103 protein-coding genes, 1 pseudogene and 1 other annotated feature (2 of these 105 running past the window's edge) are annotated in these 114,205 nt (G+C 65.9%); of the genes and pseudogenes, 54 read left to right on the top strand and 50 right to left on the bottom strand.

The window, feature by feature from the left end:
- From LB518_RS08485 to LB518_RS08455, 7 genes are all read left to right on the top strand, one after another.
- Positions 1–664, top strand: the final stretch of a protein-coding gene (locus tag LB518_RS08485; RefSeq protein WP_224575795.1) for an aldo/keto reductase. The gene continues 815 nt to the left of window position 1, outside the view; 664 of the gene's 1,479 nt are visible here — the last part of the coding sequence; the start codon falls outside the window, past its left edge; its stop codon occupies positions 662–664.
- Positions 665–690: 26 nt separating this feature from the next.
- Entirely contained in the window at positions 691–3,969 is a 3,279-nt protein-coding gene (locus LB518_RS08480; RefSeq protein ID WP_224575661.1) for a GH36-type glycosyl hydrolase domain-containing protein, read from the top strand.
- A 126-nt stretch (positions 3,970–4,095) separates the two neighbouring features.
- A complete protein-coding gene (locus LB518_RS08475) occupies positions 4,096–4,266 on the top strand; it encodes a hypothetical protein (protein WP_224575659.1) in 171 nt (56 codons plus the stop codon).
- A gap of 33 nt (positions 4,267–4,299) precedes the next feature.
- Positions 4,300–4,614, top strand: coding sequence for an MliC family protein (locus tag LB518_RS08470; protein ID WP_224575657.1), 315 nt, complete (start codon positions 4,300–4,302; stop codon positions 4,612–4,614).
- Between the two features lie 102 nt (positions 4,615–4,716).
- The gene (locus tag LB518_RS08465; protein ID WP_224575654.1) at positions 4,717–5,118 is read left to right on the top strand and encodes a thioredoxin family protein; all 402 of its coding nucleotides are present in this window, start codon (positions 4,717–4,719) and stop codon (positions 5,116–5,118) included.
- Positions 5,118–5,834: a cytochrome c biogenesis CcdA family protein gene (locus LB518_RS08460; protein ID WP_224575652.1), complete on the top strand. Its 717-nt coding sequence runs from the start codon at positions 5,118–5,120 to the stop codon at positions 5,832–5,834. Before LB518_RS08465 ends, LB518_RS08460 begins: the two co-directional genes overlap by 1 nt.
- Positions 5,835–5,905: 71 nt before the next feature.
- A complete protein-coding gene (locus LB518_RS08455; protein ID WP_224575650.1) occupies positions 5,906–6,280 on the top strand; it encodes a lysozyme inhibitor LprI family protein in 375 nt (124 codons plus the stop codon).
- A 33-nt stretch (positions 6,281–6,313) separates the two neighbouring features.
- On the opposite strand, the gene LB518_RS08450 is transcribed toward LB518_RS08455, so the two are convergent.
- Positions 6,314–7,639: a L,D-transpeptidase family protein gene (locus LB518_RS08450; protein ID WP_224575648.1), complete on the bottom strand. Its 1,326-nt coding sequence runs from the start codon at positions 7,637–7,639 to the stop codon at positions 6,314–6,316.
- A gap of 190 nt (positions 7,640–7,829) precedes the next feature.
- Between LB518_RS08450 and LB518_RS24660 the strand changes: the two are divergent.
- Both LB518_RS24660 and LB518_RS24650 read left to right on the top strand, forming a co-directional pair.
- Positions 7,830–8,803 (top strand): annotated as a pseudogene (locus LB518_RS24660) (amidohydrolase family protein); the annotation flags it as partial.
- Between the two features lie 68 nt (positions 8,804–8,871).
- Entirely contained in the window at positions 8,872–9,216 is a 345-nt protein-coding gene (locus LB518_RS24650) for an amidohydrolase family protein (protein WP_286198612.1), read from the top strand.
- On the opposite strand, the gene LB518_RS08440 is transcribed toward LB518_RS24650, so the two are convergent.
- Positions 9,217–10,512, bottom strand: a complete 1,296-nt coding sequence (locus tag LB518_RS08440; protein ID WP_224575646.1) for an ATP-binding protein — start codon at positions 10,510–10,512, stop codon at positions 9,217–9,219.
- Positions 10,509–11,231: a response regulator gene (locus LB518_RS08435; RefSeq protein WP_224575644.1), complete on the bottom strand. Its 723-nt coding sequence runs from the start codon at positions 11,229–11,231 to the stop codon at positions 10,509–10,511. Before LB518_RS08435 ends, LB518_RS08440 begins: the two co-directional genes overlap by 4 nt.
- A gap of 220 nt (positions 11,232–11,451) precedes the next feature.
- Between LB518_RS08435 and LB518_RS08430 the strand changes: the two genes are divergently transcribed.
- Positions 11,452–12,222, top strand: a complete 771-nt coding sequence (locus tag LB518_RS08430) for a hypothetical protein (RefSeq protein WP_224575642.1) — start codon at positions 11,452–11,454, stop codon at positions 12,220–12,222.
- A 131-nt stretch (positions 12,223–12,353) separates the two neighbouring features.
- On the opposite strand, the gene LB518_RS08425 is transcribed toward LB518_RS08430, so the two are convergent.
- Positions 12,354–12,857, bottom strand: a complete 504-nt coding sequence (locus LB518_RS08425; protein ID WP_224575639.1) for a DUF1993 domain-containing protein — start codon at positions 12,855–12,857, stop codon at positions 12,354–12,356.
- A 171-nt stretch (positions 12,858–13,028) separates the two neighbouring features.
- Between LB518_RS08425 and LB518_RS08420 the strand changes: the two genes are divergently transcribed.
- Genes LB518_RS08420 through gltS form a run of 3 tightly spaced genes read left to right on the top strand, consistent with a single transcriptional unit; the run spans position 13,029 to position 16,184 of the window.
- On the top strand, positions 13,029–13,943 hold the full coding sequence (locus tag LB518_RS08420; protein WP_224575637.1) for a transglutaminase family protein: 915 nt from the start codon (positions 13,029–13,031) through the stop codon (positions 13,941–13,943).
- A complete protein-coding gene (gene glsA, locus LB518_RS08415) occupies positions 13,940–14,935 on the top strand; it encodes a glutaminase A (protein WP_224575626.1) in 996 nt (331 codons plus the stop codon). Before LB518_RS08420 ends, glsA begins: the two co-directional genes overlap by 4 nt.
- Before the next feature lie 43 nt (positions 14,936–14,978).
- Positions 14,979–16,184 (top strand): sodium/glutamate symporter, encoded by a 1,206-nt coding sequence (gene gltS / locus LB518_RS08410; RefSeq protein ID WP_224575784.1) that lies wholly within the window; start codon positions 14,979–14,981, stop codon positions 16,182–16,184.
- A 22-nt stretch (positions 16,185–16,206) separates the two neighbouring features.
- Here the strand turns inward: gltS and LB518_RS08405 are convergent, their stop codons facing one another.
- Together LB518_RS08405 and LB518_RS08400 are read right to left on the bottom strand one after the other, a co-directional pair.
- Positions 16,207–20,511, bottom strand: coding sequence for a translocation/assembly module TamB domain-containing protein (locus LB518_RS08405; RefSeq protein WP_224575625.1), 4,305 nt, complete (start codon positions 20,509–20,511; stop codon positions 16,207–16,209).
- Positions 20,511–22,430, bottom strand: coding sequence for an autotransporter assembly complex protein TamA (locus tag LB518_RS08400; RefSeq protein WP_224575624.1), 1,920 nt, complete (start codon positions 22,428–22,430; stop codon positions 20,511–20,513). Before LB518_RS08400 ends, LB518_RS08405 begins: the two co-directional genes overlap by 1 nt.
- 407 nt (positions 22,431–22,837) lie before the next feature.
- Positions 22,838–22,893: a sequence feature (sul1 is cis-regulatory element that is thought to sense ions involved in sulfur or methionine metabolism; They are found in Alphaproteobacteria), on the top strand.
- A 61-nt stretch (positions 22,894–22,954) separates the two neighbouring features.
- Between LB518_RS08400 and LB518_RS08395 the strand changes: the two genes are divergently transcribed.
- Positions 22,955–24,439, top strand: a complete 1,485-nt coding sequence (locus tag LB518_RS08395; RefSeq protein ID WP_224575623.1) for a SulP family inorganic anion transporter — start codon at positions 22,955–22,957, stop codon at positions 24,437–24,439.
- Here LB518_RS08395 and LB518_RS08390 read toward each other — a convergent pair.
- Together LB518_RS08390 and LB518_RS08385 are read right to left on the bottom strand one after the other, a co-directional pair.
- On the bottom strand, positions 24,433–24,954 hold the full coding sequence (locus tag LB518_RS08390; protein ID WP_224575622.1) for a DUF6790 family protein: 522 nt from the start codon (positions 24,952–24,954) through the stop codon (positions 24,433–24,435). The two genes, LB518_RS08395 and LB518_RS08390, sit on opposite strands and share 7 nt — an antisense overlap.
- 67 nt (positions 24,955–25,021) lie before the next feature.
- The gene (locus tag LB518_RS08385; protein ID WP_224575621.1) at positions 25,022–25,813 is read right to left on the bottom strand and encodes a CDP-diacylglycerol diphosphatase; all 792 of its coding nucleotides are present in this window, start codon (positions 25,811–25,813) and stop codon (positions 25,022–25,024) included.
- 288 nt (positions 25,814–26,101) lie between these two features.
- Between LB518_RS08385 and sthA the strand changes: the two genes are divergently transcribed.
- Positions 26,102–27,505, top strand: coding sequence for a Si-specific NAD(P)(+) transhydrogenase (gene sthA / locus LB518_RS08380; RefSeq protein WP_224575620.1), 1,404 nt, complete (start codon positions 26,102–26,104; stop codon positions 27,503–27,505).
- Between the two features lie 193 nt (positions 27,506–27,698).
- Positions 27,699–28,079, top strand: coding sequence for an SHOCT domain-containing protein (locus tag LB518_RS08375; RefSeq protein WP_224575619.1), 381 nt, complete (start codon positions 27,699–27,701; stop codon positions 28,077–28,079).
- Between the two features lie 96 nt (positions 28,080–28,175).
- Here LB518_RS08375 and LB518_RS08370 read toward each other — a convergent pair whose 3' ends face one another.
- Complete coding sequence (locus LB518_RS08370) at positions 28,176–28,577, bottom strand: DUF779 domain-containing protein (protein WP_224575618.1); 402 nt, start codon at positions 28,575–28,577, stop codon at positions 28,176–28,178.
- 113 nt (positions 28,578–28,690) lie between these two features.
- Positions 28,691–30,211 (bottom strand): aldehyde dehydrogenase, encoded by a 1,521-nt coding sequence (gene adh, locus LB518_RS08365; RefSeq protein ID WP_224575617.1) that lies wholly within the window; start codon positions 30,209–30,211, stop codon positions 28,691–28,693.
- A gap of 244 nt (positions 30,212–30,455) precedes the next feature.
- Here adh and LB518_RS08360 point away from each other — a divergent pair, with 244 nt between their 5' ends.
- The gene (locus tag LB518_RS08360; RefSeq protein WP_224575616.1) at positions 30,456–32,354 is read left to right on the top strand and encodes a sigma-54-dependent Fis family transcriptional regulator; all 1,899 of its coding nucleotides are present in this window, start codon (positions 30,456–30,458) and stop codon (positions 32,352–32,354) included.
- Positions 32,355–32,364: 10 nt separating this feature from the next.
- On the opposite strand, the gene LB518_RS08355 is transcribed toward LB518_RS08360, so the two are convergent.
- Entirely contained in the window at positions 32,365–32,724 is a 360-nt protein-coding gene (locus LB518_RS08355) for a DUF805 domain-containing protein (RefSeq protein WP_224575614.1), read from the bottom strand.
- Positions 32,725–33,049: 325 nt separating this feature from the next.
- Here LB518_RS08355 and LB518_RS08350 point away from each other — a divergent pair, with 325 nt between their 5' ends.
- Both LB518_RS08350 and LB518_RS08345 read left to right on the top strand, forming a co-directional pair.
- A complete protein-coding gene (locus LB518_RS08350) occupies positions 33,050–35,623 on the top strand; it encodes a DNA translocase FtsK (RefSeq protein ID WP_224575612.1) in 2,574 nt (857 codons plus the stop codon).
- A 482-nt stretch (positions 35,624–36,105) separates the two neighbouring features.
- A complete protein-coding gene (locus tag LB518_RS08345; protein ID WP_224575600.1) occupies positions 36,106–37,761 on the top strand; it encodes an MFS transporter in 1,656 nt (551 codons plus the stop codon).
- A gap of 38 nt (positions 37,762–37,799) precedes the next feature.
- On the opposite strand, the gene LB518_RS08340 is transcribed toward LB518_RS08345, so the two are convergent.
- Positions 37,800–38,852, bottom strand: a complete 1,053-nt coding sequence (locus tag LB518_RS08340; RefSeq protein WP_224575598.1) for a LacI family DNA-binding transcriptional regulator — start codon at positions 38,850–38,852, stop codon at positions 37,800–37,802.
- Between the two features lie 150 nt (positions 38,853–39,002).
- Here LB518_RS08340 and LB518_RS08335 point away from each other — a divergent pair, with 150 nt between their 5' ends.
- The 5 genes from LB518_RS08335 to LB518_RS08315 all read left to right on the top strand — a co-directional run bounded on the left by LB518_RS08335 (position 39,003) and on the right by LB518_RS08315 (position 44,135).
- Positions 39,003–40,085 (top strand): fatty acid desaturase family protein, encoded by a 1,083-nt coding sequence (locus LB518_RS08335; protein WP_224575783.1) that lies wholly within the window; start codon positions 39,003–39,005, stop codon positions 40,083–40,085.
- A 30-nt stretch (positions 40,086–40,115) separates the two neighbouring features.
- On the top strand, positions 40,116–40,433 hold the full coding sequence (locus LB518_RS08330; RefSeq protein ID WP_224575781.1) for a MocE family 2Fe-2S type ferredoxin: 318 nt from the start codon (positions 40,116–40,118) through the stop codon (positions 40,431–40,433).
- Between the two features lie 7 nt (positions 40,434–40,440).
- Complete coding sequence (locus tag LB518_RS08325) at positions 40,441–41,673, top strand: NAD(P)/FAD-dependent oxidoreductase (protein ID WP_224575588.1); 1,233 nt, start codon at positions 40,441–40,443, stop codon at positions 41,671–41,673.
- A 72-nt stretch (positions 41,674–41,745) separates the two neighbouring features.
- Complete coding sequence (locus LB518_RS08320; protein ID WP_224575586.1) at positions 41,746–42,969, top strand: acyl-CoA dehydrogenase; 1,224 nt, start codon at positions 41,746–41,748, stop codon at positions 42,967–42,969.
- A 5-nt stretch (positions 42,970–42,974) separates the two neighbouring features.
- Complete coding sequence (locus LB518_RS08315) at positions 42,975–44,135, top strand: CaiB/BaiF CoA transferase family protein (RefSeq protein WP_224575584.1); 1,161 nt, start codon at positions 42,975–42,977, stop codon at positions 44,133–44,135.
- On the opposite strand, the gene LB518_RS08310 is transcribed toward LB518_RS08315, so the two are convergent.
- The 7 genes from LB518_RS08310 to LB518_RS08280 all read right to left on the bottom strand — a co-directional run bounded on the left by LB518_RS08310 (position 44,122) and on the right by LB518_RS08280 (position 50,779).
- Positions 44,122–44,523 carry a VOC family protein gene (locus LB518_RS08310; RefSeq protein WP_224575582.1) on the bottom strand — a complete coding sequence of 134 codons (402 nt, stop codon included), beginning with the start codon at positions 44,521–44,523 and terminating at the stop codon, positions 44,122–44,124. The two genes, LB518_RS08315 and LB518_RS08310, sit on opposite strands and share 14 nt — an antisense overlap.
- Before the next feature lie 75 nt (positions 44,524–44,598).
- On the bottom strand, positions 44,599–46,089 hold the full coding sequence (locus LB518_RS08305) for a xylulokinase (protein WP_224575580.1): 1,491 nt from the start codon (positions 46,087–46,089) through the stop codon (positions 44,599–44,601).
- A gap of 61 nt (positions 46,090–46,150) precedes the next feature.
- Positions 46,151–46,978 carry a carbohydrate ABC transporter permease gene (locus LB518_RS08300; protein WP_224575578.1) on the bottom strand — a complete coding sequence of 276 codons (828 nt, stop codon included), beginning with the start codon at positions 46,976–46,978 and terminating at the stop codon, positions 46,151–46,153.
- Positions 46,975–47,877: a carbohydrate ABC transporter permease gene (locus LB518_RS08295; protein ID WP_224575576.1), complete on the bottom strand. Its 903-nt coding sequence runs from the start codon at positions 47,875–47,877 to the stop codon at positions 46,975–46,977. The genes LB518_RS08300 and LB518_RS08295 overlap by 4 nt, the downstream gene beginning before the upstream one ends.
- Positions 47,878–48,000: 123 nt before the next feature.
- Positions 48,001–49,284 carry an ABC transporter substrate-binding protein gene (locus LB518_RS08290; protein ID WP_224575574.1) on the bottom strand — a complete coding sequence of 428 codons (1,284 nt, stop codon included), beginning with the start codon at positions 49,282–49,284 and terminating at the stop codon, positions 48,001–48,003.
- A 26-nt stretch (positions 49,285–49,310) separates the two neighbouring features.
- Complete coding sequence (locus LB518_RS08285) at positions 49,311–50,036, bottom strand: sugar isomerase domain-containing protein (RefSeq protein WP_224575572.1); 726 nt, start codon at positions 50,034–50,036, stop codon at positions 49,311–49,313.
- Positions 50,037–50,044: 8 nt separating this feature from the next.
- The gene (locus LB518_RS08280; protein ID WP_224575570.1) at positions 50,045–50,779 is read right to left on the bottom strand and encodes a GntR family transcriptional regulator; all 735 of its coding nucleotides are present in this window, start codon (positions 50,777–50,779) and stop codon (positions 50,045–50,047) included.
- 186 nt (positions 50,780–50,965) lie between these two features.
- Here LB518_RS08280 and LB518_RS08275 point away from each other — a divergent pair, with 186 nt between their 5' ends.
- Together LB518_RS08275 and LB518_RS08270 are read left to right on the top strand one after the other, a co-directional pair.
- Entirely contained in the window at positions 50,966–51,472 is a 507-nt protein-coding gene (locus LB518_RS08275) for a YciE/YciF ferroxidase family protein (protein WP_224575567.1), read from the top strand.
- Between the two features lie 28 nt (positions 51,473–51,500).
- Positions 51,501–51,821, top strand: coding sequence for a plasmid stabilization protein (locus LB518_RS08270; protein ID WP_224575566.1), 321 nt, complete (start codon positions 51,501–51,503; stop codon positions 51,819–51,821).
- Positions 51,822–51,844: 23 nt separating this feature from the next.
- On the opposite strand, the gene LB518_RS08265 is transcribed toward LB518_RS08270, so the two are convergent.
- Complete coding sequence (locus tag LB518_RS08265; protein ID WP_224575564.1) at positions 51,845–52,762, bottom strand: hypothetical protein; 918 nt, start codon at positions 52,760–52,762, stop codon at positions 51,845–51,847.
- Positions 52,763–52,868: 106 nt separating this feature from the next.
- Here LB518_RS08265 and LB518_RS08260 point away from each other — a divergent pair, with 106 nt between their 5' ends.
- From LB518_RS08260 to LB518_RS08250, 3 genes are all read left to right on the top strand, one after another.
- Complete coding sequence (locus LB518_RS08260; protein ID WP_502845804.1) at positions 52,869–53,177, top strand: hypothetical protein; 309 nt, start codon at positions 52,869–52,871, stop codon at positions 53,175–53,177.
- A 22-nt stretch (positions 53,178–53,199) separates the two neighbouring features.
- On the top strand, positions 53,200–53,472 hold the full coding sequence (locus LB518_RS08255) for a hypothetical protein (protein ID WP_224575562.1): 273 nt from the start codon (positions 53,200–53,202) through the stop codon (positions 53,470–53,472).
- Between the two features lie 224 nt (positions 53,473–53,696).
- Positions 53,697–54,230: a flavin reductase family protein gene (locus LB518_RS08250; protein WP_224575560.1), complete on the top strand. Its 534-nt coding sequence runs from the start codon at positions 53,697–53,699 to the stop codon at positions 54,228–54,230.
- Positions 54,231–54,243: 13 nt separating this feature from the next.
- Here the strand turns inward: LB518_RS08250 and LB518_RS08245 are convergent, their stop codons facing one another.
- The 6 genes from LB518_RS08245 to LB518_RS08220 are packed head-to-tail and all read right to left on the bottom strand — an operon-like array spanning position 54,244 to position 61,121.
- Positions 54,244–55,125: an aldose 1-epimerase family protein gene (locus LB518_RS08245; RefSeq protein WP_224575558.1), complete on the bottom strand. Its 882-nt coding sequence runs from the start codon at positions 55,123–55,125 to the stop codon at positions 54,244–54,246.
- Positions 55,126–55,167: 42 nt separating this feature from the next.
- Positions 55,168–55,389: a formate dehydrogenase subunit delta gene (locus LB518_RS08240; RefSeq protein ID WP_224575556.1), complete on the bottom strand. Its 222-nt coding sequence runs from the start codon at positions 55,387–55,389 to the stop codon at positions 55,168–55,170.
- Positions 55,379–56,209 carry a formate dehydrogenase accessory sulfurtransferase FdhD gene (fdhD, locus tag LB518_RS08235; protein WP_224575553.1) on the bottom strand — a complete coding sequence of 277 codons (831 nt, stop codon included), beginning with the start codon at positions 56,207–56,209 and terminating at the stop codon, positions 55,379–55,381. Before fdhD ends, LB518_RS08240 begins: the two co-directional genes overlap by 11 nt.
- A gap of 3 nt (positions 56,210–56,212) precedes the next feature.
- Complete coding sequence (gene fdhF, locus LB518_RS08230) at positions 56,213–59,095, bottom strand: formate dehydrogenase subunit alpha (RefSeq protein WP_224575545.1); 2,883 nt, start codon at positions 59,093–59,095, stop codon at positions 56,213–56,215.
- Entirely contained in the window at positions 59,086–60,663 is a 1,578-nt protein-coding gene (locus LB518_RS08225) for an NADH-ubiquinone oxidoreductase-F iron-sulfur binding region domain-containing protein (RefSeq protein ID WP_224575543.1), read from the bottom strand. The genes fdhF and LB518_RS08225 overlap by 10 nt, the downstream gene beginning before the upstream one ends.
- Positions 60,660–61,121 carry a formate dehydrogenase subunit gamma gene (locus tag LB518_RS08220; protein WP_224575541.1) on the bottom strand — a complete coding sequence of 154 codons (462 nt, stop codon included), beginning with the start codon at positions 61,119–61,121 and terminating at the stop codon, positions 60,660–60,662. Before LB518_RS08220 ends, LB518_RS08225 begins: the two co-directional genes overlap by 4 nt.
- 158 nt (positions 61,122–61,279) lie before the next feature.
- Here LB518_RS08220 and uxaC point away from each other — a divergent pair, with 158 nt between their 5' ends.
- The 5 genes from uxaC to LB518_RS08195 are packed head-to-tail and all read left to right on the top strand — an operon-like array spanning position 61,280 to position 66,156.
- Positions 61,280–62,683: a glucuronate isomerase gene (gene uxaC, locus LB518_RS08215; protein ID WP_502845803.1), complete on the top strand. Its 1,404-nt coding sequence runs from the start codon at positions 61,280–61,282 to the stop codon at positions 62,681–62,683.
- Between the two features lie 9 nt (positions 62,684–62,692).
- A complete protein-coding gene (gene cobG / locus LB518_RS08210; protein ID WP_224575526.1) occupies positions 62,693–64,054 on the top strand; it encodes a precorrin-3B synthase in 1,362 nt (453 codons plus the stop codon).
- Positions 64,008–64,661 carry a precorrin-8X methylmutase gene (locus tag LB518_RS08205; RefSeq protein WP_286198608.1) on the top strand — a complete coding sequence of 218 codons (654 nt, stop codon included), beginning with the start codon at positions 64,008–64,010 and terminating at the stop codon, positions 64,659–64,661. The genes cobG and LB518_RS08205 overlap by 47 nt, the downstream gene beginning before the upstream one ends.
- The gene (locus tag LB518_RS08200; protein ID WP_224575522.1) at positions 64,658–65,401 is read left to right on the top strand and encodes a precorrin-2 C(20)-methyltransferase; all 744 of its coding nucleotides are present in this window, start codon (positions 64,658–64,660) and stop codon (positions 65,399–65,401) included. Before LB518_RS08205 ends, LB518_RS08200 begins: the two co-directional genes overlap by 4 nt.
- Positions 65,398–66,156, top strand: coding sequence for a precorrin-3B C(17)-methyltransferase (locus LB518_RS08195; RefSeq protein ID WP_224575520.1), 759 nt, complete (start codon positions 65,398–65,400; stop codon positions 66,154–66,156). The genes LB518_RS08200 and LB518_RS08195 overlap by 4 nt, the downstream gene beginning before the upstream one ends.
- Here LB518_RS08195 and LB518_RS08190 read toward each other — a convergent pair.
- Entirely contained in the window at positions 66,126–66,890 is a 765-nt protein-coding gene (locus LB518_RS08190; protein WP_224575518.1) for a cobalt-precorrin-6A reductase, read from the bottom strand. The genes LB518_RS08195 and LB518_RS08190 overlap by 31 nt on opposite strands.
- 23 nt (positions 66,891–66,913) lie before the next feature.
- Between LB518_RS08190 and cbiE the strand changes: the two genes are divergently transcribed.
- The 3 genes from cbiE to cobM are packed head-to-tail and all read left to right on the top strand — an operon-like array spanning position 66,914 to position 69,293.
- Complete coding sequence (gene cbiE / locus LB518_RS08185; protein WP_224575516.1) at positions 66,914–68,137, top strand: precorrin-6y C5,15-methyltransferase (decarboxylating) subunit CbiE; 1,224 nt, start codon at positions 66,914–66,916, stop codon at positions 68,135–68,137.
- Complete coding sequence (locus tag LB518_RS08180) at positions 68,134–68,532, top strand: cobalamin biosynthesis protein (protein WP_224575514.1); 399 nt, start codon at positions 68,134–68,136, stop codon at positions 68,530–68,532. Before cbiE ends, LB518_RS08180 begins: the two co-directional genes overlap by 4 nt.
- Complete coding sequence (cobM, locus tag LB518_RS08175; RefSeq protein ID WP_224575512.1) at positions 68,529–69,293, top strand: precorrin-4 C(11)-methyltransferase; 765 nt, start codon at positions 68,529–68,531, stop codon at positions 69,291–69,293. The genes LB518_RS08180 and cobM overlap by 4 nt, the downstream gene beginning before the upstream one ends.
- 13 nt (positions 69,294–69,306) lie before the next feature.
- Here cobM and LB518_RS08170 read toward each other — a convergent pair whose 3' ends face one another.
- Positions 69,307–70,419, bottom strand: a complete 1,113-nt coding sequence (locus LB518_RS08170; protein ID WP_224575510.1) for a cobalt-precorrin-5B (C(1))-methyltransferase — start codon at positions 70,417–70,419, stop codon at positions 69,307–69,309.
- 91 nt (positions 70,420–70,510) lie between these two features.
- On the opposite strand from LB518_RS08170, the gene LB518_RS08165 reads away from it, so the two are divergent.
- The 3 genes from LB518_RS08165 (at position 70,511) to clpA (ending at position 74,774) form a co-directional block, all read left to right on the top strand.
- Complete coding sequence (locus LB518_RS08165) at positions 70,511–71,827, top strand: cobyrinic acid a,c-diamide synthase CobB (protein WP_224575507.1); 1,317 nt, start codon at positions 70,511–70,513, stop codon at positions 71,825–71,827.
- A gap of 169 nt (positions 71,828–71,996) precedes the next feature.
- Positions 71,997–72,326 (top strand): ATP-dependent Clp protease adapter ClpS, encoded by a 330-nt coding sequence (gene clpS / locus LB518_RS08160; protein WP_224575506.1) that lies wholly within the window; start codon positions 71,997–71,999, stop codon positions 72,324–72,326.
- A 9-nt stretch (positions 72,327–72,335) separates the two neighbouring features.
- Positions 72,336–74,774, top strand: coding sequence for an ATP-dependent Clp protease ATP-binding subunit ClpA (gene clpA, locus LB518_RS08155; RefSeq protein WP_224575504.1), 2,439 nt, complete (start codon positions 72,336–72,338; stop codon positions 74,772–74,774).
- Between the two features lie 90 nt (positions 74,775–74,864).
- Here the strand turns inward: clpA and LB518_RS08150 are convergent, their stop codons facing one another.
- The 3 genes from LB518_RS08150 to LB518_RS08140 form a co-directional block, all read right to left on the bottom strand.
- The gene (locus tag LB518_RS08150; RefSeq protein WP_224575502.1) at positions 74,865–75,899 is read right to left on the bottom strand and encodes an AI-2E family transporter; all 1,035 of its coding nucleotides are present in this window, start codon (positions 75,897–75,899) and stop codon (positions 74,865–74,867) included.
- Between the two features lie 92 nt (positions 75,900–75,991).
- Positions 75,992–76,894 (bottom strand): sigma-70 family RNA polymerase sigma factor, encoded by a 903-nt coding sequence (locus tag LB518_RS08145; RefSeq protein ID WP_224575500.1) that lies wholly within the window; start codon positions 76,892–76,894, stop codon positions 75,992–75,994.
- Positions 76,895–76,901: 7 nt separating this feature from the next.
- A complete protein-coding gene (locus tag LB518_RS08140; RefSeq protein ID WP_224575498.1) occupies positions 76,902–77,372 on the bottom strand; it encodes a carboxymuconolactone decarboxylase family protein in 471 nt (156 codons plus the stop codon).
- A 206-nt stretch (positions 77,373–77,578) separates the two neighbouring features.
- Between LB518_RS08140 and gnd the strand changes: the two genes are divergently transcribed.
- On the top strand, positions 77,579–79,015 hold the full coding sequence (gene gnd, locus LB518_RS08135) for an NADP-dependent phosphogluconate dehydrogenase (RefSeq protein ID WP_224575496.1): 1,437 nt from the start codon (positions 77,579–77,581) through the stop codon (positions 79,013–79,015).
- Positions 79,016–79,065: 50 nt separating this feature from the next.
- On the opposite strand, the gene LB518_RS08130 is transcribed toward gnd, so the two are convergent.
- The 6 genes from LB518_RS08130 to LB518_RS08105 form a co-directional block, all read right to left on the bottom strand.
- A complete protein-coding gene (locus LB518_RS08130; RefSeq protein ID WP_224575494.1) occupies positions 79,066–79,782 on the bottom strand; it encodes an MgtC/SapB family protein in 717 nt (238 codons plus the stop codon).
- 103 nt (positions 79,783–79,885) lie between these two features.
- Positions 79,886–80,842, bottom strand: coding sequence for a nucleoside hydrolase (locus tag LB518_RS08125; RefSeq protein ID WP_224575492.1), 957 nt, complete (start codon positions 80,840–80,842; stop codon positions 79,886–79,888).
- A gap of 11 nt (positions 80,843–80,853) precedes the next feature.
- Complete coding sequence (locus LB518_RS08120) at positions 80,854–81,774, bottom strand: ABC transporter permease (protein ID WP_224575490.1); 921 nt, start codon at positions 81,772–81,774, stop codon at positions 80,854–80,856.
- A complete protein-coding gene (locus LB518_RS08115; RefSeq protein ID WP_224575488.1) occupies positions 81,774–82,808 on the bottom strand; it encodes an ABC transporter permease in 1,035 nt (344 codons plus the stop codon). Before LB518_RS08115 ends, LB518_RS08120 begins: the two co-directional genes overlap by 1 nt.
- Positions 82,809–82,821: 13 nt before the next feature.
- A complete protein-coding gene (locus LB518_RS08110; protein ID WP_224575486.1) occupies positions 82,822–84,366 on the bottom strand; it encodes an ABC transporter ATP-binding protein in 1,545 nt (514 codons plus the stop codon).
- Between the two features lie 26 nt (positions 84,367–84,392).
- On the bottom strand, positions 84,393–85,418 hold the full coding sequence (locus LB518_RS08105) for a BMP family ABC transporter substrate-binding protein (RefSeq protein ID WP_224575484.1): 1,026 nt from the start codon (positions 85,416–85,418) through the stop codon (positions 84,393–84,395).
- A 126-nt stretch (positions 85,419–85,544) separates the two neighbouring features.
- Here LB518_RS08105 and LB518_RS08100 point away from each other — a divergent pair, with 126 nt between their 5' ends.
- Positions 85,545–86,384 (top strand): SDR family NAD(P)-dependent oxidoreductase, encoded by an 840-nt coding sequence (locus LB518_RS08100; protein WP_224575482.1) that lies wholly within the window; start codon positions 85,545–85,547, stop codon positions 86,382–86,384.
- Here LB518_RS08100 and LB518_RS08095 read toward each other — a convergent pair.
- Positions 86,378–86,782: a response regulator gene (locus LB518_RS08095; protein ID WP_224575480.1), complete on the bottom strand. Its 405-nt coding sequence runs from the start codon at positions 86,780–86,782 to the stop codon at positions 86,378–86,380. The two genes, LB518_RS08100 and LB518_RS08095, sit on opposite strands and share 7 nt — an antisense overlap.
- Before the next feature lie 161 nt (positions 86,783–86,943).
- On the opposite strand from LB518_RS08095, the gene LB518_RS08090 reads away from it, so the two are divergent.
- From LB518_RS08090 to LB518_RS08065, 6 genes are all read left to right on the top strand, one after another.
- Positions 86,944–88,512 carry an aldehyde dehydrogenase (NADP(+)) gene (locus LB518_RS08090; RefSeq protein ID WP_224575478.1) on the top strand — a complete coding sequence of 523 codons (1,569 nt, stop codon included), beginning with the start codon at positions 86,944–86,946 and terminating at the stop codon, positions 88,510–88,512.
- Between the two features lie 283 nt (positions 88,513–88,795).
- The gene (locus LB518_RS08085; RefSeq protein ID WP_224575476.1) at positions 88,796–90,094 is read left to right on the top strand and encodes an extracellular solute-binding protein; all 1,299 of its coding nucleotides are present in this window, start codon (positions 88,796–88,798) and stop codon (positions 90,092–90,094) included.
- A 97-nt stretch (positions 90,095–90,191) separates the two neighbouring features.
- Positions 90,192–91,127 carry a carbohydrate ABC transporter permease gene (locus tag LB518_RS08080; protein ID WP_502845807.1) on the top strand — a complete coding sequence of 312 codons (936 nt, stop codon included), beginning with the start codon at positions 90,192–90,194 and terminating at the stop codon, positions 91,125–91,127.
- On the top strand, positions 91,124–91,966 hold the full coding sequence (locus LB518_RS08075) for a carbohydrate ABC transporter permease (RefSeq protein ID WP_224575470.1): 843 nt from the start codon (positions 91,124–91,126) through the stop codon (positions 91,964–91,966). Before LB518_RS08080 ends, LB518_RS08075 begins: the two co-directional genes overlap by 4 nt.
- A gap of 41 nt (positions 91,967–92,007) precedes the next feature.
- The gene (locus LB518_RS08070) at positions 92,008–95,025 is read left to right on the top strand and encodes an alpha-mannosidase (protein WP_224575468.1); all 3,018 of its coding nucleotides are present in this window, start codon (positions 92,008–92,010) and stop codon (positions 95,023–95,025) included.
- 145 nt (positions 95,026–95,170) lie between these two features.
- Complete coding sequence (locus LB518_RS08065; protein WP_224575466.1) at positions 95,171–96,397, top strand: ROK family transcriptional regulator; 1,227 nt, start codon at positions 95,171–95,173, stop codon at positions 96,395–96,397.
- Between the two features lie 19 nt (positions 96,398–96,416).
- On the opposite strand, the gene LB518_RS08060 is transcribed toward LB518_RS08065, so the two are convergent.
- The gene (locus tag LB518_RS08060) at positions 96,417–97,589 is read right to left on the bottom strand and encodes an ROK family protein (protein ID WP_224575464.1); all 1,173 of its coding nucleotides are present in this window, start codon (positions 97,587–97,589) and stop codon (positions 96,417–96,419) included.
- A 153-nt stretch (positions 97,590–97,742) separates the two neighbouring features.
- On the bottom strand, positions 97,743–97,961 hold the full coding sequence (locus LB518_RS08055) for a CsbD family protein (RefSeq protein ID WP_224575462.1): 219 nt from the start codon (positions 97,959–97,961) through the stop codon (positions 97,743–97,745).
- Between the two features lie 159 nt (positions 97,962–98,120).
- Here LB518_RS08055 and LB518_RS08050 point away from each other — a divergent pair, with 159 nt between their 5' ends.
- Together LB518_RS08050 and LB518_RS08045 are read left to right on the top strand one after the other, a co-directional pair.
- Positions 98,121–99,236, top strand: coding sequence for a hypothetical protein (locus LB518_RS08050; RefSeq protein WP_224575460.1), 1,116 nt, complete (start codon positions 98,121–98,123; stop codon positions 99,234–99,236).
- Positions 99,237–99,339: 103 nt separating this feature from the next.
- Complete coding sequence (locus tag LB518_RS08045; protein ID WP_224575458.1) at positions 99,340–99,687, top strand: RidA family protein; 348 nt, start codon at positions 99,340–99,342, stop codon at positions 99,685–99,687.
- 29 nt (positions 99,688–99,716) lie between these two features.
- Here LB518_RS08045 and LB518_RS08040 read toward each other — a convergent pair whose 3' ends face one another.
- Positions 99,717–100,415, bottom strand: coding sequence for a VIT1/CCC1 transporter family protein (locus LB518_RS08040; protein ID WP_224575456.1), 699 nt, complete (start codon positions 100,413–100,415; stop codon positions 99,717–99,719).
- Positions 100,416–100,595: 180 nt separating this feature from the next.
- Between LB518_RS08040 and LB518_RS08035 the strand changes: the two genes are divergently transcribed.
- From LB518_RS08035 to LB518_RS08025, 3 genes are all read left to right on the top strand, one after another.
- On the top strand, positions 100,596–102,077 hold the full coding sequence (locus tag LB518_RS08035) for an NAD(P)-binding domain-containing protein (protein WP_224575454.1): 1,482 nt from the start codon (positions 100,596–100,598) through the stop codon (positions 102,075–102,077).
- 135 nt (positions 102,078–102,212) lie between these two features.
- The gene (locus tag LB518_RS08030; protein ID WP_224575452.1) at positions 102,213–102,797 is read left to right on the top strand and encodes an amino acid synthesis family protein; all 585 of its coding nucleotides are present in this window, start codon (positions 102,213–102,215) and stop codon (positions 102,795–102,797) included.
- The gene (locus tag LB518_RS08025) at positions 102,794–103,378 is read left to right on the top strand and encodes an amino acid synthesis family protein (protein WP_224575450.1); all 585 of its coding nucleotides are present in this window, start codon (positions 102,794–102,796) and stop codon (positions 103,376–103,378) included. The genes LB518_RS08030 and LB518_RS08025 overlap by 4 nt, the downstream gene beginning before the upstream one ends.
- 60 nt (positions 103,379–103,438) lie before the next feature.
- Here the strand turns inward: LB518_RS08025 and LB518_RS08020 are convergent, their stop codons facing one another.
- The 9 genes from LB518_RS08020 to LB518_RS07980 form a co-directional block, all read right to left on the bottom strand.
- Positions 103,439–104,635: an amidohydrolase family protein gene (locus LB518_RS08020; RefSeq protein ID WP_224575447.1), complete on the bottom strand. Its 1,197-nt coding sequence runs from the start codon at positions 104,633–104,635 to the stop codon at positions 103,439–103,441.
- Positions 104,636–104,713: 78 nt separating this feature from the next.
- Entirely contained in the window at positions 104,714–105,229 is a 516-nt protein-coding gene (locus tag LB518_RS08015) for a MarR family winged helix-turn-helix transcriptional regulator (protein WP_224575435.1), read from the bottom strand.
- Between the two features lie 61 nt (positions 105,230–105,290).
- On the bottom strand, positions 105,291–105,935 hold the full coding sequence (locus tag LB518_RS08010) for a cysteine hydrolase family protein (RefSeq protein ID WP_224575433.1): 645 nt from the start codon (positions 105,933–105,935) through the stop codon (positions 105,291–105,293).
- A gap of 26 nt (positions 105,936–105,961) precedes the next feature.
- Positions 105,962–106,915 carry a nucleoside hydrolase gene (locus LB518_RS08005; protein WP_502845802.1) on the bottom strand — a complete coding sequence of 318 codons (954 nt, stop codon included), beginning with the start codon at positions 106,913–106,915 and terminating at the stop codon, positions 105,962–105,964.
- Between the two features lie 10 nt (positions 106,916–106,925).
- Positions 106,926–107,933, bottom strand: a complete 1,008-nt coding sequence (locus LB518_RS08000) for a nucleoside hydrolase (RefSeq protein WP_224575430.1) — start codon at positions 107,931–107,933, stop codon at positions 106,926–106,928.
- A complete protein-coding gene (locus LB518_RS07995) occupies positions 107,933–108,925 on the bottom strand; it encodes an ABC transporter permease (protein WP_224575428.1) in 993 nt (330 codons plus the stop codon). Before LB518_RS07995 ends, LB518_RS08000 begins: the two co-directional genes overlap by 1 nt.
- Positions 108,913–109,956 carry an ABC transporter permease gene (locus tag LB518_RS07990; protein WP_224575426.1) on the bottom strand — a complete coding sequence of 348 codons (1,044 nt, stop codon included), beginning with the start codon at positions 109,954–109,956 and terminating at the stop codon, positions 108,913–108,915. Before LB518_RS07990 ends, LB518_RS07995 begins: the two co-directional genes overlap by 13 nt.
- A complete protein-coding gene (locus tag LB518_RS07985; RefSeq protein WP_224575424.1) occupies positions 109,953–111,494 on the bottom strand; it encodes an ABC transporter ATP-binding protein in 1,542 nt (513 codons plus the stop codon). Before LB518_RS07985 ends, LB518_RS07990 begins: the two co-directional genes overlap by 4 nt.
- 222 nt (positions 111,495–111,716) lie before the next feature.
- Complete coding sequence (locus tag LB518_RS07980) at positions 111,717–112,727, bottom strand: BMP family lipoprotein (RefSeq protein WP_224575421.1); 1,011 nt, start codon at positions 112,725–112,727, stop codon at positions 111,717–111,719.
- Between the two features lie 501 nt (positions 112,728–113,228).
- On the opposite strand from LB518_RS07980, the gene LB518_RS07975 reads away from it, so the two are divergent.
- Positions 113,229–114,205, top strand: the 5' portion of a protein-coding gene (locus LB518_RS07975; RefSeq protein ID WP_224575409.1) for an ABC transporter substrate-binding protein. It continues 370 nt past the right edge of the window; only the first 977 of its 1,347 coding nucleotides appear in the window; the start codon lies at positions 113,229–113,231; its stop codon lies off the right edge, out of view.

The following is a 114,205-nucleotide window of genomic DNA, read 5'->3' as shown; positions in this document are numbered from 1 at the left end:
CTGGGTGCTCGACCATCCGGCGGTCGCAGCCGTCATCATCGGCGCACGGCTCGGCGAGCGCGAGCACCGCGCCGACAATCTGAAGGCCTTCGCGTTCCATCTCGATGCGGAGGACCGCGCGCACCTCGACGCCGCTTTCGCCGCCTCGACGCCGCTGCCGGGCGATTGCGGCGATGAATATCGCAAGCCGCCGTTCCTCACCGCATCAGGCGATCTCAGCCACCACCTCGCCAGCCTGCCGCAGATCTACCAGGCCGAGCCGATCCCTGGGAAGCCGGGCCGGCTCAGAGTCGATTCCGGCAGCATCTGGGAGCCGATCGCCGGCTATTCCCGCGCGGTGCGCATCGGGGAGCGCATCCTCGTCAGCGGAACGACGGCAACGCACACTGACGGTTCGGTCATCTGCCCTGGCGACATCGCGGGCCAGACGACCTACATCCTCGACAAGATCGCCGCTTCGATCAGCGCTCTTGGCGGCTCGCTCGACGATGTGATCCGCACCCGCGTCTACTTGAAGAACGCGAAGGATTGGGAGCCGGCATCGCGGGTGCATGGCCGCTTCTTCGGCCATATCCGCCCGGCGAATACCTTGCTGGAAGTCGGCGCGCTGGTCGGCCCCTATGAGATCGAGATCGAAGCGGAGGCCGTGGTCGACGCGGCATAGGCTCGAGACCCAATTTGGAGAGCGACATGGACGACGGCATCACGCGTTTCGCAACGCCGCGCGACGACGGGCTCGGCCTCGTCCGGATCGAGAATGCGGCTGGCCTCGCCATCGAGGCGCTGCCGAACGGCACGCTCTTCGCGATCACGCATCGCGAGCCGCGCGGGACGATCATGATCAACCAGGTGCTCGGCGCGCCGACCGGCGGCGGGATCGGCCGCATCCTGCTGCGGACCGGCGGAGGTTCGCCAGATATCGCGACCATCGCCGGCAGCGGATCCTCGGGCGCGTTCGGTCATGTGGACAACGCGTTCGTCTATGAGGGCCGCGCCAGCGGGCTCGCCTATCGCGCCGTATTGGCGCTCGATCCAGAGGAAGCGCTCTGGTTCTGGCGCATCACCGTGACCAATGAGAGCCGCGAGGCCATCCCCTTCGATCTCATCAGCGCGCAGGATGTCGGCCTCGGCGGGCGCGGCTTCCTGATGGGCAGCGAGGCCTATGCCTCGCAATATCTCGACCACCACGTCGAAACCCATCCGGATTTCGGCCCGGTCGTGATGTCGCGGCAAAATCTCGATCAGGGCGGCCGCCATCCCTGGCTGGTGCAGGGCTGCCTCAATGGCGCCACCGCCTTTGCGACCGATGCGATGCAGCTGTTCGGGCCGGCATTCCGCCTCTCCGGCGCGATCACCCTCCCCTTCGGCATCAATCTGCCATCGATGGTACTGCAGCACGAGGTCGCCTGCCCGGCGATCCAGAGCACGGCGCAGACGCTGGCACCGGGCGAGACGGCGACGCTGACCTTCTTCGCCCGCTTTATTCCAGATCATCCCACGGCTTCAGGCCCTGACGATCTCGCCCTGGTCGCGGGGATCGCCGCCCGCGTCGCCACGCTCGCCGATCCGGCCGCCGCAGCCAGGCCGGCGATGCACAGCCTGCTGGAAACCGCGCCGCTCGCCCATGCCGCGCCTTTCAGCGACGCGAGGATCGCCGCCCGCTATCCAGTTCGGCTGCGCGAGGAGAAAGAGGACGGCACGCTGCTGTCCTTCTTCGTCGCGGACGGCGCCCAGAACCGCCATGTCGTCACCGCCGCCAAGGAAGCGCGGATCGCCCGGCGGCATGGCTCCATCCTCCGCTCGGGCGACAGCCTGATGCTGGACGAGAAGACGCTTTCATCCACGGCCTGGATGCAGGGCGTGTTCGCTGCGCAGCTCACCATCGGCAACACCTCGTTCCATAAGCTCTTCTCGGTTTCCCGCGATCCCTATGGCCTCACCCGCGCCAGTGGCCTGCGTATCCTCATCGATTGCGGCGCGGGCTGGGAACTGCTCGGCGTGCCGTCGCTGTTCGAGATGGGGCTCTCGGACTGCCGCTGGATCTATGCGCTCGGCGAGCGGATCGTCACGGTCCATGCCGTCGCGGCCGGCGACGAGGCCGCGCTGCAATGGCGTGTCGATGTAGAAGGCGAGCCGTGCCGCTTCCTCGTCATCGGTCATCTCGTGCTCGGCGAGCGCGAGTTCGAGCAATCCGGCACGGTTACCATCGATCCGGAGGCCAAACGGGCGAGCTTCACGCCGGGTGCGGACTGGCTTTGGGGCCGGGCTTACCCGAAAGCGCGGATGGATCTGGTCACGGCGACGCCCGACGCCGTGGCCGCGGTCGGCGGCGATGAGCTGGCCTATCCGGACGGTGCCGCGCGCGGCGCTCCGGTGGTCACGCTGCTCTCCCATCCGACACATGCGCTCGTCCTTGCCGTCACCGGATCGATGACCAGCACGACGGAGGCCAACCGCCTCGCCGATCGCTATGCTGCCGGCCGCAGCCAGGACGAGGCGCTGGCGCCCGCGCACCGGTTCTGGAGCCAGACCACCCGCGACATGCGGCTCAAGGGCGCGCATCCGGATATCGAGGCAGCGAGCCTGCTCCTGCCGTGGCTAGCGCATGACGCGATCGTGCATCTCACCGTGCCGCATGGGCTGGAGCAATATTCCGGCGCCGCCTGGGGCACGCGCGATGTCTGCCAGGGGCCGGTCGAATTCCTGCTGGCGATGCGCCACGACACGGCGGTGCACCGGATCCTCCGCGCCCTCTTCGCCGAGCAGCACCGCAAGAATGCTGACTGGCCGCAATGGTTCATGCTGCCGCCCTATTCCGACATCCGCGCCGGCGACGCGCATGGCGACGTCATCATCTGGCCGCTGAAGGCGCTCGCCGACTATATCGAGGCGAGCGGCGATATCGGCATCCTCGCCGAGAAGGTCGGCTGGCGCGGCGGGGCGGCCGGCGAGACGGCGAGCATCGCCGAGCATGTCGCCGCGCTGATCGCCGAGGCCGAGCGCCGGTTCATCCCCGGCACGCATCTCATCCGCTATGGCGAGGGTGACTGGAACGACTCGCTGCAGCCGCATGATCCGCATCTGCGCGACTGGATGGTCTCGAGCTGGACGGCGGGTCTGCTGCACGAGCAGATCGTCCGCTATGCCTCGATTCTCGCCCGCGCCGACGGCAACACCCATCGCGGCGCGCATGACGAGGCGCGCCGGTTGGAGCGGCTGGCCGAGGCCATCCGTAGCGATTTCAACCGCCATCTCGTCTCAGGCGGGATCACCGCCGGCTATGCGCTGTTCGACACCAGCGGCCATCGCACGGAACTGCTGCTGCACCCTTCCGATACCCGCACCGGCCTCTCTTATTCGCTGATCGCGATGACGCAATCGATGCTCGGCGGCCTTGTCGGCGAAGACGAGACGGTCTCACAACTCGCCGCGATCGACGCGTCGCTCACGTTTCCGGACGGCCTCAGGCTGATGGACAAGCCGGTCAAATATGCCGGCGGACCCGAGACGCTGTTCCGGCGGGCGGAATCGGCGGCGTTCTTCGGCCGCGAGATCGGGCTCATGTATGTGCACGCGCATCTCCGTCAGTCCGAGGTGCTCGCCAAGCTCGGCGCCGCCGATGCGCTGTGGGACGCGATCGCCCTCGCCAATCCGATCCGCGTCACCGAAGTGCTCAACCAGGCGACGCTGCGTCAGCGCAACACCTATTTCTCGTCCTCCGACGCTGCTTTCGCCGACCGCTACAAGGCGTCAGCCGATTGGGAGAGCCTCAAGGACGGCACGATGGCGGTCGATGGCGGCTGGCGGACCTATTCGAGCGGACCTGGCATCTTCACCAGGCTTCTCGTTGAACTGGCGCTCGGCCTTCGCCGTGGCCAAGCCGCCGGAAAGGTCATTCCGCGCGATTTTGGCCCCGTCGAGCTTATCTGGACTGAGGGCAGTGCAACACGTCGCCTCGCACTGCAGTAACGCTCCGCATTTAACCTTGCCGCTTAACAATATCGCGTAAATCCCGCAGTGACCGCGCTTTGCGGCCATGGACATTCGCTCATCACCCTGGCTAAGCTTAACGAAACGTTAAGGGGGGATGATCGTTTGCTTTCTGTCCTAATCTACATGGCCGCCGCTGCCGCACTCGGGCTCGGCAGCCAGATCATTCGCCCGACCGCCGCGCTCGGCAGCGATCACCACCGCAGGCTCTACTGGGCGGGCGCCGTGGCCGCGATCGGTATCGTCGGGCTCTTTGCGGGCGCATTGGTGATCTGACATAGTGCCGCCCACGCGATCGTGAGGATGAACATGACGAAGACCGCCTTCTGCCGAACCATCCCGGGCCTGTTGGCTGGCGCACTCATGGTCGCCGCCGGGCCTGCGCTTGCCGACGCGACTGCGCATTACAAATGCAAGGACGGAGCGGCCTTCGCCGCGGTCTTCACCACCACGCCGGGCTCCGTCGCGCTGGCCTTTGTCCACGGTCCCAAGCTGACATTGCCGCAGGCCGTCTCGGCGGATGGGGGCCGTTATGTCAAGGGCAAGACCGAATTCTGGATCAAGGGCCAGGGCGGCACGCTGACGCGCAATGGCAAGACGACGACCTGCCAAGCGAGCAACTGACGCCAGCGGGCGCGGATATCGCCGCTCAACTTGCCGTGATGGCGACACGGGCGGCCGTCGCGCCTCGTATATCGGATGACCTTCCTCAGAGGAGATGCTCCGATGCTGACCCGCCGCCGCCTGTTCGCCCTCTCGCTGGCCGCCGCCACGGCCGTCTCCCTCAGCGGGATCACGCCCGCGGCAGCGTTCACACTGCAGCCCTATGACGTCGCCGCCGTCAATGCTGCGATCAAATCCGGCAAGCCGGTCATCATCCATGTCTATGCGCCGTGGTGCCTGCAATGCCGGGCGCAGGCTTCCATCCTCGACCGGCTGTCCGCGGCCGGGCGCTATGGCGACATTGCCTTCTTCAAGGTCGATTACGACAAGCAGAAGGATGTCGTCAAAGCCTTCGGTGTGCCGCGTTCGACGCTGATCGCCTTCCGCGGCGGCAAGGAGGTCGACCGGATGTCGTGGGGCACCTCGGAAGCGTCGGTCGTCGCCGTTCTCGACGCTGCCGGCTGATGCTCTCCGCCGTCATCTTTCCCTTCATCGCCGGGCTTCTCACCATTCTCAATCCCTGCGTCCTGCCGCTGGCGCCGATCATCGTCGCCGGCGCGCGGGCGCGCGATCCGCTGGCTCCACTGGCGCTTGCCGCCGGGCTTGCCATCACCTTCGGGCTCTTCGGCGGTCTTCTCGCCTCGCTCGGAGCCGAGCTCGGCGATACCGGGGCCGGGCGGATCGTACTTGGCGCGGCGATGCTGGTGTTCGGCGTCGTCATGCTGGTGCCGGCCTTGGCGCATCGGGCCGAGATGGCGATGGCGCCGCTCGGCGCGTGGGCCGACCGGCAATCCGGTCGCATGCCGGCCGCCGGCCTCGCGGCTCAGGCCGGCATCGGCGCCATTCTCGCCATTGCCTGGGCGCCCTGCGTCGGTCCGACGCTCGGCGCGGCGCTGACGCTCGCGGCGGCCGGTGGATCACTGGCCGCGGCGATGGGCACGATGGTGGTGTTCGCGCTTGGTGCAGCCACCTCGCTATTGGTCGCCGGCTATGGCCTCGGCAAGCTCGCAAGGCGGGGACGGAGCGCGGCCGGGCGGTCGGCATCAATCGGCCGCGCCCTTCTCGGCCTCGCTTTCGCGCTGGTCGGCTTCGGCATGGTCACCGGCCTCGACAAGGTCGTGGAGGGGGCGCTGGTCGAAGCGATGCCGGATTGGCTCGTCACCTTCGCAACACGGTTCTAGGACTTCGGCCCTCGTCCTCGCCGGCATCCTCGCCTATCCTTCGTACGGGAACAGGCGAAAGGGGACGAGCCATGGCGAGGCAAGAGGCGCGGAGAGCCACATGGACGATGCTGGGACTGGCCGCGATCATCGCGGCAGCAGGCTCGCCGCGCATGGCAGAGGCGGCAAGCTTCAACTGCGCCAAGGCGAGCCTGCCGGATGAGGTCGCGGTCTGCGCCAATCGCGCCTTGAACGACGACGATGTCGAGATGGCGACCCGCTATCAGATGCTGCTGAAACTGCTGCCGATGGGCGCAGCCGGCAATCTGCGCGACGATCAGAAGGCCTGGCTCGCATGGCGCCGGTCCTGCGGCGGCGACATCGCCTGCCTCAACAACGCCTATGAAGTCAGGATCAAGGCGCTCAGCGCCGCCTTCAACCGGATCGCGGCACGGGGACCCTTCTAGAGTCCGGACCTTTCTAGGGTCCGCACCCCCCATTTACTGCGCCAGCGGCGGCGGCATCGGCTGCTCGGCCGGGGCAACGGTGGGGGGAGCCGCCGGCGCGACCGAAGCGGTCCGGGCCGGATCGACGAACTCGACATCGACGCCGGGCCGGACGAGATGGGCGAGTTCGTTGGCATCCCAGTTGGTCAGGCGCAGGCAGCCATGGCTGTTGGTCTTGTCGATGCGGCTCGGTTCGGGCGTGCCGTGAATGCCGTAGGTCGGCTTGTCGAGACCGATCCACACTGCGCCTACCGGGCCGTTCGGACCGGGGGCGAGCTTCAATGCCTTGTCGTTCTTGCCCTGCTGGAAATTGACCTTGGGGCGATACCAGTAGACCGGATCGATGGCGATCGCCTTGACCGCATGGATGCCGCTCGGCGAGGGCATGTCGGTGCTGCCGATGGTGGCCGGATAGGCGACGACGAGGTTCCACTGTTGGTCATAGCCGAGCAGCTGGCGCGCCGCGGAATCGGCGACGAGATGATAGACCTTGGTCTTGGCCGGCGGGCCGACATCGGCGACCGTGATGGTCTCGCCCTCGGCGAATCCGGCGCCGGGATTGAGGCGGCGCAAGAAGCCCTCGTCCATGTGGAAGCGCTCGGCGAGCGCCTCGCCCGCATTGCGATAGGCAAGGCGCGGCAGCTGCGCCATCTCGCCGTAATCCTTCGGAATGGTCGGCACGAAGGGACCAGCCGCGTCGGCGGCGGTGATCACATAGGGCACCAGCACCGGCCTTTCGCCGAAGGAGGCGAGGATCGCATCGATCTGCGGCCCCATCCGCCCGGTCGAGGGCATGCCGTTCATGTTCTCGAGCGCCGAGACGGCCTTAGCGAGATTGCCGCCGGACATGCCATCGATGACGCCGGGCGAGACATTGGCGCGGTCGAGCAGGATCTGAAGCCGCGCGATGGCCGGAATGGCCTGCTTGCCCGAGCGCTTGAGGCTGTCCGGCAAGACGGCATCATTCGCCTGTGCGATGAAGGTCGCCGGAACGAGGGCCGGCACCACGGGTGCAGGCGGGTTGGCGGCCACGGGCGGGTCCCCGGCCGGCGGCGCTGCGGGCGCCGGCTGCTGGAGGGCCTGGTTCGGCCCATAGGGCTGATAGGGCTGCTGAAGCTGGTAGGTCCCCACCTCCGGCTGCCCTTCATAGGGCTGCGGCGCCGCCTCGATCTGCGGATAGGCGTCGCGATAGCCATAGGCTGGATCAGCATAGTCGCGATAGCGGTAGCCGTGCTGGGTATCATAGGTTTGCGCAACGGCGACGCCCGACGAGAGCGCCAGCAAAGCCGGCAGCAGCAGGATCGACGGGTTCATTTTCATCACGCTCACTCCACGCCAACGCAACGCAGGGATCGGCGATCGGGCCGAAACCTCGATGAAAACTAGGTCATCGTGGTTAAGGATGAGTTGAAGCAAGGAAGATGGCGCCCATGCGGCGCTTCGTCCGGGCGGGCTGTTCGCCTCGCGGATCGCCTGTACCATCCAAGCGCGGCGAGATCGCCGCGCGTCGATGGCGGGAGACGGACCGATGGATGTGCGCGGCAAGGTGATCAGCGGCCGGTTCCTGCATGCGCCGGGACCCGACGGCGCGGAAATCCTCGCCGATGTGCTGGTCGCGGTCGATGCCACCGGGACGATCACGAGCGTCACGCCGACCGCCGATCCCGCTTATGCCGAGCGGCGGACAGAGGCGCGGCAGGCGGGAACTCTTGCCGAGATGGCGCCCCGCACGGCGATCCTGCCCGGCTTCGTCGATCTCCACATCCACGCGCCGCAATATCCCCAGCTCGGCAAGGCGCTCGACGTGCCGCTCGAGGTCTGGCTGCATCGCTATACCTTTCCGCTCGAAGCCCGTTACGCCGATCTTGCCTTCGCGCGAAGGAGCTACGAGGCTCTGGTCGGCGATCTCCTCGCCAGCGGCACAACGACGGCGCTCTATTTCGCGACGGTGCATCAGGATGCGACGCGGCTCCTCGCCGAGATCTGTCTCGCGAAGGGGCAGCGGGCGCTGGTCGGCAAGGTATCGATGGATGATCCCGACGCCTGCCCGCCCTATTATCGCGACGCGAGCGCGCAGGAGGCTGTCGACGGCACGCGCGCGCTGATCGACCATCTTGCTGCCCTGCCCGGCAATGGCGGTCTCGTCAAAGCCGTGGCGACGCCGCGCTTCATTCCATCCTGCACCGACGCCTTGCTGGAGGGCCTTGGCGCGCTGACTGCAGAATGCGGCTGCCATGTGCAGACCATTGCTCGGAAAGCGACTGGGAGCATGGCCATGTGCTGGCGCGCTACGGCCGCACCGACGCGGAGATGCTCGATCACTTCGGGCTGCTGACCCGGCGCACGGTGCTGGCGCATTCGAATTTCCTGACCCCGGCCGACATGGACCGGGTCGCGGCGCGCGGGTCCGCCGTCGCGCATTGCCCGCTCTCCAACGCCTATTTCGCCAATGCCGTGTTCCCGATCCGCGCGGCGCTGGCGCGGCAGGTGCGCGTCGGCCTCGGCACCGATATCTCCGGCGGACCGAGCGCCTCGATGCTAGAGGTGCAGGCATGGCGGTTGCCGCCTCGCGCATGCTGGAGGGCGGCGTCGATCCCGACCTGCCGGCCGAACGGCGGGGACGGCCAGGGGCGCGCATCGACGTGCCGCTCGCCTTCCATCTCGCAACCGCAGGCGGCGCCGATGCGCTGGACCTCCCCGTGGGCAGCTTCGCGCCGGGCCGGCATTTCGACGCCATCCTGGTCGATCCCGATGCGCCCGGCTCGACGATGCGGCTCTTCGACGAGGTCGATGAAGAAGCGGACCTGCTCGAGAAGATCGTCTATACGGCCTCGCGGCCCAATCTCGCTTGTGTCTGGGTCGGGGGCCGCGCCGTATCGGGCAGCGCCGGAAATTGATCAGGCGGGCGGCCTGTCCTGGGCCAGCGGCAAGCGGATTTCCTGCACGAGGCCGCAGACGACACCATTGCTGACCGTAATCGAGCCGCCATTGCGCTCGATGATCTCCCTGGCAATGGCAAGGCCGAGGCCGGCGCCGGGCATCGCCTGACGCCGTGAAGGATCGACCCGGAAAAACGGCTCGAACACATGAGCGATCAGGTCGTCTGGAATGCCGGGGCCATTGTCTCGCACGAAGACGACGGCAAAGGCGCCATCGATCTCTCCCTCGATCCGGCCGCCGCCGCCATGCGTGGCGGCGTTGATGAAGAGATTGCGCAGCGCCCGTGTCAGCGCCAGACGGGCAACGCCGACCTCGGCCTCGACGGTCTGCCCGAGTTCGAGCCGCATGCCCTGGATCGTCAGCTCGCCCGTGATCTCACGCAACAGCCCGGTGATCTCGACGCGCTCCCGGGCGCCTGACGAGGCTTCCTCGCGGACGAGGCGGATGGCGCTATCGGCAATGCGATCGAGCTCTTCGAGATCGCGCAGCCAGAGCGCGCGCTCGTCATCGTCGCCGACAAACTCGGCCCGGAGGCGCATGCGGGTCATCGGGGTGCGAAGATCGTGGCCGGCCGCCGCGACGAGACGCATGCGGCTCTCCATCGCCGATTTGAGCCGCGCCGAGAGGCGGTTCAGCGCCTTGGCCGTCGCCTTCATCTCGCCGGAGCCGAGCTCGGGCAACACCGGCAATGTGCCGTCCGGCCCCACCGAGGCGATCGCGCCCTCGATCATCTGCAGTGGCCGGGTCAGCCTGTTCGAGATCACCACCGCGATGCCCGCGGCGCCAAGGATGATGGCGGACATCCAGCCGAGCAGGATGAACCACGCCGTGCGTGGAGGCGGCGGGCGCGCCGAAAGTGGCATCGCGATCCACCAGCCCTGGCTGGCGATCGGCACGGATACGGTCATCGGCTGATTGGGGACGGGCTGGCTGACGAGGACCGGGCGGGGCTGCCCGATACGGGCGAGCTCGGAGCGCAGCACCTCGGTCAGCCGTTCATCGACGGTTCCGCTCGCCGGCCCTGCCAGCAGACGCATGCCATGCAGGTTCGGATTGACCATGCCCGGCTCGAAATCATCCGGCAGTTGCTCGGCCAGCCGCGAGATCAGATCGATCTGCAGCGCGGCGTCCTGAACCATGCGCTCGGGCCCCGGCCTTCCGATCACCGCGATGGCGACCGATGTCGCCATGCCGACGACGGCGACGATCGCGCAGACGATGAGGGCCGCGATCCTGAGGCGCAGTGTGTTCAACGCGGCGCCTCGATCGTCTCGACCTTGGTCGAGAGCTGGTAGCCGCCGTTTCGCACCGTCTTGAAGATCTGGAAGCTGCCGCCATCGCCGAGCTTGCGCCGCAGACGGCTCATCAGCACGTCGATCGAGCGGTCGAGCGGATCGGCCTCGCGGCCCTGCGTCAGATCGAGCAGCTGGTCTCGCGAAAGCACGCGGCCCGGCCGATCGAGGAAGACGCGCAGCAAATCGAATTCAGCGCCGGTCAACACCACATCGGCGCCGTCGGGATCAATCACGGACCGGCTGGTCGGGGACGCGACGAAGCCCGCAAAACAATAGCTCTCGACCGTCGGCGGCTCGGCGATGTCGGCGACGCGGCGCAGCACGGCACGGATGCGTGCCAGCAGCTCGCGCGGATTGAACGGCTTGCCGACATAATCGTCGGCACCGATCTCGAGCCCGATGATGCGGTCGACATCCTCCTTCAGCGCCGTCAGCAGGATCACGGGAATATGCGGCTTCCGATCCCGCAGCTGGCGGCAGATGTCGAGCCCCGAGCCGTCGGGCAACATGACGTCGAGGACGATGAGATCGATCTGCTGGGTCTCCAGCTTCTCCTCGAGCTCACGACGGTCGGCCGCGAGCGTGACGCGGAGACCCTGCTGGTCGAGGTAGCGGCCCAGCAGCTTGCGGATTTCGAGGTCGTCATCAACGACAAGAATGTGTGGCGTGATCTGCATCTATGGAACTGCACTCAAACGGAGGTCGTTGAAAGCTGAGGCATACAGCCTCGAGAGTGCTCTTGGCCGAGGGTTTGGTAAACGAACCTCTCAAAGGGCCTTACAGCAATGTTGCGTAACAAGATTTCCCGGACAGGCAAGGCTTGGCCATGCAAAGACGACGTCTGGAAATGGCGGTTGTCTAGCGTGGCCTCGCTGTCAAACAGCCATGGAGACTAATATGAAACGCCTATCATTAGCGATCGGAACGCTGCTCATCATGAGCGCACCCGCCTTGGCGGTGACCGGCGATCAGGCCCCGCCGGCACCAAAGCCAGGCAGCGCGACCATGGCGCCGATGCCGCAGCCGGGCGGCGACAAGGCCGGCTGGCATCCGATGCGCCCGCCCGGACAGCGCCCTGGAGCGCCCGAATGGAGCCTGCGCCTGGCCGAACGCCTGGCCGCAGCCGAGACGCTGATCGGCATCAAGAGCGACCAGCTCGACGCCTGGCGCGACTATACGAGCGCGCTGATCGATCTGTTCACGCCGCCGCCGGCGCCTCCCATGCCAGCCCCTGCCGATGCCGGCGCGGATAGGGCCTTTGCGCGTCAGGAGGAGATTGCACGGCGGATGAAGGACCGGGCCGCCAAGGCCGACACGCTGCTTGAGGCCATCACGGCGCTTCGCGCCAAGCTTTCGCCGCAGCAGCTTGAACGGCTCGCCACGATCAGCCTCTTTCCGCACCCGCCAATGCGCGGCCCCATGCCTGAAGGCCGCGGCCCGATGCACCGCGGGATGATGGGTGGCGGGATGATGGGCATGGGCCCGATGGGCCGAGGTGGCTGGGACCACGGTCCCGGCCCGCATGGTCCGGATGCCTTCGGGCCCGCCGATCACGGCCCGGCGATGATGAGCCCCGCCGATGGTGGCGGTCCCGATCAGGCCGGCCCTGAAGCGATGCCGGACGGTCCCGGCGAACCCGATGAGGCGCCTGAAGCGCCTGCACAGTAAATTCCTGACGGAACGTCAACCAGCTACCGCCCCACGGCCCGGTTGACAGTCAGGAATGTGGCGGCCCCCTCCTGCCCGGGAGGGGGCCGTTGCCTTTTCTGCGCCGCAGCGGGCCGAGCCGGCCGACGCGATCAGAAGCCCAGATAATCGCGCTTGCCGATCGGGACACCCTTGTGACGCAGGATGTCGTAGGCGGTGGTCACGTGGAAGAAGAAGTTGGGCACCGCGTGCTGGAAGATATAATCGCGACCGACGAACTGCTTTTCGCCGGCGCGGCTACGCAGCACGACCGTGCGATCTTCTGCACCGGCGAGCGCCGCCTGGTCGACGGTCCGGAGAAAGTCCAGCGTCCTCGCAATGCGTGACTGGAGTTCGGGGAAGGTCGTCTCCTCATCGGCAAAGCTCGGCGCCGTGATGCCGGCCAGGCGCGCGACGCAGGCCTTGGCGGTGTCGCTGGCGCGCTGCACCTGTGCGCGCAGCGGGTCCATGTCGGCGATCAGGCGCGCTTCGACCAGATCGGACGGGTCGAGGCCGCCAGCTTCCGCAAAAGCGACGCCCTTGTCGAGAATGGCGGAGAGGTTGGCGAAACCGCGCTCGAACACGGGAATAGTGACGTCATAGGCTGAAAAGGTCATGCTGCTCTCATTGGCACGGGTCATTCGCCCGCGGCGCCACGAAGGGTAAGGTCCGGGAATGACAATCCCCGCGGGGCGGGATATGGGATCACGATCGGCAGTTCGCATCAGGCGCGGAATGCCGACCTGCTTCCTGCCTCAGGGGTGGCAGTACAGCGGGCGGGGACCACAATGGCACGGATCGAGATCGTCCACACGACACGATACGACTATCGCAATCCCGTCGGCCTGATGCGGCACCGCTTGATGGTGCGGCCGGACGACAGCCACGATCTTCGCCTGCATCGGGCCAGCCTCGCCATCGACCCTCAGCCGTCGTCGATCCACTGGTCGCACGACCCGTTCAACAATTCGATCTGCCTGCTCGAATGGCCGCAGTCGATGCTGACCCGCCATCTCGAGGTCGTCTCGACGCTGGATCTCACGCATCACCCCGAAGGGCCGCCGCTGCCGCGCTTCAGCCTCGACCCAGACGCGACCGACTTTCCTTTCGCCTACGCAGCCGAGGAGATGCCTGATCTCGCGGCGCTTGTGACGCCAGCCGATGGCGATCCGGCCGGAACGGTCGCCGCCTGGGCGCAACGCTTTATCGTCGAGGGCGGAGGCCGCACACTCGGCATGATCGAGACAATGACCCATGCCATCCGGGCGGAATTCCGCTATGGCGCGCGTCATGAGGAAGGCACGCAGACCGCCGCGGAAACGCTGGCGCTCGGCTCGGGGACATGCCGCGACTTCGCCGTCCTGATGATCGAGGCGCTCCGAAGCTTCGGCCTCGCAGCCCGCTTCGTCACCGGCTATCTCTATGACGACCTCTCGGGCGAGACGCGCGGCGGCGGCTCGACACATGCGTGGTGCAGCGTCTACCTGCCCGGCGCGGGCTGGGTCGAATATGACCCGACCAACGGGCTCGTCGCCGGTTCCAATCTTATCCGGGTCGGCGTAACGCGCATCGCAAGCCAGGCAAGCCCGATCACCGGGGCATTCATAGGCGGCGACGGTGACTTCGCCGGGCTTTCCGTTGACGTCCAGGTGACGGGCCGCGCGGTTCACGGCAAGGATCACGGCGGCGAGGCGGTGCCATGAACCGTCCCGCTGATCCCGTCACGCCCGTCTCGACCGGGCGGCTTCCCTCGTCGGCCATGGTCGAGGATGCCGTCGCCGCCGCGCATCGGGCGTTTCGTGACGATCGAAACGGGGAGAACATCCAGATCTATCCGGCGCTCGCCGCGATGCCGCCGGACCTTTTCGGGATCGCCATCGTCGGGGTCAACGGGCGCATCCATGCCGCCGGCGATGCCGATCATGCCTTTGCGATCATGAGCGTCTCGAAGCCGTTCGTCTTCGCGCTGCTTTCCGACGCCATCGGCAGCGCCGCTGCGCGCGCCGAGATCGGCGTCAACGCAACGGGCCTTCCCTTCAACGCATTGGCCGCGATCGAGAACGGACCTGAAGGCCGGACCAATCCGATGGTCAATGCCGGAGCGATCGCCACCACGAGCCATGTTCCCGGCGACGGCGTCGAAGCGAAGTGGCGGTTCATCCGCGCGGGGTTGGAGCGTTTCGCCGGGCGGGCACTCACGATCAACGACGCGGTCTATCGTTCGGCCAGCCTCACCAACACGCGCAACAAGGCGATCGGCCATCTGCTCGCGACCTTCGGCCGGCTCGGCTCTGATCCGGTGGCGGCAGTCGAGCTCTATACGCGGCAATGCTCGCTGCAGGTCACGGCGCGGGATCTTGCCGCCATGGGCGCGACGCTCGCCGATGGCGGCGTGCATCCGCTGACCGGCGCGACGGTGGTCAGTAGTAGCGGCAGCCGCGACGCACTGGCCGTCATGGCGACCTCGGGGCTCTACGAGACGTCCGGCGACTGGCTGTTCGATGTAGGTCTGCCCGGCAAGAGCGGCATCGGCGGGGGCATCGTGACCGTAGCGCCCGGCAAGGGCGGTCTCGGCACGTTCGGCCCGAGGCTCGACAGCGCCGGAAACAGCGTCAAGGGTCAGCTCGCTGCGCGCTTCCTGGCCGAGCGGCTTGGCCTCAATCTGTTTGCCTCGACACCGTTCGCGGGCGGATGACCCTTAGGCCGCGCCCTCGGGCGCAAAGCTGAGCGAAGCGATGATAACTGCGATCCAGGTTCCCGGTCTGCTCACCTTCACGATCGCCATCGTGGTGTTCTTCGTCGGCTCCAGCCTCAACCGGCTGATAACGCCGCTGCAGCGCTGGAACATCCCGGAAGCGGTGACGGGCGGCATGATCGCGGCTCTCGCGACGCTCATCGCCTACAAGGTTTTCGGCGTCGAACTGAGCTTCACACTGGCGGCGCGCGACATGCTGCTGCTCTATTTCTTCACCGGCATCGGCCTCAACGCCAAATTCGCCGATCTCCTCGCCGGCGGGAGGCCGCTGATCGTGCTTCTCGTGCTGACACTCGTCTATCTCGTCATCCAGAACGTCATCGCCGCCGGCAGCGTCGCCGCGCTGGGCTTGCCATCCGGCCTCGCGCCCTTTGTCGGCTCCGCCTCGCTGATAGGCGGGCATGGCACGACGATCGCCTGGGCGCCCGTCCTTTCGGAGCGGTTCGGCGTCAGCAATCTGCTCGAAGTCGGGATCGCGACGGCAACGCTCGGGCTCGTCATCGCAAGCCTTGTCGGCGGGCCGATCGCGGGCTTCCTGATCAAGCGTCATGGCCTCTCGGGACCGGTGGGCGAGACGGCGCCCGTCGTCGGATTGCCAGCCGAGCCTGCCGACAAGCGCGACGACATCAGCCATGTCAGCCTGCTGCGCTCGATCCTCGTGATCAATGTCGTGATCCTCGTCGCCTATGGGCTCGAAGATGCGGTCGAAGCGACGGGCATCAAGCTGCCGATGTTCGTCGTCTGCCTGCTGGTCGCGATCGTCGCCACCAATCTCGTGCCGCGCCTTCTGCCGCGGCTCGCCTGGCCTTCACGCACCAAGGGGCTGGCGCTGATTTCGGATCTCGCGCTCAACGTGTTCCTGGCGATGTCGCTGATGAGCATGCAGCTCTGGACGCTGGGCGAACTCGGCCCGGCGCTGGTCGTGATCCTGACGCTGCAGACGCTGGCCGCCGTCGCCTACATCATCTTTGTCGTCTTCCCTGCGATGGGGCGCGACTATCTCGCCGCTGTCATCGCTTCGGGCTTCACCGGCATCAGCCTCGGCGCGACGCCGACCGCGATCGCCAACATGACCGCGGTGACCAAGGTTCACGGCGCGGCGGCGCGGGCCTTCATCATCCTGCCGCTGGTCTCGGCTTTCTTCATCGACATCGCCAACGCGTTCGCGATCGGCTTCATGGCTCGCTGAGACCGGCCGTCGCTAGCCGCCGTCAGTAGTCCCACTGCGCGCCGATGCCAAGTTCGCCCGAGCCGTCGCCGCCGGCCGCGCCCTGCAGGCGGATATTGCGCGTCACGTCGACATCCACCGTCACCTTGCCGGACGACGCGTTCGGCCCTTGCCTCGCGCCAACATAGACGCGGTCATTGAGGCGTTTGCCGATGCCGACCTGGCCGGTCGCGTCGACATCGAACGAGTCGACGCCGAGCGAACGGCGGACCTTGTCGAGCACGCCGGGGCCGCCGCCGGAAAACTGCGCGACGGCCTGCGCCACCTGGAGCGCCTGGCTGGCGTTCAATGTCGAGATCGACCGGCCGAACAGAATGCGCGACAGAACTTCGTCCTGTGCCAGCGCCGGGCTCGAGGTGAAGCTCACCTGCGGTGCAGACGCCCTGCCGGTGACGATGATCGACGCCGTGACGTCGCTGGTCGTGGTGGACGCGGTGAAATCGAGCGTCGGGTCGGTGCTGCCCTCGAACGTCACCTTGCCTTCGGTGAAATCGAGGCGGCGGCCGAGAAGATCGAACCGTCCCCGGCGCAGCTCGAAGCCGCCCAGCGTCACCATATTGGCCGTGGTGCCACTCAAGGTCAGATTGCCGCCGAACTCCGCGTCGATGCCCATGCCGCGCACGAACACCGAATTGCGCGCCGTAATCGTCAGATCGAGATCGGCCATAAAGGCGGGCGGTGCCGCCGCGCGGCGTGCCGTGCGTTCTGCTGTCGCGGCGGCGCGGGTCTGCGCCTGGGCGCGCAGGCCCTTTTGCGAGGGCCGCTTCTCGCCGCCGGTATTGATGTGGCGCACCTGGAGCGGATCAAGCCCGCCGCCGGGCAGCTGGTCGGCGATGTTGATGTCGAGCCTGGTGACGTCGATATTGCCGGCGATGCGGGGCCGTGTCGCGACCGGACCTTCAATCGTGATCCTGCCGCTCGCCACGAGGTTCATCAGGTCGCTGGTGATGATGTTGGCGCGGTCGAGCTCGATGCGCACATTGGCCGGGAAGCCGCGCGCCGCATCGAGACCGATGGTGCCGCTGCCGCTCAGCGAACCGCCGCGCGGCGTCGCGGCCGTCAACTGGCTGACGACGATCTGGCTGTTGGAGCCGGTGAGAACCGCCTGGATATTGGTGAGCGTCACGCCATTGACGCTGTCGGTGAAACTGGCGCCTGCAACGCGGATCGTCCCGGACGCTGCGGGCGCCGCGCTGGTGCCGCGTAGCGCCATGTCGACGGTGGCACGTCCACGGACCGTTGCGCCCTGGTTGGCGAGGAACGTATTGGCGATGCCGAGATCGATGGCACCAGCAACGCGGAGATCGAGCTGGCCAGCGGCGATCGGCGCCGAGCCGCGCACCGTGAGGCCCGAAACCGACGGCGCATTGATGGTCGCGTCGACATTGACCCTGCCACCGCCGAGCGTGCCGCGCGCCGCGATCTCGAACGGACCGATCCCCTTGGTCGCGAGATCCGCTGTCGATAGCCCCGCGACGCGAATATCGTAATTGCCGGTCGGCGCGGTGGCCGAGCCGGTAATCCGGGCGCTTCCGGAGAGGGTGCCGCGCGGATCGAGATCGGGCGCTAACAGCGCGGCGATGGAGAGCGGCAGGCTGCGGATATCGGCGGTGAGATCGAGCGTCTGGCCGACACGTCCGGCGATGGTCGCGCCGCCGCCGCCGGTCGCAAGCTGCAGGCGGTCGATGGCGACGCCGCCATCAGCCAGCGTGATCGTCGCCGGCGCCGAGAGGGTGACGGTCGTCGACCCGCGCGCCATGCGCAACTGGTCGAGGCGAATGCGGGTCGCGGCTCCGGCCGGCGTGATATTGGCCCGCGCGGCCAGTGTCGCCCCGAGCACGGCGGTGTCGAGCGTCAGGTCGGTGGTCTGGCCACGGCTTGCGGCCGTCAATGTCGCATGGTCGATACGCTGGCTGCCCGCGACGAGGCCGGCGAGGGTCGCGCGGCCATCGAGCACCGGCGTCCCGGCCGGATCGACAACGCGGAGGTCGATATCGGCGCTCTCGAGCCGATTGCCGGCGAAAGTGACATTCTGTGCGCGGCCCTTGACGGCCACCCGCTGCTGCCCGTTGGACGCATCGAGCGCGACGGTGCCGTCGAGCCGGCCGCCGATCGCAGTCAGGATCAAAGGCTCAAGGTCGCTCAAATTCCCGGCCGCGACCGTGAAAGCGCCGGTCACGAGGCTGTTCGCGCCGATCGCGGCCGATCCGGTGGCGTGAACGCTGCCAACGGAGAGATCGAGATTATCGATGCGGCGGCTGTCCGCCTCGGTCGCGAACTGCGCGCTGCCCTTGGCCGGGCGATCGGCAATGCGGCCGTCGAGCGCGAAGCTGCCATGCGGCTGACCGGTCAGGTCGGCGAGGTCGAGCGTGACGGCGAGGTCGCGGATCGGCTTGCCCATCGCTTCGGCCGAGGCAATGTCGACGCGACCTTTGAGGCCGAGCGCGGCGAGGCCGCCCGTGAAGTTCAGCTCGGCCTTGGCGCCACCCTTGACGCGCGGATCGAGGCGGCCGAGATCGGCCAGCGTCAACGTTGCGGTCAGATCGGCGGTTTCTTTGGCGATGCCGCCATTGACCGCGAGATCGAGGCCGTTGGCGGCCAGCGTCAGGTCCCTGACCGCGATCGTGCCATCGGCCGCGCGGGCGAGCGCTCCCTTGAAACGGCTGGTTCCGGCGAGGAAGCCATCGAGCGCATCGATGCCGGCTCTGACATCGCGCGTGGTCCCGTCGATATTGACCGATACGGCCGAGAAATCCTTGCCGGTGTCGATGGCCCCTTCAAGCGAAACGGTGCCGGACAGCGGGCGGTCGGTGAAGGAAGCAAAGGCCGCCAGATCGAGCCTTGGCAGCTTGAAATTGCCCTTCACGAAGGTCGGGCCGGCGGTGCCGACGAAGGCGAGTTCGAGCGGCGCGAGGTTCAACGTCGCTGCCGTCAGCGTCTGGGCGTTCGCCGAAACCGAGCCGGACGCCGAAAACCGCGCGCTGGTGCCGAGGGCCGCGGCGACTTTGGGCTGATCGGACGTCATGCCCGCCACATCGCCATTGACTACCACGGCAAGCGCATTGTCCGCTGGCGTTCCCTTGACGGTCACGTTGAGCGTGTTCGCAGCATAACCGCGGCCGGACACATCCTCCGCAGCGAGCGTTGCATCAACGGCCGGCAAGCCGAAGGGCCCGACCACATGGGCGTTCAGGCGCCAGCCTTTCCACGCAATTCCCGGGGCGAGCGCGGCAAAATGCGAGGCGTCGCCACCGACGAGATCGAAAGTGAGGTCGGCTGTCTCACGGGCGGGATCGATCGAACCGAGAAGCGCGAGTCCGAAGCCCGCAGCGGTGAGATTGAGCCCTTCGAGCTTGGTCTTGAAATCATCAGCGACGACAGCTGATCCGATCAGCGCCGTGTGGCCGCTGAAGAGCGGCCGGACATTGGCCGGCAGCAATCCATCGATCGTGCCGCCGAGATCGAGCATCACGCGGCGGCCATCGGTCAAGCTGCGAACGGCGGCCGTGCCCGAGAGCTGCCCGGACGGGCCGGCATCGAGCGCCAATGTGCCATTCCAGTCATCGAGCGGCGCGCTACCCTTCACGGTCAGCGAAAGCGGCGGCAGCCCTTCGATTTGCCCCAGTCGGGCCACCAGGCCACCGGCGGGCTCCGAGGCCGTGATATCAAGCGCCAGCACGTTCTTTCCGCCGCTCGGCGCATAGCCGATAGACCCGCGGAGCATCCCCGGGGCGTCAATTCTTTCGAGCGCGAAATCGAGATCGAGGCCCTGCGCCGGGTCGACGAGCCGCGCCGACGCATCGAGGCTGAGCTGCGCCGCCATGCCGGCGACAGGTTCGCCAAGCACGATCTCCCCGACATGGAGCTTGCCCAGCACGACGCGCAATTGCGGGATCGACGACCCGGACGACGGAGTCGCCGGCCCTGCAGGCGGGAGGACCGGCAACCGATCGAGCGCCACACGATCGGCGGCGAGACGCTCGACATTGACGGTTCCCCTCAGCAACGACAGCGGGTGCCAGACGAGTTCGAGGCCACCGAGGGCGACGAACTGGCCGCGCGTATCGGACACGGCGATCTGCCCGACGCGCATATCCGTCGGCACAAAGCCGGTCAGATCCGAAATCTCGACCGTCAAACCATCTCGGCTCGCGAGCCGACTCGCCAGATCGGCCAGCATCCGCTTGCCAGGCGTCGTCTGGATCAACGCGAAGGCCGCGACCAGCGCGATGACGAGGCCGATCACGATGACGCCGAGCCAGGCGATGATGATGCGTGCGATCCTCATCAGAAGGCCTGTCCGAGGCTCAGATAGACGCCGTAGCCGGCCTGGTCGTCGCCCTCATTGGCGACGGGAACGGCGACGTCGAGGCGTACAGGTCCGACGCCGGTGTAATAGCGCAGGCCCAGACCGACGCCGACGCCGAGATCGTTGAAATCAGGAGAGCTTCCGGCCGAGGCGGCGCCGACATCGACGAAAGGCACGATACCGATCGTGTCGGTCACCTTGATGCGCGCCTCGGCGGAGGCCGCGACATAAGAAAGACCGCCGATGATATCGCCGCGCTCGTTGTGGGGGCTCTGCGATTGATAGTCGAAGCCGCGCAGCGTGCCGCCGCCGCCAACATAGAAGCGCCGCTGCGGCGGGACATCGAAAAGCTCGGTGCCGAAGATCGACCCGGCGGCGATGCGCCCGGCCAGAATGTAGCGCTTGTCCTCGTCGAGCGCGTGATAGGCCGCGATCTGCCCCTTGACCATGGCCGGGCCGGCGCCGGCGTTGCCGAGATAGGCGAACGGCTCCACCGTTGCGGTGGCGCGGATGCCTCGCGAGGGATCGAGCAGGTTGTCGGTATTGTCATAGGTGACCGAAAGCGGCACGCCGGCAATATTGTAGTCGTTGGTGCCGTAGCTGTCCTGGACGCTCGAAGTCTCCAGGTCGATGCCGGCGGAAACAGAAAGCTGATCGCTGATCGTCCGCTTGATAGAGGCGTTGACGGTCACCGCCTCGCGGACATAGGCGTCGGTCACCTCACGCAGCACCGCCGCCTCGGCCGCGAGATCGTCGGCAGTGGTAATGATGCCGGGCTTGGTGAAGGTGGCAGCGAATTTGTAGCCGAAGGGGCTGGCGTCCGGCACGGAGTCCGGCACCTGGCCATACCAGGATACCTGCCCATCGAGCCGCAACGTCTCGGCACCGCCGAAGAGATTGCGGTGACCCCAATAGGCGTTGATTGAAGACCCGTCGGAAGTCGAATATTTGGCGCCAAAGCCGACATAGCGCGGCTTGCGCTCGGTGACCTCGATATCGATGGGAACGCGTCCCTGCGCGTCGGCCTTGTCGCCCTCGACGATGCGAACGCCCGAGATCGCGTCATATTTCAGCAGCGAGCGGCGCGTATCGGCCAGGCGCTTCTGCGAGAACATCTCGCCCGGGATGATGCGGACGCGGTCTTCCACGAAGCTCTTCTTCAGCCGGTCCGTGCCGGTGACGGCCACGGCGCCGAAGGTGGCCGGCCGGCCGGTCGCCACATAGAAATCAACGTCGACGATGCGCCGCGCATGGTCGGCGACGACATCCTTGTCGACGATCTTGGCGAAGGCATAGCCCCGGTCGCGGTAGAAATTGGTGATCCGGCTCTCAGCGGCGAGGATTGCGGTCGATTGTGCCGTCCGGCCTGGAATGATGCCAAGCTCGCGCAAGGTCGGCACATCGGCGATCGGCTTTTCCTTGTCGGCGTCGAGCAGCCGCACGGTACCGAAGGTGAAGATCGGCCCGGGGTTCACAGTTACAGTGACGGGGACCGGGCCCGCCTTGCGCGCCGTCTCGATCGCAGCCAGCGCTCCGTCGCTTTCAACAGGAACGCCGGCAACCGTGATCGCGATCTGGCCGGCATAATAGCCTTGTGAATAGAGCGCCGCCGTCAGCAGATCAAAATCCGAGCGTGCACGGCGGAGAAGCCCGGCCGAGCCCGATGGCGGCGACCGACGCAGGTTCTGCAGGCCTGAAGCGCCCTTGATCGTGCCGCGTAGCGACCGCCCTGCATCGACGACCTCGATCGTGACCGCATAGGGCGTCGCATCGACAACCGGCTCGCTCTTGGACTGGCCGAACAGGCCGCGCACGCGATCCATGAAGCTCGGCGAATCGTCGGCCGCGAGCGCGGCGCCCGAGAAGGCGGCTATGAGGACAAGCGTCAGCGCCACCATCCGGCCATGCGCGGATCGGCGTTGTCTTCCCTTGGTTCTGGGCGCCTGATCCTTCAACGCAACGCCTACCTATCCGAGTTCAACAACATCGCCGGACCGCATCGCGGCAGCTCCCTGCTATGCGTGATTGCGGTTAATACCGGGTATAGCAACAGCAATCGACCCCTCGCGATCCACGCTCCGAGCCGCGCCGGCAGAACTCCGCCTCCTCCGAAAGACTAACCCGAAGCGTCGCCGGAGGCGACATCGTTTGGCCGTGCCCCGGCATTTCAGCGCTTTGCTGCCCCTGGTCCAGCCGTCACTATGACAAATCGGCCACGGCATCGATCGATGATCCGGACGCTTTACAAGAGACGCCAATTCGACATTGCATCGTTGCTTGCCTGTCCTTTAAAAGCGGTCATTCGCTCGGACCCGGTGAAAGCCCGGGTGGCTCTTCCGGCCGCCAATCCGCCGGACAACGCACAAGACGAGAACAACCCGCGCCGGTTTTCCGGCGGGTCGTTTGTTGCGGAAACCATCCCATGCCCTCTTTCAATACCGTTCGACGCGGTTGGTTCGCCAACCCGCGCACCGACATCCTGTCCGGCATCGTCGTGGCCCTTGCGCTGATCCCCGAAGCGATCGGCTTCTCGGTCATTGCCGGCGTCGATCCCAAGATCGGGCTCTATGCCTCGGTGGTCATCGCCATCGTCATCGCCTTCACCGGCGGCCGCCCGGCGATGATCTCCGCCGCTACCGCCGCCACCGCCGTGCTGATGGGCCCGCTCGTGCGGGAACACGGCCTGCACTATCTCTTCGCGGCGACCATCCTGATGGGCCTCTTCCAGATCGCCGCCGGCTATCTGAAGCTCGGCCGGCTGATGCGCTTCGTTTCCCAATCGGTGATGACCGGCTTCGTCAACGCCCTGGCGATCCTCATCTTCATGGCGCAGCTGCCGGAACTCATCCATGTTCCGCTGGCGACTTACGGGCTCATCGCGCTCGGCCTCGCCATCATCTACCTCTTCCCGCTCGTGACGCGGGCGGTGCCGGCGCCGCTGGTCGCGATCGCCGTGGTGACGATCCTTTCGGTTGTGCTGCATCTCGATGTGCGCACGGTTTCGGACCTTGGCGAACTGCCCTCGACGCTGCCGAGCTTCGGCCTTCCCCAGGTGCCCTACACGTTCGAGACGCTGCGCATCCTGCTGCCGATCGCCCTGACTTTGGCGGCGGTGGGCCTGCTTGAATCGTTGCTGACGGCGCAGATCGTCGACGACATGACGGATACGCCGAGCGACAAGAACCGCGAATGCCGTGGCCAGGGCTTCGCCAATATCGCCTCGGCGCTGTTCGGCGGCATGGGCGGCTGCGCAATGATCGGCCAGTCGGTCATCAATGTCTCATCGGGCGCGCGCGGCCGGCTTTCGACGCTGGTCGCCGGCGTCTTCCTGCTGGTGCTGCTGGTCGCCCTGCAGGACCTTCTCGCCATCGTGCCGGTCGCGGCGCTCACCGCCGTGATGATCATGGTGTCGATCAACACCTTCTCGTGGCGGTCGCTGGCAAGGCTGCGCACCAATCCCGTGCCGTCCTCCGTCGTGATGCTCGCGACGGTCGCGACCGTGGTGGCGACGCATGACCTTGCCAAGGGCGTGCTCGTCGGCGTCCTGCTCTCGGGCGTCTTCTTTGCCGGCAAGGTCTCGAAGCTCAGCCGCGTGACGTCCGGTCTCTCGGAAGACGGCACGACACGGGTCTATGTCGTCGAGGGCCAGGTGTTCTTCGCCTCAGCCGGCACATTCGTCGATGCGATCGACTTCATCGAGGAGGTCGACCGGATCGTGCTCGACCTCCGCGGCGCCCATTTCTGGGACATCTCAGCCGTCGGTGCGCTTGACAGGGTCGTGCTCAAGGCCCGGCGCCATGGCAAGGAAGTCGACATCATCGGGCTGAACAACGCCAGCGCCAGCATGGTCGAACGCTTCGCCGTGCACGACAAGGAAGGCGCCGACGCCGCGAGCCCGGCTCACTGATTGACAGGCGCGCGGCGCGCCGACGCCAGCAGGCCGAAGCCGATCACCGGGATCAGGATATCGGTCCAGAAGATCGCGCCCGCATTGCCGGGCGCGAAATTGCCGGTCGTGACCATCTGGTAGACATGGCCAGCGGCCGCACCCAGCAGGAAGATCGCCGGTCCGAGGATCGCGGCGAGCCGGAGGTCGTAGCTTCGGAACGCCGCCAGGAAGCCGACGACCGCGAAGCCGAGGCTGGCCACGCCGACTTCGAACTGGAACGGGCTGTCCGGCCAGCCGATGAAGGACGCCGCGATCTTCCCGAACAGGCTGTGCATGACGAAGTTGTAGAGGAAGCTGACGCCGATCGAAAAGAACACGAACCAGCACAGAAGCTTCTCGATGACGACGGCTCTGGCGACAGGCTTCGGCGACCTGGCGATCGCGACAAGCGAAACGACGAGGCCAAGGACGAGAAAGCTCAGCGTGAAATTGCTGAGCAGGAACCTGATGAGCCCGCTGATCACGTCCGACATCCTGAGACCTCCCCCAACAGCCTTCGAGGATCAGGGCCGAGGCCGCCTCGTTTTCCGGCCGTGATCATCAGCCGGCATTGGCCAGTCGGCAAGCGTGATCCAGAAGGTCTTCGCCAACAGCGCGCTCCAGCCCGCGGCCACGGGTGTTTGCGGCGAGCAGCATGAAGCCGGGCCGGCCGTCCGGCAGCGTCGTCCCGGCGATGACGAGCGTCATGTCGGCCATCGATCGCCGCGCCAGAGGCAGGCCGTCATGCATGAGCTTGAAGGGGTTCATTGTCTTGAAGGACGAAGCGCTCACCTGACGGGCCCAATAGCGGCCGCCGAAAAGCGGAAGGGGAACGCGGGTCCAACTGTCGCCGATCCGCGGGCCGAAGCGGGCCAGCGCCGCGACGACGCGTGGTCGCAGGCAGTCGACATGGATGTGCAGGCGGTCCTGGCTGCGGCTCGGCCGCGAATTGACGGCCATGCCGAGAGCGGTGCGGCCAGGATCGCGCGGCAATGCTGCGACGACGTAGCGGCTGGCCGCCCATGCATCCTGAAACAAGGGCGGCGCATCGGCCCCGAGAAGGTCTGGACTTTCGATGCCGGTGATCGGCGTCGTTGGAACGAGCAGGACCTCGCTGCGACCAAGCGGTGGACGGATCACGGCGTAGCCATCACCCTTGCCGTCGGCGAGATCGACCGCCAGGCAGGGAAAGGGAACATGCAGCGTGCGCGTAGCGATGACGCAGCTGTCCACCGAGAGCGCGAGCGCGTTGCGGCTATGCGCCTCGATCGGCTCGATCGCCAGAAGGGCAGCCATGGCGAAGCCGGCACCAAGCACGGCGCCAAGGCTCGCCATCCGGACGAGGTAGCTCATCCTGCCAGGCCTGCCGCGCAATCCGGCGCCAAGGAAGCCTGCCACGCCTCGTGGAAAATCTGTAGAGAGAGTCATGACAAGGCACTGCCGCATCGTTCATCGGGCTGTCAACATAGCGGCCGATGATCGCGTTCTCGGCATCCCTCTCTCACTGGCACGGCGATTGCTCGGAATTATGGCGAGGCCAGCGCCTGCACCGCCGGTTTCGAGCACGCTCCCTGCATTACCTCCGTCCAGCTCGCCCGACCAGACAGCTGGCTTCCTCTCAACCTTGATGACCGGAATCCCATGAACGCCAGCAACGATTTCGACATGATCGTCATCGGCAGCGGCCCGTCCGGCCGGCGCGCCGCCGTGCAGGCGGCCAAGATCGGCAAGAGCGTGCTAGTGGTCGAGAAGGGCCGGCGCGTCGGCGGTGTTTCCGTCCATACCGGCACGATCCCTTCGAAAACGCTGCGCGAGACCGTGCTCAATCTTTCCGGCTGGCGCGAACGCGGCTTCTATGGCCGCTCCTATCGCGTCAAGCAGAACATTAGCGCCGGCGACCTGATGGCGCGGCTGCATAAGACGCTCGACCACGAGGTCGAAGTGCTCGAGCACCAGTTCAGCCGCAACGGCGTCTCGACCGCCAACGGCTCCGGCCGCTTCCTGTCGCCACACGAGATCGAAGTGACGGGCGAGACGGGTGAAAGCCGCGTCTACAACGCCGGGCATATGCTGATCGCCTGCGGCACGCGGCCCTTCCGGCCGGACTATGTGCCGTTCAACGGCATCAACGTCTTCGACAGCGACGAGATCATCGAACTGCCGAAGCTGCCGCGCAGCCTCGCCGTCATCGGGGCCGGCGTCATCGGCGTCGAATATGCGACGATCTTCAGCGCGCTCGATGTATCCGTGACGCTGATCGAGCCCCGCAACAGCTTCCTCGACTTCATCGACAAGGAGCTGATCGAGGAGTTCATGCACGAGCTCCGCGACCGCAACGTCGCCTTGCGGCTTGGCGCAGCCGTGCAGTCGATCAATGTCAACGACACCGGCAAGGTGGTCACGTCGCTTGCCGATGGGCGGCTGGTGACGACCGACATGCTACTGTTCGCCGCTGGACGGGTTGGCGCAACCGAAACGCTCAATCTCGACGCGGTCGGCATCAAGACCGACCATCGCGGCCGGATCGTCGTCGAGGCGAACACGATGCAGACATCGGTGCCTCATATCTATGCAGCGGGCGATGTGATCGGCTTTCCTAGCCTCGCCTCGACATCGATGGAGCAAGGCCGCGTCGCCGCATGCCACGCCTTCGGGCTCCAGCCGCCGCCGCCGCCGGAGTTCTTCCCTTACGGCATCTATTCGGTGCCGGAAATCTCCACCGTCGGCATGACCGAGGAAGAGGTGCGCAAGCGCGAGATTCCCTATGAGTGCGGCATCGCGCGCTTCCGCGAGACTTCGCGCGGCCACATCATGGGGCTCAATACCGGCATGATGAAGATGATCTTCTCGACCAAGACGCGCCGTCTGCTCGGCGTGCATATCGTCGGCGAGGGAGCGACCGAGCTGATCCACATCGGCCAGGCGGTGCTGAACCTCAAAGGCACGATCGACTATTTCATTGAGAACACCTTCAACTACCCGACGCTTGCCGAGGCCTACAAGATCGCCGGCCTCGACGCCTGGAACCGCATGGCAAGGCCTTAGGCCTCACCCCGATCCGATCAGGCATCATCGAGGACGCCTTGCCCTCCAGCGCAGGGCGCATCCAGTTGGAACACAGCTATCAATTTGGCTGAGGCTCGCCTAGTGATCGGGGCGTCGGGGCAATGCCGTCGATTTCGATGGCGCCGGACGTTCGGATCCCGCCACGACACGTGTTTCTCGGGGAGTGCATTCAATGCTGTTCGACGGTGGTTTCACCTTCAGCAATTTCATTGCCGACGTCTTCGCCATCTTCATCTTCATCATGTGGTTCTGGTTGCTGATGACCGTGATCAGCGATCTTTTCCGTCGCCATGACGTATCGGGCGGCCTGAAGGTCATCTGGGTGATCGCGCTGATCATCCTGCCTTACATCGGCATCTTCGCCTATCTGCTGACGCAGGGCCGCGGCATGGCCGAGCGCAACCAGGAGCGGGCCAAGCACGCTCAGGAGCAGCTCCGTCACATCGTCGGCTACAGCTCGGCCGATGAGATCGAGAAGCTCGGCAAGCTCAAGGCGTCGGGCGCGCTCACCGAGGCGGAATATACCCGCCTCCGCGCACGCGTCGTCGCCTAACGGCACAAAGTCAGGCAGTCCGACTGGAAGGCCGCCGGCTCCTCCGCGCCGGCGGCCTTTGTTCTTGCCGGCCAGATGAAGGGGACGCGGGGACGATTACCCGGCATCCGCTGCCGTTGCCACCGGCGCCAAGGTGTCGAGCTCGGCGTCGTCAAAAAGCCGCGAGCGGGTAAGGAAGCGGACTTCGCGGCCGTTTTCGAGCGAGAACATGCCGCCTCGCCCCGGCACGACATCGATGATCAGCTGCGTGTGGCGCCAATAGTCGAACTGCGACGCCGTCATGAAGAACGGCACGCCGTCGATCTCGCCGAGCCGGATATCCGTATCACCGACGATGTAGTCTCCCTTCTGGAAACACATCGGCGAGGAGCCATCACAGCAGCCTCCGGACTGATGAAACAGGATGTCGCCGTAGTCCCGCCGCAGCGTGCGGAGGAGGGAAATGGCGGCGGGCGTTGCAGTGACGCGGGGTATGCACGCGGCCTGATCTTCGGCCATGGGCAGCCCTCCTGTTCTGATCCGGATTGCGGGTATCGGCTCCGCTGGACATTCGGCCCGGCGAGTTCGTCGCGGCGCCCCGCGGGACGCCGCATCGGGGTGGCGGTGTGGCCTTAGAAGAAGCCGAGCTTCTTCGGGCTGTAGCTGACCAGGAGGTTCTTGGTCTGCTGGTAGTGATCGAGCATTGCCTTATGGTTTTCGCGACCGATGCCGGACTGCTTGTAACCACCGAAGGCCGCATGGGCCGGGTAGGCGTGGTAGCAATTGGTCCAGACGCGGCCGGCCTCGATGCCGCGGCCGAAGCGATAGGCGCGGTTGCCGTCGCGCGTCCACACGCCGGCGCCAAGGCCGTAAAGCGTGTCATTGGCGATGGCGAGCGCCTCTTCCTCGGTCTTGAAGGTCGTTACCGATACCACCGGCCCGAAGATCTCCTCCTGGAAGATCCGCATCTTGTTGTTGCCCTTGAAGACGGTCGGCTGGACGTAATAACCGCCGGAAAGCTCCCCTTCGAGTTCGGCGCGTGCGCCGCCGATGACGAGTTCGGCGCCTTCCTGCTTGCCGATATCGATATAGGACAAGATCTTCTCGAGCTGCTCGCTGGAGGCTTGTGCGCCCAGCATCGTCGCGCTGTCGAGCGGGCTTGCCTGCTTGATGGCGCGGATGCGCGGCAGCGCCCGCTCCATGAAGCGATCGTAGATATCCTCCTGGATCAGCGCGCGGCTCGGGCAGGTGCAGACCTCGCCCTGGTTGAAGGCGAAGAGCACGAAGCCTTCGATCGCCTTATCGAAAAAGTCGTCATCCGCTTCGGCCACATCGGAGAAGAAGATGTTCGGCGACTTGCCGCCAAGCTCCAGCGTGACCGGGATCAGGTTCTGGCTGGCATATTGCATGATCAGGCGCCCGGTCGTCGTCTCGCCGGTGAAGGCGATCTTGGCGATGCGGTTCGACGAGGCGAGTGGCTTGCCGGCCTCAAGGCCGAAGCCGTTGACGATATTGAGCACACCCGGCGGCAGCAGATCGCCGATCAACTCGGCAAGAACGAGGATCGAGGCTGGCGTCTGCTCGGCAGGCTTCAGCACCACGCAGTTTCCGGCGGCCAGCGCGGGCGCCAGCTTCCACACGGCCATCAGGATCGGGAAATTCCAGGGAATGATCTGGCCGACGACACCGAGCGGCTCATGGAAATGATAGGCGACCGTGTCGTGGTCGAGTTCCGACAGCGAACCCTCCTGCGCGCGGATTGCGCCGGCGAAATAGCGGAAATGGTCGACCGCCAAGGGTATGTCGGCATTGGTCGTTTCGCGGATCGGCTTGCCATTGTCCCAGGTCTCGGCGAGCGCCAGCAGATCGAGATTCTGTTCGAGGCGGTCGGCGATCTGGTTGAGGATCAGCGCGCGGGCCGCGACGCTGGTGCGGCCCCAGGCGACCTTGGCGGCGTGGGCTGCGTCGAGCGCAAGCTCCACATCCTCCTTCTGCGAGCGCGGGATCTCGGTGATCTTGCGGCCGTTGATCGGCGAGGTGTTGTCGAAATAGCGACCGCCGACCGGCGGGACCCACTGCCCACCGATGAAATTCTCATAGCGCGGCTTGAACGGAGCGGCGGTCTTGGCGCCAAGGAATTCGGGCTTGTTCATGGTTTCCTCCCATGGTGAACACGCCGATCCGTTCTGCACCCGCCATGCCGACGGAGCGCCTCCCCTCTGCTATTCGATGCTGCAAAGCGGTAAGTGCCTGATAGATTTCGCGCCTCGATGCCGACGCGCCTGCTTCGCCGGCTTGGCTGTGGACGCTGCCTGAATTTGCGTGCAACAGTTTCCGGAGGAACTGGGGCGTCACGCGACAAGTGTTGCAGGATGCAACAGTTGGGAGGATACGATCATGGCGCCCATCGTGACGGCCGATACTGTCCAGGCCGCGAGAAGACGTTTCTTCCTCGAGGGCGGCTCGCCGGAAGGACTGGTGGCGGCGCCGATCCTGCGCTCCTGGCAGCGTTGCTCGTCGAGCGGGCTGGACGTTGGCGATCGGCCACAGGTCGAGCCCATGAGCAGCACGGCGCTGCGCGAGGAACAGGAGCGGCATGATCTGCTGCGCCGGATCACGCGGCCGGAGATGATGGCGCTGCGCCAGGAGGCAAAGCTTACCGATAGCGTCGTGATCCTGACCGACGGCCAGGGGCTCGTGCTCGAGATGACCGGCAATCCGGAATTCGCCGGCCGCGCCTCGCGCGTCGCGCTCCGCCCCGGCGTCGCATGGAACGAAGCGGCGATCGGCACCAACGCCATCGGCACCGCGCTGGTCGAGCGACGGCCGATCGGCGTGCATGGCGGCGAGCACTTCTTCGAGCCGCACCGGATCCTGACCTGCGCCGCCGCGCCGATTTTCGATCCGCGCGGGGGGCTCGCCGGCGTGCTCGACATGTCCGGCCATGCCTCGATCCGCCATGTGCATGCGCTTGGCCTGGTGCGGATCGCCGTCGAGCAGATCGAGCATCGCCTGTTCGAGCGCGACTTCGCCGGCTGCAGCGTGCTGCGCTTTCACGAGGAGGCGGAACTGGTCGGAACGGCCCGCGAGGCCGTGCTTGTCTTCGAAGGCGAGCGGCTCGTCGGCGCCAACCGGCGTGGTCTTGGCCTCTTGAAGCTCGACTGGTCGGCGATCGACAGCGTCCGGCTGCCGGAACTGTTCGAGGCCGTCGATGTTTCGGACGAGGTCAAGGCGCTGCGGAGCCGCACCGGCAGCATCCTGCATGGCCGTTTGGCTGCCCCACCGAAATCGACACCACGACGGGTCGCCACGCAGGCGCGGGGCCCTTCCGCGCATGAGCCCGTCTTCGACGACGCGACGCGCGCAGCCCTCGAACGCGCCGTGCGGCTCGTCGAGGCAGACGTGCCGGTGCTCGTGCATGGCGAGACCGGCGCCGGCAAGGAGGTCTTCGCCCGCCGCGTCCATGCCGGTAGCCGCCGCGGCACCGGTCCGTTCGTCGCTGTCAATTGCGCCGCGCTGCCCGAAAGCCTGATCGAGGCTGAGCTGTTCGGCTATGAGGAAGGCGCCTTTACCGGCGCACGGCGGCAGGGCCAAAGCGGGCTGCTGCGCCAGGCCGATGGCGGCATTCTCTTTCTCGACGAAATCGGTGACATGCCGCTCGCGGCGCAGGGCCGCCTGTTGCGCGTCCTGCAGGAGCGACAGGTGGTGCCGCTCGGGGGTGGAGCCGCGATTCCGGTCGATTTTGCTCTGCTGTGCGCAACCCATCGGCCGCTGGCGGCGCTGGTCGAGACCGGCGGCTTTCGGTCGGATCTTTATTTCCGCATCGCGCAATATGTCGTCGAATTGCCGGCGCTGCGCTCAATCGCCGACCGCGAGGCCGTGATCCGCCGCGTCTGGACCGGGCTTGGCGGGGATGAGGCGGACGTGGCGTTGACAGACGAAACGCTCGCGGCGCTCGCCGCCTATGACTGGCCGGGGAATTTCCGCCAGCTTGCTGGCATGCTCAAGGCGCTGCTGGCTCTCGCCGAACCGGGCGAACCGCTGCGGCTTGCAGCCCTGCCGGCTGAAATCATCCAGCACCGGCCCCAGTCCGGCGCGGTGCCACGGCTTCCACCGGAGACCTCACCGGAGAATGGGAGTCTTTCCGCCCTGACCCTCGATGCCATGGCGCGGGCGGTCGAGGAATGCGGCGGCAATGTCTCGCGCGCGGCGCGCAAGCTCGGCATCGACCGTTCGACGCTCTATCGCCGGCTGATCTGGCGGAGCGGCGGGCCGGAGACCCGCCGTCCCTCTTGATATCCAGGCCTCAGCCGAAGCGGTTGGTGCCCGGCGTACCTGGCTTCAGATACCAGTAGAGCAGGATCAGAGCGCCGATCAGCGGAATGAGCGTCAGGAAAATCCACCAGCCGCTGCGATCGGTGTCATGCAGACGGCGGACGGTGACGGCGAGATTGGGCAGGATGGTCGCGAGCGACCAGAGGCCCGAGATCGGACCGGCGGATTGCAGCGTGTCATAATGCCAGCCGAAGGCGCTATCGAGCGCATAGGCGATGATGCTGACGATGACGGTGAACAGCACCCACCACCAGAATTCGGACCGCGGGGCGCGGCCTGAGAATGTCACGTATTTTGAAAAGACGGTCTTCACCGCCGTCGTCATGTTCATGGATCAGCTCCCTTTGTGAGCGCAGTCCCCGTCCTGCGCTTCCAGCCCTCTACCGGCCTGACGCAGGCTGCGACAAACCGGACAACCGCGATTCTCGCATCGAAGTCTGAAGAGTTCGTCAGCCGCGGCCGCGGCTTTTCGTGCCTGCGGCCGGACTGCAACAGCCAGACGATTTCTCCACAGGCAGGAAGCGCGGAATCGCGCGGCTCCGCGCTTTTCGTCGGCGGGCCCAAAGGGCTCACAACCCTTCGTTAACGCTGTGCTCCGTATGCCTTGGGGGTCAACAACGGACTCCAGAGCCTCTGAGCGCAAGGTCTTCGGCATCATGCGATCTCCACCGCGTCCCCCTCATTCTCCGGACAGTTCGGCTCCCGGGAGCGCTTCGCTCTCCGGCCGCGCCAACGAGAACGGCGCAGCCGACGATAAGGGCCGCCCCGAGCGCGGCACGCTGCATCTGCGACGGCCGATCGACGCCCGCCCAGATGCGGGCAAACCGAATGCCGGAAAGCCCGATCCCTTCCAGCTCCGCGCGGAAGATCTGGCCTCGCTCGACACCGTGCCGAGCTGGCTCCGGCCGTTCACGACGACGCCGACAAGCCGCTTCACGCGGACGCCGGACTATCTGATGCGGCCGCGCGACGAGGAGGCGGCGCCGCTGCCGATGCCCCCGCGCGTCACGCCATCTGCCCCGATGACCCGCCTGCATCCGCCGGCGCGCGGCCCCGCCGCCCCGAGCCGGCGCGTTCCGCCGACGCCGCCCGTGATCGAGGACCATCCCGCAGCAGAGATCGCTGCGACCGAGCCGGTCGTTTCGACTGAGCCGGTCATACCTGCTGAATCGGCGGAGCCTTTGATGGACGGCATCGAGACACCCGCCTCCATCCGCCGCATCGCGCGCTTGATCCGCACCGACATCGCGGCGCCGCCAGCCCGCATCGCCGAGCAGGACGACGAGCCACTGCCGCCGGAGAGCCATGCCGAGCGGCGCGCCGAGGCGCGAGCCATCGAATTGAGCCTGCCCGACAGCATCGCGCCGACCATCCTGCCGATCGAACCGCCACTGCGCGCCACGGTCCGCGTCTCCTTCGTCTGGCCCGTCGATGATGGCGTGCAGGACGAACCGGACATGGATACCGCCGGCTCAGAGGCGATCGAGCTGCCGCCGCTGAAGCCACAGCCCGTGGCTGCCGCACCGGTACGACCCGCCGTCGTGCGGGAAGCCCCCGCTGCGTCCGTTGCCGTGACACCGGTTGCGGTGGCGCCGGTTCCGATCGTGCCTGTCGTTGAGGCGCCGAAGGCCGCCGCGCCGCTGGTGGCGGATGCTACCCCTACGGTAACGACGGTCGCGCGGCCGCATGTGATCGCCGGCAACGACGACTACGAATTCCCCTCGCTTGAGCTTCTCGCGAAACCGCCGCTGGTCGAGCCGGATTCAGAGCTTTCCGAGGAGGCTCTCGTCCGCAATTCGACGACGCTGCAGCAGACGCTGCGCGACTTCGGTGTGCGCGGCGAGATCATCGACGCCAATCCCGGACCCGTGGTCACGCTCTACGAGCTGGAACCGGCGCCGGGCACCAAGTCATCCCGCGTCATCGCCCTTTCGGCCGATATCGCCCGCTCAATGAGCGCCGTCTCGGCCCGCGTCGCGGTGGTCGAGGGACGCAACGTCATCGGCATCGAGTTGCCCAATCACCGCCGCGAGACGGTGTGGCTGCGCGAATTGCTGGAGAGCCATGAATTCACCGAGGCCCGGGCCAAGCTCGGCATCTGCCTCGGCAAGACGATCGGCGGCGAGTCGGTGATCGTCGACCTCGCCAAGATGCCGCATCTGCTCGTCGCCGGCACGACCGGTTCGGGCAAGTCGGTGGCGATCAACACCATGATCCTGTCGCTGCTCTACCAGTATCGCCCCGAGGCGTGCCGGCTGATCATGATCGACCCGAAGATGCTGGAACTCTCCGTCTATGACGGCATCCCGCATCTCCTGACGCCCGTCGTGACCGACCCCAAGAAGGCCGTCGTTGCGCTCAAATGGGCGGTGCGCGAGATGGAGGAGCGCTATCGCAAGATGTCGCGCCTCGGCGTCCGCAACATTGACGGCTTCAATGCCCGCGTCGCGGAAGCCCGCGAGAAGGGCGAAGTCATCACGCGCCAGGTGGCAACCGGCTTCGACAAGGACACCGGCGACATCACGCATGAAGAAGAGGTGATGGACCTCTCGGCGCTGCCCTATATCGTCGTTATCGTCGACGAGATGGCCGACCTGATGATGGTCGCCGGCAAGGACATCGAAGGCGCCATCCAGCGCCTTGCCCAGATGGCCCGCGCCGCCGGCATCCACATCGTCATGGCGACGCAGCGCCCGTCGGTGGACGTCATCACCGGAACGATCAAGGCCAACTTCCCGACGCGCATCTCCTTCCAGGTGACGTCGAAGATCGACAGCCGCACCATTCTCGGCGAAATGGGCGCCGAGACGCTACTCGGCCAGGGCGACATGCTTTACATGGCCGGTGGCGGCCGCATCCAGCGCGTGCACGGACCCTTCGTCTCGGATCACGAGGTCGAGAAGGTCGTCGCGCATCTGAAGATGCAGGCACGGCCTGAATATCTCGACGCCGTCACCTCGGACGAGGAGGACGAGGACGAGGCGGCAGCACCCGCCGAGGACAGCGCCGTGTTCGACAAGGGCTCGTTCGGCGACGACAGCTCCGATGCCTATGATCAGGCCGTGGCCATCGTGCTGCGCGACAAGAAGGCCTCGACTTCCTACATCCAGCGTCGCCTGCAGATCGGCTACAACCGAGCCGCCTCGATCATGGAGCGCATGGAGAAGGAAGGCATCGTCGGCCCCGCCAACCATGCGGGCAAGCGCGAGATCCTTCGCGAGATGCGCTGACGCCGAGGCCCGGGCGTCCCGATCCTCCGCGAACCCTCTCCCGCCAAAGGGAGAGGGAAATGTCCGTCCGAGACCTCCTGACCCCGCATGTGCGTGGCCTTGGCCGGACAGCAATCGGTCTCCTCTTCGAGACCGCAAGGCAAACCCTCAGCCAATGGCCAAGTTCAAGCTCCGCCCCAGCCTGTTGTAAAATGCAACAACTCTTGCTGCCCTGAGACTTTGGGAGCGGACCGCTCGATATGTCTCCGGGCATTTAATCTATATTGCCCTTGAAGAATGTGTTCGATCCGCACTGACGCGATTGACAAAAGTCGAACATCCTCTTCTGCTGTCGTCAGGGGATTCTTTACTGGAGCAAACGGCGCGGCCCATCTCAACGAGGCTGAGTAGATCCCCTGGGGAATACCGACACGGCAGCCAGTCAGGGAGGGGATATGGCAACGCGGTCAATTCCGAGCACGGGCGAAGATCCTGTGCGGCCAATGACGCGAGGCGAAAAGAAAGTCATCTTCGCGTCATCGCTCGGTACCGTCTTCGAATGGTACGATTTCTATCTCTACGGCTCGCTGGCGACGATCATCGGCGCACAGTTCTTCAGCCAGTTTCCGAAGGCGACGGCCGACATCTTCGCGCTGCTCGCCTTCGCCGCCGGCTTTCTCGTCAGGCCGTTCGGTGCCCTCGTGTTCGGCCGCCTCGGCGATCTCGTCGGCCGGAAATATACGTTCCTCGTCACGATCATGATCATGGGCTTGTCGACCTTCGTCGTCGGCCTCCTGCCTGGCTACAACCAGATCGGCGTCGCCGCGCCGGTCATCCTGATCGCGGCGCGTCTGCTGCAGGGCCTGGCGCTCGGCGGCGAATATGGCGGCGCAGCGACCTATGTCGCCGAACACGCGCCGCATGGGCGGCGCGGATTCTATACGTCGTGGATCCAGACCACCGCGACGCTCGGCCTGTTCCTGTCGTTGATCGTCATTCTGTTCTCGCGCACGATCCTCGGCGAGGCGAATTTCGCCATCTGGGGCTGGCGCGTTCCCTTCCTGGTCTCGGTCGTGCTGCTCGGCATCTCGCTGTGGATCCGCCTGCAGCTCAACGAGTCGCCGGCCTTCCTGAAGATGAAGGAGGAAGGCACCCATTCGAAGGCGCCGCTCAAGGAGGCGTTCGGAAACTGGTCAAACGCCAAGATCGCACTGCTGGCGCTGCTCGGCCTCACCATGGGCCAGGGCGTCGTCTGGTATACGGGACAGTTCTACGCCCTGTTCTTCATGCAATCGATCCTGAAGGTCGATGGCTATACCGCCAATCTCCTGATCGCCTGGTCGCTGGTGCTCGGCACGGGCTTCTTCGTGTTCTTCGGCTGGCTCTCTGACAAGATCGGCCGCAAGCCGATCATCATGGCAGGCTGCCTGATCGCTGCCGTCTGCTATTTCCCGCTGTTCCAGGCCCTCACGACGGCTGCCAATCCCGCGCTGGAAAGAGCGCTGGATACCGTCAAGGTCGACGTCGTCGCCGATCCGGCCAGCTGCGGCAAGCTGTTCAATCCTGTCGGTACGCGGGTATTCACCGCGCCCTGTGACACGGCGCGCGACTTCCTCGCCAAGAACTCGATCCGCTATTCGACGACGGACGGGCCGGCGGGCAGCCCAGCCCAGATCATGATCAACAGCCAGCCCTTCCCCGCCTTCGATCCGACCGGCGCGGCCGATCTCAAAGCAGCGCGCGCCGACTGGGACAAGGCTACGCTGGCGGCGCTCCAGGCCGCCGGCTACCCGAAGGCGGGTGATCCCGGCATCGTCAAGATGACGAGCCCGTTCGACCTCAACAGGCAGGTTCTTGCCATCATCGGACTGCTGTTCATTCTCGTGCTCTTCGTCACGATGGTGTACGGCCCGATCGCCGCGGCACTGGTCGAACTGTTCCCGACCCGCATCCGCTACACGTCGATGTCGCTGCCGTATCATATCGGCAATGGCTGGTTCGGCGGCCTGCTGCCGGCAACGGCCTTCGCCATGGTGGCGCAGACCGGCGACATCTATTTCGGCCTCTGGTACCCGATCTTCTTTGCGGCCATCTGCTTCGTCATCGGCATGCTGTTCCTGCCCGAGACGAAGGATCGGGACATCTACGCCGACGATTGATCACGACGATCCGGGGTGGCGGCAGCGCCGCCCCGGCATCATACATTCTCCGAGACGGTGAGCCCGAACGGTAGCAGATGTGTGCCGCCTGGCTCCACTGCACGGCCCGAGACGAGCGCCGCCAGCATCTCGACGGCCCGCTCGGCCAAGGCTTCGATCGGCGTATCGATGACCGCGTCCAGAACGCCGTCGAGCAGAGCCGCGCGCGTCTCCGGGATCAGTTCATTGCAGACGGCGACGATATGACGGGCGGCACTCGCTTCGCGCAGCGCGGCGACCATGCCCGCCATACCGCCACCCGGCAGATAGAGGCCGGCCAGATCAGGATTGCGCTTCACGAGTTCCAGCGTCCCCTCATAGGCAAGGCCGGGATCCTCGAGATTGGAGACGGATTCGAGCAGCCGAAACGTGGGCGCGTGCTCACGGAAATAGGAGCGGAAGCTGATCTCGGAGAGTTCATGGCCGAGAAAGCGATGGCTGCCGACGAGAACTCCGACGCCGCCGGGCTCCCGCGCGAGGCGGCTGATCACCCAGGCAGCGGTGCGGCCAGCCTTGCGATGATCGATGCCGAAATGGCCGGCGACGGGGGCCGAGAGTTCCGAGAGCAGCGTCACCACCGGAATACCGCGCGCCGCGAGGTCCATGACGGCCTCGGTGACGGTCGGATGATCGGCGGCGACGATAGAAAGCCCATCCACCCGCGTGCCGAGAGCGCGCATGTCACGGGCGACGGTGGCGGCCGAGATATCGTCGACGAATTCGACAACCGGGCGACCGCGCAAATGCGTCAATCGCCGCGTCGCGCCGGTCAGCGCAGCGGAAAGGTTGCGATAGAAGGAATCGCCGCGCCGCTGCAGCAGGAAGCCGAAGCTCTTTTCCGTCGGCGCCTCGTCGAGGCGGCGGCGCAGCAGGCCGGCGCCGTGATATCCGATCGCTTCGGCCGCCGCGAGGACACGCGCCGCCGTCTCATGCCGGACCCGCGCACGCTTGTTGAGCACGCGATCGACGGTGGCGACACCGACGCCGGCGGCCCGCGCGACATCGTCGATGGTCGGCCGGCGCGGCGATGGGTCGGTGATGGTTTCTATCATGGCGTTGACGGAGGCCGCTGATCTTCCCTGATAGATTCCATCATAGTGCCATTGTCGCCAATCACTAGTCTCGCTAGATTTCCTCCAAAGAACAACGAGGGCCAAAGGCTCGGCCGGCATGGCAGGAGGAAGCCCATGGCAGCGCAAGACATTTCATCCGACTATCAAAAGCGCGACTATTCGCTTGTCGGCTTCGAGACGCAGCGCGCAGTCGAGCGCGGCCTCGCGACCGCGCAGTGGTATCAATGCCCGATCGGCCGCAAGGAGCTGAAGGAGCTGATGCGCCGCTCCGATGGGCCGGCGCTCCGCGACACCGCGATCTGGTTCGGGGCGCTCGCTCTGTCCGGCCTCGGCGGCTGGTATTTCTGGGGCACGTGGGCCTGCATCCCCTTCTTCCTCGTCTATGGCGTGCTTTACGGCTCGGCCTCGGATTCGCGCTGGCATGAATGCGGCCATCGCACAGCGTTCAAGACGACATGGATGAACGATGTCGTTTATGCGATCGCCTGTTTCATGATCCTGCGGGAGCCGACCGTCTGGCGCTGGAGCCATACGCGGCATCACACCGATACGATCATCGTCGGCCGCGATCCCGAGATCGCCGTGCCAAGGCCGCCGGACATTCTCGGCCTCGTGCTCAACATCTTCGCGCTGAAATCCGCCTGGAGCCTCGCCAAGAAGCTGACGCTTCACGTTCAGGGCAGGCTCGATCCCGAAGAGGCAACCTTCATCCCCGAGATGGAGCGGCCGAAGGTGTTCCGCGAGGCGCGGATCATGGCCGCCATCTTCATCGGCGTGGCGGTGTGGTGCATCGCGATCGGTTCGATCCTGCCGGCGATGTTCATCGGCCTGCCGAGCATCTATGGCGGGTTCATGACGATCTTCTTCGGCCTGACGCAGCATGCGGGGCTCGATGAAGATGTGCTCGATCACCGGCTCAACAGTCGCACGGTCTATATGAACCCGGTGTTTCGCTTCCTCTATCTCAACATGAACTATCATGTTGAGCATCACATGTTCCCGATGGTGCCCTATCACGCCCTGCCGCGTCTGCATGAGGCGATCAAGGATGATTGCCCGACGCCGTATGCAAGCTGCTGGGCAGCCTATCGCGAGATCATCCCGGCCCTGCTGCGCCAGCGGCGCGAGCCGGGCTGGTATGTGAAGCGGCAATTGCCGAGCCATGTCGCGCCGCTCGATGTCAGCGCGGCGGGCGCTGTTGCCGCCGAATAAAAGCCTTTGGGAGGATCAATGCCGACCGCCATTGCCACGCGCTGGGTCGAGGCCTGCGCCGCCGACGAGATCGACGAGGAAGATGTCATCCGCTTCGACGAGGGCGGCCGCACCTTTGCGATCTACCGCTCGCCCGACGACGTCTATTTCGCCACCGATGGGCTCTGCACGCATGAGAAGGTCCATCTTGCCGATGGGCTGGTGATGGACAGCATCATCGAATGTCCGAAACATAATGGCCGCTTCGACTACAAGACCGGCAAGGCCAAGGGCGCACCGGTCTGCGTCGATCTGAAGACCTACCCGGTCAGGGTCGAAGACGGCAAAGTGCTCATCGGCCTCGATTGAACGCATCATGACCGAACGCATGGTGGTGATCGGCGCAGGCGAAGCCGGCGCGCGCGCGGCGGTGGCGCTGCGCGAAAACGGCTTTGCCGGCACCATCACCGTCGTCGGCGACGAACATCACCTGCCCTATGAACGGCCGCCGCTCTCGAAAGCCGTTTTGACCGGCCCCGATGAACCGGCGCCGCCGCATATCCTCGACGAAGCGCGGCTCGCGGCGCATAGCGTCGACCTGCTGCACAGTACGGCAGCGACCGCCATCGATCGCGACGCGCATCGCGTTGCCCTCGAAGGCCGCGATCCCCTGCCCTATGACCGGTTGCTGATCGCCACCGGCGCCCGCGCGCGCCGCCTCGCCGTTCCGGGCGCCAGCCCCGAGACGGTGCATTATCTCCGCAGCTTTACCGAGGCACTGGCGCTGCGACGCCGCCTTGCGCCCGGCCACCGGCTCATCGTGATCGGCGGCGGCTTCATCGGACTCGAGCTTGCCGCCGCCGCCCGCGCCCGGGGGGCCACGGCTACAGTCATCGAGATGGCGCCGCGCCTGCTCGGCCGGGCAGTTCCGGCGGCGCTGGCGGCGCTGATCGCCGCGCGGCATGAGGCCGAAGGCGTGCGTCTCGTGCTCGGCGCCACGATTGCGCGGATCGAGAGCGCCGCCGAGGGCCGCCGCGTCGTGCTCGGCAATGGAGATACCATCACGGGCGATACGATCATTGCCGGTGTCGGCGCGCTGCCGGAGATCGCGCTAGCCGAGGCGGCCGGGCTTGCGATCGACAATGGCATCGCGGTCGATGCGCATCTTGCCACTGATGATCCCGATATCTTTGCCGCTGGCGATTGCTGCTCGTTCCCGCACGCGCTCTATGACGGCCGCCGCATTCGCCTGGAAGCCTGGCGAAACGCGCAGGACCAGGGCAATGCCGTCGCCAAAGCGATGCTCGGCGCGAACGAGCGTTATGAGGCCGTGCCATGGTTCTGGTCCGACCAGTATGATCTGACGCTGCAGATCGCAGGCCTTTCCGATCTGGCGACGAGGACCGTGACGCGGGATCTTGGCGATGGCGCGCGGATCGACTTTCACCTCGCTGCCGATGGCCGCCTTGTCTCAGCCAGCGGCCTCGGCCCCAATGGCAGAATTGCGCGCGATGTCAGGCTCGCCGAGATGCTGATCGCCCGCCGCGCCCGGCCGTCGGCATCCGATCTCGCTGACCCGCAGATAAAGCTAAAGTCGTTGATGGTCTAACAATCTCCAGGCTATGGTCGCGGCTCGATCGACTGCTACAAGTGACGCGAGACCATAGACGAGAGCCGTGCCATGAATGATGCCCCTGCCCCTCTCGGTGCCAAGGACCGCCCCGACCTTTCGCGCTTCGATTGGGCCGATCCGTTCCGTTTCGAGAGCCAGCTGACCGATGAAGAGCGGATGATTCGCGACGCGGCCGCCGCATTCGCCGCCGATCGTCTAGCCCCCCGCATCGAGGAAGCCTATCTCGACGAGGTCACCGATCCCGACATCTTCCGCGAGATGGGTGAGCAGGGCCTGCTCGGCGTCACCGTGCCGGAGGCCTATGGCGGCGCCGGCGCCAGCTATGTCGCCTATGGTCTCGTGGCGCGCGAAGTCGAGCGGGTCGATTCTGGCTATCGCTCGATGATGAGCGTGCAATCCTCGCTGGTGATGTATCCGATCTATGCCTATGGCAGCGAAACGCAGCGCCAGGCCTATCTGCCGAAGCTGGCGCGCGGCGAGTTGATCGGCTGCTTCGGCCTCACGGAACCCGATGCCGGCTCCGATCCCGGCGGCATGATCACCCGAGCGACGAAAACCGAGAGCGGCTATCGCCTCAACGGCGCGAAGACGTGGATTTCCAACAGTCCGATCGCCGATGTCTTCATCGTTTGGGCAAAGTCCCAGGCGCATGGCGGCGCCATCAGGGGCTTCATCCTCGAAAAGGGCATGAAAGGCCTTTCGGCACCCAAGATCGGCGGCAAGCTATCGCTCCGGGCCTCGGTTACCGGCGAAATCGTCATGGATGACGTCGAGGTCGGTGAGGAGGCGCTGCTCCCCGGCGTCTCCGGGCTCAAGGGGCCGTTTGGCTGCCTCAACCGCGCGCGCTATGGCATTTCCTGGGGCGTGCTCGGCGCGGCCGAGGATTGCTGGATGCGGGCGCGCAGCTATGGCCTTGAACGCAAGCAGTTTGGTCGGCCGCTGGCGCAGACGCAGCTTTTCCAGAAGAAGCTGGCCGACATGCAGACCGAGATCGCGCTGGGATTGCAGGCGTCGCTCCGCGTCGGGCGCCTCATGGACGAAGGCGAAGCGGCGCCGGAGATGATCTCGCTGGTCAAGCGCAACAATTGCGGCAAGGCTCTCTCCATCGCCCGCGAGGCGCGCGACATGCATGGCGGCAACGGCATCCAGATCGAATATCACGTGATGCGTCATGCCCAAAACCTCGAGACCGTAAACACCTATGAGGGTACGCATGATGTGCATGCGCTGATCCTTGGCCGGGCGCAGACCGGGCTGCAGGCCTTCTTCTGACAACGATGACGCCGCCGCTTTCAGGCCTTCGGGTCATCGAACTTGCCCGTATCCTGGCTGGTCCCTGGATCGGCCAGACGCTCGCCGATCTCGGCGCCGACGTGATCAAGGTGGAGAGCCCTGAAGGCGACGATACGCGCCGCTGGGGGCCACCCTTCATCACGCATGGCGGCGAGACGACAGCGGCCTATTTCCACGCCTGCAACCGCGGCAAACGCTCGGTCATCGCGGATTTCGCGACGCCGGAGGGCGCGGCGCTGGTGAAACGGCTGGTCTCCTCCGCCGATGTGGTAATCGAGAATTTCAAACTGGGCGGGCTCGCCAAATATGGGCTCGACTATCAGAGCCTTGCCGCGCTCAATCCGCGTCTCGTCTACTGCTCGATCACCGGCTTTGGTCAGAACGGCCCCTACGCCGCCCGCGCGGGCTATGACTTCCTGATTCAGGGCATGGGCGGGATCATGGACCTGACCGGCGATCCACAAGGAGAGCCGCAGAAGATCGGCGTTGCCTTCGCGGATATCTTCACCGGGCTTTACGGCGTCATCGCGATCCAGGCGGCGCTGGCGGCGCGCGAAGCGACAGGGCTCGGCCAGCATATCGATCTTTCTCTGCTCGACTCGATGACCGGCGTGCTCGCCAACCAGGCGATGAACTTCCTCGCGACCGGTATCAGCCCGACCCGCCTCGGCAATGCTCATCCGAATATCGCGCCCTACCAGACCTTCGCGGTCTCGGACGGCCATTTCATCCTCGCGGTCGGCAATGATGGCCAGTTCGCGCGTTTCGCAGGCGTCGTCGGCGCTCCGGAATGGGCGAGCGACGAGCGCTTCGTCTCGAATGCCGCCCGCGTTGCCAACCGCGCTCAGCTCACAGCACTGATCGGCGCGAAGACCGCGGCATGGACGCGCGACGCGCTGCTCGCGGCGCTGGAAGCGGCCGGCGTGCCGGCCGGGCCGATCAACACCGTCGCCGACGTCTTTGCCGATCCGCAGGTCATCGCACGCGGCATGCAGATCGCACCGGATGGCGTGCCGGGCGTGCGCACGCCGATCACCATGTCAGCTTCGGATCTCGCGTTGGATCGCCGCGCGCCCTGCCTTGGCGAGCATACAGCTGAGGTGCTTGCCGAGCTCGGGGCGCGCGAGGATGTCAGTCGCAGTTGATCATCCACGGGATGTGGTAGCGATCGGACAGCATGCCGAAGCCCTTGGCAAAGAAGCTCGGGGCGAACGGCATGAAAACCTGACCACCCTCGGAAAGCGCATCGAATGCCGCACGCCCTTTTTCGAGATCCTCGACCGCGACCGAGACTGAAAAGCCCTGTGGCTGGAAATAGCGGCCGGGAGGCGCGTCGGAGGCGTGGATGACGCCATCGCCGAGCTTCAGCAGGGCGTAGAGGATCTTGTCACCCCAGTCCGGCGGCACCATCGCGGCTGCGGGCGAACCGGCATAGCGCGCCAGGGTCTCGACGCTTGCGCCGAAAAGGCCGGCATAGAATTCGAGCGCTTCTTCGCAATTACCGTCGAAGAAGAGATAGGGGCTGGGTGTCATGGCGATCCTCCGGAGTTCTTCCCAAGGACGCAGAGCCTGGCCCCGCCCCGACAGGGCGGCAAGATAAAATCGCGGCTACGCTTCCGGCAGCAGATCGAGCCGCCGCGCGGAGCGGGCGCGGCGGAAGCGCTGGCGGAGCGCGCGGCCGCTCGCTGGATCACGCGGGGCGATGAGTGGGCCGCGCGGGGCAACCAGCGCGCGCGCCACTGCGAAATCGCCATCGAACCAGCCTATGCCGACCCCGGCGATCAGGCCCGCGCCGAGCGCCGACGCGTCGGCCGCCGCAGAGTTCACGACCGGCAGTCCCGTGACATCGGCGAGAAGCTGGGTCCAGAACGGGATGCGCGAGCCGCCGCCCGTGAAGACGATCCGCTTGCGCGCGCCGACCGAAGCGAGGAGATCGATCGAGGCGGCGACATCGGCCGTGACGCCCTCGACGATGGCGCGCAGCATATGGCCGCGGCCATGCTTCATCGAAAGGCCGAGAAAGGCGCCGCGCGCCTCGGTGTCGAAGGCAGGGCTGCCGGCACCCGAGAGATAGGGCAGGAAGACGAGCCCTTCGCTGCCTTCAGGAACAGCGCTTGCCTCCGTCGTAACCGGCCCGAACCAGGACGGGTCAGGCTCGGCAAGACCGGTCGCGAGGCTCGCCAGCCAGTTGAGCGCGCCGCCGCCGCCGAAATGCGAGCCGATCGCATAGAGCATGCCCGGATCGAGCGAGACATTGATGTTCATCGCCCCGAGAAGGGCCGGCTCGACACGCTGCAATCCGGCGATCACCGTGGCGCTGGTGCCGATCGTCAGCGCGACATCGTCGGCAAGATCGATGCCGGCGGCAAGCAGCGTCGCGGCCATGTCGGCAGCGCCGGTGACGACGGGCACACCCTCCGGGATGCCAAGCGCTGTGGCAGCTTCCGCCGTCAGCTTGCCGGCGACCGACTGCGAGGCCTGCAGCGGAGCGAGCTTGGCACGATCGATCCCCGCCGCGTTGGGCAGTGTCTGCGACCACGCCCAATTGACGGGGTCGAAGAGCATCGTATTGCCCGAGTCAGTCGGGTCGCTTGCAATGAGCCCCGTCAGGAAGTGGCGAACATAATCCTTCGGCATCAGCACGGCGCGCGTCGCCGCCCAGATCTCCGGATGATGCGCGCGCCACCACAGAAGCTTTGGCAGAATGAGATGCGTCGCCGGCAGGTTGCCGGAGCTTGCGGCCAGGGCCGCAACGACATCAGCGGAGATGCTCTCCGCTTCAGCAGCGGCGCGGCGATCGGTGATGGTGTGGCAAGGGCCGAGCGGCCGGCCGGCGCCGTCGACCAGCACCGGCGCGCTCATATGGCCGGAGAGCGATATCGCCTCGATGCGGCCGTCGAAGCCGGCCAGCGCCGCGCGGCAGGCAGCGATCGCCGCCTTGACCCAATCATCCGGGTCCTGCTCTGACCAGCCGTCGCGTGGCTGACGCGTCGGATAGGCGGCGCGGCCAGAGGCGAGCACCGTCGCATGGGCATCGACGATCACCGCCTTCACCGAGGAGGTGCCGATATCGATACCAACAACCGCACGCGTGGTCATGCAACCTGTTCCCTTTGGCGATGGCTGATTGTCGAGGCAGCGTGCGCGGCCGGCAAGGGTGCTATTTCACCGCGCCTTCGGTGAGCCCCGCCACGAACCAGCGGCCGACAAAGGCGAAGAACACGATGACCGGCAGGACCGAGAGCGAAGCCCCGGCAAGCAGCAGCCCCCAGTCGATCTGATACTGGCCGATAATGCCGGAAAGGCCGACGGGCAGCGTGCGTTTCGCATCCGAAATGATCAGCACCGACGCGAAGAGATATTCGGTCCAGCTGGCGACGAAGGCAAAGATCGCGATCGCCGCGATACCCGGCCTGAGCAACGGGATCAGCACATGCACCACCGTCTTCCAGCGGCCTGCGCCGTCGATCGCCGCTGCTTCCTCGAGCTCACGCGGCAGCGAGGCGAAGAAGGTGCGCATCATCCAGATCGAGAAGGGCAGCGCGAACGTGACGTTGACCAGCACCAGCGCGAGATCGGTGTCGATGAGGCCGACCTTGGCGAACATCAGATAGATAGGGATCAGGATCACGATCGATGGGAAGGCATAGGCCACCATGATCAGCCGATAAAGAAAATCGCGGCCACGGAATTCGAGGCGGAAGAATGCATAGCCAGCCATCAGCGCGAGGATGACCGTGACGAAGGCCGACGAGGCCGCGACCAGCACCGAATTCAGGAAATAGGTCGGGAAGGCCGAGGTTTGCAGCAGCTTCTGATAGTGCTGCAGCGTGAAGCTGTGCGGAAACCAGGTCGGCACGCGATTGATGATCTCGCGCGGCAGCTTGAACGAGGAGGTTCCGACCAGCCACATCGGGGCCAGCACGACGAAAGCCAGCGCGAAAACCGCGAGCGCCAGGACCAGCCAGCTGAGAGGACCGCGCTTCATCGACCCGTCTCCTTCGGCGCCAGGCGATCGAGCAGCACCAGAGCGAGGCCGATCATCAGCACGCTGGCGACCACCGACATCGCGGCCGCATCACCCATCCGATAGGCTTTGAAGGCCGTCTCATAGATGAGAACGGGCAGCGTCTCGGTGCCGCCAGCCGGGCCACCAGCGGTTAAAAGCCAGATGATGTCGAAGACATTGAAGGAGAGCAGCGTCCCCATCACGGTGAGTACCAGCAGCGTCGGCTGCAGCAACGGCCAGGTGATGGCGCGGAAGCGCGCCACCGCGCCGGCGCCGTCGACGGCCGCCGCTTCATAGATATCGTTCGGAATGCGCTGGAGGCCGGCGAGCAACATGATGGCCACGAAGGGGAACCAGCGCCATGAATTGATCAGGATGAGGCTGGTCATCGCAGCGGGCCCGCTGGCGAAAAATCCCATGGGGCGATCGATGATGCCCAGCTGGATCAAAAGCGGGTTGACCATGCCGCCGGAGGGCGACAGCAGCCAGCGCCAGATGATGACCACAACGACCGTCGGGATGATCCAGGTCAGGATGATCCAGACGCGGGCGACGCGGACGCCCGGGAATTTCTCGTTGAGAACCAGAGCCGCGGTGAGCGCCAGGATGGTCTGCACGACAGCATTGCCGACGACCCACACGACCGAGATGCCGAGCGCATGCCAGAAGGTGCCGTCGGTCAGAACGCGGGCATAATTGTCGAAGCCGGCAAAAGGACCGTCCGAGCCGATCACGCGGATATCGCGCAGGCTGATATTGATCGCCGAGATCATTGGCACAATCAGCGTCGCGGCGAGCAGCCCGAGCGGCAAGGCAAGCAGAAGGACGGCGATGCGCCGGTCGTCGCTGCGGCCTGATGAGTTTGGCTTCGATGCCATCGGTCTGTCGGATCCTTGGAAGCGGCGCTTGCGTCGGCAGGTCCGGCGCGCGACGCACCAGAGGGCGGACAGGCAGCTGGAAAAACGGCGGCGGATCTCGCGATCCGCCGCCGAAGACTTTGACTACTTGGTTGCTTCGATCATCTGGGCCTGGCCCGCCTTGACGGCAGCGGCCGGATCCTCGCCATTGATCACGACCTTCTGCAGCGTCTCAGCCAGGATGTTCTGGGCCGAGATCGGGCCGATGGCCGGGAAAACATGACCGCCGGTGAAGCCGAACAGCATGCCGGCATGCGAATTGGCGATCATCTGCTCGACCTGCGGCTTGTACTTGACGACCAGCGGATCGCTCCAGAACGTCGTCGACTTCGCGCCGTCGGCGGTGACCGGCAGGAACAGGCCCGGTTCCATGTTCAGGAACTTGCCGTAATTCTCCGGCTCCAGCAGGAAGGCGATGAACTTCTTCGCCGCATCGCGCTTGGCAGCGTCCTTGGCGAGGATGATCGCGGCATTCGAATAGGCGATGGTCGACGAGCTCTTCTCGCCATCGGCATGGGGAACCGCCGCGACGCCGAGATCGGCCGCATCGCCGCCGCCCTGCTGGTCATAGGTCGAGATGACCGAGAACTGCAGGATCGAGGCGCAGGTTTCCGACGCGAAGCAGGCTTCCGCCTCGCCCCAGGTCCAGTTGGCCGCGTCGGGCGAGGAGAACTTGTAGAGGTCCTTGTAGAATGCGTAGGACTCGACCGTCTTCGGATTGTCGAAGCGCAGCGTGCCATCGGCGTTGAAGAGTTCCGAGGCGCCGTTATTGACCATGACCGCATAAGTCGTCTGGTCTGTATAGAGCTGCTTGTTGGCTGGCAGGCCGACGCCGACGACGCCGTCCTTGGAGAGCTTCTCGGCGGCTGCCTTCCACTCGCTCCATGTCGTCGGCACGGCGATACCCGCGTCGGCGAAAGCCTTCTTATGATACCAGAAATTGAGGCTCATATTGTAGAGCGGCACAGCCCAGACGCCGCCGTCATAGCTGTAGGGCTCGACGGTCGCGGGGATGAAATGGTGCTTCTCGTCGAGCTCCTTGACGAAGTCGGCAACGCTGTCGAGCTGGCCCGCCTTGCGGATAACCGTGGTGAAATCCGGAATGGCGAACAGGATGTCCGGCGCATTGCCGGCTGCCATGGCCGCAGGGACCTTGGCATAGACCTCGCCCCAGCTCTGCGGTTCCTGGCTGACCTTGATGTCAGGATTGGCCGCGTTGAACGCATCGATCAGCTCCTGCACGCGCTGAACGCGATGCGGCGGCTGCTCCATGTGCCAGATCTTGACGTCGGTCACCGCCAGAGCCGGCAGAGCGCCGAAAACGGTCAGCGCGAGCGCGCCGGCCAATGATTGTCCCTTGAAACGCATGGTCTTTCCCTCTGTGGCCGCCCTCTTCAGAGGTGCGGATTGCGCGCCTTGTAGATCTCCGTCAGCTTCGCGTTGTTTTCCGCCGCACCCGGCATATTGGCGCTGAGATAGACCGGGGCGGGGTGGCCTTTGCGTTCGAGGTCGATCGCGACCTCGACGAGGAGAGCGTTGAGCAGAGCGGCGCCGAGCACCGTCGAGACCGGACCGGCGGTGACACCGTCGCGGATGATGGCGACCGCGTCGCCGGGAGGTGCGCCGGTATCGAGCACGAAGTCGCCGAGATCGGCGAGCCGTTCACGCCCGTTGGCGGCGGCGGTCGAATAGGCGACAGATGTCACGGCGATCACCTTCGCGCCGCGCGCACGGCCGAACCGGGCCGCTTCGACGGGCGCTGCGTTGACGCCGGAGGTCGAGAACACGATCAGAATATCGGCCGGGCCGATCGGATAGCGGCTGAGCACGATATCGGCGAGGCCGGTGAGGCGCTCAAGCTGCGTGCTGGCCATCGCGCCTTCATGCAGCATCACGGCCGTCGCCAGCACAGGCACGACGCAGGCGAGCCCGCCGGCGCGGAAATGGCCTTCCTCGGCCATCATATGCGAGTGGCCGGTGCCGAAAATGTAGATCAGCCCGCCCTTGGCAACCGCGTCGGCAGCGGCCTCCGCGGCCGCAGTGATCGTCGCAGCCTCGCGGCGCGAAGCGATCTGGAGCAGCAAGACGGCTTTGGCGAGATAGTCGGTAGCAGCGGTCATGAAAATCCTCAGGCGTCGGTACTGCCGGGTGCAAGGCGAACCCGCATGGTGAAACGGTCGCCGCGATAAACGGACTGGACGAATTCGACCGGCCGCCCGTCTGCCGAAAGGCTGAGCCGGGTCAGCCTCAAAACGGGCGCCCCGGTCTCCACTTGCAAGATCGCAGCGTCAGATTCCGTTGCGGCACTCGCCTCGAAGCTTTGTTCGGCCTCGACAGGAAGGATGCCGTAGCGCCGTCGCAAGGTCGCGTAGAGTGACTCCGCCGCGAAATCGGCGGCCTCGATCAGGCCGGGCGCGAGGCTCTCTGGAATATGCGCCGCCTCGAGCGCGACCGGCACGCTGTCAGCCTGACGCAGGCGCAGCAGATGAAACACCGCTGACCCTTCGGCGACCGCCAGCCGCGCGGCAACCTCTCCGCTCGCCGGAACCATGCGGGCGGCGAGAACGATGCTTGATGACCGGCGGCCTGAGCGGCGCATGTCCTCGGAGAAGCTCGTCAGCGTCTGCAGGCGCTGGTCGATGCGGCTTACCGAGACGAAATAACCCTTCGCCTCGATGCTGGAAACGAGGCCTTGGTCGACGAGGGCTTTCAGCGCGCCGCGCGCCGTCATGCGGCTAACCCCGAATTCCGCGCTGAGTTCGCGCTCGGACGGCATGCGCCCGCCGACCTCGAGCTCACCTGAGCGGATCGCGGCGACGAGCGCGTCGGCGATGCGCCGGTATTGCGGAAGAGACGAAGACACGCGTGCTTCCTCATCTGGTATAGACCAATACAGTTGGTATATACCAGCGTTGAAGGGCTGCGCAAGGGACCCTGCCCGACCTTGCCGGCTTTTTGGCCATGGCGCGGAACGACGGCGGCAGTCCCCCGTTGGAGGGGCGTGGATTATCGGGGGCCTACACGCTCAACAAATGAGACGGAGGCCGAAATGGGCTTGTTTTCCAAAGACATCAAGACGCTGAACGATCTCTTCGTGCACCAGCTTCAGGACATCTACTACGCTGAAAACCAGATCCTGAAGGCGCTGCCGAAAATGATCGACAAGGCGACCTCGCCGGACCTCAAGGCCGGGTTCGAGGCGCACCTCACCGAAACCGAAGGTCACGTTCAGCGGCTGGAACAGGTGTTCCGCCAGCATGGCGTCGAGATCAAGGGCGTCGACTGCCCGGCCATCGACGGCATCATCAAGGAAGCCGACGAGGTCGCCGGAGAGGTGGATGACAAGGAGGTGCTGGACGCGGCCCTTGTCGCCTCGGCACAGGCTGTCGAGCATTATGAAATGACCAAATATGGCACGCTCATCGCCTGGGCCCGCCAGCTTGGCCGCGAGGATTGCGCGGCGCTGCTCCGCCAGAATCTCGATGAAGAGAAGGCGGCGGACAAGAAGCTGACTGCCATCGCCGAAAGCAAGGTCAACCTGCGCGCAGCCAGCTGATCGCGACTTTCGTCAAGGAGAAGCAATCATGCCCCGTGGCGACAAGTCCAAATACACGGACAAGCAGGAGCGCAAGGCCGACCAGATAGCCGAGGGCTATGAGGAGCGCGGCGTCTCGGAGAAAGAAGCCGAACGCCGGGCTTGGGCGACGGTCAACAAGGATGACGGCGGCGGCAAGGAGCCAGGCGGCTCCGGTCGCGGCAAGAGCACCAGCCACCCGGCGTCGCATCGCGGTGGCGAAAAGGGCGGAGAAGCTTCGGCTTCACGCTCTGCAGCCGATCGATCGGCCTCGGCCAAGAAGGCCGCGGCGACACGGAAGCGAAACGCAGAGCACCGCGCCGCCCATTAGTCAGCAAAGCCGCGGACGTCGCCTTACCCGGTGGCGTCCGCGACTTCGGTCGCAATCATTCGTGTGGCCATTGCTATCGTGGCCGCATGTTCGAACAGCGCCAGCAATGTCGCGAAGAAGACCGCCATCTCGTTTTCCAGCACGGTCTTCGGTCCGCGGCCGGGCGAGGCCTTTTCAAGCGCCAGCAATCCCGCCAGTTCCGCATCCCGGAGCACGCCGCGTGCGTGAGCGCGCGAGACCCCGAACCGGCCGGCAAGGCCGGAGATGGACGGTGCTTCGTCTTTTTGAAGCGTTGCACCGGTCACAACGAACAGCATCACCAGCGCGGCATCCCGCTCGGCAAGCGCCGTGAGGCGGGGGGTGTTCTGAAGGACACGGAAGCCGGAACGGAACGCCCGCCCCATCGTGACGGCGATGGAGGTGCGAACTGCACGATCATCCAGCGCAGCAAGAGCCTCGGCCCCGATGGGTCTCAGAACCGCCAATGCCTGCAGCAGCGATCGCCACCGCTGAAGAACGACCTTCCAGAGCTTTTCGGTCGGCACGAGCGGCCTCTGACGCCGATCCTCGCAAGGGGGCCCGTCCTCCAGATAGCCTCCCCAACGCAGCAACGCGATCGTCGCCTTCGCGCGTCCGGCGCTCGCATATTTGCCGACACCCGCAAATTCGATCAGCCGGGCCGTCGTCAGGCCACGTCCCGCGGCATCGGGTTCGGCATCGAGATAGAGCGAACCGAGCGCGAACAGGACACGGCCGCGGTCGTTCATCATCCGATTGAGGATCGGGTTGCCCGCGAAATGCTGAATGATTCCCTCGGCCGCGATCATCATGGCGCGATCGAACGCGGGATGCGCCTGCAGCGCGGCAACGGCAGCCAGAGACGGCCCGAGCAGTTGCGGCGGCTCGGCCAAAGTCACTTCTGCTCTCAACGTACTGGTCATCCGCGGCCCCGCTCCATCGGCATCACATAAGTGCAGCCAAAAATTGACATTGGGAAGGACCGGGCGCTCCGGCAAGAAGTCGATTATTCATTCCAAGGAGAGCGTCGTGAACCGATTCGTTCGTAACTGCTTGTTCGCATTTCTTACAGCGATGGTGGGTGTGGCGCCAGCTTTGGTGCCGCAGCAGGCTTCGGCTGTCGTCTACTGCAAGGCGGTCGGCGTGCCGAAAGGCTGTGTCGCGGCGCCTTCCGCCGCTGCGGTCCGCTGCACGCGGCCTGGCTATCCGGTCGGTTGCTTTGCCGGCGCCGGTGCACCGGGTGTCGGCGTCACGCGCGGCGTCGGCGTTGGCGCGCCGGGCGTCGGCGTGCAGCCCATGAACCGCGGCGGCCCGGTCAATCGGATCGGCGTCCGCTGAAATCTTGGAGGAGGGTAAACCAATGATGAAGACCGTATTCACCGCCGTACTGTTCATTGCCTGCGGCACCGGGGCGGCGCTCGCCGACCAGGCGGCGGCCGATGCCTGCGCCGGTTCGCTGAATACCGAAGCGAAGGCAATCTATGCCGCCGCAGTCGGCAGCGTCGGCAGCACCGATTTGAAATCGCTGCTCACCGAGAAGACCAAGAGCCTCGTGATGGCTGGAACCGTATCCCGCGGCACCGCGCGCGATTCGGCGATGGCAGCAGGTCACTGCCTGGAAATGGCGCAGTAGAGCCCCGCACAACACGAACGACAGCGGCGGTGTTTCTCATCGCCGCTGATTTCGGGAAAGGCGATCCCCCTGCGACGGCCCCCGCGCAAGCGGCAGCCTCGCTGTGAACGACCCTTGCGTGCTGGAATGGCTTCACCAGTTTGAGTTAGCCATTCACGGTCAACGCATCGCTGTGTACTGCCCACGCTCCATGGGCATGCGGCGGCGTTCCGGGGAGAAATGCCATGTCCCTCGCTGCAGCCATCGACGGTCCCGACCGTCTCGACGCCGGTGCCTTCAAGCACGCGATGCGCCATCTCGCCGGCGCCGTCAGCGTCATCACGACGGGCGCTGGCGACGAGCGCACCGGCTTCACGGCAACGTCGGTATCCTCGCTCTCGGCGGACAGCCCTTCGCTGATCGTTTCGCTCAACCGATCGTCTTCGTCCTGGCCGGTACTGCGGCGCACGGGACGCTTCGCCGTCAACATTCTCGCCGAAGACCAGCAGGAGATCGCCGAGGCCTTTGCCGGCCGGGGCGGCCTGAAGGGCGCCGACCGCTACAATGGCGCGCAATGGATCAGCTTTTCGAGCGGCAGCCTTGGCGTTGCGGGCGCGCTGGTCGCGCTCGACTGCGTCCTCGAAGACGCGATCGAACGTCACTCGCATTCAATCCTGATCGGAGCGGTGCGTGAGGTCGTGCTGACCGCCGAGGCGCAGCCGCTCCTTTATTGGCATGGCGCCTATCGCAGGATTTCCAACCTGACCGGCGAGGACTGACGCGCGCGGGCGCTCAGGGCGCGGGTGCAGCGATGCGGATCGCGATATGGCGCGTGACGCTGCCCGATGGCGGCACCACGACCATGCCCGGCATGTCGGCCATCTCGCCATCGAACCCGGCCGGTGCCGCGTGGCCCTGCCACGGCTCCAGGCAGAGGAACGGTGCGCCCGGCTTGGTCCAGATGCCGAGATAAGGAAGATCGGGGAAATCGACGCGAATGCCATCCGAGCCCGGCGCGCCGAACCAGAGCGACTGGCTCTTGAGATCGTCGAAGATGATCGCGTCCTCGAGGAAGAGCGAGGGATCGAGCGGCAGGACCTTGCCTTCGACCGGCGTTGGATATCCCGCCGCATCGACGCCGCCATTCTTCAGCCGGCGGATATCGGCGCGCTCCTCGCGTTCGAAGATGACGACATGCCCGGTCTGCGGGGCGCTGGCGCCCGGAAGCGGCCACTGGAAACCCGGATGAAAGCCAACCGACGCCGGCATCGGCGTGGCGCCATGGTTGCGGACAGTCACGGTCTGGTAGAGCGTCGTTCCGGCGAGTTCGAAGCGGATATCGAGCTCGAAATCGAACGGATAGTGGCGGCGCGTCTCGACATCGGCGATCAGCCGAAGGCCGGCGCGTTCCGGGCCTGACGACAGAACCTCGAATTCGCAGTCGCGCGCGAAGCCGTGCTGGCCAATCGGGAAATTGCTGCCGTCGATGCGGATCTGGTCATTGGCGGCGCGGCCGACGATCGGGAACAGGATCGGCGCGTGGCGTCCCCAGAACGTCGGATCCGCCTGCCACAGCCATTCACGACCCTCCGCATCGGCCAAGGACTGCAGTTCGGCGCCCTTGCGCGCGATGACGACCGAGATCGCGCCATTCGAGAGTTTGATCGTATCCATGTCCTGTTCCTGCCCGCACCGCTTCCGGTTGCTTGCAATGCATCATGCCGGCTCGTCAACAGCAAGGCGAGCGACAGCGGCAGCGGCAATCGGCGACAGTCCGGCGCCCCCGCCTTCCGCATGAGCGAGGATGGCGCGGCGCATGCGCGGATCCCAGAACTGCCGCAGATGGGTCGCAACGGCCTCCGGCGCCGCATCCGCGCCCTGCGCGGCGAAGAACAGCGCAATCTGGTTGGCCATGCGGACCAGCTTGTCAGGCGACATGACGCGCGGCTCCCTCGACAAGAATGCGCCGGGCATGCGTGAAAATTTCGAAGCCATCGGCCCGGGCGACGGCAACGAGCGTGATGCTGGCCGCATCGGCCGTTCGGATGGCAAGGTCCGATGGCGCCGAGACGGCGACGATCAGCGGCGCGCCGATCACGGCGGTCTTCTGCACCATCTCCACGGAGACGCGGCTCGTCAGCAGCACGGCGCCATCCGCCGCCCTGATCCCGTCGCGGGCGAGCGCACCGGCCAGCTTGTCGAGCGCGTTGTGGCGGCCGATATCCTCCCGCACCGGTCCAAGCCCACGATCCGGCCGCCAAAAAGCGGCTGCGTGTACCGCATGGGTCGCCGCATTCACGGTCTGCATAGGCGCAAGTCCGGCCATCGCCGTCAGGATGCCGGCCGGCGTGAAGGTCGCTTCGGCCTCGATGCGCGGCAGGGTACGCGTCGCCGCCTCGAGGCTCTCGATGCCGCAAAGGCCACAGCCGACCGGCCCGGCCATCGACCTCCGCCGCGCCGCCAGCCGCTCCTCGCGCGGGACAGCGAGGCGAAGCCGCATCTCGATGCCGAGATCGCTGTCGATCCGCTCGATCGACTCGATTTCCTGGACATCGTCAACGATGCCCTCGGTCAGCGTAAACCCGACGGCGAAATCCTCGAGATCATCGGGACTTGCCATCAGCACGGCGTGGGTCGAGCCGCCATAGGTGATCGCTACCGCGATCTCCACCGGCACGGTGCGCCTCGCCGACTGCAGGACGCCGCGCTGAAAGGCAAGCGTTCCGACAGCATCGCCGGAGGCACCGATCCCGGCCATCCCCTACTCCGCCGCGTCAAGCCGGCCGACAATACGGCGGCTCTCATGCGTATGCGCCTCGTAGTCTTCCTGCCAGGCGCTCGGCCCGTTCGATGGCGACACCTGCACGGCCGTCACCTTGTATTCCGGGCAATTGGTGGCCCAGTCGGAATAGTCCGTCGTGATGACATTCGCCTGCGTCAGCGGATGATGGAAAGTCGTGTAGACGACGCCCGGTGCAACGCGGTCGGTGATCTTCGCCCGCAAGGTCGTCTCGCCGGCGCGGCTTGCGACGCGGACGAAATCGCCATCCTTGAGGCCGCGATTCTCAGCGTCATGCGGATGAATCTCGAGCAGGTCCTCGGCATGCCAGATGACATTCGCGGTGCGCCGCGTCTGCGCGCCGACATTGTACTGCGAGAGGATGCGGCCGGTGGTGAGCAAAAGCGGGAAGCGCGGGCCCGTGCGTTCGTCGGTTGGCACATATTCGGTGATCATGAACTGGCCAAGGCCGCGCGAGAAGCCGCCGATATGCATCACCGGCGTGCCTTCCGGCGCTTTCTCGTTGCAGGGCCACTGCACCGAGCCGAGACGATCGAGCGCCTCATAGGACACGCCGGCGAAGCTCGGCGTCGTCAGGGCGATCTCGTCCATGATCTCGGAGGGATGCGTATAGGTCCAGCCAAGGCCCATGGCGTTGGCGAGGTTCTGCGTTACTTCCCAGTCGGCATAGCCGTTCCTGTCGCCCCCGCCATTTTTGGGGCTCATCACCTTGCGTACGCGGTTGATGCGCCGCTCGGCATTGGTGAAGGTGCCGTCCTTCTCCAGAAAGGTCGAGCCCGGCAGGAAGACATGCGCGTAGTTGGCGGTCTCGTTCAGGAAGAGATCGTGCACGACGACGCATTCCATCGCCGAGAGACCGGACGTGACGTGATGCGTGTCAGGATCGGATTGGACGATGTCCTCGCCCTGCACGTAGAGGCCGAGAAACGAGCCGTCGAGGGCGGCGTCGAACATGTTGGGGATCCGAAGGCCCGGCTCGTTGTCGAGCGGCCGGCCCCAGAGCTTCTCGAAGATGGCGCGCGTCGCGTCGTCGGAGATGTGGCGGTAGCCCGGAAATTCATGCGGGAACGAACCCATGTCGCAGGAGCCCTGCACATTGTTCTGACCGCGCAGCGGGTTCACGCCAACCCCGGGCCGGCCGAGATTGCCGGTCGCCATCGCGAGATTGGCGATCGCCATCACCGTGGTCGAACCCTGGCTGTGCTCGGTGACGCCGAGGCCATAATAGATCGCGCCATTGCCGCCGGTCGCATAAAGACGCGCGGCGGCGCGGATCTCGGCGGCTGGCACGCCTGACACGCGCTCGACCGCTTCCGGGCTGTTGCGTTCTTCGGCGATGAAGCTCGCCCAATGCTCGAAGGCGTCGCGGTCGCAGCGTTCCGTGACGAAGCGCTCGTCGACGAGGCCTTCGGTCACGATCACATGCGCCATCGCATCGAGCACGGCGACATTGGTGCCGGGCCGGAGCGCCAGATGATGCGCGGCCTCGACATGGGGCGAGCGGACGAGATCGATGCGGCGCGGATCGATGACGATCAGCTTGGCGCCTTCGCGGAGACGCTTCTTGAGCCGCGAAGCGAAGACCGGATGGCCGTCGGTCGGGTTGGCGCCGATGACGAGCACGACATCCGAATGCTCGACGCTGTCGAAATCCTGCGTGCCGGCCGAGGTGCCGAACGCCGTCTTGAGGCCATAGCCGGTCGGCGAATGGCAAACGCGGGCGCAGGTGTCGACATTGTTGTTGCCGAAGCCGGCGCGAACCAGCTTCTGCACCAGATAGGTTTCCTCATTGGTGCAGCGCGACGAGGTGATGCCGCCGATCGAATCCTTGCCATGCGCCGCCTGGATGGCGCGAAACTTGGTCGCGACGGTCGAAAGCGCTTCGTCCCAGGAGACCTCGCGCCAGGGATCGGTGATCTTCTCGCGCACCATCGGGTTCAGGATGCGGTCGCGATGATTGGCATAGCCCCAGGCGAAGCGACCCTTGACGCAGGAATGGCCGTGATTGGCCTTGCCGTCCTTCCACGGCTCCATGCGCACCAGCTCCTCGCCGCGCATTTCCGCCTTGAACGAGCAGCCGACGCCGCAATAGGCGCAGGTCGTGACCACGGAATGCTCGGGCGTGCCCTTCTCGATGACGCTCTTCTCGATCAGCGTCGCCGTCGGGCAGGCCGAGACGCAGGCGCCGCAGGACACGCATTCGGAGCCGAGGAAGCTCTCATGCTGGCCCGGCGAAACGCGGCTTTCGAAGCCACGGCCCTCGATCGTCAGCGCGAAGGTGCCCTGCACCTCCTCGCAGGCCCGCACGCAGCGCGAGCAGACGATGCATTTCGCGGGATCATAATCGAAATAGGGGTTCGACTGGTCCTTGGCCTGAAACAGCGGATTGCCGCTCTTCGCGACATGATTGGCGCCGGGCTCGTAGCGGACGTCCCGCAGGCCAACCGCGCCGGCCTGGTCCTGCAATTCGCAGTCGCCATTCGCCGCGCAGGTGAGGCAATCAAGCGGATGGTCGGAGATATAGAGCTCCATCACGCCGCGTCGCAGCTTGCGCAGCCGGTCGGTCTCGGTGCGCACCACCATGCCATCGGCCACGAGGGTCGTGCAGGAGGCCGGCGTGCCGCGCATGCCGTCGACCTCGACGAGGCAGAGGCGGCAGGAGCCGAAGGCCTCGACGCGATCGGTGGCACAGAGCTTCGGGATCGACGTGCCCATCTCGGCCGCCGCGCGCATCACCGACGTCCCGAGCGGCGCGGTGACCTTCTGGCCGTCGATCGTCAGGCTGACCAGCGTCGTCGAGGTGGAGGCCGGCGTGCCGAAGTCGATCTCGTGGATCATGCCCATGTCGCAATCTCCTTTTCGGCGGAAGCCGCCGGGGCGAGGCCGAAATCAGCGGGATAATGGCGCAGCGCGCTCATCACGGGATAAGGCGTGAAGCCGCCGAGGGCGCAGAGCGAACCGAACTTCATGATATCGCAGAGATCCTCGAGCAGGGCAGCGTTTTTTGCCACCTCGCGGCCGGCGATCATCGCGTCGAGCAATTCGACACCGCGCGTCGAGCCGATGCGGCACGGCGTGCACTTGCCGCAGCTTTCGAGCGCGCAGAATTCCATCGCGAAACGCGCCATGGCGGCCATTTCGACCGTGTCGTCGAAGACCACGATGCCGCCATGGCCGATCAGCCCATCGCGCGCGGCGAAGGATTCATAATCGAATGGCGTATCGAACAGCGATGGCGGGAAATAGGCGCCGAGCGGACCGCCGACCTGCACGGCGCGCACCGGGCGCCCCGTGAGCGTGCCGCCGCCGATGGCCTCGACGAGTTCGCCAAGCGTCACGCCGAACGCCGCCTCGAACAGCCCGCCATGTCGGATATTGCCGGCAAGCTGGATCGGCATCGTGCCCCGCGACCGCCCAAAGCCGATCGCCGCATAGGCTTCCGCGCCCTCGGCAAGGATGAACGGCACCGAGGCGAGCGTCACCAGGTTGTTCACCGCGGTCGGCGCGCCGAAAAGTCCCTTGTGAGCCGGAAGCGGCGGCTTGGCGCGCACCTCGCCCCGCTCACCCTCGATCGATTCGAGCAGCGCGGTCTCCTCGCCGCAGACATAGGCGCCCGCCCCGACGCGCAGTTCGATCTCGAAGGCACGGCCCGAGCCGGCGCAATCCGCTCCCAGCCAGCCAGCCGCCCGCGCGGTGGCGATCGCGGCCTCCATGCGCGCGATGGCATGGGGATATTCGGAGCGGATATAGAGATAGCCGCGTGTCGCGCCCACGGCGAGGCCGGCGATTGCCATGCCCTCGATGACAGCGAACGGGTCGCCCTCCATCAGCATGCGGTCGGCGAAGGTGCCGCTGTCGCCCTCATCCGCATTGGCGACGATGAATTTCCGCGCGCCCGCAGCCTCCAGCACGGTCTTCCATTTGATCCCGGTCGGAAAGCCGGCGCCGCCACGGCCCCGCAGCCCCGAGGCCGTGACCGTCGCGACGATCTCGGCCGGCGGCAGAGCGGCGGCGCGCATCAGGCCAACGCCGCCGCCATGGGCGCGGTAATCCGCGAGCGACGCCGGATCAACGATGCCGCAGCGGGCAAAGGTGAACCGCGTCTGCGCTTTCAGGAACGGGATTTCGGCCGTTGGCCCGAGGAACAGCCGCTCGCCTTTGCCCTCCAGAAGGCCGGCTGCGATGAGGCCCGGCACATCCTCGGCCGCGACGGGACCGAAGGCCACACGGCCGGTTGGCGTCTCGACCTCGACCAGCGGCTCAAGCCAATAAAGACCGCGCGACCCATTGCGCACGATCTCGACAGCCACGCCAGCCGCGGCCGCTGCCCTGGCGATCGCTGCCGCGACGTCATCGGCGCCAACGGCGAGCGCGCCGGCATCGCCGGGGACGAAGATCCGGCGCGCGCTCATGGTGCGAACCCCTCGACGAGGCTTGCCACCTTCGCGCCATCGAGCCGCCCGGCCGGCTTGCCGTCGACCATCGCATTCGGCGCCGTGGCGCAGAGGCCGAGGCAATAGACCGGCTCCAGCGTCACCGCGCCATCCGGCGAGGTCTCGCCGAGCCGAATGCCGAGCGCCTGTTCGAGGCTCTGGACCACCTGATCGGACCCCATCGACTTGCAGGCTTCGGCGCGGCAGACGCGGACGAGATGGCGGCCGGCCGGCTTGTCGCGAAAGTCATGATAAAACGTCACGATGCCGTGGATTTCAGCGCGCGAGCGGTTAAGGGCCGCAGCGATGACGGGAACGGATTCGGCCGGAACATAACCAAACGCTTCCTGAACGGCATGCAAGATCGGCAGCGTCGCGCCTTCAACACCCTGAAAACGCTCGATGATTGCCGCAATGCGGCCCGCGCGATCCTCCATCCTCCCACCCGATCCTTTTCTTCTTTCGACAGGCTCCAGACTTGCCTCTTCCGTCGCCGGGATCAAGCCGTGCAAGACGCGACGACGCGCCGCCGCCTTTGCAGTCGCCCTTCCGCTTCATCCGTGATGATATGGCGGCCTTTCGAAGGATGCGCCCGATGTTGATCCATGACGACCGCCTCTTTCCCGCCGATCCGGATACGAGGCGGATTGCGCGACGACTCTACGGCGAAGTCTGCGATCTGCCGATTGTCTCGCCGCATGGCCACACCGATCCGGCCTGGTATGCGCAGAACGAGCCGTTCCCGGATCCCGCGCGGCTTTTCGTCGTGCCGGATCACTATGTTTTCCGCATGCTCTACAGCCAGGGCGTCAGCCTCGAATCGCTCGGCGTGCCCACTGTGGACGGCAGCGCTGTCGAGACCGATCCGCGCGCCATCTGGCGCCGTTTCGCCGAAAACTATCATCTTTTTCGCGGTACGCCGACGCGGATGTGGCTCGATCATGCCTTCGCGACGCTGTTCGACATCGAGGAGCGCCTTTCGGCCGCGACCGCCGACGCGACCTATGAACGGATCGCTGAGAGGCTCGCACAGCCCGACTACCGGCCGCGCGCTCTGTTCGAGCGCTTCAACATCGAAGTGATCGCGACCACGGAAAGCCCGCTTGACGATCTGCGCCATCACGAGGCGATCGCCGCTTCGGGCTGGTCAGGCCGCGTCGTCACAGCCTATCGGCCCGATCCGGTCGTCGACCCTGATTTCCACGGCTTTCGCGATAATCTCGCGGCCTTCGGCGCGCTGACCGGCTGCGATGTCTCGACCTTCGCTGGCTATCTCGACGCCCATCGCGCCCGCCGCGCCTTCTTCAAGGCGCATGGCGCCACCTCGACCGATCACGGCCACCCGACCGCCGCGACGGCGGACCTCTCCCCGGTCGAGGCTGAGGCGCTTTATCACCGGGTCCACGCCGGCCCCGTCAGCGCGGCCGACGCCGAACTCTTCCGCGCGCAGATGCTGACCGAGATGGCGGCGATGAGCCTCGATGACGGGCTGGTCATGCAGATCCATCCAGGTTCGTTCCGCAATCACAATCCGCAGCTTTTCGCGCGGTTTGGACGCGACAAGGGCGCCGATATCCCGACCGCGACGGATTATGTGCATGCGCTGAAGCCGCTGCTCGACAGGTTTGGCAATGAGACGTCGCTCAGCATCATCCTGTTCACGCTGGACGAGACGGCCTATTCGCGTGAGCTTGCCCCGCTCGCCGGCCACTACCCGGCCCTTCGGCTCGGGCCGGCCTGGTGGTTCTACGATTCGCCCGAGGGCATGCGGCGCTACCGGGAACTCGTCACCGAGACGGCCGGCTTCTACAACACGGTCGGCTTCAACGACGACACGCGCGCCTTCTGCTCGATCCCGGCACGCCACGACGTCGCCCGACGCGTCGACTGCGCCTATCTCGCCGAGTTGGTCGCGACGCATCGCCTTGACGAGGACGAAGCCGCCGAATTGGCGCGCGACCTCGCCTATGGCCTCGCCAAGAAAGCCTATCGCCTCTAGATTCGAACCGTGACCTTCGACCGCCGCAATGCCTGTCCAAGCCTCGCCGTGCCGATGCGCACCGGCGACGGCTTTCTGGCGCGGCTGCCGCCGCTTGCCGAGGCTTTGACGCCGTCGCAACTGATGGCCATCGCCGTTGCCGCCAGAACGCATGGCAATGGCCACGTTGAAATCTCGAAGCGCGGCAATGTGCAGATCCGCGGCCTTGCCTCGGCGGACGCCTCCGGGCCTTCCGCCGATCTTGCCGAAGCCGGGCTCATGCTTTCCGAGGGGATGCCGATCAGCAGCGATCCACTGGCCTCGCTTTATGCCGATGCGCCCGATCCAGCTCCTGTGATCGCCGCCCTTCATGCGGCCCTTGCGGAAAGCGGCATGGCTGCGCGGATCGCGCCGAAGGTGGCGCTTGTGCTCGATCTCGGCGGGCCGACCGCCCCGGCGGGCGTTGCAGCCGATCTTCGGCTCGCATACCGGGCGGATGGCGTGCATCTCGGTCTCGGCGGTACGCATGAGAGCGCGCTCTGGATCGGCACAATTGCGCGGGAGGACGTGGTTGCGGCCGTACTCGCGGTGCTCAGCGCTCTTTCGGAACATGGGACGGCAGCACGGTTCGCAGGGTCCGGTGCCCTCCGCGACGTCAGCGCCATCCTCGCGGCGGTGCCGATGTTGAAGCCGGTCGGCGCTCCTGCCGCGCCGGCATCGCGACCACCCGTCGGGCCGATCGATGGCCTGGCGCAGCCGGCGGCCGGCATCGCCTTCCCGTTTGGTCAGGCCGAGGCGGAGGCATTGACAGAACTCGCAGAGACCGCCCTTGAAGCGGGCGTGACTGCCTTCGCGCCGGCGCCGGAGCGCGCGCTGCTCTTCGCTGGCCCCGCCACGGCTGTGATCGCGACGCAGGCGCATGCCGCGTCGCTCGGCTTCATCACCGAGGCAGACGATCCGCGCCGCTTTCTCTCGGCCTGCATCGGCAGCGCCGGCTGCGCGTCCGGCCATTTTCCGGCGCGCGCGCTGGCCGCCGCCTCTGCGCCCGCGCTCGCACCCCTGCTTGACGGGTCGATTGAGATCCATTTTGCCGGCTGCGGCAAGGGCTGCGCCCATCCCGATCCAGCCGCCTTCACCCTTTCCGGTATCGACAAGGGCGCCGCACTTGTGCTTGACGGACGGGCGCGCGACGAAGCGATCGGATTCGCTTCGCCGGAAAAACTGGTCGAAGGGCTTCGCCGCCTCGGCGCGGCGCGCGCGGAGCGCGAAACGGCGCGCGCGGCGATCGCGCGGATCGGACGAGCTGGCATCGTCAGCGCGACGATCAAAGAGGGTTCGACGGGGCATGGCGGAGAGCCAGGATCATCCGACGGTGAGCGACTATCTGCGTGACGGCAACGCGATCTATGAGCGCTCCTTCGCGATCATTCGCGCCGAAGCGGACCTGTCGCGATTTTCGTCGGCCGAAGCGCATGTCGCCGTCCGCATGATCCATGCCTCGGGCTTCGTGCCGCTTGGCGACGTCATCCGTTTCGGCCATGGCTTCGCGGATGTCGCCCGCGCGGCGCTTTCGGCTGGTGCGCCGATCTTCTGCGACAGTGAAATGGTCGAGCGCGGCGTGACGCGGGCAAGGCTCCCAGCCGGCAATGACGTCGTCTGCACGCTGCGCGACCCCCGCACGGCGGCCGAAGCCGAGCGGCTCGGGACCACGCGCTCGGCGGCAGCGATCTCCTTTTGGGGCGACCGCCTCGCCGGCAGCCTGGTCGTGATCGGCAATGCGCCGACGGCGCTGTTCCATCTGCTCGACGCCGTCGCAGCCGGCGCGCCACGACCGGCGGCGATCATCGGCGCTCCCGTCGGCTTTGTCGGCGCGGCGGAATCGAAGGATGCGCTGGCCGAAAGCGCGCTCGCCATTCCCTATGTGATCGTCCGGGGCCGGCTCGGCGGCAGCGCCATCGCGGCAGCCGCGGTCAATGCGCTGGCGAGCGACCGGCTATGAGCAGCGCCCCGACACGCCCGGCCGGCCGGCTCTACGGCGTCGGCGTCGGCCCCGGCGATCCGGAATTGCTGACCCTGAAGGCCGCGCGGATCATCGATGCGGTCGATGTCATCGCCTATTTCGCCAAGGAGGGGCGCGCATCGAATGCTCGCGCCGTGGTCGAAGGCCGGCTCGGCCGCCAGCGGGAACTCGCGCTCGCCTATCCTGTGACGACCGAAATCCATCGCCATGACCCCGCCTATCGCAGCGCGATCGCGGCCTTCTACGAGGAAGCGGCGATGCGGGTTGCCGCAGCCCTCGATGAAGGGCGCGATGTCGCCGTGCTCTCCGAGGGCGATCCGCTGTTCTACGGCTCCTATATGCATCTGCATTGCCGGCTTTCGTCGCGCTATGAGACCGAGGTCATTCCGGGCGTCACCGGCATGTCGGGCGGCTGGTCCGGCGCGGGCGCCCCGATCGCGCAGGGCGACGACATCCTGATGGTGCTGCCGGGGACGCTGGACGAGGCCGACCTCGCGGCGCGCTTCGCCAGCGCCGATGCCGCTGTCGTCATGAAGCTCGGTCGCAACCTCGCCAAGGTGCGCAGGGCGCTGCAAGCGGCTGGCAAGATCGATGGCGCGCTCTATGTGGAGCGGGCGACGACGGTGCATGCGCGTACCATTCGCCTTGCCGACAAGGCGGACGACGCCGCGCCCTATTTCTCGATCATCCTGGTTCCAGGCTGGGGAGAGAAGCCGTGACGGGCCGTCTCGCCGTGATCGGCCTTGGCCCCGGCGAGGCCCGCCACCGCACGGCGGAAGCCGAGGCAGAGCTTGCCGCCGCTGAAGCGATCTACGGCTATGGGCCCTATGTCGACCGCGTCGCCGACCGGCCGGGCCAGATGAAGATCGCCTCCGACAACCGCGTCGAACTCGACCGCGCCGGCGCCGCCCTCGCGCATGCGGCGCGCGGCGGCCGGGTCGCAATGGTTTCGGGCGGCGATCCCGGTGTCTTCGCCATGGCCTCGGCGGTTTGCGAGGCGATCGAGCGCGGTCCGGCGGAATGGCGCAGCGTCGATCTGGCGGTCGTCCCGGGCGTCACGGCCATGCTGGCGGTCGCCGCCGCCTGCGGCGCGCCGCTCGGCCATGATTTCTGCGCGCTCTCGCTCTCCGACAATCTGAAGCCGTGGAGCCTCGTCGAGACGCGCCTCACCGCCGCTGCCTCGGCCGGCTTCGTCATCGCGCTCTATAATCCGATCTCCCGCGCGCGGCCCTGGCAGCTCGGCGCGGCCTTCGATCGGCTGCGAACCGTTCTCCCCGCCAGCGTGCCGGTGATCTTCGGTCGTGCGGTCGGCAGGCCGGACGAACGGGTCGTCATCGCGACGCTGGGAGAGGCCGACCCGCAAAGCGCCGACATGGCGACGCTGATCATCGTCGGCTCGACTGAAACGCGCATCATCGCGCGGCCCGATCTGCCGCCGCTGGTCTATGCGCCGCGTTCGGCGGGAGGGGCGTGATGATCGAGAAAGTCGAGCACCGCATCGACTGTGCCGACCTCCGACAGGCCGCTCGCCGGCGGCCGATCGACCATCAGCACGGGGATGCCGAGCGCTCGTGCGGCATCGAGCTTTGCCCGCGTCGCATCGCCGCCGCTGTTCTTGGTCACGAGGACGTCGATCCGGTGCCGGCTGAGAAGCGCGATTTCGTCCTCGATGGTGAACGGCCCCCGCTCCAGCAGGAATTCGGCGTTGGGAAGCCTGAGCGGCGGCTCGATCGGCTCGATACTGCGGAACCAGTAACTGTGGTGCGGCGCGGCGGCGAAGGCATGCGCCTCCTGCCGGCCGATCGTGACCAGCAGCCGGCGCGGCGTTTCGCCGAGCCTCTCGACCAGGCTTTCGAGCGAGGGGAAAAGCCGCCAGTCATCGCCGGCACCGGGCGTCCACGGCGGGCGAAGCAGCCTCACGGCCGGAATGCCGGCATCGCGCGCCGCCAGCGTCGCGTTTTCCGCGATGCGCGCCGCGAAGGGATGTGTCGCGACGACGAGCGCGTCAATCCGCTCAGCCTTCAGATAGGCCGTGAGACCGGCCACACCGCCGAAGCCACCGACGCGGACCGGCACCGCCTGCGCCAGCGGCGAAACCGTGCGGCCGGCAAGGGACAGGACGGCGCTATAATTGGGCAACGCCGCGATGCGCGCGGCGAGCGCCCGCGCTTCCGTCGTTCCGCCGAGAATGAGCAGTCTGGTTGCCATCGCCTGTCCGGGAGGTCCCTCGCGTGAGTGCCGACCCTGCCCCGGCGGAGCGGTGGCTGTCCATCGTCGGTATCGGCGAGGATGGACACGACGGGCTTTCTCCCCGCGCCGCTCGCGCCATCTCTAGTGCGCGCTTCGTCTTCGGCGGCAAGCGACATCTGGCGCTCGCCCGTGACCTCATTGCCGGCGAGGCGATCGCCTGGCCGACGCCTTTTTCAATCGCCCCCATGCTGGAGCGGCGCGGCCTGCCCTCAGTCGTGCTCGCCTCGGGCGATCCATTTTGCTACGGCGTCGGCAATGTCATCGCCAAGGCGCTCGCGCCGGAGGAATATCGGTCGCTGCCAGCGCCCTCGGCCTTCAGCCTTGCCGCAAGCCGGCTCGGCTGGGCGTTGGCTGACGTCACGACGCTGTCGCTGCATGGACGGCCGCTGGCGCTGATCCGCCCGCATCTTCTGCCCGGCAACCGTCTCCTGGTGCTCACCTCTGACGAGGCGGCCCCCGCATCCATTGCAGAGCTTCTTGCAAACAGCGGCTTCAGTGCGACGCGTATCACCGTGCTGGAGGCGCTGGGCGGCCCGGATGAGCGCATCAGGCAGGCCACGGCCGGGGCGTTCAACCTTGATGGCATCCATCCGCTCAACCTGCTGGCGATCGAGCCGCGGGCGGCGACGAACGCGCGTCTCCTCCAGCTGAGCGCCGGGCTCGACGATACCCTCTTCGAAAACGACGGCCAGATTACCAAGCGCGAGATCCGCGCCCTGACGCTCTCCGCGCTCGCGCCCCGGCCGGGACAGCGGCTGTGGGACATCGGCGCTGGCTCCGGTTCGATCGGTATCGAATGGATGCTGGCAGACCGGTCGCTTGGCGCCATCGCCATCGAGCCGCGCGCCGATCGCGCCGAGCGCATCCGCCGCAATGCCGAGGCCTTCGGCGTGCCCGGCCTTGCTGTGGTCGAGGGAAGCGCCCCGGAAGCGCTTGCCGGACTGTCCGTGCCCGACGCGATCTTCATTGGCGGCGGCGCCTCGCGGCCCGGCGTCCTCGACACGGCCATGGCCGCTTTGGCATCCGCTGGCCGGCTGGTCATCAACGCGGTGACGCTCGAGACGGAGCGGCTTGTGCTCGCCGCCCATGCCGAGCACGGCGGATCGCTGATCCGCATCGCCATCGACCGCGCGCTGCCGCTTGCGGGCATGACAGCCTGGGAACCGGCCCGCCCGATCACGCAATGGACATGGGTGAAGCCATGATCGTCGCCGGGATCGGCTGCCGGAAGGGCGCGCCGCAGGAGGACATTCTGGCGGCGATCGCCCACGCCTTGGAAGCGGCGACGCTGACACCCGGCCAGCTCGACCTCATCGCGACGGCAGCGGAAAAGGGCGGCGAGGACGGCATCGCCGCCGCCGCCGCGGCATTCGGATGTCCGCTCGTGCTGGTGCCGGCGCGCGAACTGCAGATCGCGGGCGAAAAGGCCATCACCCGCTCCGAGCGGGTTGTGGCGTTGTTCGCGGTGCCCTCGGTGGCCGAAGCGGCGGCGCTCGCGGCGGCCGGCGACGGCGCCCGGCTGATCGCGCCGCGCCGCGTTGCGGGCATGGCGACCTGCGCCATCGCGGCCAGCGGCGACGATTCGGAGGGCGCTTTATGACCGTGCATTTCATCGGCGCCGGGCCGGGCGCCGCCGACCTCATCACCTTGCGGGGCCGAGACCTGATCGCGCGCTGCCCCGTTTGCCTTTATGCCGGCTCGATCGTGCCAGCGGCGCTGCTCGATTTCTGCCCGCCGGGCGCGCGCAAGGTAAATACCGCGCCGCTCGATCTCGACGCGATCGAAGCTGAATATGTCGCCGCGCACGAAGCCGGGCTTGACGTCGCACGGCTGCATTCCGGCGATCTCTCGATCTATTCGGCTGTGGCCGAACAGACCCGCCGGCTGGAGAAGCGCGGCATTCCCTATACGCTGACGCCCGGCGTTCCGGCCTTTGCGGCGGCGGCCGCCGCGCTTGGACGCGAGCTGACCGTGCCCGGCATCGCACAAAGCGTCGTGCTCACCCGCGTCTCCGGCCGAGCCTCCGCCATGCCGGAGCGGGAGACGCTTGCCGCGTTCGCCGCAACGGGAACGACGCTCGTCCTGCATCTCGCCATTCAGGCCCTGCCGCGCGTCGTCGGCGAATTGCTGCCATTCTATGGGGCCGAGGGCGCGGTTGCGGTCGTCTTCCGCGCGAGCTGGCCCGACGAGACCATCATCCGCGCAACCCTTGGAACGATTGAGGCGGCCCTTGACGGCACAGGAATCGATCGCACCGCGACGATCCTTGTCGGACCGGCCCTCGCGGCGGAAGGATTTGCGGACAGCGCCCTCTACAGCCCCGATTATGTCCGCCGCTATCGCGGCGGCGTCGAGGACTGACGCCCCGGGGGCTTTATCCCGCCCGGCCGACCAGACGTCCCTGACGGTCGAACACGACCACATCAAGCTGGATCGGGGCGCCCGCGACAGCCTTGGCGGCGGTTGTCAAAGCGGCCTCGGCGATTGCCTTGCCGAGATCGACGCCCTCGCCGGTTGCCAGCGTGAAGGCCTCGGCCGCGACATTGGCTGTCTTGATGCGATCCGCCAGCGCCGTGCTGCCGCCCACGTTGACGGCAAGCTGCGCGAGGTGGTCAAGATCGACGCTGCCGCGCTTCGAGTGCAGGTCGAGCAGCCCCTGGCCGAGCTTCGCCATCTTGCCGATGCCGCCGGCGATGGTGACGCGATCGACCGGATGGGCCTTCAGGTATTTGAGCATGCCGCCGACGAAATCGCCCATTTCGAGCAGTGCCGGATCGGGCAGTTCGTAGAGCGCCTTGACGGCCGCTTCCGAGGTCGAGCCGGTCGAGCCGGCGACATGGGCAAGGCCTGTCGCGCGGGCGACGTCGATGCCGCGATGGATCGAGTGAATCCACGCCGAGCAGGAAAAGGGAATGACGATGCCCGTCGTGCCGAGCACCGAAAGCCCGCCGATGATGCCGAGACGACCATTCAGCGTTCGCTCGGCCAGCTTTTCCCCGCCGGGGATCGCGATCTCGACTTCAAGATCGAGTGCCCCATCAGAGACCTCCGCCAGCGCCGCCGAGATCATCGCGCGCGGCACCGGATTGATCGCCGGCTCGCCCGGCGGGAGAGCGAGGCCAGGCCGCGTCACGGTACCAACGCCGGCGCCCGCCTTGAAGCGCAGTCCGCTTCCTGCCGGCAGCGCGCGGATCGTGGCGATCACCAAGGCGCCATGCGTAACGTCGGGGTCATCGCCCGCATCCTTGACAATGCCGGCGCTGGCCCTGTCGTCCTCAAGGCGCGTTTCGGCCAAGCTGAAACCCGCTCGGCCACCACGCGGCAGCGGAATTTCGACTGGATCGGGAAACTCTCCGGTCAGGAGCGCCGCATAGGCAGCCTTGGCAGCGGCTGCGGCGCAACTGCCCGTCGTCCAGCCGCGTCTCAGCGGCCCGGCGGGAATGCCGTCTTGATCCGGTGCGCCAACGGGGTGTTGATTATCCGACACAGCGCCATCTATACCGCCGCTAACCGCGTCCGTCACGAAAGTCGGCCATGCTTCCGCTCATCGCCAGCGCCCGGCGCTGCCTCGAGGTCCGATGACGGTCCGGGGACTCATCCTCTCGGCGATCCGCTCCGGCGAGGGCAAGACGATCGTGACCGCTGCACTGATCGCAGCGCTCCGGCGACGCGGCCTCATAGTTGCCGGTGCCAAGAACGGTCCCGACTATATCGACCCGAGCTTTCACGCCGTGGCCAGCGGGCGAGCGAGCTTCAATCTCGATAGCTGGGCCATGCCGCCGGCGCTTCTCGACGGGCTGGCGGCGCGGGCCGGCGATGGTGCCGACCTCCTGATGATCGAGGGCGCGCTCGGCCTTTTCGACGGCGTCGGCGGGCCGGCGGGCGCGCGCGGCGCAACTGCTGACCTCGCCGCGCGCTTTCGCCTGCCGGTGGTGATCATTCTCGACGTTTCGGGCCAGTCGCAGACCGTGGCCGCGATCTTGCGCGGGCTGATGCTGCATGATGCTGACGTCCGGGTCGCCGGGGTGATCCTCAATCGCGTCGGCAGTGAACGCCATCGCGCCCTCATCGCCGAGGCCGTCGCGCCGCTCGGCCTGCCGATCCTCGGCAGCCTGCCCCGCGACGCTGCATTTGCCTTGCCGGAACGGCATCTCGGCCTCGTTCAAGCCGGCGAGCAGGGCGACCTCGCGAGGCGGATCGGAGCCGCCGCCGATTGCCTCGCCCGCCATGTCGATCTCGACGCACTCGTTGCGCTCGCGCGGCCCCCACAGATTGCGGCTCTTCACTCAGCGATGCCCGCACTGCCGCCGCCCGGCATGCGGATCGCGCTTGCCAGCGACGACGCGTTTTCCTTCATCTATCCGCATGTTCTGGAGGGCTGGCGGCGGCAGGGCGCAACCATCGTTCCCTTCTCGCCGCTGGCCGATGAAGCCCCCGAGCCGGCATGCGACGCCTGCTGGCTGCCGGGCGGCTATCCCGAACTCCATGCCGGGCGGCTCGCGGGCGCGACGAGTTTCCTCGCTGGCCTCCGCCACTTCGGGGCAACACGGCGGGTGCATGGCGAATGCGGCGGCCACATGGTGCTCGGGCGCGCGCTGATCGACGCGAGCGGAACCCGTCACGAAATGGCGGGACTGCTCGATCATGTGACGAGCTTTGCGACGCGGCGGCTGCATCTTGGCTACCGGACGGCGACGCTGTCGGCCGACTGCGCCCTCGGTGCCGCCGGCGCGCAGATCGCGGGGCACGAGTTCCATTATTCGACGATCGTCGAGGCTGGGCAGGACGCGCCCTTTGCGACGATCGAGGACGCGCGGGGCGTCGCGCTCGGCGCAGCCGGCGGGCAGCGCGGTTCGGTTTCGGGGAGCTGGTTCCACGCGATTGCGCCGCTCTGACGCGGTGCGTGGCGCGGCTCTTTTAACGGCGACCGCCGATCCCATATAGGCCGTATCACCCCCCTGTCAGGCCGTTTCGGCAAGGCAGCGCCGGATCGTCAAACTAACGATTGCGCTGCAGCGAGATTCTCGGCAGGATTCCCTTCATACGACGCGCGATCGGTTTCAGATGAGCAAGGATAATCGTCGACCCGAGGATGGCGATCCGTCCATCGGTATCGCCACCAAGACACGGCCGAAAACCAAACGGCCGAGCCTTTATCGCGTGCTGCTGCTCAACGACGACTACACGCCGATGGAATTCGTCGTGCATGTACTCGAGCGGTTCTTCAACAAGACCAGGGAAGAAGCGACGCAGATCATGCTGCACGTTCATCAGCATGGCATGGGGGAGTGTGGGGTCTTCACCTATGAAGTGGCCGAGACCAAGGTCACCCAGGTGATGGATTTCGCGCGCAAACACCAGCATCCGCTGCAATGCGTGATGGAAAGGAAGTGAGGTCCTAACGTGCCGTCATTCTCCCGCAGCCTCGAAAAGGCACTTCATCAGGCTCTCGCTTTCGCAAACGAGCGCCATCAGGAATATGCAACGCTTGAACATCTGCTGCTGGCGCTGATCGAGGATCAGGACGCGGCCGCCGTCATGCGCGCCTGCAATGTCGATCTCGACATGCTGAAGCGCAGCCTCGTCGATTACATCGACACCGAGCTTGCCAATCTCGCGCATGGGCCGGAAGAGGATTCCAAGCCCACCGCCGGCTTCCAGCGCGTGATCCAGCGCGCCGTCATCCATGTCCAGTCATCCGGTCGCGAAGAAGTGACCGGCGCCAACGTGCTCGTCGCGATCTTCGCCGAGCGCGAGAGCCATGCCGCCTATTTCCTGCAGGAGCAGGACATGACGCGGTATGACGCGGTCAACTACATCTCGCATGGCATCGCCAAGCGAGCCGGCATGAGCGAGAGCCGTCCGGTGCGCGGCGTCGACGACGATGCGGCGACGGTCGAAAGCCGCGACGAAAACTCCAAGAAGAAGGCCGACGCGCTTGACGCCTATTGCGTCAACCTCAACGAGAAGGCCAAGAAGGGCAAGATCGACCCGCTGATCGGCCGCGACAGCGAGATTGCGCGCACGATCCAGATCCTCTGCCGCCGGCAGAAGAACAATCCGCTCTTCGTCGGCGACCCCGGCGTGGGCAAGACGGCGATCGCCGAAGGTCTCGCCAAGCGGATCGTCGAAGGCGACGTGCCGGACGTTTTGGCGGGCTCCACCATCTTCTCGCTCGACATGGGCACGCTGCTCGCCGGAACTCGCTATCGCGGCGATTTCGAGGAGCGGCTGAAGCAGGTCGTCAAGGAGATCGAGGAGTATCCGGGCTCGATCCTGTTCATCGACGAGATCCATACGGTGATCGGCGCCGGTGCCACCTCCGGCGGCGCCATGGACGCATCCAACTTGCTGAAGCCGGCGCTGGCCGGCGGCTCGATCCGCTGCATCGGCTCGACCACCTATAAGGAATACCGGCAGTTCTTCGAGAAGGACCGGGCGCTCGTCCGCCGCTTCCAGAAGATCGACGTCAACGAGCCGACGGTTCCGGACGCGATCGAGATCTTGAAGGGCCTCAAGCCCTATTTCGAGGATTTCCACCGCGTGCGCTTCACGAACGACGCCATCAAGGCGGCGGTCGAGCTTTCGGCGCGCTATATCCATGACCGCAAGCTGCCGGACAAGGCGATCGACGTGATCGACGAGACCGGCGCATCGCAGATGCTGGTCATCGAGGGCAAGCGGAAGAAGACGATCGGCGTCAAGGAGATCGAGGACACGATCGCCACGATGGCGCGTATCCCCTCGAAGACGATCTCCAAGAACGACTCCGAGGTGTTGAAGTCGCTTGAGACGACTTTGAAGCGCGTCGTCTACGGCCAGGACCGCGCGATCGAGCAGGTCACGTCGGCGATCAAGCTGGCGCGCGCCGGTCTCCGCGAGCCGGAGAAGCCGATCGGCTCCTATCTGTTCGCGGGCCCGACCGGCGTCGGCAAGACCGAAGTTGCGAAGCAACTCGCTGCCAGCCTCGGCGTCGAGCTGATCCGCTTCGACATGTCGGAATATATGGAGCGTCACACGGTCTCACGGCTGATCGGCGCCCCGCCCGGCTATGTCGGCTTCGACCAGGGCGGCCTCCTGACCGATGGCGTCGACCAGCATCCGCATTGCGTGCTGCTGCTCGACGAGATCGAGAAGGCGCATCCGGACCTGTTCAACATCCTGTTGCAGGTGATGGATCACGGCAAGCTGACCGACCACAACGGCAAGCAGGTCGACTTCCGCAATGTCGTCCTCATCATGACGACCAATGCGGGCGCGGCCGATCTCGCCAAGCCGGCGATCGGCTTCAAGAACTCGCAGCGCGACAGCGACGACCAGGAGGCGATCAACCGCCTGTTCGCCCCGGAATTCCGCAACCGTCTCGATGCGATCGTCCAGTTCGGCAATCTGCCAATCGAGGTTGTCCGCAACGTCGTGCAGAAGTTCGTCATGCAGCTGGAGGCTCAGCTCGCCGATCGCGGCGTCACCTTCGATCTCTCCTCGGAGGCGATCGATTGGCTGGCCGAGAAGGGCTACGACCGCCAGATGGGCGCACGGCCGCTTGGCCGCGTGATCCAGCAGAACATCAAGCAGCCGCTGGCTGACGAGGTTCTGTTCGGCCGACTGCGCAAGGGCGGCACGGTCAAGGTCACGGTCGAGACGAAGGAAAACGGCGAGACCGGGCTAAAGCTCGAGCCGCTTGAGGATGCCCCGGTGACGCCGAAGCCCGAGCCTGAAGAGGCCAAGGCCAAGACCGCGCGTCCGAAGCGCAAGCCTGCCGCAGCCAAGAAGCCAGCGGCGGAAAAGACCCCGCCGAAGCGCGGCGGCCTGGTGCCGAAGGTTCCGCTCAAGGCGGACTGAGACCGATCAAACTGACTAGAGAAAGGGCGCCGCACATGCGGCGCCTTTTTTTTGTTGTGGGATACCATCGGCGCGATCGCGCGAGCCGGCCTATATGGCTCCGGCGTTCTTCAGTTCCTGCTTGGCGAAGGCATAGAACACCGGCCCGGCGATGAGCCCTGCCACGCCGAACGCCGCCTCCATCACGATCATGGCGATCAGCAACTCCCAGGCCCGCGCATTGATGCGCGACCCGATGATCGCGGCGTTCAGGAAATATTCGAGCTTGTGAATGCCGATCAGGAACGCTAGTGCACCGACCGCCGCATAGGGAGATACGCTGAGCGCGACGAGTGCGATCGCCGTATTGGAGATGAGGTTGCCGATGACCGGCAGCAGTCCGACGACGAAGGTCACCACGATCAGCGTCTTGGCGAGCGGAAGCGGCACACCGAAGAGCGGCATCACCACCACCAGGAAGATGCCGGTCAAGACCGTGTTCACGGCCGAGATTCGTACCTGCGAAAAGACGACCTGCCGAAAGGCCGTGGCGAGGTTGCGGCAGCGGCGCCTTCCGGCATCGGCGAGCGGCGCCCGACGGCCGCCGGTGCCACCAAGCACCTGCTCGCCCATCTCATGCGAGAAGGCGACCAGCGCGCCGATCGCGATGCCGACGATGATGTGAACCGTCAGCCGGCCGACATCCTGGCCGATGGACGCAACCTGACGGCCATTCCCGCGCAGCCATTCGACACCGAGCGCTTTCAGCGCATTGATATCGGCCGGCAGGAAGTCGGCGACGCCCTGCGGCAGGCTCGGCCGGATATGCTCCAGCGCGATGGCCATCTGCGACATCAGTTCCTGGATCGGCTGGCCTCCGGCCGCGATGAAGGATCCGATCCAGAGCGAGAGCACGAGCAGCGCCCCGGCGACCGCCGAGGTCATGACGGCGATCGAGATCGTCTTGGCCACGGCGGTGTTGACGCCGAGGCGGCGGAAGGATGGCACGGTCAGGTCGACGAGTTCGTAGACGAGCAATCCGGACAACAGCACCGAGAGAATGTGCAGATCGAGCACGAGCCAGAGGGCGAGACCGGCCAGAACCAGCGATGCAATTTCCCAGCGATCATATTTCGGCGAATCCACTTCGAGCCCCGTTCGTCATTCCAACGGCCGAGCGTGGCATGTCTTCCGGTGCCATGTCGCGGGATTTCGCGCGGCCGGACCCAGAGGGCCGCTCATGACGATCCGCTGGCGGGCAAGCTGGCGAGACCGGCGAGCCCGGACAGCTTGTCGGGGTTGCGGATGATGAAGATCGCGACGATCTGCCCCGCCTCCACGGCAAAGCTCGTCGTCTGCAGGATGCCAGCCGCGTCGATCGACACATAACCCGGCAATCCGGAGATGAGCAGCGGGCCGGACCAGGCTTGCGGTAAGCCTGCCGGCTTGGCGGTCACACCGCGAAAGAAGCGGAAGATCCGGTCACCACCGTTGATGGGATTGAGAACCGCCGTGACCTTGCCGCCTCCGTCTGCCTGGAGCACAGCGGACGCGGCAAGCAGATCGCGCAGCGGCTCGACCCTCCCCGTGCGGATCGCCTCGAAGAAGGCCGCGGCGACGCGAGCCCCCTCCTCCCGGCCGATGGGAAAGCGCGCCTTCGCCTCGCCGACATGGCCGCGGGCGCGCGCCAGCAACTGCCGACAGGCGGTGGGACTTCTCTGCAGCGCGGCCGCCAGTTCGGCCATATCGATGTCGAGGAGATCGTGGAGCACGAAAGCCGCGCGCTCCAGCGGCGACAGACGCTCCAGCGCCAGCATCAGCGCCACCGGCGCGTCGATGCGGTTGTCGGGTGGATCCGGCTCGACGCCGAGGCGCTCGATCAGCGGCTCCGGCAGCCAAGGGCCGACATAGGTTTCGCGGCGATGTCGGGCCGAACGCAGGCGGTCGAGGCAGAGATGCGTCACCACCGTCGCCAGAAAAGCGCGCGGGCTGTCGATGTTGACGTTCGCGCGTTCATGCCAGCGCAGGAAGGCGTCCTGCACGATGTCCTGCGCGTCGGCGAGCGAGCCGAGCATGCGATAGGCCAGCCCCGTCAGGAACGGGCGCTGCTGCTCGAACTCACGCGCCGACGTGTCGATCATTCCTGCCTCATGCGGCCGCTTTCGCGGCGGCGCGCCGATCATTGGGGTGCACGGTGCGGAAGCCGACGGCGAGCCGGTTCCAGCTGTTGATCACATTGATGATCAGGGTCAAGTCCACCTGTTCCTTCGGCGAGAAATGGGCCGCCAGCGCGGCATAGTCCTCGTCGGGAGCGTTGGTCTCCGAAAGCTTCGTCAGCGCCTCCGTCCAGGCGAGCGCCGCCCGCTCGCGCGGCGTGTAGAGCAGCGATTCGCGCCAGGCGGTAAGGAGATAGATGCGCGCCTCGCTCTCGCCGGCCTTTCGCGCGTCCGCCGTGTGCATGTGCAGGCAGTTGGCGCAGCCATTGATCTGCGAGGCGCGGATCTTCACCAGCTCGGCCAGGCTGCGCTCGATGCCGCAATCGGCGACATAGGCACTCAGCGCGAGCATCGCCTTGACCGCCTCGGGCGAGGCCGTGTGGAAGCTCAGTCGTTCAGACATGGACGTCTCCTTGGGGTTGATCACTGAAAGACGAGACGGAGGCGCCCCGCGTGACATCGCCCGGCGAACTATTTCGCGACCCGCGCCCGGATGGAGCCGACAGAGGTCACGATCCATTCAATCGGTTCAATCCGGATAGCCCAGCCCGCTTTGACGTTGTAAGGTCCGCCTCCGGATTTCCGAACCACAGCCTCAGGGTGGATAGTGTGACTGAACTGGCTGATATTGGCGTGCTCGGGCTCGCCGTGATGGGTGCGAATCTCGCCCGTAACGCGGCGCGCAAGGGCTTCGGCGTTGCGGTCTTCAACCGGCATGGCGAGCGGACCGACGAGCTGATCGCCGAGCATGGCAGCGAGGGCCGCTTCTCCCCTGCCAAGACGATCCCCGATTTCGTCGCCTCGATCGCGCGGCCCCGCCCGATCATCATCATGGTCAAGGCCGGCAAGCCGGTCGACCAGGTGATCGAGGAACTGATCCCGCATCTCGACGAGGGCGACATCATCATCGATGGCGGCAATTCGCTGTTCACCGACACCAATCGCCGCTTCCATTACCTGACCGAAAAGAAGTTGCGCTTCATCGGCATGGGTGTTTCGGGCGGCGAGGAAGGGGCGCTCGAAGGCCCCAGCATGATGCCGGGCGGCACGCGCGAGGCCTATGCCCGCATCGAGCCGATCGTCACCAAGATGGCGGCACAGGTCGATGGCGAGCCATGCTGCACCTATATCGGCACCGAGGGCTCCGGCCACTTCGTCAAGATGGTGCATAACGGCATCGAATATGCCGACATGCAGCTGATCACCGAGGCCTATGACCTGTTCAAGACGGTCTACGGCCTTGAATCTCCCGCCATCGCCGACATCTTTGCGGACTGGAACGAGGGCGAGCTGAACTCGTATCTCATCGAGATCACCGCGGCCGTGCTGCGCAAGGTCGACGACACCGGCAAGCCGCTGGTCGATTCGATCGTCGACGAGGCCGAGCAGAAGGGCACCGGACGCTGGACGGCGCAGTCGGCGCTTGATCTCGGCATTCCGCTCACCTCGATCACCGAGGCTGTGTTTGCCCGCGCCCTCTCCGCCCGCCGCGCCGAGCGCGCTGCCGTTGAAGCTCGCTACCCGCATAGCGCGGTTGCCAAGCGGACGCCGTCCAAAGCCGAAATCGACGCGATCAAGGACGCGCTCTATGCCTCCAAGATCGTCGCCTATGCGCAGGGCTTCGAGCAGCTTCAGGTCGCCGCCGAGCAATATGGCTGGGAACTGAAGCTCGGCGAGATCTCGACGATCTGGCGCGGCGGCTGCATCATCCGTGCCCGCTTCTTGAACCGCATCCGCGAGGCCTATGCGGCCGGCACGGGCGGCGGCAACCTGCTGCTGCAGGATTATTTCGCCGATGCAGTCATCAAGGCCGAGGCAAGCTGGCGCAAGGTTGTCGGCCTCGCGGTCGCCGAGGGCATTCCGGTTCCGGCCTTCGCCTCGTCGCTCGCTTATTATGACGGCCTGCGCCGCGCGCGCGGCCCCGCCAATCTTCTGCAGGGCCTGCGCGATTATTTCGGCGCGCACACCTATGGCCGCCTCGACAAGCCCGGCAAGTTCCACACGCGGTGGAGCCAAGACGGCAGCGAAGTGAAGACGTCGGACTGACCGCCGGTCCACATTATCGCATCGCCGCGGCAACCCCGCGGCGATGCAGCTTAGTCGGTCGTGCTGCCTTCCCAGCTCGCATGGCGCACGGCCGGCAACAGCGACAGGCCCCGCGTCACGGCATCGAGTTCCTTCTTTTCGACCGACGTGCTGACAAGCGTCGCGACAAGTTCGACGACATCATTGTCACGGTCGACGACATCGACATCGCCGACGGGATATTTGGCCGCCTCCAGCCGCTCGACGAGACGGTCGCGGAGATCCGCCATGGCGCCGGCCTCGACGAGAAGGCGCACCTCATAGGTCGCCTCGGCGACGCTGTCGGCGAGCGGCGCGCGGTTGATCAGCGCCGCGACTGGGTGCAGCAGCGTGTTGCCGGCGAGGACGAACACGGTCAGCAGCGCCGCTTCGGCCAGCATGTCCGTCCCGGTGCAAGCGCCGACGGCAGCCGAGCACCACAGCGTCGCCGCCGTGTTGAGCCCGCGGACATTCATGCCCTCCTTCATGATCACGCCGGCACCGAGAAAGCCGATGCCTGAGACCACATAGGAGATCACGCGGACCGCCTCGGCCGTCCCGGCGATGCGCTGCGCGAGATCGACGAAGGCGGCGGCGCCGACCGCAACCAGAACATTGGTCCGGAGCCCCGCTGTGCGTTGCCTGTATTGACGCTCGGCACCGATCAGAGCGCCGAGAACGAAGGCAGCTGTGAAGCTGACAAGCGTGTCGAGAAACTGCAGAAAATCAAACGTCTCGATGAATTTCACGACGAGCCCGCTTCCATTGTCCGCCGACGATCAGCCTGGCATGACAGGCTGATCGTGTGAACGGCGCATGACGATGCCGGGCGTCGATGCAGCGATCGCCGTTTCAGGCGGCGTTCTTCATCAAGGCCACGAAATCGGCCTCGAAGCGCGGCCGGTCGATTGCCATGCAGACATTGGCGTTGTGAAGGTCATTGGCCGTGCGGCGGCGGTCGGCGACTGTCTGGCCGCGTGTCAGTTCGCCATGCAGCTCGATGTCGACATACATCCGCTCCATGGTCGCGAGGCTCGGATCCTCGGCGATCGCGACAGCGAGCGGATCGTGCAGCCCGCAGCCTTTGATACCCGGATACATCGTCTTGTAGGAGTTCACATAGAACTCGGTGATCTTCATCAGGGTCTGCGAGGCCGGATCACCCGCCGCCACGATGTCGGCCATCATGTCGGTCGAGAGCAGCGTCGTCATGGTGACGTCCATGCCGACCAGCGTCACATTGGCGCCGGCCTGCAGCACGATATGCGCCGCCTCGGGATCATTGGCGAAGTTGGCGTCGACCATCGGCGCGATTGGGCCATGAATGCCCGGATGGAAGATCGTCGAGCCCATGATGACGATGCCCTTGGCGAGCTTCGCGATCTCGGGAGCTTTGGTAAGCGCGAGCGCCACATTGGTGATCGGGCCGACCGGCACCAGCGTGATTTCGCCGGGGTTCTCCTTGACGAGACGGATCATCAGGTCGATCGCGTGCTCGTCGACAGCCTTGATCGTCGGCGCGGGCAGGTCGACATCGCCGAGACCGTTGGAGCCGTGGACGTGATCGGCCATACGCTTGTAGGGGCGGATCAGCGAACGGCCGACGCCGGGCGCAACCGGAATCTCCGGGCGGCCGAGCAGTTCGAGGATCTTCAGCGTATTCTCGGTCGCGATCGACGTGTCGGTATTGCCGAAGGTCGTGGTCAGCGCTTCAAGCTTAATGCCGGGGCGGCGGAGGGCATAGAAGATCGCCATGGCGTCGTCGATGCCAGTGTCGACGTCGAGGATGATGCGGCAGGGTTCGGTCATGGCTGTCTTTCTCAAGGCGAAGCGGTGATGGTCGGGTCCTGGCGGCGGCGCCGCTTGGTATGCGTCAACACCAGCGCCACCAGTGTCACCACATAAGGCACGACGTCGGTGACCTGGTTGGGCAGGCCCTGGCCCTGCAGGCGAACCGAAAAGGCGTCCGCAAAACCGAAGAGCACGCAGGCGAGCGCCGCCCAGAGCGGATGATTGCGGCCGAGCATCACGGCGACGACGGCGATCCAGCCGCGGCCGGCGCTCATATCCTCGGAGAAGATGCTGACCGTTCCGAGCGAGAGCTGCGCGCCGGCAAGGCCGACGATGGCGCCGGCGACCAGCACGGTGATGATGCGGTAGCGCGTGACGTCGACGCCCATGGTTTCAGCCGCCTCGGGGTCTTCGCCGACCCCGCGCAAGCGCAGGCCAAGCGGCGTGCGGAACATCACCACCGTGACGACCGCGACCAGAATCCAAGCGACCCATGTCAGCGCCGTCTGGCGCGAGAAGATCCAGCCGATAACCGGCCAGCCATTGATGGCGGCGATGCGGATCTTTTCCAGCCCGACGATTGCGGGATCGCTGAATGTGCCGCTGACGCCGAACATCTGCCGCAGCAGATAGGCGGTGAGGCCCGAGGCGAGCAGGTTCATGCCGACACAGATAACCACCGCGTCACCGCGGAAGACCGTGACGCCATAGGCCAGGATCAGCGAGAAGGCGACGGTCGCCAGCATGGCCGCGGCGATGCCGCCGAGCGCGCTGCCGGTTGCATAGGAGCCAACCACTGCAGCGAAGGCGCCGACCAGCATCTGGCCTTCGAGCGCCATGTTGAAGACGCCGACCCGCCCGCAAAGCGTGCCGGCGAGCGCCGCCAGCAGCAATGGCGTGATCGCCTGCACCGCCGAATTGACGAGGAAAGGCGTGATGAAATCCAGCATCAGCGCGTCTCCCGCCGCCGCCCGACACCATGGCGAATGGCGAGGAAGAGGATGATGATCGACTGCAGCACCATGGTCAGCACGCGCGGGATCGACGTTTCGCGCTGCATGGCGAAGCCGCCGGTTTGAAGGGCTGCGAAGAAGGCACCCGCGAGAATGGCGCCAAGCGGCTCGCCGCCGGCAAGGAGCGCCGCCATCAGGCCCGACCAGGTGTAGCCCGGCGAGAGCAGCGCGCCATCCTGGAAGCGGAACTGCGAGCCGAGCACGATCAGCGCACCGACGAGCCCGGCAATAGCGCCGCTCGCAAACATGACGCCGGTCATCTGCCTCGCCAGCGGCACCCCACCATAGCCTGCGAAGCGCGCATTGAGCCCGCGCATGCGCAACTCATAGCCGCCAACGGTGAAGCGGTCATAGAGGACGACCAGAATGGCAACGACCGCCATGATCAGGAGGCCGGCATTGAGCGGGCCCGAAAGCACGGGCAGCCGCACGGCCTCTGGGACCATCGCGGTCTGCGCGAGGCCCGTCGTCGTGTCGCGCAGCGGGAAACCCACAATATAGGAGCAGATGCCGATCGCCGGATAGGAAAGCAGAAGGCTCGAAATTAGCATCGGAATGCCGTGCCGGGTCTCACCCCAGGCCGCGATGGTCGCATAGAGGCCGCTCGCCAGCATGGCCGCGAGGATGGCGACGACGATCAGCAGCGGACCCGGCCCCGGAATGTAAAGCGGCACCAATGCTGCGACGAGCCCGCCGATGACCATCTGGCCGTCGCCGCCGAGATTGATCATGCCGCCGCGCAGCGGGATCGCCGCGACCAGCGTCATGCCAACCAGCGGCACCGCCCAGTTGAGCGTGTCCGGGAGATTGTCCCACGCGAGCGCGCCGGTGACGATCGCCGTGTAGGCCTCGACGGGATTGCCACCCGAGACGAGCACCAGCAGACCGCCAAGGACGACGCCGACGAGAATCGCCAGCGGCACGGGCGGAATGCGCGGCAGGCGCCGGGCCGAGCGGGCAATATCGCTCATGCGCTTGCCCCGGTCATGCCGCCTCCTGGACACGGCCGGCCATCAGGAGGCCCAGCCCTTCCTCGGTTGCGGTCGCGGCATCTACTTCGGCCAGAATGCGGCCCTCATACATCACGAGGATCCGGTCAGCGAGCGCGAGGATCTCTGAAAGCTCTGCCGAAACAAGCAGCACCGCGGCGCCGCGGTCACGCTCGGCGACGAGTTCGGAATGGATGAACTCGATCGCGCCGACATCGACGCCGCGTGTCGGCTGCTCGGCGATCAGGAGCGGAGCGCGATGCGTCAATTCGCGGGCGACGACGACCTTCTGCAAATTGCCGCCGGACAAGGTTCCAACGGCGAGCTTCTCGGAGCCGATCTTGATGCCGAAGCGCGCGATCATCGCCTTGGCGCCAGCCGTCAGCGCCCGCCCGTCCAGCAGTCCGTGTCGCGCCAGCGGCGGATGACGATGGAAACCCATGGCGAGATTGTCGGCGGCGCTCGCGGCGCGCGCCGTCCCCGTCACGGCGCGATCCTCCGGGATATAGGCAAGGCCGGCCACACGATGCGCATCGACACCGGCGGCGGTCACGTCCTGCCCGGCGATGGAAACGCGGCCGCGGAACGGCGGCCTGAGGCCCGCCAGCGCCTCGATCAATTCGGTCTGCCCATTGCCCGCGACCCCGGCGATCCCCACGATCTCGCCGCCGCGAATGGACAGCGAGGCGCGGTCGACCAACGGCCGACCATCGTCGGAGAGCACTGTCAGGTCCTCGGCGACAAGCACAGGAGCCCCCGGCTTCGCGATTGACTTCTCGACTTTGAGGTTGACGGCACGGCCGGTCATCGCGCGGATGATCTCGCGCGGCGAGGTGTCGGCCGTCGCCATGCGCTCGACAACGCGCCCGTCGCGCAGCACCGTGACCCGGCCAGTGATGGTCATGACTTCGTGCAGCTTGTGCGTGACGAAGAGAATGGTTCGCCCATCGGCTGCGAGATGGCGAATGACGTCGAAAAGACCGTCGCGCTCCTGCGGCGTCAGCACGGCCGTCGGCTCGTCGAGAATGAGGATCCGCGCGTCGCGATAGAGCGCCTTCAGGATCTCGACGCGCTGGCGGACGCCCACCGAGAGCGTGCCGACCACAGCCGTCGGGTCGACGGCGAGGCGATAGCGGGCGGCGATTTCGCCGACACGAGCAATCGCCATCCGCCGGTCGATAAAGCCCGACCGGCTTGGCTCCATGCCGTAGACGACATTTTCCCAGACCGTCAGCGAATTGAAGAGTTTGAACGCCTGATGGACCATGCCCATGCCCTCGGCGATCGCGTCGAGGGCGGAGCGGTATTCGACCTTGCGGCCGCGCAAAAAGATCTCGCCGGCGTCCGGCTGCTGCAATCCGTAGAGAATCGACATCAACGTCGACTTGCCGGCGCCGTTCTCGCCCATCACGGCATGGACCTCGCCGCGCGCGACGACGAGATCGATCCGGTCATTGGCGAGAAGCGGACCGTAGCGCTTGACGATGCCGCGCGCCTCAAGCTCAACCTCGGGCGAAACGCCCGCCGGCCCGGCCATCATCGCGGCACCGCCTGCATGATGCGCCCTTACTTGGCGAGCTGCATCGGGTCGGCAACCTTCAGCGTGCCGGCGACGATCTCGTCACGCAGCGCCTTCACCTTGGCGATCGCATCCGGATAGTCGGCGATCAGGCAGCCGGACTCCGCGACGCCATCTTCGAGACCCGTCAGCGTCATGCCGCCTTCGGCGAGACCGAGCGCCGCCACCTGCGGCTGGTCGCCCTTGGCGATGCCGGCGACGCCCTTCTCGATGACGACGTCGGTCCGCTTCTCGACATTGTCCATGACGGCGCCGGGCGCCTGCTTGCACTGGTTGACGTCGACGCCAAAGGCAGCCGCGCCATCGAGATCGCCGAGGCCCTTGAAGATGCCGCCATTGGAACCGGCGCCAGCCGCCATCACGCGGTCGACATCGTCGGAGACCAGCACGGCGGCGCGCTGCTGGCCGCGCGCCGGATCGGAGAACGGATTGTTGCCGCCGATCCAGAGCGTTTCAGCCGTCTGCACGTCCGGCTTGACGTGCTTGGCGCCGGCGAGGAACGGGTCGGTGTAGCGATGCAGGAAGGGGATATCGAGCGCACCGATAGCGCCGACCTTGCCGGTCTTCGTGGTGAGGCCAGCTTCGGCGCCGGCGAGGAACGTCGCCTCATATTCGCGGAACACCGAACAGAAGATGTTGGGCGCGAGCGTCTGCGGGCAACTGTCGACGAGCAGGAACTTCGTATCCGGATGAGCCTTCGCCACTTCCGGCAGCACATCATTGAACTCGAAGCCGACCGCAACGACGACGCCTGCCTCCTTGGCGGCAGCTTCGAGATTCTGGCGGATGGTGGTCGGATCGGTGCTCTCATAAGCCTTGGCCGTGCCGCCGAGGGCCGCAGCCGCCTTCTCGGTGCCCGCCTTGGCGAGCTTCAGGAAGTCGTTGACGCCGATCGGATTGGGCGAGACGAAGACGACGAGCTTCGGATCGGCCGCAGCAGCCGGCTGCGTCATCAGCGCCGAGACGGCCAGGACCATCGCCGCACCGCTCATCACCAGGCCTTGAACCTTCATCTCGCGCTCCTCATGCCAATCGATGGTTGGGAACTTAGCCAGTCGTGGCCGGGTGGACAACTCCGATTGACCGCCGCGGCGCCATGCCTATCCTCCGGGCAACAGCTGTCCCCAGATGGATTCCCGATGTCCAAATACATGACCACCAACCCGAGCGCGCCGCTCCCGGTCCGCACGCCCCGCATCCTGCCTGTCCATGAGGGCAAGGGCTTCATCGTGACCGGCGGCTCTGGCGGTATCGGCAAGGCGATCGCCGGCCTCCTGCTGGCGCAGGGCGCGCGCGTCGTGGTCGCCGATCTCAAACCCGCGAGTGTGGAGGCCACGGCCGAGGAACTCGGCGGCGCAGGCAAGGGTTGCTTCGGTGTCGCGATGGATGTCGGCTCGCAAGCCTCGGTGACGGCCGGGATCGACGCGGCGGCGAAAGCGCTCGGCACGATCGACGGCCTCGTCAATTGCGCAGCGATCGTGCTGCATTCAGATCCGCTCGAGGTGAGCTGGGACGACTGGCGCCGGCAATTCGAGATCAATCTCTTCGGCGCCTACGAGGCCTCGCGGCTGGTCGCCAAGCGCATGATCAATGAGGGCACGCGCGGCGCGATCGTCTCGATCGCTTCGGAAGCGGGCAAGAAAGGCCACAAGGAATCGCTGGCCTATAGCGCCTCGAAGGCGGCGCTCATCTCGATGACGCGCATGTTGTCGGAAACGTTGGCCCCGCACGACATCAATGTGAACTGCGTCTGCCCCGGCGGCGTCGCAACGCCAATGCTGCGCGAAGTCTCCGAGGCCTATTCGGGCTTCACGGGCGAAGGCGCGCCGGCCATTTTCGACAAGATGCTGAGCCAGCAGCTCATCCGCCATCTGCAGCCGATCGAGGTCGCGCGGGTTACCTCGTTCCTCTTGACCGATGATGCCATGCTGATCCGCGGCCAGGCCGTCAATGCCGACGCCGGCGAGACGCCCTACTGACCGTCGCGCGCCGCCTCGGGCGGCTGCTTGAGCAGGGAGCTGATGGCGTGCATCAGGTCCTCCACCTCGAAGGGCTTGCCGATCGCCCTCATCGTGGCGGCGTCGAAGCCAGGCCATAGCCTGATTCCGGCAACGTCGCCGGTCGAAAACAGGATGCCGAGCCCGGGTCGCATGGCCCGCGCCTGATCGGCAAGCGCACGACCATCCATGCCGGGCAGATCGACATCGGTGATCATCAGAGCGATGGGCAGATCCCCGCCCAGCACGGGCAGCGCCGCCCGGGCATCTTCCGCCTCGATTGTCGCGTAGCCGAGATCGCCGAGGTGATCGCTCATGACCATGCGCAGGATCGGCTCATCCTCGACCACGAGGATGGTTCCGGTGCTGCCGTCGATCATCGCTATGCTCCTTTCCGCCAGTCCGCGCATTTGGACAAGGCAACGGGAAAACGTCCGGAATGGTTCCGCTGACGCTTGATACGGTGCGACCACGTAGCTGGTTGCAGAGGCACTGACGCCAATCGATCTAAAGGAGGTTAACAAGCGCGAGGGCTGCAAGCATGGCAACGATCACGGGCGAGATTCTGGTCGGCGGCGAGGCGGCTTCAGGCGGTCTCCCCGGCATCCGCGCGACCAATCCGAAGACCGGAGCGCCCCTGGAGCCGGCGTTCAGCTTTGCCGACGAGGCCGATGTCGATCGGGCCGCACGGCTCGCCTGGAGCGCGTTCGACGCATTTCGGGAGAGCGACCTCGAAACCAGAGCCCATTTCCTCGAAGGCGTTGCCGCGGCGATCGACGATCTCGGCGATGCGCTAATCGAACGGGCCGAGGCGGAGACCGGTCTCTCGCGCCGGCGCCTCGGGATCGAGCGAGACCGCACGACCAACCAGCTGCGCCTGTTCGCCAAAGTGGTCAGGGCTGGGGAATGGCTTGACCTCCGGATCGACCCGCCGCTGCCGGACCGCACGCCCTTCCCGCGCCCGGACATCCGCCTGCGCCAGATCGGCGTCGGTCCTGTCGCGGTGTTCGGCGCCAGCAACTTTCCGCTGGCCTTTTCGGTCGCCGGCGGCGACACGGCGGCGGCCTTCGCGGCCGGTTGTCCAGTTATCGTCAAGGGTCATCCGGCCCATCCGGGCACCGGCGAACTGGTCGGGCGCGCCATTCAGCGAGCGGTGGCGGATGCCGGCCTTCCCGCCGGCATCTTCGCGCTTTTGAACGGGGCCGTCGAAACCGGAACCGCTTTGGTGCGGCACCCGATGATCAAGTCGGTTGGATTCACCGGCTCGCGCGGCGCCGGCCTTGCGCTGATGTCGGTCGCAGCGGCACGGCCCGAGCCGATCCCCGTTCACGCCGAGATGAGCAGCATCAATCCCGTCTTCATCCTGCCGGCGGCGCTTGCCGAGCGCACCGAGGCGATCGCACGCAGCTTCGTCGATTCGCTCGCGCTCGACAGCGGCCAGTACTGCACCAATCCCGGCCTCGTCTATGCCGTCGAGGGCCCGGAGCTCGAGGCCTTTCTCAGCCATGTCGAGGCCGCGCTGGCGCTGAAACACGCCGAGGCGATGCTGACACCCGGCATCCATGCCGCCTTCGACAAGGGCGTCGATGCGCTCGCCTCCCATCCCGATGTCCAGGTTCTCGCGCGCGGCCGCGACGGCACGGACGCCAATGCCACGGCGCCGGCCGTGTTCCTCACCGATGCCACGCGATTCGAGGCCGACGAGGCGCTCGGCCACGAAGTGTTCGGCGCTTCGTCGATGATCGTCCGCTGCGAGACGATCGAAGCGATGCTTGAGGCGGCTGAGCGCATGGAAGGCCAGCTGACGGCGACGCTGCAACTCGACGCCGATGATATCGACGCGGCCCGGCGCCTGCTGCCGATCCTCGAACGGCGGGTCGGCCGCATCCTCGCCAATGGTTGGCCAACCGGTGTCGAGGTCAGCCACGCCATGGTACATGGCGGCCCCTATCCCGCCACCGCCGACAGCCGCTTCACCTCGGTCGGCACGCTGTCGATCCGCCGCTTCCTGCGGCCGATCTCCTACCAGAACCTGCCAGCCGAACTGCTGCCGGCCCCCCTCAGGGACGAGACCTTGCCGGCTCTGATCGACGGCGTGCGCCGCGGCTGACGCCCCGCTCTTCTCTCAGCTGGCCTACGCCTCTCGTGGGCAGCTTTCCGACTTTCTTAAGCGCCCGTGCCCTCCCCGGCGCGGGCAGAGCCTTGCGCTGTCGGGCTGCCGCCGGCCTGCGCGCCATGCCCCATCCGGCATCCACAGCCCTGTACCAGGCGCTCGATTCCACGTTGCTCAAATGAAAGCAAAGTGATTTACTCCCCTTCAAGCGCCGCAAACAGGCGTGTCGGGCCGGCCAAGGCTGCCCCGGGTGGAAACAGCTTCTTGAGGAGTTCGAGACATGAGAAGACAGTTCCGCGTCGCCCTTCTGGCGACGGTGGCGACGCTCGTCGCCGGCGCCGCCTCGGCCCAGGACCTGATCACCAAGGATCGCGTCGGGCCGGCCGATGCGCCGAAAACGCTCTCCTTCCGCCTGACCGGCGACGGCCCCGGCAATACGCTGCCGGACGTGGCCGAGGGCTACCAGAAGCTCTTCGTCGATTTCATCCAGAAGCATCCCGGCTGGCAGATCAAGCTGGAGCGCATGTCCGACAACATCGGGCAGGAGCAGGCGCGCATGCTGGAGCAGACGAAGTCGGGCACCGGCCCGGACTGCGCTGCCGTCGACAGCTTCGTGCTCGCGCTCTTCATGAATGCCGGCGTGCTGAAGCCGCTCAACGAGTATTTCACGCAGGCCGAAATCGACGACCTGTTCCCGTTCGTTCGTGAAGGCATCACCGGCAAGGACGGCAAGATCTACGCCTGGTGGTGGGATACCGACCTGCGTGTTCTCTACCGCAACAAGGACATCGTCGCCGACGCACCGCAGACCTGGGACGAGCTGAAGGCTGCCGCCATCGCCTCGAAGGACAAGGGGATGGAAGGTCTCCTCGTCAATGGCGGCCGCTGGGAGGGCACCACCTTCGACTGGCTGGCGAATTTCTGGGCGCAGGGCGGCAAGCTCGTCGACGACAGTGGCAAGCCGATCTTCGCCGACGGCGAGAACCGGGAGAAGTTCCTGAAGGCCGTCAACTACTTCAAGGACCTCGTCGATTCGGGCGCCGCGCCGAAGCGCATTGCCACGATCGTCAATTATGACGAGTTCAACGCGGCTGCTGCGGCAGGCTCGACGGCCCTCTTCATCGGCGGCAACTGGCAGCTCGCTCAGCTCAAGAGCACGCTGGAGCCGGAAGAATTCGCCAAGTGGACCTTCTCGCCGATCCCTGGCCCGACCAAGGACCAGCGTTCGACGGGCACCGGCGGCTGGACCATCGGCGCGTTCTCGTCCGATCCGGAGAAGGTCGCGATGTGCGCCGCCATCGCCAAGGAGGTCTACTCCGGCGCCGGCAACGCGCTGCAGCAGCAGCTGCCGACCTCGAAGGCGCAGTACGACAAGTTCGACGTCTTCAAGTCCGACGCCAACAAGGCCTTCGCAGCCGCGCTCGTCGACGGCCAGGCTCGGCCGGGCGTGCCGATCTATCCTGAGATCTCCAACCAGATCCAGGTCATGATGGGCGACGTGCTGACCGGCGCCAAGACGCCGGAAGCTGCTCTCGACGCCGCGAATGCGGCCGTCCAGGCTGCCTACGCACGGCTCTGAGGCCTGACGACACTCTGATGCGACGCGAAGTCCCGGCCGGCATGCCTGTCCGGGACTTCGTAACTGTAGCTTCGCGGGAGGAATGACCGTCATGACGATGACCGGAGCGGCCATGGCGGGCGGACGAGGCGACATCGCCCGGACGAGCCTCAGGAGGCGCATCGAGAACCATCCGTTCTCGTGGCTGCTGCCGGTGGCGATCCTCCTCGGCGTTTTCTACCTCTATCCGATCATCGACGTGTTCCGGCTCGCCTTCACCAATGCGAGCCTGCGCGGTGGCGAAGAGCACTACACCGCCGATTCGATCAGGGCACTGATCGTCAATCCCATCCTGCCGGACATTCTGTGGACGACCTTCGTGTTCACGGCCGGCAGCGTCATCGGCCAGCAGCTGTTCGGCCTCGGCATCGCCGTGCTGGTGATGCGCGGCGAGCGGCGCCGGCTCTATGGCATGACCGCGCTGCGCACGCTCGTGCTCGTCGCCTGGGTCATCCCCGGCATCGCCAACGGCCTGATCTGGCAGATGCTGTTCAGCGAAGCACCATTCGGCGCCATCAACAGCGTGCTGCGGATGATGCATGTGCAGCCGGTTGCCTGGCTGTCGGATCCGAACATCGCCATGCTCTCGTCGATCATCTCCAATGTCTGGCGCGGCACGGCCTTCTCGATGATCGTGTTCTATGCGGCATTGAAGGCGATCGACACGACGCTCTATGAGGCGGCGAGCGTCGACGGCGCCAATGGCTGGCAGCGCTTCCGCTTCATCACGCTGCCGCAGATGCGGCCGGCGATCCTGGTCAATTCGATCCTGATCACCATCGCGACACTCAACACCTTCGACGCCATCATCTCGCTCACCGGCGGCGGCCCCGGCCGCGCCACCGAGGTGCTGTCGCTCTATACTTTCAACACCGTGTTCCGGAATCTCGATCTTGCCGGCGGCAGCGTGCTCTCGGTGCTGATGCTGATCATCAGCCTGCTGCTCGCCGTCGGCTATGCCTCGATGATGCCGCGCAGGGAGCCCAACGAATGACGTCCGATGCGCGCGAACGGCTCTGGGACACCGCGACCTATCTGATCGCGATCGTCATCGCCGCCTTCTTCCTCGTGCCGCTGCTGTGGCTGCTGTCGCTGTCGCTCCGAACGCGGCAAGAGGTTTATCTCGGCGCTGCCCGCTTCATCCCTAAGCATCCCACGATCGCCAATTTCCAGCAGATCCTCTCCGATCCGGCCTTCATCACGTATCTCTGGAACGGGCTGAAGCTCTCGGCGCTCGGCGGCATCGGCTGCCTGCTGGTTGCGGCGCCGGCCGCCTATGCCTTCTCGCGCTTCCATTTCAGCAGCCGCTCCAGCCTGATGATGAGCATCCTGGCGTTCCAGATGGTGTCGCCGCTGGTCATCCTGGTGCCGCTCTATCGCTACATGTCGACTCTTGGCCTGCTCGACGGCCATTTCGGCGTCACCATGGTCTATATCGCCGTCAGTCTGCCGATGGCGGTCTGGCTGCTGAAGAGCTCCATCGACGGCATTCCGAAGTCGCTCGAGGAAGCGGCGGAGATCGACGGCTGCTCCCGCTTCGGCATTTTCTGGCGCATAACGCTGCCGCTGGTGGCGCCCGGCCTTGCCTCGGCCTTCATCCTGATCATGATCCTGAACTGGTCCCAGTTCCTGGTGCCGTTCCTGCTGCTTTCCACCGATTCGAAGCTGCCGATTTCCGTCGCGATCTTCACCTTCGCGGGAACATCGAACGCCTCGTCCACCCAGGTGCTCGCTGCGGCCTGTCTCGTCGCCGTCGTCCCTGCCATCGTCGCCTTCCTGCTGCTGCAGCGGATGATCGTCGGTGCGTTGACGGCCGGCGCGGTAAAGGGCTGAGCGCTCTCGAAATTCTTATGCCCCCTGAGGAGTAGTCTCTTATGTCCCTCACCCTCCAGCAGCGGCTGGATCGCATCAATGTGCGCGTCGAGGAGCTTGAGTTCTGGCGCGAACGCGAGACCGTGCCGGTCGAAGGCTGGCAGTTTGACGGCGCGCCGATCGCCCTCGGCGGGTTCTGGCCGCGCAACGATGGCGTGCGCAAGCTGGCGGCGCAGGCCGTGGTGCCGGATCATTGGCCGCTCGACGAAACGCTGCTGATGCTGAATGTCGGCGGCGAGAGCCTGATTGCGCTGACGCCCGAAAGCGGAGAAGCCGAACGCTTCGGCCTCGATCCATTCCACGAGGAATTCCCGGTTCCGGGCAAGCGCTTTGCGATCGACATCGACGCTGTAGCGCGGAAGCCCTTTGGCGAGCCGGTGCGCGAGCCGCGGCTTAACCGCGCCCATCTCGCCTGGATCGACAAGCCGGTGCATGAGCTGCGCCTGCTGCTGCAGCAGGTTGCCGAGGCGGTGCAGTATCTCGGCGACCATGACGTCGTGCCGCATCTCATCAAGGCGGCCGAGGAAACCTTCGCGGCGCTCGATTGGCCCTCGGCAACGGCCGACTATGTTTCGCGCACGGCGCCGCAGCGCGGCCAGCAGCGGATCTGGCAGCTGCCGCCACTGAAGCCAAACCCCGATGCGCTGCGCCAGGATCAGCGCGCCAGCGTCGCCGCGGCGCTCGAGACGCTCCGCGGCAAGCTGCGCGCCCTGAAGGCGACCTACCCGCAGCAGGGCAAGCTCGCGATCACCGGCCACGCTCATATCGATCTCGCCTGGCTCTGGCCCTATGCCGAGACCCGCCGCAAGGCACGCCGTACCTTCCATACGGCGCTGCAGCTCATGAAGCAGTTCCCGGACTTCGTTTTCAACCAGTCGACCGCTGCCTATTATGCGCAGATCGAGGAAGATGATCCGGCGCTGTTCGCCAAGATCCAGGCCGCGGTCAAGGCGGGCCAGTGGGAAACCGTCGGCGCGATGTGGGTCGAGCCCGACACCAACATGCCGACCGGCGAGAGCTTCGTGCGCCAGCTGCTTTATGGGCAGCGTTATTTCGAGCAGAAGTTCGGCGTGCGCCACCGCGTCTGCTGGCTGCCGGACTGCTTCGGGTTCTCCGGGGCGTTGCCGCAATTGCTGCGCCAGGCCGGCGTCGACTCCTTCTTTACGATCAAGGTCAACTGGTCGGAGACCAACCGCTTCCCCTATGATCTGTTCTGGTGGGAAGGACTCGATGGTAGCCGCGTGCTCGCTCACACCTTCGACAATCCGGTCAACGGCTATAACGGCTCCACCGAGCCGAAGGCCATCATCGGCACCTGGAAGAATTTCCGCGGCAAGGTCATCCATGACGAGAGCCTTCTGGCAGTCGGCCATGGCGATGGCGGCGGCGGCGTGATGCCGGAAATGCTGGAGCGGCAGAAGCAGCTCGCAGATTTCCCGGCGGTGCCGTCCATGCGTCCGGCGCGGGTCGAGGAATTCTTCGGCCGCATCCATGACAACCTGCCGGCCGATGTGCCGACATGGATCGGTGAAATCTATCTCGAGCTGCATCGCGCGACGCTGACGACGCAGAGCGGCACCAAGAAGAAGCACCGCGAAGCCGAGCGCGCGCTGATCACCGCCGAGACGGTGTCCTCGCTCGCCATGCTGCTCGGTGCCGAAAAGCCGGAGAGCCTCGAGGCCGAGTGGCGGCCGGTGCTCAAGAACGAGTTCCACGACATCCTGCCGGGTTCGGGCGTGCGCGAAGTCTATGTCGACGCCGAGAACGAACTCGCCGCGGCCCGGGACGCCGGTCTTGCCCGCCAGCAGGAAGCGCTCGACGCCCTCACGGCAAAGCTGCCAAAGGGCGAGGCGCAGGACGTCACGGTCCTCGTCAATCCGACGCTGTCGGATCGTCCGATCCGCTTCGAAGGGCCGGATGGTCCCGTGGCGGCGGCTTCGAACGTGCCCGCGCTCGGCATCGCCGTGGTCGGCAAGGCCGGCCTCACCGCTGCACCTGGGCTGACGGTCACCGCGGACAAGCTGGAAAACAGCCATATCCGCGTCACGATCGGCAAGGACGGCACGATCACCAGCCTGATCGACAAGCAGACCGGCCGCGAGGCGCTCGCCGGCCGCGGCAACCAGCTCGTAGCCTATCCGATGGACAAGCCGCGCAACTGGGACGCCTGGGACCTCGAGGACGACTACACCGCCAACGGCCATGAACTGACCGAGGTCGAGTCGGTCGAGATCATCGAGAAGGGGCCGCATCGCGCCGCGATCAGGATCGTCAAGCGCTTCCGCGATTCGACGGTGACGCAGACCTATTCGCTCTGGGCCAATGCGCCGCGCCTCGACATCAAGACGCATCTCGACTGGCATGATCGCCGCGTGCTGCTGCGCACCTTGACCCCGGTTGCGGTCCGCTCGGACCATGCGACCTTCGAATGCGCCTTCGGCATCGTTCGCCGCTCCACCCACGAGAACACTTCATGGGATGCGGCGAAGTTCGAGGTGCCCGGCCATCGCTTCGTCGATCTCGCGGAGCCAGGCTTCGGCGTCGCGCTGCTCAATGACGGCAAATACGGCCACAGCGTGCGCGGCAATGTGCTCGGGCTCAGCCTGTTGCGGTCGCCAATCTATCCCGATCCGCTGGCGGACGAGGGCGAGCAGAGCTTCACCTATGCGCTGATGCCGCATGCGGGCGACCTGTTCGCCGGCGGGGTGCTGCGCGAGGCGGAAGACCTTAACCAGCCGCTGCTCTCGCATGCCGCGCACGGTCTGCAGCCGGGCGAAGTGACGCCGGTCAGGCTCAGCGGCCATGCGGTCGCGATCGCCGGGCTGAAGCCGGCCGAGGATACGGGCGACATCGTCCTGCGCGTCTACGAGCCGGCCGGCGGGCGCGGCAAGCTGGACGTTTCGATTTCCGGCGGCTGGAAGGTTGCCGGTGATGTGAACCTGCTCGAGGAAGCCGTCGAACGGAACGATGATTTCGGCATCCGCCCGTTCGAAGTTCGCAGCCTCAAGCTGACGCGATAAGGCGTGCGTCCGCCTTTGCCCCCGGTACGTCCGCGGGGCAAAGGCGGCGCCGCAGTTTCGGCCGGCGTCCGCCCTCCCTGAAGAGCGGACGCGCTGCCGCCTCTTTCTTGCTTCCGCCTGTGAGATGCGGCAAGCAGAGCGCACCATGAACGACCTCGCCGGCTCCAATTCCGAGCTCGCCGCCAGCCACAATCGCGGCGTGATCCTGCGCGCCATCCAGCGCCACCAGCCGATCTCGCGCACCGAGCTGGCGCGCCGCTCTGGCCTCACCAAGCAGACCGTGACGCGCATCGCCGAACGGTTGATCGGCGAGCGCCTCGTGCTCGAAGCACGGCGCCGTCACGGCCAGCCCGGGCAGCCCGCGATCGAGCTCGAGATCAATCCGGACGGCTGCCACGCCATCGGCGCCTATATTGCCCGCGACCATGTCACCGTGGTTGCCATCGACGCCTCAGGCGCTGTGCGCGGGCGCATTCATCACGAGATCGCCTTCGCTCTGCCGGAGACGGCGGTGTCGCTGGTCGAGGATGCGATCTCGACCTTCAAGCGCCGGCGCACCATCGATGAGCGGCGGCTTGCCGGCGTCGGGCTCGCGTTGCCCGACTGGCTCGGCGAGATTCCTTTCCCCGGCATGCCCGAGCGCTATGCGGCCTGGACCGGCTATGACATGCGCGGCCGCTTCGCGCGCTTCACCGATCTGCCGCTCTATATCGAGAACGACGCCATCGCGGCAGCGATGGGCGAACTGAATTATGGCCTCGGAGTCGAGAGCCGCAGCTTCTTCTATATCTTCATCGGCGCCGGCCTCGGCGGCGCCGTCGTGCTCGATGGCATGTGCCATCATGGCGTGACGGGACTTTCCGGCGAGATCGGCTGGCTGCCGACGCTGGCGGAGAACCAGCCGGAAGGCAGCCGCGTCCAGCCGCTCGGACAGTTGGTTTCGCTCTACGTTCTTTACGGATTTCTGGCCCGGCATGGCATTGCGGTAACGCGTCCCTCCGACCTTTTGGGACTCGATACGCGCGGGCGGGCCCTCGTCTCGGACTGGCTGCGCGAGGCCGCGCGCTACATCGCAGAAGCCGCGGTTCATATCGGGCTGCTGATCGACCCGGACGCGGTGGTGATCGGCGGCAGATTGCCGGTGCGGCTCACCGACGAGATGCTGCTTTATGTGAACCAGCATCTTGGCCGCGAACGGCGTCCGGCCCCGGCGATCCATCGCGCCGCCGGCTCGGAGGACGCAACCGCGCTCGGGGCCGCGACGATGCCGCTCGCCGATGTGCTGCGGCTCGAATCCTACGATCCGGACCAGCTCAGCCGCTCGCCGTTGACCGGCCTGCCGCCGGTCGGCGCCACCTACACGCTGGCCTAATCGAAAGACGCCTCGATCGTCACGCGACCTGCACCTCGGGAGGGTCGCGCGGGTCGGGCAGCAGGGTTTCGAGGAAAGGCAGCATCGCGGCACCCAGCAAAACGCAATCCGGCCCGAGCGTCGCGGGAACGATCTCAGGCAGCCATTGCGGCTGCATCGGTCCGGACATCCGTTCGCTGCGCACAGCGGCGAAGCGGTGCGTGAACAGGCTCACGAGATCACGCGGCAAGCGACCACCGACGAAGATTCCGCTCGGCGCCAGGAAGCCGGAAACGGCGATCACCGCATCGACGAAATGCACAACGGCCCGGTCGACCCAGCGCTCGACGATCGCACGCCCCTCATCATCGAGTTCAGACAGGAAATCGTCGGAGCTGCCGCCGGCATCGAAGTGACGGTCGATGAGGGGCTGCAGATCAGCGGTCGAGGCCGCCTCGTCAAGCAGGATGCCGTCCTCGCCGGTCCGCATCTGGCCGATGCGCCCGGCCCGATCCGTGACGCCGTGGAAGAGGTGCCCGCGGATCATCAGGCCGGCGCGGACCTCCCGCCCGAACAGCACATGCACGAAGCTGCCATCGCCCGGCGCGGCGCCAAGCAGCCGCTCGCCGAGGGCGGCCGCCACGGAACTGCGCTCAACCGTCACCACCGAGCCAGGCAGAGCCGCGGTGATCGCTGCCGGATCGAACGGCGTCGCGACGCCGACGCCCAATAATCGGCCGCGAAGGGCCGGATCGAACGCATCGAGCGCGTTCGCCACCGCCGTCCGCATCGCCGGCCCGACATCCTCGATGGCGGCCGAGGCGGCGCGGCGGCGTTCGCGGTGAACGATGCGGCCCTTCAAATCGACGATCGCGACCTGAACAACGTCGCCATAAGGATCGACGCCAAGCGCGAAGGCGCCATTCGGCTCGATCGCAAAGCGCGCGGCGCGGCCGCCGTCCACCGGTCGTATCAGATGCGCCTCGACGAGGCGGCGGATGATATTTGTGATGCCGGGCGCTGTGAGGCCGGTTACTTCGGCCAGATCCTGCCGTGTCAGCGCGACGGCCCTGCGCAGCGCCTCCAGCGTGACGCGGGCGTTGTGATCGGCCGCATGGACCAGATTGCGGCCTGCCGAGCCGCGGACAGGCGCGGCGCGCTCACGCATCGACGGATCAGCAATGCGCGGATGGTAGTCCCTGCCGAAGGGCATCATCTCTCCCTGCCGCGTCTCGTTTCAGCGCACCGCCATCTGCGTGGTCGATTGCATACGGTCCCACGATAGCGCCGCCGCTTCCATCCAAAAAAACCACAAGCGAAAAGGGCCGCGCAGTGCGCGGCCCCCTCGTATCAGAAATTCGTGCGGTCAGAGATTGCGGTGCGCTGAATCGCGCAGCTTGTCCGCCGTATCCTTGACCTTGTCCTTGGCCTTGCCGACAGCCTGCTGCGTCTCGCCCTTGATTTCCTGGGCGGCGCCTTCGGCCTGCAGGCGATCATTACCGACCGCCTTGCCAACGCCCTGCTTGACATTACCGGCGGCCTCGTTGGCAACGCCCTTGATCTTGTCGGTGGTGCTGCTCGTCATGATGCTCTCCAGTGTTGGATGGGACACGGTAGAAGAACGCATCGTTTCGAAAAGCGTTCCGAGCCAGGACGATTTTGCCGTGCGGGATATGGCCCGCCATGCTAACGGCTGGATGCGATGAAGCGGACCCGGAGAGGTCCAGGACGCCGGGAGGACGACATGGCGAACGCCGATCTGCACACAATCACGGCCGAGGGAGCCGAGGCCGTTCTCGATCTGCGCGGCGGCCATGTCCGGCGCTTCGCCGTCACTGGCGGCGGGCGGGCGATCGAGCCGACCCATACGGCGCCCTGGGCCAATGATGCGGCAATCCAGGCCGACGAGAGCATCCTGCCCAATCTGCGCTATCTCTCCGGCGACTTCTTCTGCGCCCCGTTCAGCACCGCCGATGTCGACGGCAGCCTGCCGCATGGCTGGCCTGCGAATGCCCGCTGGACCGTGCTGGAAACCGTGCCGCATCCCTCCGGCGGGACCATCGCGCGATATGAGTTGTCGCGGCCGGTGATGGGCGCGCGGCTGGTCAAGGAGTTCGCGCTCCGCGACGGTCATCCCTTCCTCTATCAGCGCCACATCTTCTATGGCGGCGAAGGCGCGATTCCGGTGGCCAGTCACGGCATGACGCGCTTCACGGCGGGCGGGCGGCTCGCCTTCTCGCCCAAGCGTTATGCGCTGACGCCCGAGACCGCGCCCGAGCCCGATCCGAAGCTCGGCCGCTCCGCGCTCGCTTATCCGGCGCGCTTCAACGACCTCACCCGGGTGCCGATGGCCGATGGGCGTTTCGCCGACGTCACCACCTATCCTTTTGCCGAGCGCAACGAGGATTTCATCATGCTCGTCGAGGCCGAGGGCGCGAAACTCGGCTGGGCCGCCGCGACCCGTCCCGACAAGCGCGACATCTATCTCTCGCTCAAAAACCCGGCCGACCTTCCGGTGACGTTGCTCTGGTTCTCCAACGGCGGCCGCGACTACAAGCCGTGGAATTCCCGCCATATCGGCGTGCAGGGCATCGAGGAAGGGCGCACCTATGGCGGCGCCGGCCACAAGGCTTCGATCGCGCCGAACCCGCTGACGGCAGACGGCGTGCCGACAGCGCTGGTGCTCGATCCGGAAGGCGAGGTCGAGGTCCGCAATGTCATCGGCGGCCTGCCGCTGCCGGACGGTTGGACGCGCGCGGCCGGCGTCGAGATCGGCACTGACAGCGTGACCGTCACCGACGAGGGTGGTGCGACGCTGACGGTGCCGTTCGACGCGGCCTTCCTCACCCGCGGCCGCTAGCCGCCGCAATTCCCGCTGCGATCGTGCCGCCCGGGCTTGACCGGGGCCGCCGGCTTGCCGATAGCAGCGCTGCCCCATTCACAGACATTCACAGGAGAGTCCCATGACGACCATCACCCGGATCGAGAGCGGCGCCCGCATGAGCCAGGCCGTGGTCTACGGCGACATGGTCTATCTCGCCGGCCAGGTCGGCGAAGGCGACGACGTCGCCGCGCAGACGAAATATGCCCTTGGCGAAGTCGATCGCCTGCTCGCGCTGGCCGGCTCCAGCAAGGCCCGCATTCTCTCGGCGACGATCTGGCTCGCCGACATGGCGGACTTCGCGGCGATGAACTCGGTCTGGGACGTCTGGGTCGACAAGTCCAACCCGCCGGCCCGTGCGACCGGCGAGGCGAAGCTCGCCGCGCCGAAATACAAGGTCGAGATCATCGTCGTCGCCGCCAAAGGCTGACGACAGCTGAGCGAAACGGTGCGGCGGGCTCAGACCGCCGTGCCGACCAGCGCGCCGATGCCGGCTGTGATCGCCATGGCGAGCGCGCCCCAGAAGGTGACGCGCAGCGCGCCCTTGCCGAGCGATGCACCGCCGGTCCGCGCGCCGAGCGCGCCGAGCACTGCCAGAAAGAACAGCGTGGTGATCGAAACGATCGGCACGATCAGGTTCTGAGGCGCCAGCAGCGCGGCAATCAGCGGCATGGCCGCGCCAGCGGAAAACGTCGCCGCCGAGGTGAAGGCTGCCTGCACGGGCCGCGCCTCGGTGGTTTCGTTGAGGCCGAGCTCGTCGCGGGCGTGGGCCGCGAGCGCATCGCGTTTCGTCAGCTGGACCGCGACCTCCTGGGCCAGTTCCGGATCAAGGCCGCGCTCGACATAGATCGCAGCGAGTTCCGAGAGTTCCGCCTCAGGATTGACGTTGAGCTCATGCTGTTCGCGCGCAAGATCAGCACGCTCGGTGTCGGACTGCGAGGACACCGAGACATATTCGCCCGCCGCCATCGACATGGCGCCTGCGACAAGGCCGGCAATGCCGGCGAGCAGGACATCGCTCCGGCCGGTCGAGGCTGCTGCGACGCCGACGATGAGGCTCGCCGTCGAGACGATGCCGTCATTGGCGCCGAGAACGGCCGCGCGCAGCCAGCCGATCCGGTGAACGAGATGCGATTCCGCGTGGGCCGAGGGCGCCATGACCAATCCTTCTTGGAATAATTCCAATCTATATAGCGCGGCAGCATGACATCTGTCGCATGGCCAGCTGAACGGCGACGCATTGCCGCGCCCGGACGCTTGTCGATCTGCCTCTAGAACGTGCATGATGAAGTTCTGTGCGAAAACGCATCTGCCTCATCAAACACGTTGGAGCCGGGCTTGCCCCTCGATCATTCCGCCCCACGCCGTCAGGAGCCGGCCCTCGACAGGCTCGCCGAAGCGGCACGCGCCGACATCGCCGCGCTCGCTTATCCCGACAAGGTCTGGGTGAAGCCGGTTTCCGGCCCCGACGGCACGGTGGCGGCGGATGTGCTCATCGTCGGCGGCGGCCAATCCGGGCTCGTGATCGCGGCGGCGCTCCGTCGTGAAGGTATCGCCAATGTGGTTGTACTCGACCAGGCGCCCGCCGGAGCCGAGGGCCCCTGGGTGACCTTTGCCCGCATGCCGGAGCTCAGGACGCCGAAGATCACGGTCGGGATGGACTTCGGCATTCCCAATCTCGGCGTCCGGCGCTGGTTCGAAACGCGCTACGGGGCCGATGCGTGGACGTCGCTGGTTCGCCTGCCGCGCACCGACTGGATGGATTACCTCAACTGGTATCGCGCGGTCTGGGCGATCGATGTCGAGAACGGCACCGTGGTGTCCGACATCGCCGACGCCGTCGGGCTTCTTCAGGTCACCTCGAGCCAGGATGGTGTCGAGCGCACCCGCTATGCCAAGCTCGTCGTGCTGGCCACCGGCTCCGATGGCGCCGGTGCCTGGCGAGTGCCGCAGTTCATCAGCGCTGCGCTGCCGAGGGATCGCTATGATCACTCCAACCAGCCGATCGATTTCACCCGGCTGAAGGGCAAGGCGATCGGCATTCTCGGCCATGGCGCCTCGGCCTTCGATACGGCCGTCGCCGCGCTTGAGGCCGGCGTTGCCTCGGTCGATCTCTGCTTCCGCCGCGCCCGCCTGCCGCGAGTCAATCCGCATCGCTACATCGAGAATGCGGGGATCATGACGCACCATCCCCTGCTCGACGATGCCGTACGCTGGCGGATCGCGCGTCACTTCCGCATCAACGACCAGCCGCCGGCCTGGGCAAGCTTCGAGCGCGCGATCGTCATGCCGGGTTTTCGCCTGCATGCCGCCGCGCCGTGGCTCGAAGTCGGGATGGAAGACGAGCGCATCCGTGTCACGACACCGCGCGGGGTGCTCACTTTCGATCATGTCATTCCCGCGACCGGGCAGGTGATCGATCTCGCCGCGCGGCCGGAACTCAAATCGATGCATTCGCTCGTCGCGCGATGGCAGGATCGCTTCACCCCGCCGCCCGGCGAGGCGGATGCGGGGCTCGCGCAATTGCCCTATCTCGGCGACGGTTATGAAATGCTGCCGCGCGATCCGGACGGACCAGGATGGGTCACCCGGGTCCATGCCTTCAACGCGCTGTCGACGGTCAGCCAGGGGCCGCACTCGACCTCCATTTCCGGTCATCGCCATGCGCTGCCGCGCCTGGTGCGCGGCGTGACGCGGCGATTGTTGCTGGACCAGCAGCATGAGCTGATCGCCGGCCTCGAGGCCTATGCCGATCAGGACCTGCCGCTGCCGGACGATTTCGAGGCGGCGCTCGCCCTGAACGACGGGCGCCACCTATGAAACCCGTCCCGGCGCAAAAATAACCGCTATGCAGCCGCCGCTTTCTTGACAGCGACAAGCGCGCGAAAGATTGTTGATGGTCTAACAATCTCGGTTGCAGACACGTGTTCTGCGCCCGCATGCAAGGACGGCTCGATGCCTGAAATCAAGGTCCGCAAATTCGTGACGGTGGTCGAGGAGATCCTGCATGAAGGAGGCCCGCCCGCGACGGTGCCGCCGCGCCGGGCCGTCGTCGCGGCCGTCATCGAGAACCCTTATGCAGGCGCCTATATCGAGGACATCATCGCCCTGATGGATGACCTGAAGCCGCTCGGCATCGAGATGGCGACGCGCCTCGTCAAGGCGCTCGGCGGCGATGCAGCGGTGGTAGAGGGTTACGGCAAGGGCGCGATCATCGGCGAGGCAGGCGAACTCGAGCATGGCGCGCTGTGGCACAATCCCGGAGGATACGCGATGCGCGAGCTGCTCGGCGGCGCCAAGGCGATCGTACCCTCGGCCAAGAAGGTCGGCGGTCTCGGGACCAAGATCGATATCCCGATCACCCACATCAACGCCTCCTATGTGCGCAGCCATTTCGACGCGATCGAGATCGGCGTCGGCGACGCACCGCGACGCAACGAAATGGTCTTGATTCTCGCCATGACGACCGGACCGCGCGTGCATGCGCGGGTTGGCGGACTTGCGGCGGCCGACATCAAGGCCGGGGACGGCCTCCGGTGAGCCCGCGCATCCGCAAGATCGTCACCATCGTTGAGGAAACGCTGATCGAGGAAGGCCGGGCCGTCGCAATGCCGACACGCCGCGCCGCGGCCCTCGCCGTGATCGAAAACCCCTTTGCAGGCACCTATGTCGAGGATCTCGGCGAGCTCTTCGATGCGGGCGAGGAACTCGGCGCGCTGCTCGGCGCCCGCGCGGCAGCGGCGCTCGGCATCGACGCCGCCGATGTCGAGAGCTTCGGCAAGGCGACGGCGATCGGGGCCGACGGCGGGCTGGAGCACGGCGCCGCGCTGATGCATCCGAAGCTCGGCGCGCCACTCCGCGCCCTGCTCGGCAAGGGCGCCGCGCTGATTCCATCCTCCAAGAAGCGGGTCGGTCCCGGCGCGACCTTCGATATTCCCCTCGGTCACAAGGACGCGGCGCGGGTGCGCAGCCATTTCGACGGGATGGAAGTGCGGATCGCCGACGCCCCGCGCGCCGACGAGATCGTTGTCGCGGTTGCGCTGACGGATTCAGGCCGCCCGCATCCGCGCGTCGGCGGGCTCACGAAGGACGAGATCAAGGGCGAGGACGGGCTGCGCTAGGTCGAGATGCAGCCGACCTCCCCCTGCGCCTGGCGGAAGAAAGATGGATGGTCCGCCGCCTTAAGTGACCACTTGCGCCATGCTGGCGGCGGGGGGCGTGTTGCGTGATCGCTGGGTGCGGACGACGCCATCAATGAACGTCATCGAGATGCCCGGGATGTCGCCGAGGCTGACTGCCTCCAGCAATGTCGCGCCTGCCGAATGCTGCGGCTTGTCCATCAGCACGAAATCCGCAGCGCGGCCGATCTCGATCAGGCCGCAATCAAGCTCGCGCATCCGGGCCGTATTGCCGGTCGCGAAGCAGAAAGCGATCTCCGGCGCGACATTGCCGAGAGAGGACAGCATCGAGACCATGCGCATGATGCCGAGCGGCTGAACGCCGGAGCCGGCCGGTGCGTCGGTGCCAAGAATGATGCGATCGAGCTGGCCGAGTTCCCGCGCCGTGTTGAGGGCCAGCAACGCCGCGCGCATGTTGCCGTTGTGGACCAGTTCGAGGCCGCGGCCGCATCTCTCACAGAGACAGACGATGTCGCCATCCGGCAGCGCCGTCGGACCGCCATTCACATGGCCGATGACATCGGTATCGGCAGCGAGCACGACGTCCTTGTCGATGAGGCCCGAACCGGGGATCGAGGGGCCGCCCGTGTGGATCGTCGAGATGATGCCGTATTTGCGCGCCCAGCCGACCATCTGGCGCGCTGTTTCACCATCCTTGACCGAGCCGAGGCCGACTTCGCCCAGCATTGTGACGCCGGCTGCGGCGAGATCGCGGAAATCTTCCTCGACCATGCCCTTCTCGATCACCGGCGCCCCTGCATGGACCTTCACGCCGGAAGGGCGGAAGGCCGAGAATGTGCGCTGCGCGGCAATCGCCAGCGCCTTCAGGCCGACGATGTCGGTGGGGCGGCCGGGCGTATGAACTTCGCCCGCCGAGATCAAGGTCGTGACACCGCCATGGAGACCGGAATCGATCCAGCCAATCTGGTTCTGGCGCGGCGTCCAGTCGCCGGCGACGGGATGGACGTGGCTGTCGATCAGGCCTGGCGTCAGCGTCGAGCCATGCGCGTCGATGCGCGTCGTCGCGCCGTCGAGATCGAGGTCGGCTCTGCGTCCGATGCCGGTGATCCGGCCATTTTCGGCGATGATCGTATCGGCGTCGAGGATTGGGCGTGCAAGATCACCGGACAACACGAGACCGATATTCTCGATGACGAGCTTGGTCGGACCCTCGCTCGCAGTCGGGGCATCGTGGCTCATGGGTCGTCCTTTCGGTGGGTCACGCTATGGTAAAAACGGCAGTGAGGCGCTCGCGCTGCCGGGTCTTCATTGCGGCGTTCAGGCGTCCGGCTGGTCGTCGGCGTCGGCGATGCGCGAGAGCATTTCCATGAACAGCGCGCGCTCGCTCGGCTTCAGCGGCGCCAGCACGCGCCGGCCGACCTCGACGCTCTTGGCCAGCAGCGGCAGCGTATATTCGAGACCCTTCTCGGAAAGACGGATCATCGAGAGGCGCTGGTCGTCGGGCGAGGCATAGCGCTCGACGAAGCCGTGCTTGGAAAGCTTGCGGATGACGATGCTGATGGTGGAGGGATCCATCGCCGTCAGGCGGCCGAGCTGGTTCTGGGACACCTCGCCATGCTTCATGATGGTGGCGAGCGCCGCCATCTGGGTCGGCGTCAGGTCATGCTCACCCATCACTTCCTGGAAGCGCATCGTGGCGCGCTGGTGCGCGCGGCGGATGATATGAGCCGGGTGGACCGCCAGCTCATAGCCGGAGGAAGCAAAGAGATCGCGGTGCGTCGCCTTCGCTGCGGCCGATCGCGTCTTCATCGGCTCGCCGTCGAGGCTCAGCATGCCCCCATCTCCTTCGTCGTCCGATGCCATCCGGCCTGTCTCCTTTACTGTGGACGCGGCCTCAGGCCGCGATCTGCTGGTTGTCGATGACCTGTCCCGAGGTCAGCGCGGCGACCACGGAAGCGGCGTCGCTGACAACCCCGAAATGGGTCGCAATGTCGTAGAGGGTCGATTCCTGCTCGCGCGGGCCTGTTGCTGCGCAGCAATCGCGCGGGACGACGACCTCATAGCCATTGAAGAAGGCGTCGTGAACCGTGGATCGAACGCAGATATTGGTGACGACACCGAATACGACCAACTGGTCGACCAGCATGTCCTTCAGCACCAGGTCGAGGTCTGTCTGGAAGAAGCTCGAATAACGGTGCTTGATGACTTGGATCTCGTCCTCGCGCGCGCCGAGATCCTCGATGATCTCCGTCGCCCAGGTGCCTTCGACGCCATGCGGTGTGCGCTTCACCCATTCCCGGTCGCGGCGCATGTTGCGGCGATGGCTGTCATGCACCCAGATCACCGGCGCGCCGACCTGGCGTGCAGCCTCGATCACCTGAAGCTGCGGGCCGACGAGCGTCTCATAGCCCGGCAGCACCATGCGCCCGCCGGGCTTGCAGAACTCGTTGATCATGTCGACCACGATCACCGCGGTGCGCGCCGGATCGAGCCGCGCCTGCTCGGGATTGTTGTGGGCCGAGAACACATCGATGGACATCAGAAGTTCTCCTCTTCCGTGACGCTTCAGTCCCGAAGCAGGCTATAGAGCAGATCGAAGAAGCGGTCGGCGTCGACTTCGGTGCAGATATGCGCGTTATCGGGCTCGCCGCGTTCCTTCCAGAAGTCGGCGACGGTCGCGCCGAATGCATAAGTGCCTGCAAGATCGACGCCGATATGCGCAGCGCGGGTGCGCACCAGCGTCGGATCGATGATGAGCGCCAGGGCGAGCGGGTCGTGCAGCGCGCCGCCGACGCCCATCGAACCCCGATGCAGCTTTTCGTAGAACAGCAGCCAGTCGTTGACCACGCGGCCGAGCTCGGTGTCGATCTTGCGGAACTCGGCATATTGCGGCTCTTCGACCAGCACCTGCATCGTGACATCGAGGCCGACCATGGTCAGCTTGATGCCCGAATCGAGCACGATCTTCAGCGCTTCGGGATCGCAGAAGGCGTTGAACTCGGTCGGCGTGATGATCTCGCTCTTGCGATAGAAGACGCCACCCATCCAGGTGATGTCTTTGATCTTGTGCAGCAGTTCGGGATATTTCAGCACGAAGAGGCCGATATTGCAGAGCGGCCCCGTCGCGACGATGCGCAGCGGCTCGTCCTGCTCGCGCAGCGTCTTCGCGATGAAGTCGACGGCGTGCATCGGCTCCAGCGCCTTGGTTGCCATCGGCAGATAGGGCGAGCCCTCGAGGCCGCTCGGGCCATCGGCCGTGCCGAGCACCAGCGGCCGTGCGAGCGGGCGATAGCAGCCAGCCGCGACCGGCACATCGCCGGCACCGATGAATTCGAGAATGCGCAGCGTGTTGGAGACGCATTTGTCGAGTTCGGCATTGCCGCAGGTGACGGTGACGCCGAGAAGGTCGATTGCCTCCGAGCGATGCGCCATCACCAGCGCGATGGCATCGTCATGGCCGGGATCGCAATCGAGGATGATCGGCGTCGGACGAACGGGCGTGGTGGCTGTCATGGTCATCGTCCGTCCCTCAGGCCGCCTGGTACAATGCGATGGTCTGCTTGAACAGCTGCATGAAGCGCCGCCCGTCGATATCGGTGCAGATTCGGGTGGTCTTCAGTCCGCCGCCCGGCAGCAATTGCCGTCCGCGATAAGCGACCGTCTGGCCGCGCGCCAACCTTCCGTCGAGCACCACGTCGCAATAGAGCGGCTCGGTCATGGTGCAAAGGCTCGGATCGAAGGCGAGCGCCACCGTGATGATGTCGTCCATCGGGAACCCGACGAGATCGAAGAACTCGCGCCAGATATCGATATAGATTGGGAAGGTCTCGCGGATCATCGCGAGCACCGGATGATTGCCAGCCCCCTCCAGATCGGCAAGATCGTCGCGCGTCATCATGGAGGCCGCAGCGCGGTTGTCTTCGCAGACGTCGAGCGGCACGAGGATCGTGTCGACGCCCTGGTTCAGGACCACCCGCGCCGCTTCCGCATCAGCCCAGATATTGTATTCCGACAGCGGCGTGATGTTGCCGGGCGTCACGAAATTGCCGCCGAGGAGCACGAGGCGCTTCACGTTGTCCTTGAGGCGCTCTTCCTGCAGGAAGGCCATGGCAAGATTGGTCATCGGGCCAGTCGCGACCAGCGTGATCTCGCCGGGCGAGGCCATCACTGTATCGATGATGAAATCGGCCGCGTGCTTTGCAATCGGCGCCGTCACGGGCTTGGGTGCCGGCGGGTTGAATTTCTTCAACCGGTCGCCGAAGCGGGCCGTCAGCCGCTTCTCGAAATGAACCGGTGCCTCCATGTCGGCCTTGGCGTTGCCGACAATCGGCCGCCACGCGCCCTTGGCCACGGGAATGTCACTCCGGCCGGCAAGCGCCAGCGTGTTGAGCACGACATTGGTCACCTGCTCGATCGGACCGGCGGCCCCGGTGCAGGTCGTGACGCCTTCGAGCTTCAGCTGCGGCGAGACGGCGGCAAACAGCACGGCGAGGATGTCGTCGCCCGCCGAATCGACGTCGAGAATGATGCGTTCCATTAGGGTTCCCTCGCCAGTGCAGGCGGTTCAGCGGCGGATGGTGGCTTGACGGAGAGCGCTCGGCCCATCGAGGCGAGCGTCTCTTGGATGATGCGTGGGCGCGCACGATAGGACAGGGCGAACAGTGCGGCGAGTGCCACGACATAGGGCACGGCCAGCACGAGATAGGACGAAACGCCGAAGGTCTGCAGGCGCAGCGACAGCGCGTCGGAGAAACCGAACAGCAGGCATCCGGCGAGGATGCGCTTGGGATCGCCAGCCGAGAAGATCAGGATCGCCACCGCCATGAACCCACGGCCAGACGACATGTTTTCGGTGAACATCGTCGTATAGCCGAGCGAAAGATGCGCGCCGGCAAGGCCCGCGAAGACGCCGCAGAGCAGCGAGGCGGTGTAGCGGATCTTCGCGATCGAGATGCCGAGCGCTTCGGCGGCCTCGGGCTTTTCGCCGACGACGCGGATATAGAGTCCGAGCTTCGTTCGCTTGTAGAAAAGAATGAACAACGGCACGGCGAGGAAGGCGACATACACAAGCGGCGTGTAGCCGGAGATCATCTGGCCAAACCAGCCCATTTCCTTGGCGAAAGGAATGCGTAACACCGGCAGGCCGACAAGGCCATGGCCGAAGATGGAGCCGCGCGTGCCGAAGATGGCCTTCAGCAGCGAGACTGTCATGCCGCCGGCCAGGATGTTGAGCGCGAGGCCGACGACCACCTCATTGGCACGAAAGGTGACGACGAGGAGCGCGAAGATGAAGGCCAGAGCCAGCGCCGCTGCCACGCCGCAGAGCAGGCCAATCCAGGGCGATCCGGAAAAGATCGTGCCGATCACCGCGAAGAAGGCGCCAAGCAGCATCTGGCCTTCGAGGCCGATATTGAAGATGCCCGCGCGCGTCGTGAACGAGCCGCCGAGCGCGACCAGAAGGATCGGCGCGGTGGTGCGCAGCGTCGCGACGATGAGCGCGACATTGAACATCCGCTCTAGAATTTCCATCGGCGCTCTCCAGCGGAACTATCGGTCGCGCGGCGGCGAACGAGGATCTGGGCCGAAACGGCGAGGATGATCAGCGCCTGGATGACGGTGATGATCTCGCGTGAGGCGGTGGTATCGACCTCAAGCAGCAGCGAGCCGCTCCTGAGCGCGCCAAAGAACAGCGCAGTCACGATCGTGCCGAGCGGATTTCCGTTGGCGAGCAGCGCTGCGATGACGCCATCAAAGCCGAAGCCGGGCGCAAAACCTTCCATGAAGCGATGATGCACGCCGAGCGACTCGATCCCGCCGGCAAGACCGCCAACCGCGCCCGAGGCGAGCATCAGGAAGAAGGTCTGCTTCTTGATATCGATGCCGCCATATTCGGCGAATTTCGGGTTGGCGCCCATCTCGGTCACCGCATAGCCGCGGGCCGTCCGGGTGAAGAAGAAGTGGGCCCCGATGGCGAGCACCAGGCCGATAACGAGGCCCCAGTTGGCGCGGGAAAAGGAGAACAGCTGGGGAAGGTAGGCGCTCTCCAGGATCGGCGGCGTATCAGGGGCGCCGCCCGCGCGCTTGAAGATGTTGATGGTGAGATAGGAGGTGATCAGCACCGCGACATAGTTGGCGAGGATCGTCGAGACGACCTCGTTGGTCTGGTAGCGGGCGCGGAAGAAGGCCGGAATGGCGACCCAGGCCAAGCCCGCGAAAGCCGCGAAGCCGAGACCGGCCATGACGTGCAGCACCGGCGGCATTTCGAATGAGAAGCCAATCCATGTCGCCGCGAAACCGCCCATGAAGAGCTGGCCTTCGATGCCGATATTGAACAGGCCGCCGCGCAATGAGATGCACGCCGCGACGCCGCAGATCAGGATTGGCGTCGTCTGCAGCAGCGTGCCGAGGATGCGCTCGGGATTGCCGAAGGCACCGTCGAGCAGCGTCAGCAGAACGTGGAGCGGGCTTTCGCTGACCGCGAGGATCACCATGGCGCCGAGCGCAAGCGCGATCATGATGGCGAGCGCCTGCCCGCTGAGGGCGGAAATGCGATCGTTCACGAGGCCATCTCCCGCTCGACATGATGACCATGCTCGTCGACGCCGGCCATGAGGAAGCCGAGCCGCTCCTCCGAGACCGCGCCGCCGTCGAGATCGCCCATGATGCGGCCGGCAAACATCACCAGGATGCGGTCGGCAAGCGCGATCAGTTCGTCGAGCTGAACCGAAATGAGCAGGATCGCCCTGCCCGCCTCGCGCTGGCGCATGATCTCGGTATGGATCGCCTCGGTGGCCCCGATATCGACGCCGCGTGTCGGCTGGTCGATCAGCAGGCAGCGCGCATCGCCGGAAAATTCGCGCGCCAGCACGACCTTCTGGATATTGCCGCCCGAAAGGCTCTTCACCGGAGCGGCGGCACTGCGCGTGCGGATATCGAAGCGCTCGATGAGCGCCTTCGACTGGTCGGCGAGATAGCCGCGATTGATGATGCCGCCGCGCGACCAGGGCGCCTTGTCCTGTCGCCCCATCAGCAGATTGAGCGAGACGCTGGCGTTGCGATCGACACCGCGCACGAGACGATCACCGGGCACATGAGCAACGCCGGCGCCGCGAATGGCGCGGGCGGAAAGTCCGGTCAGCGGCGTCTCGCCCAGCCTGACGCTTCCATGCGTTGATGGCCGAAGCCCTGACAGGACCTCGGCGAGTTCGGTCTGGCCGTTGCCGGCGACGCCGGCTATGCCGACAATCTCCCCGGCGCGCACATCGAAGGAAACGCCGTGCAGGGCATGGAGACCACGATCATCGCGCGCCCAGAGATCGTCTACGGCGAGAACACGCGATCCGGACACAGGTCCGCGAGGCCGACGATCGAAGGAAACCAGCCGCCCGACCATCATCTGGACGAGATCCGACTTGGTGAGTTCAGCCGTCGGCCGCGTCGCGACCTCCTTGCCGTGACGGAGCACCGTGACCGTATCGGAAACCTCCATCACCTCTTCCAGATGGTGCGAGATGAAGAGGACGGTCATGCCCTTGGCGACGAAGCCGCGCAGGGTTTCAAAGAGGTCGCGGCTCTCCTGGGGTGTGAGCACTGCCGTCGGCTCGTCGAGAATGATCGTGCGTGCGCCCCGCACCAGAACCTTCAGGATCTCGATGCGCTGTTCGATGCCGACCGAAAGCAAGCCGACCCTCTCGGTCGGATCGACCTTGAGACCAAACTGGCGCGAAAGCTCGGCCGTCCGCGCGATCTGCGCTGCATGGTCGATAAGGCCGCCCTTCAGAATCTCCATGCCGAGAAAGACATTGTCCGCGACGGTCAGCGAGGGCACGAGCTTGAAATGCTGATGCACCATGCCGATGCCGTTGGCGATGGCTGCGGCGGGATTGGGAAGGACGACGGGCTTCTCGTCGATGAGAATCTCGCCCTCGTCCGGCTGTAACAGGCCGAACAGGACGTTCATCAGCGTCGTCTTGCCGGCGCCGTTCTCACCAATGATGGCATGAATGCTGCCACGCTTGACGGCAAGATTGACGCCTTCATTGGCGACGAAGCTGCCGAAACGCTTGGTGATCGATCTGAGCTCTATGGCGCGGGGCATAGGGGCGATGACCAAATGAGGAAAGTCGGCCCGGCGTCAGGCGCCGGTCTGCCGATGACATTGACGTCTTTCCAGACGAAGCTCCGTCCCCCGGCGAAGGCCGGGGCCAGCAACACGGGCCGCGCAAAGCGTGCACCGTCGGTGTTCCTGGATCCCGGCTTTCGCCGGGATGACGGATCAATCTCGTCCGAAAGAGCGAATCCGTTCGGAGTCGCGGTTCGCCTACTTGACCGTCGGCACCACGATCTTGCCGTCGATGACTTCGGTCTTGAGGGCTTCGACCTTCGCCTTGACCTCGGCGGGGATTTTGTCCTCGACCTTCGGGCAGAGCAGCAATTCGACACCGCCGGACTTCAGGTCATAGGTATGCGTCGAGCCCGGCTCGATCGTCTTGCCGTCCACGACATCCTTGACGAGATTGTAGACCGCGACGTCGCCGCGCTTCAGCATCGAGGCCATGACATGGCCGGGAGCAACGTCGCACTGGTCAACATCGACACCGATCGAATATTTGTCGGCGGCGGCGGAAGCCTGCAGCACGCCTTCGCCAGTCGGGCCAGCGACGTTGTAGACGATGTCCGCGCCCTGACCGTAGAGAGCCATGGTGAGCTCGCTGCCCTTGGCCGGATCATCGAACGTCCCGGCGAAGACGCTGTCGACGCGCACATCCGGCGCAGCAGCCTTGGCGCCCGCCTCATAGCCTCCGAGGAAATCGCGGATCACCGGGATGTCGCGGCCGCCTACAAAGCCGATCGCCTTGCCGTCGCCGAGCCCCTCGATCGCGCTTCCCTTCTCGGCCATCAGCGCCGAAAGCGCGCCAGCGAGAAACGAGCCCTGGTTCTGGGCGAAGTTCGCATAGACGATCTGCTTGGAATCGAGCACGCCGTCGATGAAGACGAACTTGGTGTTCGGATAGGCAGTGGCAGCCTTCTGCAACGCGTCGACGAGCTCCCAGCCCATCACGAAGACGAGATCGTATTCGCCCGACTTGCCGACATTGTTGAACTGCTCCTCATAGTCGAGGGCGCGGTTACCGGTGTCGATCAGCTTGACCTTAACGCCGAGATCCTTCTCGGCCTTCTTGAGGCCATTGACGATCGATACGCCGAAACCTTGTGCGAAATAGCCGGAAATGGCGGCGACCGACACTTCCTTGGCGGAGGCTGCCGTGGCGGCGAACGCGAGCGCCGATGCACCGCAGACCGCGATAAGACGACGAGACCAACTGGACATGACGACCCAAACCCCTGGTGTTGGAGAATACGCCCTCGTTTCGCGAGGCGCGCCACCGCAGATGCCATCGGCCGGCTGATTTCCCTGCACCGGATCCGATATCGTTGATGGTCTAACAATCCTGAATGAGATTTGGCGCTTGTCAATCGCGTTCGCTGCCCAAGCTTGCAGCAAGACGGGCCAATGCACAGGCAGAGCAAGCCAGGATCCATTGAGACAGCGTTCACGACGGTGATTTTCGGCAGCTTTCTCCTGCGCTTCGTCTTCGAAGAGCGCGCGTCAGCAGGCTGACGCGATGCTCAGATGCGAGGCATGCGACGTCTTCCCCAGCAGCGTTGTTTAAATTTTGATCCCGAAACGGAAGCGATTGCGCATTTTATCGGCGTGAACAGGCAATTGACAAAATGCAAATCCGGCGCACAGGATTGTTAGACCATCAACGAATTGGTCTCGGGCGCAGGCCTCGTAGTCGGCCCCGAATTGGCTGGAACGGAGAGTCAAATGCCAATCAAGCAGGGAACGGTTCGTCGCTCATCACGGAGCTCGATCGCCGGCATCATGTTCGCGGCGATCCTCGGCCTTGGTCTCGCGGGGTCGCCGGCATTCGCCGATGGCATCACGCTGAAGGTCTTCGGCGGCTCCTCGCTGGACAAGCTTGCGCCACGGCAGGCGCCGGATGTTCAGGCCAAGATCCAGCAGGACGTCATCGACGGCTTCCTGAAGGCCAATCCGGATGTCAGCGCCGTCGAATGGGACGCGCAGGGCCCGCAAGGCGACGCCATCCAGCGTCTGATGACCGCGCGCATGGCGGACCAGGAGATGGACCTCATCGCCTGCCCCGCCTTCTACACCAACGGCGCCTATGTCCGCCGCAAGCTGGTGATGCCGATCACCGACAAGATCAAGCCCTTTCAGGACCGGATCGACGCAGCAGCGCTCGGCGCCTTCACGATCAACGGCGAAGTCTATGGCGTTCCGATCTCGACGCTGTCGACCTCGACGATCTTCTACAATGTCGACCTGTTCAAGAAGCTCGGCATTCCGGTTCCGCCGACCTATGACGACCTGAAGGCTGCGGTGCCGAAGTTCAAGGAAGCGGGCATCATTCCGCTGCTGCACCAGGGTTCCAACACGGTCATGTGGCCGATGTGGTATTTCGAGACGCTGTCCCAGGCCACCGGCGATGCCGTCGGCAAGACGCAGAAGAATCTCGAAGGCACCGCCAAGTTCTCCGACCCGTCTGACGTCGAAGCCTTCGCGCTGATCAAGCAGTGGGTCGATGACGGCATCCTGTCCAAGGATTCGCTGGCGGTCGACATGGACGGCATGCGCGCCGCGTTCGCATCGGGCAAGAGCGCGATGTATTATGGCGGCACCTGGGAGGTCCCCTCGCTGCAGTCGAGCGTCAAGGACTTCAAATGGGGCGTCTTTGCCTTCCCGAAGATGGACGGCACGACCGGCGCACCCGGCCATGGCGG

Origin of the sequence: Mesorhizobium sp. BR1-1-16, assembly GCF_020165495.1 — a bacterium.
Classification (GTDB): Bacteria; Pseudomonadota; Alphaproteobacteria; order Rhizobiales; family Kaistiaceae; genus Kaistia.
This window is presented reverse-complemented; position numbering and strand designations above follow the sequence as displayed.

What these genes read in the sequence shown, in the direction of transcription:
- LB518_RS08435 (WP_224575644.1), bottom strand. Translation starts at nt 11,231, where the DNA reads ATGCAGATCACGCCACACATTCTTGTCGTTGATGACGACCTCGAAATC.
- adh (WP_224575617.1), bottom strand. Translation starts at nt 30,211, where the DNA reads ATGAACAAGCCCGAATTCCTTGGCGCCAAGACCGCCGCTCCGTTCAAG.
- LB518_RS08320 (WP_224575586.1), top strand. Translation starts at nt 41,746, where the DNA reads ATGAATGATGCCCCTGCCCCTCTCGGTGCCAAGGACCGCCCCGACCTT.
- fdhF (WP_224575545.1), bottom strand. Translation starts at nt 59,095, where the DNA reads ATGGGCATGATCCACGAGATCGACTTCGGCACGCCGGCCTCCACCTCG.
- LB518_RS08425 (WP_224575639.1), bottom strand. Translation starts at nt 12,857, where the DNA reads ATGACCTTTTCAGCCTATGACGTCACTATTCCCGTGTTCGAGCGCGGT.
- LB518_RS08005 (WP_502845802.1), bottom strand. Translation starts at nt 106,915, where the DNA reads ATGACCATGACAGCCACCACGCCCGTTCGTCCGACGCCGATCATCCTC.
- LB518_RS08180 (WP_224575514.1), top strand. Translation starts at nt 68,134, where the DNA reads ATGATCGTCGCCGGGATCGGCTGCCGGAAGGGCGCGCCGCAGGAGGAC.
- LB518_RS08250 (WP_224575560.1), top strand. Translation starts at nt 53,697, where the DNA reads ATGTCCCTCGCTGCAGCCATCGACGGTCCCGACCGTCTCGACGCCGGT.
- LB518_RS08245 (WP_224575558.1), bottom strand. Translation starts at nt 55,125, where the DNA reads ATGGATACGATCAAACTCTCGAATGGCGCGATCTCGGTCGTCATCGCG.
- LB518_RS08290 (WP_224575574.1), bottom strand. Translation starts at nt 49,284, where the DNA reads ATGCGTTTCAAGGGACAATCATTGGCCGGCGCGCTCGCGCTGACCGTT.
- LB518_RS08090 (WP_224575478.1), top strand. Translation starts at nt 86,944, where the DNA reads ATGGCAACGATCACGGGCGAGATTCTGGTCGGCGGCGAGGCGGCTTCA.
- LB518_RS08355 (WP_224575614.1), bottom strand. Translation starts at nt 32,724, where the DNA reads ATGAACATGACGACGGCGGTGAAGACCGTCTTTTCAAAATACGTGACA.
- LB518_RS08080 (WP_502845807.1), top strand. Translation starts at nt 90,192, where the DNA reads ATGACCGGAGCGGCCATGGCGGGCGGACGAGGCGACATCGCCCGGACG.
- LB518_RS08055 (WP_224575462.1), bottom strand. Translation starts at nt 97,961, where the DNA reads ATGACGAGCAGCACCACCGACAAGATCAAGGGCGTTGCCAACGAGGCC.
- LB518_RS08305 (WP_224575580.1), bottom strand. Translation starts at nt 46,089, where the DNA reads ATGACCACGCGTGCGGTTGTTGGTATCGATATCGGCACCTCCTCGGTG.
- LB518_RS08200 (WP_224575522.1), top strand. Translation starts at nt 64,658, where the DNA reads ATGAGCAGCGCCCCGACACGCCCGGCCGGCCGGCTCTACGGCGTCGGC.
- LB518_RS08100 (WP_224575482.1), top strand. Translation starts at nt 85,545, where the DNA reads ATGTCCAAATACATGACCACCAACCCGAGCGCGCCGCTCCCGGTCCGC.
- LB518_RS08105 (WP_224575484.1), bottom strand. Translation starts at nt 85,418, where the DNA reads ATGAAGGTTCAAGGCCTGGTGATGAGCGGTGCGGCGATGGTCCTGGCC.
- LB518_RS08060 (WP_224575464.1), bottom strand. Translation starts at nt 97,589, where the DNA reads ATGCCCTTCGGCAGGGACTACCATCCGCGCATTGCTGATCCGTCGATG.
- LB518_RS08045 (WP_224575458.1), top strand. Translation starts at nt 99,340, where the DNA reads ATGACGACCATCACCCGGATCGAGAGCGGCGCCCGCATGAGCCAGGCC.
- LB518_RS08000 (WP_224575430.1), bottom strand. Translation starts at nt 107,933, where the DNA reads ATGGAACGCATCATTCTCGACGTCGATTCGGCGGGCGACGACATCCTC.
- glsA (WP_224575626.1), top strand. Translation starts at nt 13,940, where the DNA reads ATGAACCGTCCCGCTGATCCCGTCACGCCCGTCTCGACCGGGCGGCTT.
- LB518_RS08465 (WP_224575654.1), top strand. Translation starts at nt 4,717, where the DNA reads ATGCTGACCCGCCGCCGCCTGTTCGCCCTCTCGCTGGCCGCCGCCACG.
- sthA (WP_224575620.1), top strand. Translation starts at nt 26,102, where the DNA reads ATGAACGCCAGCAACGATTTCGACATGATCGTCATCGGCAGCGGCCCG.
- LB518_RS08340 (WP_224575598.1), bottom strand. Translation starts at nt 38,852, where the DNA reads ATGATAGAAACCATCACCGACCCATCGCCGCGCCGGCCGACCATCGAC.
- LB518_RS08400 (WP_224575624.1), bottom strand. Translation starts at nt 22,430, where the DNA reads ATGGTGGCGCTGACGCTTGTCCTCATAGCCGCCTTCTCGGGCGCCGCG.
- LB518_RS08075 (WP_224575470.1), top strand. Translation starts at nt 91,124, where the DNA reads ATGACGTCCGATGCGCGCGAACGGCTCTGGGACACCGCGACCTATCTG.
- LB518_RS08265 (WP_224575564.1), bottom strand. Translation starts at nt 52,762, where the DNA reads ATGACCAGTACGTTGAGAGCAGAAGTGACTTTGGCCGAGCCGCCGCAA.
- LB518_RS08470 (WP_224575657.1), top strand. Translation starts at nt 4,300, where the DNA reads ATGACGAAGACCGCCTTCTGCCGAACCATCCCGGGCCTGTTGGCTGGC.
- LB518_RS08020 (WP_224575447.1), bottom strand. Translation starts at nt 104,635, where the DNA reads ATGAGCCACGATGCCCCGACTGCGAGCGAGGGTCCGACCAAGCTCGTC.
- LB518_RS08220 (WP_224575541.1), bottom strand. Translation starts at nt 61,121, where the DNA reads ATGGAGGATCGCGCGGGCCGCATTGCGGCAATCATCGAGCGTTTTCAG.
- LB518_RS08315 (WP_224575584.1), top strand. Translation starts at nt 42,975, where the DNA reads ATGACGCCGCCGCTTTCAGGCCTTCGGGTCATCGAACTTGCCCGTATC.
- LB518_RS08065 (WP_224575466.1), top strand. Translation starts at nt 95,171, where the DNA reads ATGAACGACCTCGCCGGCTCCAATTCCGAGCTCGCCGCCAGCCACAAT.
- LB518_RS08165 (WP_224575507.1), top strand. Translation starts at nt 70,511, where the DNA reads ATGACGGTCCGGGGACTCATCCTCTCGGCGATCCGCTCCGGCGAGGGC.
- LB518_RS08460 (WP_224575652.1), top strand. Translation starts at nt 5,118, where the DNA reads ATGCTCTCCGCCGTCATCTTTCCCTTCATCGCCGGGCTTCTCACCATT.
- LB518_RS08345 (WP_224575600.1), top strand. Translation starts at nt 36,106, where the DNA reads ATGACGCGAGGCGAAAAGAAAGTCATCTTCGCGTCATCGCTCGGTACC.
- LB518_RS08070 (WP_224575468.1), top strand. Translation starts at nt 92,008, where the DNA reads ATGTCCCTCACCCTCCAGCAGCGGCTGGATCGCATCAATGTGCGCGTC.
- cobM (WP_224575512.1), top strand. Translation starts at nt 68,529, where the DNA reads ATGACCGTGCATTTCATCGGCGCCGGGCCGGGCGCCGCCGACCTCATC.
- LB518_RS08395 (WP_224575623.1), top strand. Translation starts at nt 22,955, where the DNA reads ATGCCCTCTTTCAATACCGTTCGACGCGGTTGGTTCGCCAACCCGCGC.
- LB518_RS08325 (WP_224575588.1), top strand. Translation starts at nt 40,441, where the DNA reads ATGACCGAACGCATGGTGGTGATCGGCGCAGGCGAAGCCGGCGCGCGC.
- LB518_RS08015 (WP_224575435.1), bottom strand. Translation starts at nt 105,229, where the DNA reads ATGCTGAGCCTCGACGGCGAGCCGATGAAGACGCGATCGGCCGCAGCG.
- LB518_RS07985 (WP_224575424.1), bottom strand. Translation starts at nt 111,494, where the DNA reads ATGCCCCGCGCCATAGAGCTCAGATCGATCACCAAGCGTTTCGGCAGC.
- LB518_RS08385 (WP_224575621.1), bottom strand. Translation starts at nt 25,813, where the DNA reads ATGAGCTACCTCGTCCGGATGGCGAGCCTTGGCGCCGTGCTTGGTGCC.
- LB518_RS08430 (WP_224575642.1), top strand. Translation starts at nt 11,452, where the DNA reads ATGAAACGCCTATCATTAGCGATCGGAACGCTGCTCATCATGAGCGCA.
- LB518_RS08455 (WP_224575650.1), top strand. Translation starts at nt 5,906, where the DNA reads ATGGCGAGGCAAGAGGCGCGGAGAGCCACATGGACGATGCTGGGACTG.
- LB518_RS08010 (WP_224575433.1), bottom strand. Translation starts at nt 105,935, where the DNA reads ATGTCCATCGATGTGTTCTCGGCCCACAACAATCCCGAGCAGGCGCGG.
- LB518_RS08145 (WP_224575500.1), bottom strand. Translation starts at nt 76,894, where the DNA reads ATGATCGACACGTCGGCGCGTGAGTTCGAGCAGCAGCGCCCGTTCCTG.
- LB518_RS08030 (WP_224575452.1), top strand. Translation starts at nt 102,213, where the DNA reads ATGCCTGAAATCAAGGTCCGCAAATTCGTGACGGTGGTCGAGGAGATC.
- LB518_RS08350 (WP_224575612.1), top strand. Translation starts at nt 33,050, where the DNA reads ATGCGATCTCCACCGCGTCCCCCTCATTCTCCGGACAGTTCGGCTCCC.
- LB518_RS08085 (WP_224575476.1), top strand. Translation starts at nt 88,796, where the DNA reads ATGAGAAGACAGTTCCGCGTCGCCCTTCTGGCGACGGTGGCGACGCTC.
- LB518_RS08295 (WP_224575576.1), bottom strand. Translation starts at nt 47,877, where the DNA reads ATGGCATCGAAGCCAAACTCATCAGGCCGCAGCGACGACCGGCGCATC.
- LB518_RS08050 (WP_224575460.1), top strand. Translation starts at nt 98,121, where the DNA reads ATGGCGAACGCCGATCTGCACACAATCACGGCCGAGGGAGCCGAGGCC.
- LB518_RS08420 (WP_224575637.1), top strand. Translation starts at nt 13,029, where the DNA reads ATGGCACGGATCGAGATCGTCCACACGACACGATACGACTATCGCAAT.
- LB518_RS08140 (WP_224575498.1), bottom strand. Translation starts at nt 77,372, where the DNA reads ATGTCTGAACGACTGAGCTTCCACACGGCCTCGCCCGAGGCGGTCAAG.
- LB518_RS08405 (WP_224575625.1), bottom strand. Translation starts at nt 20,511, where the DNA reads ATGAGGATCGCACGCATCATCATCGCCTGGCTCGGCGTCATCGTGATC.
- LB518_RS08120 (WP_224575490.1), bottom strand. Translation starts at nt 81,774, where the DNA reads ATGCTGGATTTCATCACGCCTTTCCTCGTCAATTCGGCGGTGCAGGCG.
- LB518_RS08360 (WP_224575616.1), top strand. Translation starts at nt 30,456, where the DNA reads ATGGCGCCCATCGTGACGGCCGATACTGTCCAGGCCGCGAGAAGACGT.
- LB518_RS08240 (WP_224575556.1), bottom strand. Translation starts at nt 55,389, where the DNA reads ATGTCGCCTGACAAGCTGGTCCGCATGGCCAACCAGATTGCGCTGTTC.
- LB518_RS08275 (WP_224575567.1), top strand. Translation starts at nt 50,966, where the DNA reads ATGGGCTTGTTTTCCAAAGACATCAAGACGCTGAACGATCTCTTCGTG.
- LB518_RS08310 (WP_224575582.1), bottom strand. Translation starts at nt 44,523, where the DNA reads ATGACACCCAGCCCCTATCTCTTCTTCGACGGTAATTGCGAAGAAGCG.
- LB518_RS08375 (WP_224575619.1), top strand. Translation starts at nt 27,699, where the DNA reads ATGCTGTTCGACGGTGGTTTCACCTTCAGCAATTTCATTGCCGACGTC.
- LB518_RS08095 (WP_224575480.1), bottom strand. Translation starts at nt 86,782, where the DNA reads ATGATCGACGGCAGCACCGGAACCATCCTCGTGGTCGAGGATGAGCCG.
- LB518_RS08450 (WP_224575648.1), bottom strand. Translation starts at nt 7,639, where the DNA reads ATGAAAATGAACCCGTCGATCCTGCTGCTGCCGGCTTTGCTGGCGCTC.
- LB518_RS08115 (WP_224575488.1), bottom strand. Translation starts at nt 82,808, where the DNA reads ATGAGCGATATTGCCCGCTCGGCCCGGCGCCTGCCGCGCATTCCGCCC.
- LB518_RS08255 (WP_224575562.1), top strand. Translation starts at nt 53,200, where the DNA reads ATGATGAAGACCGTATTCACCGCCGTACTGTTCATTGCCTGCGGCACC.
- LB518_RS08110 (WP_224575486.1), bottom strand. Translation starts at nt 84,366, where the DNA reads ATGATGGCCGGGCCGGCGGGCGTTTCGCCCGAGGTTGAGCTTGAGGCG.
- LB518_RS08040 (WP_224575456.1), bottom strand. Translation starts at nt 100,415, where the DNA reads ATGGCGCCCTCGGCCCACGCGGAATCGCATCTCGTTCACCGGATCGGC.
- LB518_RS08225 (WP_224575543.1), bottom strand. Translation starts at nt 60,663, where the DNA reads ATGAGCGCGCGCCGGATCTTCGTCCCCGGCGATGCCGGCGCGCTCGCC.
- LB518_RS08370 (WP_224575618.1), bottom strand. Translation starts at nt 28,577, where the DNA reads ATGGCCGAAGATCAGGCCGCGTGCATACCCCGCGTCACTGCAACGCCC.
- LB518_RS07980 (WP_224575421.1), bottom strand. Translation starts at nt 112,727, where the DNA reads ATGTCCAGTTGGTCTCGTCGTCTTATCGCGGTCTGCGGTGCATCGGCG.
- LB518_RS24650 (WP_286198612.1), top strand. Translation starts at nt 8,872, where the DNA reads ATGGCGGTTGCCGCCTCGCGCATGCTGGAGGGCGGCGTCGATCCCGAC.
- LB518_RS08480 (WP_224575661.1), top strand. Translation starts at nt 691, where the DNA reads ATGGACGACGGCATCACGCGTTTCGCAACGCCGCGCGACGACGGGCTC.
- LB518_RS08390 (WP_224575622.1), bottom strand. Translation starts at nt 24,954, where the DNA reads ATGTCGGACGTGATCAGCGGGCTCATCAGGTTCCTGCTCAGCAATTTC.
- LB518_RS08190 (WP_224575518.1), bottom strand. Translation starts at nt 66,890, where the DNA reads ATGGCAACCAGACTGCTCATTCTCGGCGGAACGACGGAAGCGCGGGCG.
- fdhD (WP_224575553.1), bottom strand. Translation starts at nt 56,209, where the DNA reads ATGGCCGGGATCGGTGCCTCCGGCGATGCTGTCGGAACGCTTGCCTTT.
- uxaC (WP_502845803.1), top strand. Translation starts at nt 61,280, where the DNA reads ATGTTGATCCATGACGACCGCCTCTTTCCCGCCGATCCGGATACGAGG.
- clpS (WP_224575506.1), top strand. Translation starts at nt 71,997, where the DNA reads ATGAGCAAGGATAATCGTCGACCCGAGGATGGCGATCCGTCCATCGGT.
- LB518_RS08205 (WP_286198608.1), top strand. Translation starts at nt 64,008, where the DNA reads ATGGCGGAGAGCCAGGATCATCCGACGGTGAGCGACTATCTGCGTGAC.
- LB518_RS07995 (WP_224575428.1), bottom strand. Translation starts at nt 108,925, where the DNA reads ATGGAAATTCTAGAGCGGATGTTCAATGTCGCGCTCATCGTCGCGACG.
- LB518_RS08270 (WP_224575566.1), top strand. Translation starts at nt 51,501, where the DNA reads ATGCCCCGTGGCGACAAGTCCAAATACACGGACAAGCAGGAGCGCAAG.
- LB518_RS08125 (WP_224575492.1), bottom strand. Translation starts at nt 80,842, where the DNA reads ATGACCGAACCCTGCCGCATCATCCTCGACGTCGACACTGGCATCGAC.
- LB518_RS08285 (WP_224575572.1), bottom strand. Translation starts at nt 50,036, where the DNA reads ATGACCGCTGCTACCGACTATCTCGCCAAAGCCGTCTTGCTGCTCCAG.
- LB518_RS08300 (WP_224575578.1), bottom strand. Translation starts at nt 46,978, where the DNA reads ATGAAGCGCGGTCCTCTCAGCTGGCTGGTCCTGGCGCTCGCGGTTTTC.